At 63.7% G+C, this 111441-nt stretch carries 112 protein-coding genes, 2 tRNA genes and 1 riboswitch (2 of these 115 only partly in view); of the genes, 57 read left to right on the forward strand and 57 right to left on the reverse strand.

Annotated elements, in window-relative coordinates; translation table 11 throughout:
- The 6 genes from EN804_RS15550 to EN804_RS15575 all read left to right on the forward strand — a co-directional run.
- Positions 1 to 74 carry the final stretch of a sugar ABC transporter ATP-binding protein gene (locus EN804_RS15550; protein WP_135920138.1) on the forward strand. The gene continues 1471 nt to the left of window position 1, outside the view, so only the last 74 of its 1545 coding nucleotides appear in the window; the start codon falls outside the window, past its left edge; its stop codon occupies positions 72 to 74.
- Positions 71 to 1069, forward strand: a complete 999-nt coding sequence (locus tag EN804_RS15555) for a ribose ABC transporter permease (RefSeq protein WP_127279100.1) — start codon at positions 71 to 73, stop codon at positions 1067 to 1069. The genes EN804_RS15550 and EN804_RS15555 overlap by 4 nt, the downstream gene beginning before the upstream one ends.
- 79 nt (positions 1070 to 1148) lie before the next feature.
- Positions 1149 to 2087, forward strand: a complete 939-nt coding sequence (locus tag EN804_RS15560; protein WP_135914855.1) for an ABC transporter substrate-binding protein — start codon at positions 1149 to 1151, stop codon at positions 2085 to 2087.
- Between the two features lie 71 nt (positions 2088 to 2158).
- Complete coding sequence (locus EN804_RS15565) at positions 2159 to 3052, forward strand: sugar phosphate isomerase/epimerase (protein ID WP_135920140.1); 894 nt, start codon at positions 2159 to 2161, stop codon at positions 3050 to 3052.
- Positions 3053 to 3186: 134 nt separating this feature from the next.
- The gene (locus tag EN804_RS15570; RefSeq protein ID WP_127279584.1) at positions 3187 to 3540 is read left to right on the forward strand and encodes a cupin domain-containing protein; all 354 of its coding nucleotides are present in this window, start codon (positions 3187 to 3189) and stop codon (positions 3538 to 3540) included.
- A 198-nt stretch (positions 3541 to 3738) separates the two neighbouring features.
- Positions 3739 to 4209, forward strand: coding sequence for a hypothetical protein (locus EN804_RS15575; RefSeq protein ID WP_245464445.1), 471 nt, complete (start codon positions 3739 to 3741; stop codon positions 4207 to 4209).
- Between the two features lie 83 nt (positions 4210 to 4292).
- On the opposite strand, the gene EN804_RS15580 is transcribed toward EN804_RS15575, so the two are convergent.
- Positions 4293 to 4369: transfer RNA gene (locus EN804_RS15580), tRNA-Arg, on the reverse strand.
- A gap of 80 nt (positions 4370 to 4449) precedes the next feature.
- On the reverse strand, positions 4450 to 5613 hold the full coding sequence (locus tag EN804_RS15585) for a M20 aminoacylase family protein (RefSeq protein ID WP_127872191.1): 1164 nt from the start codon (positions 5611 to 5613) through the stop codon (positions 4450 to 4452).
- Positions 5614 to 5828: 215 nt separating this feature from the next.
- Between EN804_RS15585 and EN804_RS15590 the strand changes: the two genes are divergently transcribed.
- A complete protein-coding gene (locus EN804_RS15590) occupies positions 5829 to 6995 on the forward strand; it encodes a D-alanyl-D-alanine carboxypeptidase family protein (RefSeq protein ID WP_135920142.1) in 1167 nt (388 codons plus the stop codon).
- 4 nt (positions 6996 to 6999) lie between these two features.
- Positions 7000 to 8124, forward strand: coding sequence for a GTP-binding protein (locus tag EN804_RS15595; RefSeq protein WP_135920144.1), 1125 nt, complete (start codon positions 7000 to 7002; stop codon positions 8122 to 8124).
- An 8-nt stretch (positions 8125 to 8132) separates the two neighbouring features.
- Here the strand turns inward: EN804_RS15595 and EN804_RS15600 are convergent, their stop codons facing one another.
- The 5 genes from EN804_RS15600 to EN804_RS15620 all read right to left on the reverse strand — a co-directional run bounded on the left by EN804_RS15600 (position 8133) and on the right by EN804_RS15620 (position 12090).
- Positions 8133 to 8366: a sulfurtransferase TusA family protein gene (locus EN804_RS15600; protein ID WP_167531493.1), complete on the reverse strand. Its 234-nt coding sequence runs from the start codon at positions 8364 to 8366 to the stop codon at positions 8133 to 8135.
- 5 nt (positions 8367 to 8371) lie between these two features.
- Positions 8372 to 9700 carry a murein L,D-transpeptidase family protein gene (locus EN804_RS15605; protein ID WP_135920146.1) on the reverse strand — a complete coding sequence of 443 codons (1329 nt, stop codon included), beginning with the start codon at positions 9698 to 9700 and terminating at the stop codon, positions 8372 to 8374.
- 237 nt (positions 9701 to 9937) lie between these two features.
- A complete protein-coding gene (locus EN804_RS15610) occupies positions 9938 to 10888 on the reverse strand; it encodes an acetyl-CoA carboxylase carboxyltransferase subunit alpha (RefSeq protein ID WP_127872194.1) in 951 nt (316 codons plus the stop codon).
- A 98-nt stretch (positions 10889 to 10986) separates the two neighbouring features.
- Complete coding sequence (locus EN804_RS15615) at positions 10987 to 11904, reverse strand: site-specific tyrosine recombinase XerD (RefSeq protein ID WP_127872195.1); 918 nt, start codon at positions 11902 to 11904, stop codon at positions 10987 to 10989.
- Between the two features lie 33 nt (positions 11905 to 11937).
- Entirely contained in the window at positions 11938 to 12090 is a 153-nt protein-coding gene (locus EN804_RS15620) for a histidine kinase (RefSeq protein ID WP_127280197.1), read from the reverse strand.
- 211 nt (positions 12091 to 12301) lie between these two features.
- On the opposite strand from EN804_RS15620, the gene EN804_RS15625 reads away from it, so the two are divergent.
- From EN804_RS15625 to EN804_RS15635, 3 genes are read left to right on the forward strand one after another with little or no spacing between them, the layout of a single operon-like run.
- On the forward strand, positions 12302 to 12913 hold the full coding sequence (locus tag EN804_RS15625; protein WP_127280196.1) for a shikimate kinase: 612 nt from the start codon (positions 12302 to 12304) through the stop codon (positions 12911 to 12913).
- Complete coding sequence (gene aroB, locus EN804_RS15630; RefSeq protein WP_135920148.1) at positions 12910 to 14046, forward strand: 3-dehydroquinate synthase; 1137 nt, start codon at positions 12910 to 12912, stop codon at positions 14044 to 14046. The genes EN804_RS15625 and aroB overlap by 4 nt, the downstream gene beginning before the upstream one ends.
- 1 nt (position 14047) lies before the next feature.
- Entirely contained in the window at positions 14048 to 14938 is an 891-nt protein-coding gene (locus tag EN804_RS15635; RefSeq protein ID WP_127276021.1) for an HlyC/CorC family transporter, read from the forward strand.
- Between the two features lie 95 nt (positions 14939 to 15033).
- Here EN804_RS15635 and EN804_RS15640 read toward each other — a convergent pair whose 3' ends face one another.
- Genes EN804_RS15640 through EN804_RS15650 form a run of 3 tightly spaced genes read right to left on the reverse strand, consistent with a single transcriptional unit; the run spans position 15034 to position 19866 of the window.
- The gene (locus EN804_RS15640; RefSeq protein WP_135867567.1) at positions 15034 to 16575 is read right to left on the reverse strand and encodes a SpoVR family protein; all 1542 of its coding nucleotides are present in this window, start codon (positions 16573 to 16575) and stop codon (positions 15034 to 15036) included.
- Between the two features lie 8 nt (positions 16576 to 16583).
- Complete coding sequence (locus tag EN804_RS15645; RefSeq protein WP_135920150.1) at positions 16584 to 17897, reverse strand: YeaH/YhbH family protein; 1314 nt, start codon at positions 17895 to 17897, stop codon at positions 16584 to 16586.
- A 19-nt stretch (positions 17898 to 17916) separates the two neighbouring features.
- Positions 17917 to 19866, reverse strand: coding sequence for a PrkA family serine protein kinase (locus EN804_RS15650; RefSeq protein WP_127276018.1), 1950 nt, complete (start codon positions 19864 to 19866; stop codon positions 17917 to 17919).
- 321 nt (positions 19867 to 20187) lie between these two features.
- Between EN804_RS15650 and EN804_RS15655 the strand changes: the two genes are divergently transcribed.
- On the forward strand, positions 20188 to 20988 hold the full coding sequence (locus tag EN804_RS15655; RefSeq protein WP_127872202.1) for an alpha/beta hydrolase: 801 nt from the start codon (positions 20188 to 20190) through the stop codon (positions 20986 to 20988).
- Between the two features lie 117 nt (positions 20989 to 21105).
- Positions 21106 to 22659: an acetolactate synthase large subunit gene (locus tag EN804_RS15660; RefSeq protein ID WP_135920152.1), complete on the forward strand. Its 1554-nt coding sequence runs from the start codon at positions 21106 to 21108 to the stop codon at positions 22657 to 22659.
- A gap of 7 nt (positions 22660 to 22666) precedes the next feature.
- Here the strand turns inward: EN804_RS15660 and EN804_RS15665 are convergent, their stop codons facing one another.
- Positions 22667 to 22969: a BolA family protein gene (locus EN804_RS15665; RefSeq protein ID WP_127276016.1), complete on the reverse strand. Its 303-nt coding sequence runs from the start codon at positions 22967 to 22969 to the stop codon at positions 22667 to 22669.
- A gap of 177 nt (positions 22970 to 23146) precedes the next feature.
- Between EN804_RS15665 and EN804_RS15670 the strand changes: the two genes are divergently transcribed.
- From EN804_RS15670 to EN804_RS15685, 4 genes are all read left to right on the forward strand, one after another.
- Entirely contained in the window at positions 23147 to 23776 is a 630-nt protein-coding gene (locus tag EN804_RS15670) for a J domain-containing protein (RefSeq protein WP_127276015.1), read from the forward strand.
- A gap of 123 nt (positions 23777 to 23899) precedes the next feature.
- Positions 23900 to 24886, forward strand: a complete 987-nt coding sequence (gene cobS / locus EN804_RS15675; protein WP_127276014.1) for a cobaltochelatase subunit CobS — start codon at positions 23900 to 23902, stop codon at positions 24884 to 24886.
- An 11-nt stretch (positions 24887 to 24897) separates the two neighbouring features.
- On the forward strand, positions 24898 to 26796 hold the full coding sequence (gene cobT, locus EN804_RS15680) for a cobaltochelatase subunit CobT (protein ID WP_127872205.1): 1899 nt from the start codon (positions 24898 to 24900) through the stop codon (positions 26794 to 26796).
- On the forward strand, positions 26793 to 27821 hold the full coding sequence (locus EN804_RS15685) for an esterase-like activity of phytase family protein (protein WP_135920153.1): 1029 nt from the start codon (positions 26793 to 26795) through the stop codon (positions 27819 to 27821). The genes cobT and EN804_RS15685 overlap by 4 nt, the downstream gene beginning before the upstream one ends.
- A gap of 379 nt (positions 27822 to 28200) precedes the next feature.
- On the opposite strand, the gene EN804_RS15695 is transcribed toward EN804_RS15685, so the two are convergent.
- The 3 genes from EN804_RS15695 to rpmB all read right to left on the reverse strand — a co-directional run bounded on the left by EN804_RS15695 (position 28201) and on the right by rpmB (position 30039).
- Positions 28201 to 28875, reverse strand: coding sequence for a hypothetical protein (locus tag EN804_RS15695; protein WP_127276011.1), 675 nt, complete (start codon positions 28873 to 28875; stop codon positions 28201 to 28203).
- A gap of 3 nt (positions 28876 to 28878) precedes the next feature.
- Positions 28879 to 29562, reverse strand: a complete 684-nt coding sequence (locus tag EN804_RS15700; RefSeq protein ID WP_135920155.1) for a queuosine precursor transporter — start codon at positions 29560 to 29562, stop codon at positions 28879 to 28881.
- A 180-nt stretch (positions 29563 to 29742) separates the two neighbouring features.
- A complete protein-coding gene (gene rpmB, locus EN804_RS15705; protein WP_010911765.1) occupies positions 29743 to 30039 on the reverse strand; it encodes a 50S ribosomal protein L28 in 297 nt (98 codons plus the stop codon).
- A 259-nt stretch (positions 30040 to 30298) separates the two neighbouring features.
- Between rpmB and EN804_RS15710 the strand changes: the two genes are divergently transcribed.
- From EN804_RS15710 to EN804_RS15720, 3 genes are read left to right on the forward strand one after another with little or no spacing between them, the layout of a single operon-like run.
- Entirely contained in the window at positions 30299 to 31087 is a 789-nt protein-coding gene (locus EN804_RS15710; RefSeq protein ID WP_127276009.1) for a DUF3108 domain-containing protein, read from the forward strand.
- Between the two features lie 44 nt (positions 31088 to 31131).
- Positions 31132 to 32109 carry an EamA family transporter gene (locus EN804_RS15715; RefSeq protein ID WP_135920157.1) on the forward strand — a complete coding sequence of 326 codons (978 nt, stop codon included), beginning with the start codon at positions 31132 to 31134 and terminating at the stop codon, positions 32107 to 32109.
- Positions 32106 to 32780, forward strand: a complete 675-nt coding sequence (locus tag EN804_RS15720) for a lysoplasmalogenase (RefSeq protein ID WP_135920159.1) — start codon at positions 32106 to 32108, stop codon at positions 32778 to 32780. The genes EN804_RS15715 and EN804_RS15720 overlap by 4 nt, the downstream gene beginning before the upstream one ends.
- On the opposite strand, the gene EN804_RS15725 is transcribed toward EN804_RS15720, so the two are convergent.
- Both EN804_RS15725 and gloB read right to left on the reverse strand, forming a co-directional pair.
- Positions 32777 to 33196, reverse strand: a complete 420-nt coding sequence (locus EN804_RS15725; RefSeq protein WP_127872212.1) for a cupin domain-containing protein — start codon at positions 33194 to 33196, stop codon at positions 32777 to 32779. The two genes, EN804_RS15720 and EN804_RS15725, sit on opposite strands and share 4 nt — an antisense overlap.
- Before the next feature lie 22 nt (positions 33197 to 33218).
- Positions 33219 to 33986, reverse strand: a complete 768-nt coding sequence (gloB, locus tag EN804_RS15730; protein WP_135920161.1) for a hydroxyacylglutathione hydrolase — start codon at positions 33984 to 33986, stop codon at positions 33219 to 33221.
- 262 nt (positions 33987 to 34248) lie between these two features.
- Here gloB and EN804_RS15735 point away from each other — a divergent pair, with 262 nt between their 5' ends.
- From EN804_RS15735 to EN804_RS15745, 3 genes are all read left to right on the forward strand, one after another.
- A complete protein-coding gene (locus EN804_RS15735; protein ID WP_127280784.1) occupies positions 34249 to 35037 on the forward strand; it encodes a methyltransferase domain-containing protein in 789 nt (262 codons plus the stop codon).
- Between the two features lie 136 nt (positions 35038 to 35173).
- The gene (locus EN804_RS15740; RefSeq protein ID WP_135920163.1) at positions 35174 to 36991 is read left to right on the forward strand and encodes an ABC transporter ATP-binding protein/permease; all 1818 of its coding nucleotides are present in this window, start codon (positions 35174 to 35176) and stop codon (positions 36989 to 36991) included.
- Positions 36992 to 37090: 99 nt separating this feature from the next.
- Positions 37091 to 37894, forward strand: a complete 804-nt coding sequence (locus tag EN804_RS15745) for a DUF1194 domain-containing protein (RefSeq protein WP_135920165.1) — start codon at positions 37091 to 37093, stop codon at positions 37892 to 37894.
- A gap of 64 nt (positions 37895 to 37958) precedes the next feature.
- Here the strand turns inward: EN804_RS15745 and EN804_RS15750 are convergent, their stop codons facing one another.
- From EN804_RS15750 to EN804_RS15760, 3 genes are all read right to left on the reverse strand, one after another.
- Positions 37959 to 38882, reverse strand: a complete 924-nt coding sequence (locus tag EN804_RS15750) for a glycosyltransferase family A protein (protein WP_135920167.1) — start codon at positions 38880 to 38882, stop codon at positions 37959 to 37961.
- 317 nt (positions 38883 to 39199) lie between these two features.
- Positions 39200 to 39814, reverse strand: coding sequence for a methionine biosynthesis protein MetW (metW, locus tag EN804_RS15755; RefSeq protein WP_027143503.1), 615 nt, complete (start codon positions 39812 to 39814; stop codon positions 39200 to 39202).
- A 58-nt stretch (positions 39815 to 39872) separates the two neighbouring features.
- Complete coding sequence (locus tag EN804_RS15760) at positions 39873 to 41042, reverse strand: homoserine O-acetyltransferase (RefSeq protein WP_127872217.1); 1170 nt, start codon at positions 41040 to 41042, stop codon at positions 39873 to 39875.
- A 121-nt stretch (positions 41043 to 41163) separates the two neighbouring features.
- Positions 41164 to 41241, reverse strand: a riboswitch (SAM riboswitch).
- A 137-nt stretch (positions 41242 to 41378) separates the two neighbouring features.
- Between EN804_RS15760 and hisC the strand changes: the two genes are divergently transcribed.
- Together hisC and EN804_RS15770 are read left to right on the forward strand one after the other, a co-directional pair.
- Complete coding sequence (hisC, locus tag EN804_RS15765; RefSeq protein ID WP_127278632.1) at positions 41379 to 42488, forward strand: histidinol-phosphate transaminase; 1110 nt, start codon at positions 41379 to 41381, stop codon at positions 42486 to 42488.
- A gap of 22 nt (positions 42489 to 42510) precedes the next feature.
- The gene (locus tag EN804_RS15770; RefSeq protein WP_189343785.1) at positions 42511 to 43446 is read left to right on the forward strand and encodes a prephenate/arogenate dehydrogenase family protein; all 936 of its coding nucleotides are present in this window, start codon (positions 42511 to 42513) and stop codon (positions 43444 to 43446) included.
- Here the strand turns inward: EN804_RS15770 and EN804_RS15775 are convergent.
- Together EN804_RS15775 and EN804_RS15780 are read right to left on the reverse strand one after the other, a co-directional pair.
- The gene (locus EN804_RS15775) at positions 43443 to 44372 is read right to left on the reverse strand and encodes a sugar kinase (protein WP_135920169.1); all 930 of its coding nucleotides are present in this window, start codon (positions 44370 to 44372) and stop codon (positions 43443 to 43445) included. The genes EN804_RS15770 and EN804_RS15775 overlap by 4 nt on opposite strands.
- A gap of 5 nt (positions 44373 to 44377) precedes the next feature.
- On the reverse strand, positions 44378 to 45376 hold the full coding sequence (locus tag EN804_RS15780) for a DUF2125 domain-containing protein (protein ID WP_135920171.1): 999 nt from the start codon (positions 45374 to 45376) through the stop codon (positions 44378 to 44380).
- Between the two features lie 151 nt (positions 45377 to 45527).
- Here EN804_RS15780 and EN804_RS15785 point away from each other — a divergent pair, with 151 nt between their 5' ends.
- The 3 genes from EN804_RS15785 (at position 45528) to EN804_RS15795 (ending at position 47838) form a co-directional block, all read left to right on the forward strand.
- Positions 45528 to 46049 carry a gamma-glutamylcyclotransferase gene (locus tag EN804_RS15785; protein ID WP_135920174.1) on the forward strand — a complete coding sequence of 174 codons (522 nt, stop codon included), beginning with the start codon at positions 45528 to 45530 and terminating at the stop codon, positions 46047 to 46049.
- Positions 46050 to 46171: 122 nt separating this feature from the next.
- Positions 46172 to 47119 carry an aldo/keto reductase gene (locus EN804_RS15790; protein WP_135920176.1) on the forward strand — a complete coding sequence of 316 codons (948 nt, stop codon included), beginning with the start codon at positions 46172 to 46174 and terminating at the stop codon, positions 47117 to 47119.
- Positions 47120 to 47211: 92 nt separating this feature from the next.
- Complete coding sequence (locus EN804_RS15795; RefSeq protein WP_135920178.1) at positions 47212 to 47838, forward strand: LysE family translocator; 627 nt, start codon at positions 47212 to 47214, stop codon at positions 47836 to 47838.
- A 3-nt stretch (positions 47839 to 47841) separates the two neighbouring features.
- On the opposite strand, the gene EN804_RS15800 is transcribed toward EN804_RS15795, so the two are convergent.
- Together EN804_RS15800 and EN804_RS15805 are read right to left on the reverse strand one after the other, a co-directional pair.
- Positions 47842 to 48645, reverse strand: a complete 804-nt coding sequence (locus EN804_RS15800; RefSeq protein WP_127280817.1) for a 1-acyl-sn-glycerol-3-phosphate acyltransferase — start codon at positions 48643 to 48645, stop codon at positions 47842 to 47844.
- Between the two features lie 78 nt (positions 48646 to 48723).
- Positions 48724 to 49629 carry a LysR family transcriptional regulator gene (locus tag EN804_RS15805; RefSeq protein WP_127872219.1) on the reverse strand — a complete coding sequence of 302 codons (906 nt, stop codon included), beginning with the start codon at positions 49627 to 49629 and terminating at the stop codon, positions 48724 to 48726.
- A 101-nt stretch (positions 49630 to 49730) separates the two neighbouring features.
- On the opposite strand from EN804_RS15805, the gene EN804_RS15810 reads away from it, so the two are divergent.
- From EN804_RS15810 to EN804_RS15820, 3 genes are read left to right on the forward strand one after another with little or no spacing between them, the layout of a single operon-like run.
- Positions 49731 to 50282, forward strand: coding sequence for a peroxidase-related enzyme (locus EN804_RS15810; RefSeq protein WP_135920181.1), 552 nt, complete (start codon positions 49731 to 49733; stop codon positions 50280 to 50282).
- Between the two features lie 59 nt (positions 50283 to 50341).
- On the forward strand, positions 50342 to 50812 hold the full coding sequence (locus EN804_RS15815; RefSeq protein ID WP_135920184.1) for a DUF1348 family protein: 471 nt from the start codon (positions 50342 to 50344) through the stop codon (positions 50810 to 50812).
- Between the two features lie 20 nt (positions 50813 to 50832).
- The gene (locus EN804_RS15820; protein ID WP_135920186.1) at positions 50833 to 51465 is read left to right on the forward strand and encodes a pyridoxamine 5'-phosphate oxidase family protein; all 633 of its coding nucleotides are present in this window, start codon (positions 50833 to 50835) and stop codon (positions 51463 to 51465) included.
- Between the two features lie 7 nt (positions 51466 to 51472).
- Here the strand turns inward: EN804_RS15820 and EN804_RS15825 are convergent, their stop codons facing one another.
- The 3 genes from EN804_RS15825 to ftsE all read right to left on the reverse strand — a co-directional run bounded on the left by EN804_RS15825 (position 51473) and on the right by ftsE (position 53946).
- On the reverse strand, positions 51473 to 52198 hold the full coding sequence (locus tag EN804_RS15825; RefSeq protein ID WP_135914894.1) for a YdcF family protein: 726 nt from the start codon (positions 52196 to 52198) through the stop codon (positions 51473 to 51475).
- 109 nt (positions 52199 to 52307) lie between these two features.
- Positions 52308 to 53294, reverse strand: a complete 987-nt coding sequence (locus EN804_RS15830) for an ABC transporter permease (protein ID WP_135883481.1) — start codon at positions 53292 to 53294, stop codon at positions 52308 to 52310.
- Positions 53287 to 53946 (reverse strand): cell division ATP-binding protein FtsE, encoded by a 660-nt coding sequence (gene ftsE / locus EN804_RS15835; protein ID WP_010911739.1) that lies wholly within the window; start codon positions 53944 to 53946, stop codon positions 53287 to 53289. Before ftsE ends, EN804_RS15830 begins: the two co-directional genes overlap by 8 nt.
- A 190-nt stretch (positions 53947 to 54136) precedes the next feature.
- Between ftsE and EN804_RS15840 the strand changes: the two genes are divergently transcribed.
- The 3 genes from EN804_RS15840 (at position 54137) to EN804_RS15850 (ending at position 55794) form a co-directional block, all read left to right on the forward strand.
- Positions 54137 to 54781 carry a hypothetical protein gene (locus tag EN804_RS15840; protein ID WP_135920188.1) on the forward strand — a complete coding sequence of 215 codons (645 nt, stop codon included), beginning with the start codon at positions 54137 to 54139 and terminating at the stop codon, positions 54779 to 54781.
- Positions 54782 to 54803: 22 nt separating this feature from the next.
- Positions 54804 to 55346 (forward strand): hypoxanthine phosphoribosyltransferase, encoded by a 543-nt coding sequence (gene hpt, locus EN804_RS15845; protein WP_127279434.1) that lies wholly within the window; start codon positions 54804 to 54806, stop codon positions 55344 to 55346.
- A 76-nt stretch (positions 55347 to 55422) separates the two neighbouring features.
- Positions 55423 to 55794 (forward strand): response regulator, encoded by a 372-nt coding sequence (locus EN804_RS15850; RefSeq protein WP_167531492.1) that lies wholly within the window; start codon positions 55423 to 55425, stop codon positions 55792 to 55794.
- Here the strand turns inward: EN804_RS15850 and EN804_RS15855 are convergent, their stop codons facing one another.
- Positions 55795 to 56742, reverse strand: coding sequence for a DMT family transporter (locus EN804_RS15855; protein ID WP_135867558.1), 948 nt, complete (start codon positions 56740 to 56742; stop codon positions 55795 to 55797).
- A 222-nt stretch (positions 56743 to 56964) separates the two neighbouring features.
- On the opposite strand from EN804_RS15855, the gene EN804_RS15860 reads away from it, so the two are divergent.
- Positions 56965 to 57840 carry a LysR substrate-binding domain-containing protein gene (locus EN804_RS15860; RefSeq protein ID WP_127280878.1) on the forward strand — a complete coding sequence of 292 codons (876 nt, stop codon included), beginning with the start codon at positions 56965 to 56967 and terminating at the stop codon, positions 57838 to 57840.
- Between the two features lie 25 nt (positions 57841 to 57865).
- On the opposite strand, the gene EN804_RS15865 is transcribed toward EN804_RS15860, so the two are convergent.
- Both EN804_RS15865 and EN804_RS15870 read right to left on the reverse strand, forming a co-directional pair.
- Positions 57866 to 60460, reverse strand: coding sequence for a TIGR02302 family protein (locus EN804_RS15865; protein ID WP_135920190.1), 2595 nt, complete (start codon positions 60458 to 60460; stop codon positions 57866 to 57868).
- Between the two features lie 213 nt (positions 60461 to 60673).
- Entirely contained in the window at positions 60674 to 61615 is a 942-nt protein-coding gene (locus tag EN804_RS15870) for a threonine/serine dehydratase (RefSeq protein WP_135920192.1), read from the reverse strand.
- 50 nt (positions 61616 to 61665) lie between these two features.
- On the opposite strand from EN804_RS15870, the gene EN804_RS15875 reads away from it, so the two are divergent.
- Positions 61666 to 61968, forward strand: coding sequence for a metalloregulator ArsR/SmtB family transcription factor (locus EN804_RS15875; RefSeq protein ID WP_127279851.1), 303 nt, complete (start codon positions 61666 to 61668; stop codon positions 61966 to 61968).
- 20 nt (positions 61969 to 61988) lie between these two features.
- On the opposite strand, the gene lysA is transcribed toward EN804_RS15875, so the two are convergent.
- The 3 genes from lysA to argH all read right to left on the reverse strand — a co-directional run bounded on the left by lysA (position 61989) and on the right by argH (position 65031).
- Positions 61989 to 63257 (reverse strand): diaminopimelate decarboxylase, encoded by a 1269-nt coding sequence (lysA, locus tag EN804_RS15880; RefSeq protein WP_135867556.1) that lies wholly within the window; start codon positions 63255 to 63257, stop codon positions 61989 to 61991.
- A 27-nt stretch (positions 63258 to 63284) separates the two neighbouring features.
- Positions 63285 to 63491, reverse strand: coding sequence for a lipoprotein (locus EN804_RS15885; protein ID WP_015315543.1), 207 nt, complete (start codon positions 63489 to 63491; stop codon positions 63285 to 63287).
- Between the two features lie 139 nt (positions 63492 to 63630).
- A complete protein-coding gene (argH, locus tag EN804_RS15890) occupies positions 63631 to 65031 on the reverse strand; it encodes an argininosuccinate lyase (RefSeq protein WP_135920195.1) in 1401 nt (466 codons plus the stop codon).
- Between the two features lie 37 nt (positions 65032 to 65068).
- On the opposite strand from argH, the gene EN804_RS15895 reads away from it, so the two are divergent.
- Positions 65069 to 65749 carry a TlpA disulfide reductase family protein gene (locus EN804_RS15895; protein WP_135883474.1) on the forward strand — a complete coding sequence of 227 codons (681 nt, stop codon included), beginning with the start codon at positions 65069 to 65071 and terminating at the stop codon, positions 65747 to 65749.
- Positions 65750 to 65767: 18 nt separating this feature from the next.
- Here EN804_RS15895 and EN804_RS15900 read toward each other — a convergent pair whose 3' ends face one another.
- Together EN804_RS15900 and EN804_RS15905 are read right to left on the reverse strand one after the other, a co-directional pair.
- Positions 65768 to 68218 carry an EAL domain-containing protein gene (locus tag EN804_RS15900; RefSeq protein WP_135920197.1) on the reverse strand — a complete coding sequence of 817 codons (2451 nt, stop codon included), beginning with the start codon at positions 68216 to 68218 and terminating at the stop codon, positions 65768 to 65770.
- Positions 68219 to 68382: 164 nt separating this feature from the next.
- Positions 68383 to 68553 carry a hypothetical protein gene (locus tag EN804_RS15905; RefSeq protein WP_246693431.1) on the reverse strand — a complete coding sequence of 57 codons (171 nt, stop codon included), beginning with the start codon at positions 68551 to 68553 and terminating at the stop codon, positions 68383 to 68385.
- Between the two features lie 313 nt (positions 68554 to 68866).
- On the opposite strand from EN804_RS15905, the gene EN804_RS15910 reads away from it, so the two are divergent.
- The 5 genes from EN804_RS15910 to EN804_RS15930 all read left to right on the forward strand — a co-directional run bounded on the left by EN804_RS15910 (position 68867) and on the right by EN804_RS15930 (position 74138).
- The gene (locus EN804_RS15910) at positions 68867 to 70219 is read left to right on the forward strand and encodes an extracellular solute-binding protein (RefSeq protein ID WP_127279191.1); all 1353 of its coding nucleotides are present in this window, start codon (positions 68867 to 68869) and stop codon (positions 70217 to 70219) included.
- 157 nt (positions 70220 to 70376) lie between these two features.
- The gene (locus EN804_RS15915; RefSeq protein WP_135867552.1) at positions 70377 to 71261 is read left to right on the forward strand and encodes a sugar ABC transporter permease; all 885 of its coding nucleotides are present in this window, start codon (positions 70377 to 70379) and stop codon (positions 71259 to 71261) included.
- Between the two features lie 7 nt (positions 71262 to 71268).
- Positions 71269 to 72183: an ABC transporter permease subunit gene (locus EN804_RS15920; protein WP_135920199.1), complete on the forward strand. Its 915-nt coding sequence runs from the start codon at positions 71269 to 71271 to the stop codon at positions 72181 to 72183.
- Positions 72184 to 72198: 15 nt separating this feature from the next.
- Positions 72199 to 73299 (forward strand): sn-glycerol-3-phosphate import ATP-binding protein UgpC, encoded by a 1101-nt coding sequence (locus tag EN804_RS15925; protein WP_127872232.1) that lies wholly within the window; start codon positions 72199 to 72201, stop codon positions 73297 to 73299.
- A 29-nt stretch (positions 73300 to 73328) separates the two neighbouring features.
- Positions 73329 to 74138: a phosphodiesterase gene (locus tag EN804_RS15930; RefSeq protein WP_135920202.1), complete on the forward strand. Its 810-nt coding sequence runs from the start codon at positions 73329 to 73331 to the stop codon at positions 74136 to 74138.
- Positions 74139 to 74180: 42 nt separating this feature from the next.
- Here the strand turns inward: EN804_RS15930 and EN804_RS15935 are convergent, their stop codons facing one another.
- From EN804_RS15935 to EN804_RS15955, 5 genes are all read right to left on the reverse strand, one after another.
- Positions 74181 to 75263 (reverse strand): ABC transporter ATP-binding protein, encoded by a 1083-nt coding sequence (locus tag EN804_RS15935; protein WP_135920204.1) that lies wholly within the window; start codon positions 75261 to 75263, stop codon positions 74181 to 74183.
- Positions 75260 to 76840, reverse strand: a complete 1581-nt coding sequence (locus EN804_RS15940; RefSeq protein WP_189524036.1) for an iron ABC transporter permease — start codon at positions 76838 to 76840, stop codon at positions 75260 to 75262. The genes EN804_RS15935 and EN804_RS15940 overlap by 4 nt, the downstream gene beginning before the upstream one ends.
- A 172-nt stretch (positions 76841 to 77012) precedes the next feature.
- On the reverse strand, positions 77013 to 78020 hold the full coding sequence (locus EN804_RS15945; RefSeq protein WP_135914906.1) for an iron ABC transporter substrate-binding protein: 1008 nt from the start codon (positions 78018 to 78020) through the stop codon (positions 77013 to 77015).
- A gap of 120 nt (positions 78021 to 78140) precedes the next feature.
- Positions 78141 to 79493 carry a hypothetical protein gene (locus tag EN804_RS15950; protein ID WP_135920206.1) on the reverse strand — a complete coding sequence of 451 codons (1353 nt, stop codon included), beginning with the start codon at positions 79491 to 79493 and terminating at the stop codon, positions 78141 to 78143.
- Between the two features lie 9 nt (positions 79494 to 79502).
- Complete coding sequence (locus tag EN804_RS15955; RefSeq protein ID WP_135914908.1) at positions 79503 to 80552, reverse strand: hypothetical protein; 1050 nt, start codon at positions 80550 to 80552, stop codon at positions 79503 to 79505.
- A gap of 439 nt (positions 80553 to 80991) precedes the next feature.
- Between EN804_RS15955 and EN804_RS15960 the strand changes: the two genes are divergently transcribed.
- From EN804_RS15960 to EN804_RS15970, 3 genes are all read left to right on the forward strand, one after another.
- On the forward strand, positions 80992 to 81543 hold the full coding sequence (locus tag EN804_RS15960; RefSeq protein WP_135914909.1) for a sigma-70 family RNA polymerase sigma factor: 552 nt from the start codon (positions 80992 to 80994) through the stop codon (positions 81541 to 81543).
- A gap of 1 nt (position 81544) precedes the next feature.
- Complete coding sequence (locus EN804_RS15965; protein ID WP_135914910.1) at positions 81545 to 82183, forward strand: NrsF family protein; 639 nt, start codon at positions 81545 to 81547, stop codon at positions 82181 to 82183.
- 163 nt (positions 82184 to 82346) lie between these two features.
- On the forward strand, positions 82347 to 84326 hold the full coding sequence (locus EN804_RS15970) for a PAS domain S-box protein (protein ID WP_135920208.1): 1980 nt from the start codon (positions 82347 to 82349) through the stop codon (positions 84324 to 84326).
- A gap of 9 nt (positions 84327 to 84335) precedes the next feature.
- Here EN804_RS15970 and EN804_RS15975 read toward each other — a convergent pair whose 3' ends face one another.
- The 7 genes from EN804_RS15975 to EN804_RS16005 all read right to left on the reverse strand — a co-directional run bounded on the left by EN804_RS15975 (position 84336) and on the right by EN804_RS16005 (position 89860).
- Positions 84336 to 85214: a 3-hydroxybutyryl-CoA dehydrogenase gene (locus EN804_RS15975; protein WP_013892834.1), complete on the reverse strand. Its 879-nt coding sequence runs from the start codon at positions 85212 to 85214 to the stop codon at positions 84336 to 84338.
- A 211-nt stretch (positions 85215 to 85425) separates the two neighbouring features.
- Positions 85426 to 86355: an electron transfer flavoprotein subunit alpha/FixB family protein gene (locus EN804_RS15980; protein ID WP_135914912.1), complete on the reverse strand. Its 930-nt coding sequence runs from the start codon at positions 86353 to 86355 to the stop codon at positions 85426 to 85428.
- Between the two features lie 24 nt (positions 86356 to 86379).
- Complete coding sequence (locus tag EN804_RS15985; protein WP_127872238.1) at positions 86380 to 87129, reverse strand: electron transfer flavoprotein subunit beta/FixA family protein; 750 nt, start codon at positions 87127 to 87129, stop codon at positions 86380 to 86382.
- 213 nt (positions 87130 to 87342) lie between these two features.
- Entirely contained in the window at positions 87343 to 88143 is an 801-nt protein-coding gene (locus EN804_RS15990; RefSeq protein ID WP_135883466.1) for a rhomboid family intramembrane serine protease, read from the reverse strand.
- A 33-nt stretch (positions 88144 to 88176) separates the two neighbouring features.
- Positions 88177 to 88758, reverse strand: coding sequence for a cob(I)yrinic acid a,c-diamide adenosyltransferase (locus tag EN804_RS15995; RefSeq protein ID WP_135920210.1), 582 nt, complete (start codon positions 88756 to 88758; stop codon positions 88177 to 88179).
- 18 nt (positions 88759 to 88776) lie between these two features.
- On the reverse strand, positions 88777 to 88968 hold the full coding sequence (locus tag EN804_RS16000) for a twin transmembrane helix small protein (protein WP_127277870.1): 192 nt from the start codon (positions 88966 to 88968) through the stop codon (positions 88777 to 88779).
- Between the two features lie 25 nt (positions 88969 to 88993).
- A complete protein-coding gene (locus tag EN804_RS16005; RefSeq protein ID WP_127277869.1) occupies positions 88994 to 89860 on the reverse strand; it encodes an SDR family oxidoreductase in 867 nt (288 codons plus the stop codon).
- 58 nt (positions 89861 to 89918) lie between these two features.
- Here EN804_RS16005 and EN804_RS16010 point away from each other — a divergent pair, with 58 nt between their 5' ends.
- Positions 89919 to 90770, forward strand: a complete 852-nt coding sequence (locus EN804_RS16010; protein WP_127277868.1) for a YihY/virulence factor BrkB family protein — start codon at positions 89919 to 89921, stop codon at positions 90768 to 90770.
- 115 nt (positions 90771 to 90885) lie between these two features.
- Here the strand turns inward: EN804_RS16010 and EN804_RS16015 are convergent, their stop codons facing one another.
- Positions 90886 to 91782 (reverse strand): DMT family transporter, encoded by an 897-nt coding sequence (locus EN804_RS16015; protein WP_135920213.1) that lies wholly within the window; start codon positions 91780 to 91782, stop codon positions 90886 to 90888.
- Between the two features lie 151 nt (positions 91783 to 91933).
- A complete protein-coding gene (gluQRS, locus tag EN804_RS16020) occupies positions 91934 to 92809 on the reverse strand; it encodes a tRNA glutamyl-Q(34) synthetase GluQRS (RefSeq protein WP_135920215.1) in 876 nt (291 codons plus the stop codon).
- 75 nt (positions 92810 to 92884) lie between these two features.
- Between gluQRS and EN804_RS16025 the strand changes: the two genes are divergently transcribed.
- A complete protein-coding gene (locus EN804_RS16025) occupies positions 92885 to 93526 on the forward strand; it encodes a DNA-3-methyladenine glycosylase (RefSeq protein ID WP_127872243.1) in 642 nt (213 codons plus the stop codon).
- Positions 93527 to 93714: 188 nt separating this feature from the next.
- On the forward strand, positions 93715 to 94272 hold the full coding sequence (locus tag EN804_RS16030) for an HNH endonuclease (protein ID WP_027031236.1): 558 nt from the start codon (positions 93715 to 93717) through the stop codon (positions 94270 to 94272).
- A 91-nt stretch (positions 94273 to 94363) separates the two neighbouring features.
- On the opposite strand, the gene EN804_RS16035 is transcribed toward EN804_RS16030, so the two are convergent.
- Complete coding sequence (locus EN804_RS16035) at positions 94364 to 95098, reverse strand: SDR family oxidoreductase (RefSeq protein WP_135920217.1); 735 nt, start codon at positions 95096 to 95098, stop codon at positions 94364 to 94366.
- A 55-nt stretch (positions 95099 to 95153) separates the two neighbouring features.
- Here EN804_RS16035 and EN804_RS16040 point away from each other — a divergent pair, with 55 nt between their 5' ends.
- On the forward strand, positions 95154 to 96071 hold the full coding sequence (locus tag EN804_RS16040; RefSeq protein ID WP_246693432.1) for an AraC family transcriptional regulator: 918 nt from the start codon (positions 95154 to 95156) through the stop codon (positions 96069 to 96071).
- An 89-nt stretch (positions 96072 to 96160) separates the two neighbouring features.
- On the opposite strand, the gene EN804_RS16045 is transcribed toward EN804_RS16040, so the two are convergent.
- Together EN804_RS16045 and EN804_RS16050 are read right to left on the reverse strand one after the other, a co-directional pair.
- A complete protein-coding gene (locus EN804_RS16045; RefSeq protein WP_127277862.1) occupies positions 96161 to 96679 on the reverse strand; it encodes a disulfide bond formation protein B in 519 nt (172 codons plus the stop codon).
- A gap of 72 nt (positions 96680 to 96751) precedes the next feature.
- Positions 96752 to 97345: a YqaA family protein gene (locus tag EN804_RS16050; RefSeq protein ID WP_127277861.1), complete on the reverse strand. Its 594-nt coding sequence runs from the start codon at positions 97343 to 97345 to the stop codon at positions 96752 to 96754.
- A 269-nt stretch (positions 97346 to 97614) separates the two neighbouring features.
- Here EN804_RS16050 and EN804_RS16055 point away from each other — a divergent pair.
- Positions 97615 to 97699, forward strand: a tRNA-Leu gene (locus EN804_RS16055).
- Positions 97700 to 98019: 320 nt separating this feature from the next.
- Here EN804_RS16055 and EN804_RS16060 read toward each other — a convergent pair.
- The 3 genes from EN804_RS16060 to secA all read right to left on the reverse strand — a co-directional run bounded on the left by EN804_RS16060 (position 98020) and on the right by secA (position 103760).
- Positions 98020 to 99300 carry a GNAT family N-acetyltransferase gene (locus tag EN804_RS16060; protein WP_135920221.1) on the reverse strand — a complete coding sequence of 427 codons (1281 nt, stop codon included), beginning with the start codon at positions 99298 to 99300 and terminating at the stop codon, positions 98020 to 98022.
- On the reverse strand, positions 99300 to 100700 hold the full coding sequence (locus EN804_RS16065) for a lipopolysaccharide biosynthesis protein (RefSeq protein ID WP_135883461.1): 1401 nt from the start codon (positions 100698 to 100700) through the stop codon (positions 99300 to 99302). The genes EN804_RS16060 and EN804_RS16065 overlap by 1 nt, the downstream gene beginning before the upstream one ends.
- A 327-nt stretch (positions 100701 to 101027) precedes the next feature.
- A complete protein-coding gene (gene secA / locus EN804_RS16070) occupies positions 101028 to 103760 on the reverse strand; it encodes a preprotein translocase subunit SecA (protein ID WP_135920223.1) in 2733 nt (910 codons plus the stop codon).
- A 261-nt stretch (positions 103761 to 104021) separates the two neighbouring features.
- Between secA and EN804_RS16075 the strand changes: the two genes are divergently transcribed.
- Positions 104022 to 104948: a peptidylprolyl isomerase gene (locus EN804_RS16075; RefSeq protein WP_135920226.1), complete on the forward strand. Its 927-nt coding sequence runs from the start codon at positions 104022 to 104024 to the stop codon at positions 104946 to 104948.
- A gap of 75 nt (positions 104949 to 105023) precedes the next feature.
- Here EN804_RS16075 and EN804_RS16080 read toward each other — a convergent pair whose 3' ends face one another.
- Positions 105024 to 105623 carry a TetR/AcrR family transcriptional regulator gene (locus EN804_RS16080; protein ID WP_135883459.1) on the reverse strand — a complete coding sequence of 200 codons (600 nt, stop codon included), beginning with the start codon at positions 105621 to 105623 and terminating at the stop codon, positions 105024 to 105026.
- Positions 105624 to 105725: 102 nt separating this feature from the next.
- On the reverse strand, positions 105726 to 107006 hold the full coding sequence (locus tag EN804_RS16085) for a caspase domain-containing protein (RefSeq protein ID WP_246693433.1): 1281 nt from the start codon (positions 107004 to 107006) through the stop codon (positions 105726 to 105728).
- A gap of 113 nt (positions 107007 to 107119) precedes the next feature.
- Here EN804_RS16085 and argJ point away from each other — a divergent pair, with 113 nt between their 5' ends.
- The 5 genes from argJ (at position 107120) to EN804_RS16110 (ending at position 110287) form a co-directional block, all read left to right on the forward strand.
- A complete protein-coding gene (argJ, locus tag EN804_RS16090; RefSeq protein WP_127872283.1) occupies positions 107120 to 108361 on the forward strand; it encodes a bifunctional glutamate N-acetyltransferase/amino-acid acetyltransferase ArgJ in 1242 nt (413 codons plus the stop codon).
- A gap of 29 nt (positions 108362 to 108390) precedes the next feature.
- A complete protein-coding gene (locus tag EN804_RS16095) occupies positions 108391 to 109143 on the forward strand; it encodes a GNAT family N-acetyltransferase (RefSeq protein WP_127872357.1) in 753 nt (250 codons plus the stop codon).
- Positions 109136 to 109558 (forward strand): (deoxy)nucleoside triphosphate pyrophosphohydrolase, encoded by a 423-nt coding sequence (locus EN804_RS16100; RefSeq protein ID WP_127872284.1) that lies wholly within the window; start codon positions 109136 to 109138, stop codon positions 109556 to 109558. Before EN804_RS16095 ends, EN804_RS16100 begins: the two co-directional genes overlap by 8 nt.
- Before the next feature lie 124 nt (positions 109559 to 109682).
- The gene (locus EN804_RS16105) at positions 109683 to 109997 is read left to right on the forward strand and encodes a hypothetical protein (protein ID WP_127872285.1); all 315 of its coding nucleotides are present in this window, start codon (positions 109683 to 109685) and stop codon (positions 109995 to 109997) included.
- Positions 109998 to 110107: 110 nt separating this feature from the next.
- On the forward strand, positions 110108 to 110287 hold the full coding sequence (locus tag EN804_RS16110; protein ID WP_127280913.1) for a Flp family type IVb pilin: 180 nt from the start codon (positions 110108 to 110110) through the stop codon (positions 110285 to 110287).
- Between the two features lie 14 nt (positions 110288 to 110301).
- On the opposite strand, the gene EN804_RS16115 is transcribed toward EN804_RS16110, so the two are convergent.
- Positions 110302 to 111174 (reverse strand): methyltransferase domain-containing protein, encoded by an 873-nt coding sequence (locus EN804_RS16115; RefSeq protein ID WP_135920228.1) that lies wholly within the window; start codon positions 111172 to 111174, stop codon positions 110302 to 110304.
- 65 nt (positions 111175 to 111239) lie between these two features.
- On the opposite strand from EN804_RS16115, the gene EN804_RS16120 reads away from it, so the two are divergent.
- Positions 111240 to 111441: the start of a ComF family protein gene (locus EN804_RS16120; protein ID WP_135920230.1), read on the forward strand. Its footprint extends 611 nt past the window's final position; only the first 202 of its 813 coding nucleotides appear in the window; its start codon is at positions 111240 to 111242; the stop codon falls past the right edge of the window.

A 111441-nucleotide genomic window follows, 5' to 3' on the forward strand; every position in this document is an offset into this window, starting at 1 on the left:
TGACGGCATCCGAAGGCGAGCCGCTTCGCCAGGAAGCGATCATGGAACTTGCGACGGGAGCGTCTCAGCGATGACAGACAGGACGACCGGGACGAAAAGTGTGGATCAGGCGGCGGTCAGGAGCCGGCGGCTGCGCACCGCGCTTGCGGCCCTTGGCATGCTGCCGGTGCTGGTGCTGCTGGCCGCCGGCTTCCAGTTCATCAATCCGCGCTTTCTCACCGGCACCAACCTGCTGATCGTCACGCAGCAATCGTCGATCAACATCGTGCTTGCCGCCGGCATGACCTTCGTCATCCTGACCGGCGGCATCGACCTGTCGGTCGGCTCCATCCTTGCCGCCTCGGCGATGGTGGCGGTGCTGGTGTCGCTGGTGCCGGACTGGGGCCTGCTCGGCGTGCCGGCGGCCATCCTGGTCGGCCTTGGCTTCGGGCTCATCAACGGGTTGCTGGTCGCCTATATCAGGCTGCCGCCGTTCATCGTGACGCTCGGTTCGCTGACCGCCGTGCGCGGCGTTGCCCGCCTGCTCGGGCAGGACACGACGGTGTTCAACTCCGACCTGCCGTTCGACTTCATCGGCAACGGTTCGGTGCTCGGTATCCCCTGGCTGGTCATCATCGCGCTGTCGGTGGTGGTGCTGTCCTGGCTGGTGCTCAAACGCACCGTGCTCGGCACCTGGATCTACGCCGTCGGCGGCAACGCCGAGGCTGCGCGGCTGACCGGCATCAAGGTGCCGCTGGTGCTGCTCTTCGTCTATGGCGTTTCCGGTCTGCTCGCCGGCCTTGGCGGCGCCATGTCGGCGGCCCGGCTCTACGCCGCCAACGGCCTGCAACTCGGACAAAGCTATGAACTCGACGCCATCGCCGCCGTCATCCTCGGCGGCACCAGTTTCGTCGGCGGCGTCGGCTCGATCTGGGGCACGCTGATCGGCGGGCTGATCATCGCGGTGCTCTCCAACGGGCTCATCTTGGCCGGTGTCTCGGACATCTGGCAGTACATCATCAAGGGATTGGTCATCATCGTGGCGGTCGCCCTCGACCGCTACCGGCTCCAGGCAGGGGCAAGAACGTGAGTGACCTGGTCGCCGGCATCAACGACCGGCTCGTGCAACGCACCGTGAGAGGCGCGGTGCATCGGAGGAAGTAAGCGTAATGAAGATCATCACCAGACTGCTCTGCGGCGCCGCTTTCGCGGCCGTCGCCATCGCGCCGGCATCGGCCAAGGACCTCAACAAGGTCGGCATCTCGGTCGGCCTGCTCGGCAACCCGTTCTTCGTCGCCACCATCAAGGGCATCGAGGATGCGGCCAAGAAGATCAATCCGAAGGTCGAGGTGACATCGGTATCGGCCGACTACGACCTCAACAAGCAGGTCTCGCAGGTCGATTCCTTTATCGCCGCCGGCGTCGACGTGATCATGCTCAACGCGGTCGATGCCAAGGCGATCGCACCGGCTGTGAAGAAGGCGCAGGCCGCCGGCATCGTCGTCGCCGCCTTCGACGTTTCGGCGCCGGGCGCCGATGTCACCGTGATGACCAACAACGTCAAGGCCGGCGAGGAAGCCTGCCAGTACCTGGTAGACCACACGGGCGGCAAGGGCGACTACGTCATCCTCAATGGACCGGCGTCGTCGTCGATCCTGGAACGTGTGAAGGGCTGCAAGAACGTGCTTGCCCAGCATCCCGACATCAAGATCCTGTCCGACGACCAGAACGCCGAAGGCTCGCGCGATGGCGGCCTGAAAGTGTTCCAGTCGCTGCTCACCCGTTTCGACAAGATCGACGCGGTGTTCGCCATCAACGATCCGACGGCGATCGGCGCCGAGCTCGCCGCCAAGCAGCTCAATCGTTCGGAGTTCATCTTCACCGCGGTCGACGGCGCGCCGGATATCGAGAAGGAACTTTCTTCCGGCAAATCGATGATCAAGGCTTCGGCCTCACAGGATCCCTATGTGATGGCCGGCCAGTCGCTGACCATGGCGGCCGATCTGCTGGCTGGCAAGAAGCCGGCGGAGGCCACCGTGCTGCTCGACCCGAAGCTGATCACGGCCGAGAACCTGAAGGACTACAAGGGCTGGACCGCGGCCCGCTAAGCCTCCCAAGGCTGGTGCGGCCGGCGCGATCCGGCCGCACCCATTCTCCCACCTCAATGCCGGAGACGATCATGTCGCGCATCGGAATCCATTCTTTCGTCTGGTCGGCAAGCTCGGCGCAGCACGAGCTCGAACGCACGCTGGCCAATACCAAGGAGGCCGGTTTCGACCTGATAGAATTCTCCTATCTCGACCCCGCCGATGTCGATATTGGCGGCCTTGCCAAACGCATCGCCGATCTCGGCCTCGGCGTGGCGATCAGCATCGGGTTGCCTGGTGATGGCGACATATCGAGCGCCGACAAGGCGATCGCCGCGCGCGGCGTCGAGATCCTCAACCAGACCGTCGCGTTGACGCGCGACCTTGGCGGCAGCAAGGTCGCCGGCATTCTGTCGACCGCCCATGGCCTGCAGGTCGAGGCGCCGACACGCGATCAATGGAACCGCAGCGCCGCGGCGCTGGCCAAGGTTGCCGAGACGGCGAAGGCGGCCGGCGTCACGCTCAACCTGGAAATCGTCAACCGCTTCGAAAGCAATCTGCTCAACACCGCCGCGCAGGGCCTGGCGTTCATCAAGGACACCGGGTCGGACAACATCTTCCTGCATCTCGACACCTTCCATATGAACATCGAGGAGGCCGATCTCGGGCTCGCCATCCGTCACGCGGCAGCCAAGATCGGCTATGTCCATATCGGCGAAAGCCATCGCGGCTTCCTCGGCACCGGCAATATCGACTTCGCGGCGATTTTCGATGCGCTGACCGCAATCGGCTACGCCGACGATCTCAGCTTCGAATCCTTCTCCTCGGAGATCGTCGACGAGAACCTGTCGAAGAAGACCGCAATCTGGCGCAATCTGTGGACCGACAATATGGCGCTCGCCAAACACGCGCGCGCCTTCATCGGCCTCGGAATGGAGACGGCGCAACGCAAGGCTGAACTCGTCTCCGCGCCACACAAACCGTAGCAACTCAAGGTCGACGCGGACAGCGGAAGGCATGCCCGGATGCGCGGCCGCGCCTGTTTCGCATGGCACGGCATTGCTCCCGTCATGTGCATCGGCTATCCGACCTCGAACATATGAAGCAAACGGAGCCCGGCATGACGAACAAGACCATTCTCAAATTCGGCGCGGTCGAGCACGCGGAAGCCGGCGATCTGCCTGGCTGGATCGCGGTCGAGGGCCAGCCGACCATGCAGACCGCCGTCCAGCACACGACCGCGGATGGCAAGGTGATATCGGGCACATGGCGGGCGTCGCCCGGCACCTATCATGCGACCTACACCGATTATGAGTTCGTGCACATGATCGCCGGCCGTATCATCATCACGCCCGACGGGGGCACGCCGATCGAAGTGGGCCCCGGCGACGCCTTCGTAGTGGAAGCCGATTTCAAGGGCACCTGGAAGATCATCGAGCCGGTGACCAAGCATTTCGTCGTCCGGGTCGGCTGAGCCGGCCTGATCGCATTCGCGTATGAAAAATCCCGCCATGGTTCGCCATGGCGGGATTTTCGTTTGCGGCATTGGTTTCGACGGGTTGTTCCCTCGTTCAATGACCGGATGCATCGTAATGGGCCAGCACGTCTGGCACGGCATTTGCTGCTGTGGCGAGGCGGCCACAAGGCCGTCCCCATCCAACGGTTGGCAACGATGCATTTTCGTCAGTTTCTCATCGGAATGACCGCAACGTCGGCGTCCGTCGCGCTCGCGGCCTATTTCAGGACGGGTTCGCCATGGGTCGCCCTTGCATGGGCCGCCGCCAGCGCAACCCTGCTGCAAGCCGGCTACTTCATGCTGATCGTCAGGGAGATCTGTCGGCCGGCCGTCCCGGAAAGAACAGCGGCAAACCAGGATGCACGCCAGCCCGAGGTTCGGCTGCCGGTGCGCCTGCTTACGCTCGTTGCGATCACCATGCTGGCCAGCGCGGCGATGACGCAGACGACCCTTGCCGATGACGATGACACTTACTTCGACTGCGTCATCGGCAAGGCCGAGGCGATCATGAAACGGCAAACGCACAGGGATGCCGAAGCAGCGCTGGTGAAGGCCTATGCGCTGTGCCAGCCGATGGAACCGTCCCAGGAAGCGTTCTTGTCGCCCGGACCTGCCGCAACTGGTTGAAGTCGTTGACAATCAATGAGGGTTGTTTGCAACACGGTGCGACGTGGTCACCGCGAAAATCAATTCCAACCCTCTGATTTCGTTGGTGATCCCGACAGGAATCGAACCTGTGACCTACAGATTAGGAATCTGCCGCTCTATCCTACTGAGCTACGGGACCACGCGGCCCGACACATAGCCGCTTCGGACCGTTTCGCCAAGAGGCCGGCCGAAGGCAATTCGGCCGGCGCTTTACATGCATCAGGCGGCTAGCGCCGTCTCCGCCAGTTTTACCCAATAGCTCATGCCGTGCGGGATGGCTTCGTCGTTGAAGTCATAGGCCGGGTTGTGGAGACCGGCGGTCTCGCCATTGCCGATGAAGATGAAGGCTCCGGGCCGGGCTTCCAGCATATAGGAGAAGTCCTCGCCGCCCATCACCGGCTGGATCGCGCGGTGCACCTGGGCATCGCCGGCCACGTCGGCGGCCACGTCGCTGGCGAACACCGTCTCATCCGCATGGTTGAACGTCACCGGGTAATTCGCGTCGTAGTCGACCTCGATCGTCGCGCCATAGGCGGTGGCCAGCCCCGCGCAGATCGCGCGGATACGCTCTTCCGATTTCTTGGCCACCTCCTTCTTCAGCGTGCGCACCGTGCCGGCGATCTCGGCCGATTCCGGGATGATGTTGTAGGCGTCGCCCGCGTGGAACTTGGTCACCGACACCACCACGGCCTCGACTGGATCGGTGCTGCGCGAGGCGATCGTCTGCAAGGCGCCGACCAGCTGGCTGGTGATGACGATCGGGTCGATCGTGCCGTGCGGCATCGCCGCATGGCCGCCCCGGCCTTTCACGGTGATGGTGAATTCGGCGGTCGCCGCCATGATCGGGCCTGGACGGATGGCGAACTGGCCGACCGGCAGGCCGGGCATATTGTGCATGCCGAACACTTTGGCGATATCGAAGCGCTCCATCATGCCGTCCTTGACCATCTCGTTGCCGCCGCCACCGCCTTCTTCCGCCGGCTGGAAGATGACCGCCACGGAGCCCGTGAAATTGCGCGTCTCGGCGAGATATTTCGCCGCGCCGAGCAGCATCGCGGTGTGGCCGTCATGGCCGCAGGCATGCATCTTGCCCGGAACGGTCGACGCGTAGGGCTTGCCGGTGATCTCCTTGAGCGGCAGGGCGTCCATGTCGGCGCGCAACCCGATTGTGGGGCCTTCCCCCTGACGGCCGCGGATGATGCCGACGACGCCCGTCTTGCCGAGGCCGGTCACCACATCGTCGCAGCCAAACTCTTTCAGCTTTTCGGTGACGAAGGCCGCCGTCTTGAAGACATCGAAGTTCAGTTCTGGCGTCTGGTGCAGATGCTGTCGCCAGCCAGCGACTTCGTCCTGCATTTCGGCGGCGCGGTTCAGGATTGGCATGATGGTTCCATTTCGTTGTTGGTGCAGCCGGCTTCAGCCCGATGTTTTGGAATTGTGATTGTCAGGCGCTTTGCCATGTTGGCGTCACATAGGGTAAATAGCACCGCAATAATGCGGTCCGGTTTTTGAGGGTCGGATCCTTATGCTGGCGGTCACGTAACGAAATCTTACGGAGCCAGGGGCAATCAGGGCAAGAGGCGATTTCGGATTCGATCATGCGGCACAGGCATTTCCTCAAACTATTCCCGGCTGGCGCAATCATGCTGTCGGTCCTGGCTGGGCCGGCGCTGGCCAATCCGGTGGTGGTCTTCGACCTCAAGAGCGGCCAGATCCTGCAGCATCAGGATGCGTTCAAGCGCTGGTATCCAGCCTCGCTCAGCAAGCTGATGACCGCCTATGTGACCTTCAGGGCGATCGCGGCCGGGGAAGTCCAGCTCGATTCGCCGATCAAGGTGACCAAACATTCCGCCGGCGAACCGCCGAGCAAGATGGGTTTCAAGCCCGGCTCGGTGATGCGGCTCGACAATGCGCTGAAGATGATGCTGGTCAAATCGGCCAATGACATCGCCATGGCGGTCGGCGAGAATGTCGGCGGCTCGCAGGCAGCCTTTGCCGAAAGGATGAACGCCGAGGCGGCCCGGCTCGGCATGAACGGCACCCATTTCGTCAACCCGAACGGGCTTTACTCGCCCGACCAGTATACGACGGCGCGCGATCTCTCGATCCTGGTGATGGCGATCCGCCGCGAGTTTCCGCAATATGCGCCGTGGTTCTCGATCGAGGGGCTCGCGGTCGGCAAGAAGGCCATTTCCAACTACAATCTCCTGATCGGCCGCTATCCCGGCGCCGACGGCATGAAGACCGGCTTTGTCTGCCCGTCCGGCTTCAACATGATCGGTTCGGCGACCCGCAACGGGCGTACGCTGGTGGCGGTGGTGCTTGGCGAGAAGTCGGCGATCAGCCGTGCCGAAACCGCGGCCAAACTGCTCGATCAAGGCTTTGACGCGCCTGCCGCCGGGTCGACCACCGTCACCACGCTCGCTCCCTACGGCGATCTGATCTCGCCCAACGATATGCATGACGAGGTCTGCAAGAAGAAGACGAAGGCGGAGCAGTCCGAGGCGCCGCCAGCCGTCGCCGCTAAGGACGTGCCGAAATCGCCCTATCAGGAGAAGCTCGACCATGTGCCGACACTGGTTGCCGTTGGCCTCGGCGGCGCCACCGGCCCGGCGCCGAAAGCGATGCTCGACCAGGGCGCGCAGGAATATGCCGACGTGCCGATTCCGGCCTGGCGGCCCGACAAGCCGGTACCGGCCGCCACCGGCCCGAAAGTCGTGGGTGCCGCCGCGCAAGGCGACCAGCCGTCCAAAGGCGCGAATTAACCCGATGAGCGGTTTCCCGATCCCTGTCTCGGTGCTGACCGGCTTTCTCGGCGCCGGCAAGACGACATTGCTCAACCGGCTCCTGAAGGATCCGGCGCTGGCCGACACCGCGGTCATCATCAACGAGTATGGCGAGGTGGCGATCGACCACCTGCTGGTCGAGCAGGCCTCCGACGGCATCATCCAGCTTTCCGACGGCTGCCTGTGCTGCACGGTGCGCGGCGAACTTGTCGACACGCTGGCCGACCTAGTCGACCGGCTGCAGACCGGCCGTATCGCCCGGCTTGCCCGCGTCATCGTCGAGACCACGGGACTGGCCGACCCGGCGCCGGTGCTGCAGTCCATCATGGCCCATCCGGCGCTGGTCCAGGCCTTCCGGCTCGACGGCGTCATCACCCTGGTCGATGCGGTCAACGGGGATGCGACACTCGATGCGCATGTCGAGGCGGTCAAGCAGGTTGCGGTGGCCGACCGTATCGTGCTCTCCAAGGCCGATCTGGTCGCTGATCCCAGCGACCTCGAAACGCTGCGGGCACGCTTGCGGCAGATCAATCCCGGAGCTCAACTGCTCGATGTCGGGGAGACGAAGACCGGCGTGGCGGCGCTGTTCGACTGCGGCCTCTACAATCCGGCGACCAAGTCCGCCGACGTGCGGCGCTGGCTCGGCGACGAAGCGGCGCACGATCACGATCATCACCATGGCGAGCATGACCATGCAGACCATGATCGTGGGCACGGTCATGATCACGGCCATCGGCACGACCAGCGCGTACGCTCCTATTCGCTGGTCCATGAGGGGCCGGTGCCGTTCTCGGCCATAGAGATGTTCCTTGATTTGCTGCGCTCGACACATGGCGAGCACCTGCTGCGCATGAAGGGCGTCATCGAACTCAAGGAAGACCCGTCGCGGCCTTTGGTCGTGCATGGCGTGCAGAAGATCCTGCATCCGCCGGTGCGGTTGCCATCCTGGCCGGACAGCCAGCGTGGCACGCGGCTGGTTCTGATCACGCTCGACATGCCGGAAGACTATGTGCGCCGGCTGTTCGCCGCCTTCACCAACCGGCCGTCGGTCGACACGCCCGACCGCGCGGCGCTGGAAAATAACCCGTTGGCGATCGCCGGACTGTAATTTTTCGATTATTGCTCGCCGCGCTCGACCAGAAAGCGATGGCCGCCTGAAACCGACGCTGTTTCAATCAGCTGGTGGCCGGCATCCGAGCAGAAGGCGGGGATGTCTATGACGGCCAGCGGGTCGGTGGTTTCCAGCCAGAGCCGGCTGCCCGGCTGCATGCCGGCCAGCCGCTTCTTCGCCTTCAGCACGGGCAGAGGGCAGTTCAGCCCCTTCAGATCATAGACGGTGTCGCTGGCCACGGCGATCAGCCGCCGAACATGCCGAGCAGCTTGTTCTTCAGCTTCGTCACCCGGCTCTCGTCCGCGCTGGCGGCCTGCGTTTCGGCCGGCTGGGCTTCCGTCGGAGCAGCAATGGTCGCAGTGGCGACGGGAGCTTCCTTGGCGGCCCTGGCCGCTTCCTTTGCAGCCACGGCTTGCGCCTTGGCGGCTTCCTTTTCTGCCAACGCCTGCGCCTTGGCGGCTTCCTTGGCCTGTTTGGCGGCCTCAATGGCTGCCAGCCTCTGCTCCTCGGCCTTCTTCTTGGCCGCTTTTTCCGCGTCGAGCGCCGCCATCTTGCGGCCGGCGGGCGAATCGATGCGGCCCATGCGCGCCGTCTCGGTCACCGAACCGTCGGTGTTGAGCGATGGCGGGTCGATCGGCACGCGTTCGCCGCGCGCCCGGCGCTTCGACCAGTCGGAGACGATGCTGGCTTCCTTGATGCCGGCAATGGTTGGCTTCGGCGGCGGCACGCTAGCCTTGAGCGCGCCGTTGAACGCTGCATCGTAAGTGCTCTGATAGGCGTTGTAGGCGCTCTTCAAGGAATCCGGCTGCGTGGTCGCCGGGCAGGCGCCGGTCGGATCGAAGGTCTGGCCGTCGGCGGCAACCTGGTTGAAGACGTAGCGCTTCTCGCAGACGTCGACCTTCGGCGGCACCTTGGTGACTTCGAAATTGTCGTAGCCGACCTTCAGCATCTTCCAGAACTCATAGTTCGGATCGTTGCGGTAGCGCGCCATGTTGGCCGCGGTCATGCGGAACGGAAAAGCCTGGATCTGGAACTCGGTCTGGCCACCCTGAAAGGCGTCGCGGCCGAAGGCATAGATCTGCTCGATCTGTGCGTCGGTCATCGAATAGCAGCCCGACGACGAGCAGGCGCCATGCACCATCAGGTTCTGGCCGGTGCGGCCATTGGCGCGGTCATAGGCGTTGGGGAAGCCGATGTTGAAGGACAGATGGTAGTTCGAGCGCGGGTTCATCTGCGATGGCCGAACCGTATAGAAACCTTCCGGCGCCTGGCGGTCGCCCTCGGTGTATTTCGGCCCGAGCTTGCCCGACCATTTGCAGATATCGTAGCTCGCCACCATGTCGTAGCGGCCATTGGTCTTGGCCTTCCAGATTTCGAGCTTGCCTTCTTCCTTGAAGATACGGGCCATCACCGAGGAGGTGCGGATCATGCCCTTGGCCTTCATGTCGGCCAGGATCTTGTCGGGCAGCGGCTTGTTGGCTTCCGGGGCAAAATCCTTCATCGACGAATCATTGCAGCCGGCAACGACTATCGAGGCAATGAGGACTCCGGTGCGGGCAAACTTGGCAAACATGGATACGGCTATGTCTTTTTCCTCGGTCCATGGCCTCAAAGCGGCTGGACCCGTATGCTGAACACCGACGGACCGTAAGCCCGTTAACCTTGAAAATTCCTTACCGCAAGCTTCGACAAACCCCTCACGGCAATTTCATTGAACCGAATCCGGCGGCATTTTTGTGGCGAAAGCGCTCATTGCCGCCACATTGCCGTGGGCACGGGGCTTCGATGGTCCCATTGTGCCGTCAGACGGTCAGAGGCTGCGGCCCATCGCCAGGTATTTCTCGCGGCGCTGTTCACGGAAATCGGTGTTGGCGCCGGCGAATTCCTTCATCGTCTTGGCGATGAGGTCGCCGGTCGCGGCTATCACCGTTTCGGGCGCGCGCTGGGCGCCGCCCATCGGCTCGGGGATGATGGCGTCGATGATCTTCAGTTCGAGAAGATCCTGCGCGGTGATCTTCATGTTGGTCGCCGCGTCCTTGGAGCGCGTCGTGTCGCGCCACAGGATGGAGGCGGCACCCTCGGGCGAAATCACCGAATAGATGGCGTGTTCGAGCATGTAGACGCGGTTGGCGGTGGCGATCGCGATGGCGCCGCCCGAACCGCCTTCGCCGATGACGACCGAGATCGACGGCACTTTCAGGCCAAGGCAGGCCGAGGTCGAGCGGGCGATGGCTTCGGCCTGGCCGCGCTCCTCGGCGCCGACGCCGGGATAGGCGCCGGCCGTGTCGACCAGCGTCAGCAGTGGAATCTTGAAGCGGTCGGCAAGTTCCATCAGCCGCACCGCCTTGCGATACCCTTCAGGACGCACCGAGCCGAAATTGTGCTTCAGCCGGCTCGCCGTGTCCGAGCCCTTTTCCTGGCCGAGGATGGCGACAGGTTCGCCGCGGAAACGGGCAAAGCCGCCGACGATCGCCTGGTCCTCGCCGAAATTGCGGTCGCCGGCGAGCGGCGTGAAGTCGCTGAACAGACCCTTGATGTAGTCGACGCAGTGCGGCCTGTCGGAATGGCGCGCCACCTGAACCTTCTGCCATGGCGTCAGTGCCTTGTAGAGTTCGCGCAGCGCGTCGCGCGAACGCTTCTCGAGCCTGGTGATCTCGTCGGCGACATCGACCGCCTCGCCGTTCTCGGCAAGCTTCTTGAGCTCGAGGATCTTGAGCTCAAGATCCTGCACCGGCTTTTCGAAATCGAGGTAATTGTACATGCTTGAGCGGACCGATGCGTCGGAAGGCAAGGACTGCGGAACCGTTGAAACCAAGGCTCCGGGCGGTGAAATGTCGTCCTCACATAGCGATATGAGGCCTAGTCGGCAAGCGGATGATGATCGTTGACCAGCCGCACCAGCCGCTCCTCAAGCACGTGGGTGTAAATCTGTGTCGTCGATATGTCGGCGTGGCCAAGCAGTTGCTGCACGGCCCTGAGATCGGCGCCGTTCTGCAGGAGATGGCTGGCGAAAGCATGGCGCAGCACATGCGGCGATATTTTCGCCGAGGCGATGCCGGCGCGCGCCGCCAGCCCTTTCAGGTCACGGGCAAAGACCTGGCGCGAGAGATAGCCGCTGTCCGATGCCGCCGGAAACAGGAACGGGCTGTCGCCGAAGGCAGGCACCTTGGCCCGGGCGTCAAGCCAGCTCCGCATCGCCGAGCGCGCCTTGGCCGACAGCGGCACCATGCGTTCCTTGTCGCCCTTGCCGCGCACCATGAAGAAACGGTCGTCGCGCTGCGCCACCGTCACCGGCAGGCCGACCAGCTCGGAAACGCGCAGACCCGTGGCGTAGAGCACTTCGACCAGCGCATGCAGGCGCAAGGCCGCCAACCTGTCGGCATGACCGAGCCCGGCATCGCCGGCTTCGTGCGCGGCGCGGTCGATCAGCCGGCCGGTTTCGGCCTCGCTCATCGTCTTGGGCAGTGGCCGACCCTTCTTAGGGCTGTCCAGCGTGCCGGTCGGGTCGTCGGCGCGCAGGCCTTCGGCATAAAGGAACTTGAAGAACTGGCGGATTGCCGACAGTTTGCGCGCCTGCGACGTCGGCGCGAAGCCGCGCCCGGCGATGTCGTCGAGATAGGCGCGGATGTCGGCGGCACCTGCGCGGGCAAGTCCGCCGTCGATCCCGTCGGAAGCATCCTCCAGATCGCGGCGATAGGAGGAAAGCGTGTTCTCGGCCGCTCCCCGCTCGGCGCTCATCATTTCCAGGAAGGCCTCGATACGGGCGGCGCTGTTCATTTCCTTGAGGCGGTTCCGAGACAGTTTTGCTGTTCAGTTTTTCTTGGGATTGAGCTTTTCGGGCGGAATACGCACGCTCATTTCCGCTCTTTTCGGCTCGACGAACATCACCAGCGCGAACATCGTACCATAGGCAATGCCGGCCAGAATCGCGAGGGTCACGACAAAGCGAAACAGTGTCGGCATCAATTCTCGCCCGTCTTTTTGTTCTGCGTTTCCAAACCCTGTGCCCTTATGGGACGCCAATCCGACCAATTCAAGGAGGAAGCGGGGGCGTGTTGGCAACTTCTGATGCGAGCGTCCCTCTGTCCATATCGAGCCCACGGCACTCGGCACGCTTGACGCAAACCGGCTTTTCATGTCGATACGCCGGCAAAGAGGGCCCAAGAAACAGCTGATGAACGCGCTACAGGCAAATCCTCCAGGCGAGACCCATGCCGCGCTGCTTGGCAGGCTGGGCGGTCGGTCCATTGTCTTTGTCGGCCTGATGGGCGCCGGCAAGACGGCGATCGGCCGCAAGGTGTCGACGATGCTTTCGCTGCCCTTCATCGACAGCGACCAGGAGATCGAGAGCGTGTCGCGGATGACCGTTCCGGAGCTGTTCGAGCGCTATGGCGAAACCGAGTTCAGGGCCCTGGAGCAGCGTGTCATCCTGCGCGTGCTTGAAAACGGCCCGCAGGTTCTGTCGACCGGCGGCGGCGCCTTCATGAACGCGCAGACGCGCGAGGCCATCGCCGCGCACGGGGTCTCGGTGTGGCTGAAGGCCGAGCTCGACCTTCTGATGGACCGCGTTTCCAAGAAGCAGAACCGGCCGCTTTTGAAAAGCGCCGATCCCCGCGCCGTGCTGGAGCGGCTGATGGGGGAACGCTATCCGGTCTATGCCACTTCCGACGTCACCGTGCCGACCCGCGACGACCGCAAGGAGATCATCGCCGCCGAGGTGCTTGAGGCGCTTTGCCGGCATTTCGGCATCGATACGATAGAAGCGACGGGCGAGGTCGAATCATGAGCGCGGATCACCCTGTCATCGTCGAAGTCGGTCTCGGTGACCGGGCCTACGACATATTGATCGGCGCCGGCCTGCTGTCGCGCGCCGGTGCTGAGATTTCGCGCCGGCTGCCGGGCACACGCGCCGCCGTCGTAACCGACGAGAACGTCGCCGCGGCGCATCTCGATACGCTGAAGGCCGGGCTCGAGAAGGGTGGCATCCAGCCCACCGTCATCACGATGCCGCCCGGCGAGAAGACCAAGAGCTTTGCCCATCTCGAAGAGGTGGTCGATGGCGTCCTGGCCGCCAGGCTGGAGCGCGGCGACGTCGTCATCGCGCTTGGCGGCGGCGTCATAGGCGATCTCACCGGTTTTGCCGCCGGCATCGTGCGGCGCGGCATGAATTTCGTGCAGGTTCCGACCTCGCTGCTGGCGCAGGTCGATTCCTCGGTCGGCGGCAAGACCGGCATCAACAGCCCGCGCGGCAAGAACCTCGTCGGCGTCTTCCTCCAGCCCAGGCTGGTGCTGGCCGACACCGAAGTGCTCGACACGCTGCCGATCCGGGAATTTCGCGCCGGCTATGCCGAGCTCGCCAAATACGGGCTGATCGACCGGCCGGAATTCTTCGCCTGGCTGGAAGCGAACTGGGAAAAGGTGTTCGCCGGCGGACCGGAGCGGGCCGAGGCCATTGCCGAGGCCTGCCGCGCCAAGGCCGACGTCGTTGCCCGCGACGAGTTCGAAACGGGCGACCGCGCCCTGCTCAATCTCGGCCACACCTTCGGACACGCGCTCGAAGCCGCCACGCAGTATGACGGCGCTCGGCTTGTCCATGGCGAGGGGGTCGCCATCGGCATGGCGCTGGCGCACCGGTTCTCGTCGCGGCTCAATCTCGCCAGCCCCGACGATGCGGCCCGCGTCGAGGCGCATCTGCGTGCCGTCGGGCTGCCGTGGCGGATGGCCGATATCCCGGGCCATTTGCCCGATGCGGATACCCTGCTTTCATTCATCACGCAGGACAAGAAGGTGTCGCGCGGCGCGCTGACCTTCATTCTGACGCGCGGCATCGGCCAGGCCTTCATCGCCAAGGATGTACCGGCCTCGGAAGTGCTGTCGTTCCTCAGGGAAAGCCATCCAGCCAGCCGGAAAGCCGGCTGAGATGGACAATGGCTGGATCGTCGTCGCCGTCCTTGCCATCATCGTCCTGCTGGTCGTTGCCGTGCGCAAGCGTCTCCTCGCCATGTTCGGCTATGAACTGTCGCGCATCGAGCCGCAGCGCTCGAGCCAGGACGAATTGCGCGGCGCGGTCGACGATTTCCGCCGTGACGGGCAGGTGGTGCGCGAGGACCGCGACCGCATCGGCGGCCTGTTCGACCTCGAAGAGCTCGAAGTTTCCGACGTCATGGTCCACCGCACGAATATGCGCTCGGTCAACGCCGACAATGCGCCGGAGGCAGTGGTGCGCGAGATCCTGCAGAGCCCGCACACCCGCATGCCGCTCTGGAAAGGCTCGCTCGACAACATCGTCGGCGTGCTGCACGCCAAGGATCTGCTGCGCGCGCTGAACGAAGTCGGCAACGATTTCTCGCAAATCGACGTGATGAAGATCGCCTCAAAACCCTGGTTCGTGCCCGACACCACGACCTTGCAGGAACAGCTCAACGCCTTCCTGCGCCGCAAGGCGCATTTCGCCGTCGTCGTCGACGAATATGGCGAGGTCGAGGGGCTGGTGACGCTGGAGGACATCATCGAGGAGATCGTCGGCGAGATCGCTGACGAGCACGATGTCGACATCCAGGGCGTCAAGCAGGAGGCAGACGGCTCCATCGTGGTCGATGGCACGGTGCCGATCCGCGACCTCAACCGGGCGCTCGACTGGAACCTGCCCGACGAGGAGGCGACCACCATTGCCGGCCTCGTCATCCACGAGGCGCAATCGATCCCCGAGGAGAAGCAGGCTTTTACGTTCCACGGCAAGCGCTTCGTCGTGATGAAGCGCGACAAGAACCGCATTGCCAGGGTCAGGATCCGGCCGGCCGGCGACGCCTGAAGCCTGTCTTTATGCTAGTTGCCCCAAGGCCGCTGCGCACTTTTTGATCGATATGCGCCGGGCCTGAGCCACGGCATCGGTGCAACAACCAAGCCTCATTCCGCGATCTGGCTCGTCGACCGTTCATGGACCGTCAGGCCCGTCTCAGCGTCGACGGCGGCCAGGCTGACCTCATAGCCCCAAAGCCTCCGGATGTGACGAAGCGTGGCGTCGCGGCTGGTGTCCTCAAGAAGGATGCCCTGTTTCACCTTGTGCTGCAGTCGCAAATGCCGATCGCCGAGCAGATCGACATCCACCACCTGGATGTCCGGTCGGTTCGCGCCGACGTCGTAGTTGTGAGCGAGCGCGGCGCGTATCTTTTCATAGCCGCGCTCGTTGTGGATCGAGGCGACCTCACAATGCGGCTGGTCGGCAGCGTCGCCGAGCACAAAAAACCGCCATTTCCGGATCAAGGCCGGGCTGAGGTACTGGCGGATAAAGGACTCGTCGCGGTGGTCTGCCCAGGCGTCGAGGAGGACCTCGCGCCAGTTGCCGTGGCCGGCGATGTCGGGAAACCAGTCTCGGTCCTCGGCCGTCGGCTTGGTCGAAATGCGCCTGATGTCCTGCATCATGTCGAGGCCGAGAGCGTATGGATTGATGCCCGAAAAACGCGGATCATCGAACGCCGGCTGGAAGACCACGTTGGAATGATTGCGCAGGATTTCGAGCATGGCGCCCTCGCTGATCCGGCCGCGGTCGAACAGCGTGTTCATCACGGTGTAGTGCACGAAGGTGGCGCAGCCCTCGTTCATCACCTGTGTTTGCCGTTGCGGATAAAAATATTGCGCTATGACGCGAACGATCCTGATGATCTCGCGCTGCCAGGGCTCCAGGACCGGACTGTTCTTTTCCAGGAAATAAAGGAGGTTTTCTTCGGGCAGGTTGAGCGATTTCTTCCACTCCGGGTCTTGGACCTTGACGTCGGCCCTTTGCTGCGAATGCGGCAGTGTGCGCCACAGATCGTTATAGGAGCGCTCTTCGTATTCGAGACGCTCGCGAAGCCCTTCGCGCAGTCGCTCCGACGACAGCTTCGGCGGCCGCTGATAGCGGAACACGCCCTGTTCCATCAGCGCGTGGGCGGAATCGAGAACGGCCTCGACGGCAGCGAGGCCGTGCCGCTCCTCGCAACGGACAATGTAGCTCTTGGCGAAGTCCAGGTAGCCGAGGATCGCTCCAGCGTCCGTCCACTGCTTGAACAGATGGTTATTCTTGAAGAAATGGTTGTGCCCGAGCGCGGCGTGAGCCGTCACCAAGGCCTGCAGGGCCATGGTGTTCTCCTCCATCAGATAGACGATGCAGGGATTGGAATTGATGACCAGTTCATAGGCAAGTCCGCGCCCGCCTTTGCGATAGAGCAGATCCTGGTGGAGGAAGTGTTTGCCGAAAGACCAATGTCGGTACATCAGCGGCATACCGACTGACGAGTAGGCGTCGAGCATCTGCTGGGAGGAGATGATCTCCATCTGCACGGGATAGATATCGAGATGGAGCTCTTCGACAGCGATCGCCTCGATCGCATCATAGACCCGCGACAATTTCGTAAAATCCCAGTCGGATCCGGAAAAAAGCAGTTCGGAATTAGCGGCTTGTGTGGCCATCAGCTCCCTCACGCTCTCTTGAGGAGAGTCGGCTGTCTGCCGAAGAGCTGGCGAAAGACCGGGTAGATATCGGCGGGCGTGGCGATGCGGCTCATCTGGAAGTTCGGCCATTTCAGGTCGATCGCGCTATAGGCACGCCATAGCGATGTCCCGTTCTCGGTCGTGCCGAATATATGGGCTTCGCGCTCGTCGATGATCTCGACATAGGCAAAATACTGGCACAGCCGCATGAGCTTGCCGTCGAGCAGGGCTATGCAGCGCTCGGAATCGGTGATGGAATTGTCTCCGTCCGAGGCCTGGGCGGCATAGATGTTCCACTGGCTGGCCGGATATCGCTGCTCGATGATGCGATGCATTTCCTCGAGCGCGGTGGAAACGACGGTACCGCCGCTTTGCGTGCAGTTGAAGAATGTCTCCTCGTCAACCTCCTGCGCCTCGTGGGTATGGCGGATGAAGACGATTTCGATCCGGTCATAGCGCCGTTTCAAAAACAGGTGCAGCAGCACGAAGAAGCGTTTGGCCAAATCCTTTTCGCGCTCACCCATGGACCCGGACACATCCATCAGACAGAACATGACGGCGTTGGCGTTCGGCACGGGCTGGGGGTCGAAGCGGTTGAATCGAATGTCGACGGGATCGACATAGGCAATTCGCCTGCGCCGCCGCTCCAACCGGTCAAGCTCCTCGCGCAATGTCGCAATGTGCCGGCGCGTCGCCGCGCTGGATCGCATCAACTCGAGCATGGCGATTTCCTCGAGGATCGCGTCCAACTCGCCCTGCTTGGGGCGCCTCAGCGCAATACGCCGTCCGTGACTGTTACGCATCGTGCGCCCAACATTGATGTTGGTGGGTGAACCGGTAGCGGCGAAGCCAGCCCGGCGCGGCTTGAAGGCAAGGATTTCCTTGAGGTTGAGCTTGACCATATCCGGGAGTTCGAGATCCTCGAAAAAAAGATCGAGCACCTCTTCGCGTGACAGCACAAAACGAAAGTCGTCTTCAGACACGGTGTCTCCCGGGGACGACGCCCCGGCGCCGCCGCCCTGGCCGGGCTTGGGGATCAGATCTCCAGGAGAGAAATGCCTGTTGCCCGGCAGGATGTACTGGCGCCTGCCGCTGTTCCTGGCGTTGTTGAAGGTCGGCTCGCCCGTGCCTCTGTCGGGCATGGGCACTGCGTGCTCGGCATCCACGTCGGCGATCCTGCCGATGCGGATCTGATCGCGTAGGCTTCGCTTGAGTTCTTCCCGAGCGCGCCTGAGGAACCGCTGGCGATTGCCCAGGCTCTTGTCCTTCGGATTCAGGCGGCGGTCGATGAAAATAGGCATGGAACCATTCGGGCCTCTCTTAACCCGCCTTGTTCACCCGCATGTACCAGTCGACAAGCCGGCGCACCTGCCGCTCGGTGTAGCCGCGTTCCACCATGCGCTGCACGAATTCATTGTGCCGCTTTTCCGTGACGCTGTCCTGCTTGGAGCCGAAACTGATCACCGGCAAGAGGTCTTCGACCTGGCCGAACATCCGCTTCTCGATGACCTCGCGAAGTTTCTCATAACCTGTCCAGGACGGGTTGCGGCCGTGGTTTCGCGCCCGGGCACGCAGCGTGAATTTGACCACTTCATTGCGGAAGTCCTTGGGATTGGCGATGCCGGCCGGTTTCTCGACCTGCGACAATTCCTTGTCCAATACCTCGCGATTGAGAATCTGGCCCGTGTCGGGATCCTTGTAGTCCTGGTCCTCAATCCAGGCATCGGCATAGGCGATGTAGCGGTCGAAGAGGTTCTGGCCATATTCGCTGTATGATTCCAGATAGGCTTTCTGAATCTCGTGGCCGATGAACTCGGCATAGCGCGTTGCCAGTTCCGACTTGATGAAGTCGAGATAGGCGCCTTCCGTTTCCTTTGGAAACTGCTCGCGCTTGATCGCCTCTTCCAGGATGTACATCAGGTGCACGGGATCGGCAGCCACCTCCTTGGTGTCGTAGTTGAATGTCTGGGACAAGATCTTGAAGGCGAAGCGTGTGCTTACGCCGGTCATGCCTTCGTCGACGCCGGCGGCATCGCGATATTCCTGGACCGACTTCGCCTTGGGGTCGACTTCCTTGAGGTTCTCACCGTCATAGGCGCGCATCTTGGTGTAGAGCGGCGAATTGTCGTGCTCGGCAAGGCGGGTCGAGACCGTGAATCGGCTGAGAATGTCCATCACTTCAGGTGCGCAGGGGCTTGCGGCCAGGTCGCTCTCGCGCAGCAGCTTTTCATAGATCTGCCGCTCTTCGGTGATCCGCAGGCAATACGGTACCTTGACCACGAGGATGCGGTCGAGAAAAGCCTCATTGTTCTTGTTGTTTTTGAACTGTTGCCATTCCGATTCGTTGGAATGGGCAATGATGATGCCCTGGTAGGGAAAGGCGCCGAAATTCTCGGTACCGTTGTAGCTGCCTTCCTGGGTCGCCGTCAGCAACGGATGCAGGACCTTGATGGGTGCCTTGAACATCTCGACGAATTCGAGCAGGCCCTGCGTGGTCCGGTTCAGTCCGCCGCTGTAGGAATAGGCGTCCGGGTCGGATTGGCTGAAATTTTCCAGCTGTCTGATGTCGACCTTGCCGACCAGGGCCGAGACATCCTGATTGTTTTCGTCGCCAGGCTCTGTCTTGGCAATGCCGATCTGGCGCAGCCGGGAAGGCATCAACTTGACCACGCTGAATTTGGAAATGTCGCCGGACAGTTCGTCGAGTCGCTTGGCCGCCCATGGCGAGATGAGCCCATGCAGCCGGCGTCGGGCTATGCCGTATTTATCCTCCAGCAGGTCGCCCATGCGATCGGGGTTGAAAAGGCCAAGTGGCGATTCGAAAACCGGGCTGATCTGGTTGCCGACCTTCAGCGTGTAGATCGGGCGCTGTTCCATCAATTTCTTCAGCCGTTCGGCCAGGGAGGATTTGCCGCCGCCGACAGGGCCGAGGAGGTAGAGGATTTGCTTGCGCTCCTCGAGTCCCTGGGAGGCATAGCGAAAATAGCCGGCGATACGCTCGATCGTTTCCTCCATGCCGTAGAAGTCGGAGAAGGAGGGATAGATTTTAAGGGTGCGGTTCGAAAAGATGCGGCCGAGCCGTTCGTCCTTGCTGGTGTCGACCAGGTCGGGTTCGCCGATCGCCTCGACCATCCGTTCAGGCGCCGAGGCATACATTGATTTGTCCTCTCGGCAGGCAAGGAGATACTGCTGGAGGCTGGTTTCTTCCTGGGCGGCGTTGGCATAAATCTCCGAAAAAAGGTCGAAGACGTCGGACTGATTGTCGCGCATAGTGCTTTGCCCTCAGAGCCGTGCTGGCTACCTAATGGCTCATCACATATTCAACTGCCGGAACGCATGGTGGTTCCCTTTATTAGGAGCGCGCGTGCATTTGGCATTGAAACCCGAGACGCCAGCCATCTGGCCGAAATGCTTACCCAATACTTAGGTGGTGATGGCCAGACGAGGTCGTCAAGGGGCAGATATTGATTTCGTGATCTGCACGGTATTGAAGCGCGTTGATGCGGCCTGAGGCGGCGAGAGTTGCGACCCGGTTCTGGACGCGCGTAGCGCCCGCGAGCGCTGTTGGACCTGCACAGCCGGGAGACTACGATGATCGATCGACGAAACCTCATCCTGACCTCCCTGGCGGCGATGCTGCCCTTGGAAGCATGGACCGTGCCGCGCCAGCCCGCGCCAGAAACGTTTGACTACGGACCGGCTCGACTCGACCTTTATGCACCGGAGGACGCAAGCGGGCTGCCGGTGGTGTTTTTCGTTCATGGCGGCGCCTGGCGGCTCGGCAAACGCAGCCAGGTGGGCGCCAAGCCGGCCTTCCTGCTTGCCAACCGCTTCTGCTTCGTCTCCATCGACTACCGTATGCTGCCGCAGGCCGATGTCGCCACCCAGGCGGGCGACGTCGAGAAGGCCTATGCCTATGTCAGGGCCAACATCGCCCGGCATGGTGGCGACCCCAACCGCATCGTCGGCATGGGCCATTCGGCCGGCTGCCACCTGATTGCCCTGACCGGCATGCGCGGTGGATTGCCCGGCGTCGCCGGGCTGCTTCTCGATGATACCCGGGCCTATGATCTCGCCGCGCTCGCCGAAAATGGCGGCATGGTGCGGGCCTATGCGCGCGTGTTTTCCGATGCTTCGCAATGGGCGGCGCTTTCGCCGGCGAGCTATGTGGACGGCCGCAAGCATCCGCCGACCTTCATCGCCTATTCTCGTGCCGACGGTCGCGGCGAGCAGTCCACGACCTTTGCCGAGCGCCTGCGCGCCACAGGCACCGAGGTGACGCTGTTCGATGGCAGCGCGTATACGCATATGTCGATCAACCGCGATTTCGGCAGGGATGGCGATGCGCTGACCGCCGCCGCGCTGACGTTCCTGAAATCGGTGGTCGGTTGACTCAGCCGATTGTCGCTCGCCCATTCCGTCGCTGGATCATGCCAAAAGCGTCGGCGGAATATTGCGGCGCGGACATGCGCGGGTGCAATTGCTCCTCGTTAACGGGAGAAAATTTGCATGAATGGCGCCGATGTCCTGTGCGACGTGCTGCTGGCCAATGATGTTACGGTGTGCTTCGCCAACCCCGGCACATCCGAAATGCATTTCGTCGCCGCGCTCGACCGCAAGCCGCGGATGCGTTGTGTGCTTGGCCTGTTCGAGGGCGTGGTGACCGGTGCGGCCGACGGCTATGCGCGCATGACCGATCGCCCCGCAGCGACGCTGCTTCACACAGGGCCGGGGCTGGCCAACGGTCTTGCCAACATGCACAACGCAAGGCGCGCCAGGAGTTCGATGATCAACATCGTCGGCGACCATGCCTCATACCATCTGCCGCTCGATGCGCCGCTGACCAGCGATATCGGAGGCCTGGCGGCGCCGATGTCCAACTGGGTGCGCCGCATCGAAGGGCCTGCCGATGTCCAGCCGGCCACGGAGGCGGCCTTTCGCGCCTCGCTGACGCCGCCGGGCGTCACGACGCTGATCCTGCCGGCGGACGCGGCCTGGGGGGAGGCTGACGCGGTTTCGCTCGGCAAGGTTGTCCTTTCACCGCCGCCGGTGGTTGACGTGGATGCGGTGCGTCAGGTGGCCGCGGCGATCCGCTCCGCGCCCGGCCGTGTTGGCATGATCGTTCGCGGGCGGGCGGCGCGCGCCGATGCGCTCGAGATCGCCGGCCAGATTTCGGCGGCCTGCGATGTCAGGCTGTTCAGCGAGGTCCTGATCGCCAGGATGCAGCGCGGGCGCGGACGTGTCGCGCCGACGCGCATTCCCTATCCTGTCGACGCGGCGACGGCAGCGCTCAGGGATATCGATGTTCTGGTGCTGGTCGGCGGAAAGGAGCCGGTCGCCTTCTTTGCCTATCCGGGAAAACCGGGACGGCTTGTCCGTGACGACTGCCAGGTGCTGACGCTCGCCGACCATGGGCAGGACCTGCATGCGGCGCTGGAAGCGCTTCGCGGTGAACTTGGCGTCAAGCCATCGCAACGGACGGCGGTTGCCAGCGCGTTTCCCGACGAGGCAACGCCGAACGGCCCGCTGACGGAAGACGCCATCGCACTGTCTGTCGCGAGAAAGCTGCCGGCCGACGCGATCGTCTGCGACGAGGCCGTCACCTCGGCGCGGCGTTTCTTCGCGCTGTCGGCCTTTGCCGCGCCGCACGATTACATGATGGGCACGGGCGGGTCGATCGGCGGCGGCATCCCGCTGGCGACGGGTGCGGCGATCGCCTGTCCCGGCCGCAAGGTGATCAATCTCGAGGCCGACGGCAGCGGCATGTACACGGTGCAGGGCCTGTGGACGCAGGCGCGGGAACGTCTCGACGTGGTGACGATCGTCTTTTCCAACCGCACCTACGCGATCCTGCATGGCGAGATGAAGAATGTCGGCGTGAATGCGATCGGCGAGAATGCGCGGCGCATGCTCGATCTCGATCATCCGGCGCTGGACTGGGTTTCGCTGGCCAAGGGCATGGGCGTGGAGGCTGCGCGTGCGGATACCTGCGAGCGGTTCGACGCGCTGCTCGACGCTGCCTTGTCTCGCCCGGGGCCGTTTCTGATCGAAGCGGTAATCTGACCGGTTCTTACCAGCGCGTCTGTTCGCCGGGCGCCGCAGGCTCGATCGCCAGCGCGTGCACGCCGGCCTTCAACTCGTCGGCCAGCAGTTCGTTGACGGCGCGGTGACGGTCGATGCGGCTCATGCCGGCGAAATTCGGCGAGACGATGCGGACACGGAAATGCGTCTCGCCGGTGCCGTCGAACTCGGCGTGGTGGCCGGATTCCACGTGATGATGGCCGGCGTGCAGATGGCTTTCGTTGAGGATGACCAGCCGGTCCGGCGAAAATGCCTTGTTGAGCTTGTCTTCCATGGTCGCCTGTATGGACATCGTTTTCTCCCTTCACCACATATGGTTGGCGCTGCCGTGAAAACCAGAAATCGGTCTCACCAGGCCGCTGGCGCGCAACAAAATCAGTCATTCGCCTGCTTTAAGCCGCGATTCAGCGGTTAGGGCGATGATCGCGAAAATGTCAATTCTTGTTTCGCATCTGCGAACGCCCCATAAATGGGTGAGATGAAGCCGTATCCCAAATATTTCGAGAAGATTCGCGTTCGCCCCGACAAGGACGCGGAGGTGAAGTCGCACGCGCCGATCTGCCAGTGGGATGGCTGCAAGGAGGCGGGCACGCATCGCGCGCCGGTCGGGCGCATGAAGGAGGGCGAGTATTTCCGCTTCTGCTTCGACCACGTGCGCGAGTACAACAAGGGCTTCAACTACTTCTCCGGCGTGCCGGACACCGAGGTCGCGCGCTTCCAGAAGGAAGCCATGACCGGCCACCGGCCGACCTGGAAGATGGGCGTCAACGGCGCCTCGACACGCTCCTCGCCCGATATGGCGCAGATGCGCTCCGGCCGCGCCGGCTACTACAACCGCATGCGCGACCCGTTCGACCTGTTCAAGGGGCCGAAGGATCCGCGCGAGGCGCGCGAGCGCAAGGCGAAGCCCCTTGAGGCCAAGGCGCTGGAAACGCTTGGCCTTGATACAAAGGCGACTGGCAAGGACATCAAGGCGCGCTATAAGGAACTGGTGAAGCGTCACCATCCGGATGCGAATGGCGGCGACAGAGGTTCGGAAGACCGGTTCCGCGATGTGCTTCAGGCCTATCGCGTGCTCAAACAGGCGGGCCTGTGCTGAGCGACCCTACGGTTCGTGTCGTTTTCCAACTTTCATAAGGTTGGAAAAGGCTTTAAGACCGCCCCCGAACAAAATCGATTGCCGGCGAAACGCGACGTTTCGCTTGTGGAGACGTTGAGAGATATGAACAAGGTCGATCGCGATATCGCCAACCTGCCCGACACGACGGTGTCGGTGAAGGAGAAATTCGGCTTCGAGTCCAAGATGGTGGTGCCGGCCTATTCGGTGACATCAGAGCATGTGCCCGACATTGATCCCGACTATCTGTTCGACAAGGCGACGACCTTGGCGATCCTCGCCGGCTTTGCCTACAACCGCCGCGTCATGGTGTCGGGCTATCACGGCACCGGCAAGTCGACCCATATCGAACAGGTTGCCGCCCGCCTCAACTGGCCTTGCGTGCGCGTCAACCTCGACAGCCATGTCAGCCGTATCGACCTCGTCGGCAAGGACGCGATCGTGGTCAAGGACGGCTTGCAGATCACCGAATTCCGCGACGGCATCCTGCCCTGGGCCTATCAGCACAATGTCGCGCTGTGCTTCGACGAATACGATGCCGGCCGTCCCGACGTGATGTTCGTCATCCAGCGCGTGCTGGAATCGTCCGGCCGCCTGACGCTGCTCGACCAGAGCCGGGTCATCCGCCCGCATCCCGCGTTCCGGCTGTTCTCGACCGCCAACACCGTCGGTCTGGGCGACACCACCGGCCTCTATCACGGCACCCAGCAGATCAACCAGGCGCAGATGGACCGCTGGTCGATCGTCACCACGCTGAACTATCTGCCGCACGACAATGAAGTGAACATCGTGCTGGCCAAGGCCAAGCACTATCGCGACACCAAGGGCAAGGACATCGTCAACAAGATGGTGCGCGTCGCCGATATGACGCGCTCGGCCTTTATCAATGGCGACCTGTCGACGGTGATGAGCCCGCGTACCGTCATCACCTGGGCCGAGAATGCCGAGATCTTCGGCGATGTCGGCATGGCGTTCCGGCTGACCTTCCTCAACAAGTGCGACGAGCTGGAACGCTCGGTGGTTGCCGAGTTCTACCAGCGCGCCTTCGGCCAGGATCTGCCCGAGAGCGCGGCCAACGTGGTGCTGGGCTAAGCAGAGCCTCGATGGCGGGTCCGGGCGACAATACGCGCAACAAGTCGAAGACGGGGTCTGAAGCCGATAGCTTCAAGCGCGCCGTCACCGTCTGCATGCGCGCCATCGCCGGCGACAAGGAGATGGAAGTCGGCTTCGCCAAGGACAGGCCGGCGCTGGCCGGCAGCCGCGCGCGGCTTCCTGAACTGCCCAAGAAGGCATCGAAGACCGACATCGCGATCACCCGCGGGCTCGGCGATTCCATGGCGCTGAAGCGCGCCTGCCACGACGTGCGCATCCACAGCAAGCTGGCGCCCGAAGGCAAGGCTGCCCGTGCCATCTACGACGCGGTCGAGCAGGCCCGCGTCGAGGCGATCGGCAGCCGCGCCATGCAAGGCGTCGCCGACAATATCGGCTCGATGCTGGAGGACAAATACGCCAAGGCCAACCTCGTCGACGTCAAGGACAAGGCCGACGCGCCCATCGAGGAGGCGCTGGCGCTGATGGTGCGCGAAAAGCTGACCGGAAGGCCGGTGCCGAAGAGCGGCGAGCGGCTGGTCGAACTCTGGCGGCCGTGGGTCGAGGAGAAGGCCAAGGCGGACCTCGACGGCCTGTCGGAAAAGCTCGAGGACCAGCAGGCCTTCGCCCGCGTTGTACGCGAGATGCTCGCCTCCATGGAAATGGCCGAGGAACTCGGCGACGACCAGGAGACCGAAGACTCCGAGGACAATGACGACAACCAGCCGCAAGGCGAGGAACAGAGCGAGGAGGGCGGCGAAGACGATTCCGGCTCCGAGCAGTCGCAATCCGAGGACGCCGAGGCATCGGCGGACGACGAGCAGTCGGCGGAGACCGAGGCCTCCGACGCGACGGCCGACGATCTGTCGGATGACGACGATGCCGATGCCGAGACGCCCGGGGAGGCGCGCCGCAACGACAATCCCTTCACCAATCTGCCGAAGGAAATCGACTACAAGGTCTACACGTCAGCTTTCGACGAGACGGTCGGCGCCGAGGAGCTCTGCGAAGAGGAAGAGCTCGACCGGCTGCGCGCCTTCCTCGACAAGCAGCTCGCCAACCTGTCGGGCGTCGTCGGACGGCTCGCCAACCGGCTGCAGCGCCGCCTGATGGCGCAGCAGAACCGGTCCTGGGATTTCGACCTGGAAGAGGGCTATCTCGACCCGGCGCGGCTGGTGCGCGTGGTCATCGATCCGATGCAGCCGCTGTCGTTCAAGCAGGAACGCGACACCAAATTCCGCGACACGGTGGTGACGCTGGTGCTCGACAATTCCGGCTCGATGCGCGGCCGGCCGATCACGGTCGCCGCCACCTGCGCCGACATTCTGGCGCGCACGCTGGAGCGCTGCGGCGTGTCGGTCGAGATCCTCGGCTTCACCACGCGGGCCTGGAAGGGTGGGCAGGCGCGCGAGAAATGGCTGAAGGACGGCAAGCCGCCGAACCCCGGTCGGCTCAACGACCTGCGCCATATCATCTACAAGTCGGCCGACCACCCGTGGCGGCGGGCGCGGCGCAATCTCGGCCTGATGATGCGCGAAGGCCTGCTCAAGGAAAACATCGACGGCGAGGCGCTCTTGTGGGCGCACAACCGGCTGATTGCCCGGCCCGAACAGCGCAAGATCCTGATGATGATCTCGGACGGCGCGCCCGTCGACGATTCGACGCTGTCGGTCAATCCCGGCAATTATCTCGAACGCCATCTGCGCGCCGTCATCGAACTGATCGAGACGCGTTCGCCGGTGGAGTTGCTGGCCATCGGCATCGGCCATGACGTCACGCGCTATTACCGGCGCGCCGTCACCATCGTCGATGCCGAGGAACTGGCCGGCGCCATGACCGAGCAACTGGCTTCGCTGTTTGCCGAGGAAAGCGCGAAGGATACGCGTCGCGGCGGCATGCGGCGCGCCGGATGATCTTTTTCCGAGGCGGGTTTCGGCACACGCTTTTCGCCGCCTTCGCCTTGCTTGCCGGCATGGCTTCGGCGCCAGCCGGTTCGGCCGACCCGGCTCCGGTTGAGCCTGTCGCGGTCTCGGCCCGCCCGATCACCGAATTCCATATTGGCCGTACCGACAAGCAGTTTGGCCAGCTCGAATTCGTCGGCGGGCTGGAAATGACCTCGCCATCACGTGATTTCGGGGCGCTGTCGGCCTTCCGGTTTCTGAAAGCCGGCAGTGATTTCATCGGCGTGGCCGACACCGGTTACTGGTTCTTCGGCTCGGTGGCCCGCGACGCTGACAGGCGGCCCGTTGGCATCCAGAATTTTCGCATGCAGCAGATGGTCGACCAGAACGGCCAGCCGATCGACGAAAAATGGGAAGTCGACGCCGAGGGCCTTGCGGTCAAGGACGGCATCGCCACCGTTGGTTTCGAGCGCAACCATCGCGTCGCCCAGTTCAGGATTGACCAAGACAATATGAAGGGGTCGTTCCGGCAGTTGGATTTCCTGGTGCCGGCGCGGGAGCTGCGGCAGAATCGCGGCTTCGAGACCGTCACCCATGCCAATGCCAACGGCCAGCATCAGGGCGGCCTGGTCGTGGTCTCGGAGAAGAGCCTCGACAAGGCCGGCAATATCTACGCCGCCATCATCGAAGGCCCGCACAAGGGCGTCTTTGCCGTCAAGCGCAACGACGATTTCGACATCACCGATGGCGCCTTCCTGCCGGATGGCGATCTTTTGCTGCTGGAGCGCAGTTTCACCATGGCGGGCGGCCTCAAGATGCGGCTGCGGCGCATTTATGGAGAGAGCGTCGAGAAGGGCGCCGTCGCCGATGGGCCGGTGCTGCTGCAGGTCGACATGGGCTACCAGATCGACAATATGGAAGGTCTCGACGTCTGGACCCGCGATGACGGCGCGCTGATGGTGTCGCTGATCTCCGACGATAACCACTCGATCCTGCAGCGCAATCTCTACCTGGAATTCATCCTGCACCAGGATTGATGAGCGGCAGCCCCAACGATCTGAAGCTGAGTGTATTCAACACCGGCTTCACCACCGGACCTACGCTCACCCGCTCGCCGACTGGATTGCCGAACGCCGCATACCGCGGAACGCCATCATACCGACCAGGGCGCCTTCTTCGACGGTGTCGTTCCGCCAAGGAGCGGGAGGAGGGGACACGCGGGCTCCTGGAGGCCCTTGCCGCCGAGCTCCAGAAGTCGAACTAGGGCAATTCCAGGAAAAGTGCGTAGCGGTTTTCCGTCCGGAATTGCGTAAAACAAGAAGTTAGAGCGGTCAAAGATTCTATCAAACTCTGAATCGCCCTAAGTCCCGCTGAACATCGCCTGAGGCGGACCCGCTGGCCGACCTTACGTCAGGATCATCGGCCGTTGGTGGCGATCCAGATGACATGGCGCGCGCCGCGCTTGCCGTTGGCGCGCGTGTTGACCTCCTCAAAGGCGAAGCCGGCCTGTTTCAGCCGCCGCGTGAAGCCGGCATCCGGGCCTTGCGACCACACCGCCAGCACGCCGCCCGGCTTGAGGGCGCTACGCGCGTCGCCGAGCCCTGCCAGGCTGTAGAGAGCGTCATTGCCCTTGTGGACGATGCCTTCAGGGCCATTGTCGACGTCGAGCAGGATCGCGTCCCAGGCTGCGGGCTCGGACCGTATCAACTTGCCGACATCGGCCTCGCGGATGGTGACGCGGGAATCGTCGAGCGAGCCGGCGAAAATCTCGGCCATCGGGCCGCGCGCCCAGGCGACGACGGCCGGCACCAGTTCCGCGACAACGATTTCGGCATTGTTGCCCAGTTCGGCGAGAGCAGCGCGCAGCGTAAAACCCATGCCAAGTCCGCCGATCAGCACCCTCGGCTGCCGATGGCCCGCGATCTTCTGGCAGGACAGTCTCGCCAGCGCCTCCTCGGAGCCGCTCAGCCGGCTGTTCATCAACTCGTTGGTGCCGAGCATGATCGAGAATTCGGAACCGCGCCGTTTCAGCCGCAGTTCCTGTTGGCCATCAGGCGTTTTCGCGGAGTCCAGCTGGATCCAGGGAATCACGACTTAGGCCGCGGCAACGGCCGGCTGGCTCCAGCGGGCGGCGAGCAGCCGGTAGGGGATCAGTGCCACGACAGCGATGATCAGTTTCACGCTGAGGTCGCCGAGCGCCCAGGACACCCAACGCATGGCCTCGACATGAAACACGCCCATCAACGGGGCGCTCCCGAGAGCAAAACTGTCGCTTGGGCCGGCGAAGGCAAAGGCGGCCGAAAAGGCCACGCCGAAGAACACGACGGTGTCGAACACCGATCCGACCAGCGTGCCGACGATCGGCGCCCGCCACCAGCTCTGCCGGCGCAGCCGGTTGAACACGGTGACGTCGAGCAATTGCGCGGTCAGGAAGGCAGCGCCCGAAGCGGCCGCGATACGCACCAGCCGGTCGGCCGACGTCTCGAATTCGATGAAGCCGTGGCGAAACAGGAAGGGTGGGATCAGGATCGAGCACACTACCGCCGTCATGAAGCCGACAAAGACGATGCGGCGCGCCACGGCAGGTCCGTAGCGCCGGTTGGCAAGGTCGGTGACCAGGAAGGAGAAGGGGTAGGTGAACGCGCCCCAGGTCAAAACGTCGGCGAGCGACAGGCCGCCAATCTGGCCCTGCATGGGAAACTGCACGAGGATGTTCGATGCCACGACGACAAGCGCCATGGCGGCCACGAAAGGCAGGTATCGCGAAAAAGAAGACATTTTTTTATCCTGGGTAATGGAACCAGCGGAGCATCATGCCGATCGGGCGGTGCCCGCTTCGCAGTTGGGCATCGGATTGTCGAGCCTTGCGGATCTATCCGATGCTCAGTGGCCAACAAAAGATTGGCCAGAGGCCAACAAGAGGTTGGCCGGGGCGGTCGTCCCCCGCCTTATCTGATGTTACGCAGCGACCTGCTCGGCGAGCTTCTTGGCGATCTGCTTCTTCAGCAGGCGCGCGCGCTGCGACAGTTCCTTGACGTCGGCCTTGGCCAGGAAAGCGTCAAGACCGCCACGATGTTCGACCGAACGCAGCGCGTTGGCTGAGATGCGCAGGCGCACGTTCTGGTTCAGCGCTTCCGAAATCAGCGTCACATTGACGAGGTTCGGCAGGAAGCGACGCTTGGTCTTGTTGTTGGCGTGGCTCACATTGTTGCCGGTCTGGACTGCTTTGGCAGTGAGTTCGCAGGTGCGGGACATGGGTTCTAACCTTCAGTTCTTTCGTGACCTGCCAAACATTCAAGCCCACGCCGGGTGGCGCGCGGTTCTGGTCAGGCGGCCTTATGTAAAAAGTTGGCGTTCCATAGTTGCATTTCACCGGGGCGTCAAGCTCCGGCTTCGCCACGGAACCGCCCGGCATTTCATATTAAGGCCGGATTTCTCCCTATAAGCGGTCTCATAGGGACATGCCAGACCGGAGTCGCCCGCCTCCGGCCCAAAATCAAGGATCCGATCCGCCATGCCTCGTTTGTCTCACGCGCTCGTCACGGCGCTTGCCATCGCCTTGCCGTCCGCCGCGTCGGCTGCGTCGCCGCAATCCTTCAAGGGCGAATACACGGTGTCGTTCCTGGGGCTCTCGATCGCGAGATCGACTTTCTCCAGCAGCTATCAGAGTGGCGTTTATGCGATCAATGGCACCGTCTCCGCAGCGGGTCTGGCCAAGCTGTTCGACGACACGCGTGGCACAATCTCGTCCAAGGGTACGATCTCCGGGCAGAAAATGGTGCCGCAGGCATTCCGTGCCGATTACACTTCCGGCAAGAAGGCATCCTCGATCGACATTCGCTTTGCCAATGGCAACGTGGCGTCGACGCAGGTCATCCCCGCGCCGGGCAAGCGCGACCCCAAGGCCTGGGTACCGCTCGGTGCCGGCGATCTGGCATCGGTACTCGATCCGATGGCCGCCACCGTCATCCATGCCGACAGCCCCGACCAGGTCTGCGGCCGCAAGGTCAAGTTCTATGATGGTGAGATGCGCGCCGACCTGACGCTGACCTACGCCTCGAAAGGAACGATCTCGGTGCCGGGCTACAAGGGCGACACAGTCACCTGCCAGATGGGTTTCGAGCCGGTGGCAGGCTACCGCAAGGGCCGCAAGGCGCTCAATTATCTCAAGAGCAAGAGCCGCATGATGGTGACGTTTGCACCGCTTGGCCAAACCGGCGTATATGCGCCGATCCACGCTACGGTCGGAACGCAGATAGGCACCTTGACCATCAGCGCCGGACGTTTCGAAGCGGTACAATAAGGCAGGCCACCGGGGACAGAATGGGGCGCGCCACTGGAGACAAAATGGGGCGCGCAACACTGATCGGCTTTTCGGCGGTCGCCATGTGGGCGTTGCTGGCGTTGCTGACGGACGCATCCGGCAAGGTGCCGCCATTCCTGTTGTCGGCGATCACCTTCTCGATCGGCACCGGTGTCGGGCTAGTCGCACGGCTGTTCATGCCGGCTGCCGACAGGGGCCAGAAAATCCCACCCCAGGTGTGGGTGATCGGCATTGCCGGCCTGTTCGGCTACCACTTCTTCTACTTCACCGCGCTACGCAACGCGCCGGCGGTGGAGGCGAGCCTGATTGCTTATCTCTGGCCACTGCTGATCGTGCTCGGCTCGGCGCTGATGCCGGGCGAAAAACTGGCGTGGCACCATGTCGTCGGCGCGCTGCTCGGCCTTGCCGGCACCGTGCTGATCGTCACCAAGGGTGGCGGCCTGGCCTTCGATGCTCGCTATACCTTCGGCTATGCCATGGCCGCCGTCTGCGCCTTGCTATGGTCGTCCTATTCACTGCTGTCGCGACGTTTCCCGTCGGTGCCGACCAGCATCGTCACCTGGTTCTGCGCGGCAACCGCCGTGCTGTCGCTCGCCTGCCACCTGGCGCTCGAGGAAACAGTGCTGCCGGTCGGCGCCGGCCAGTGGCTGGCCGTGCTCGGCCTTGGCCTGATGCCGGTGGGCGCGGCCTTCTATGCCTGGGACATCGGCGTCAAGCGCGGCAACATCCAGGTGTTGGGTGCGGTAAGCTACGCGGCGCCGCTTTTGTCGACGCTGGTGCTGATCGCGGCTGGCGTCGCCGAGCCTTCGTTGCGCATTCTGGCCGCCTGCGTGCTCGTCACCGGCGGCGCGGCGCTGGCGGCAAAGTCGCTGTTTCTGCGCAAGTCCATTGCTATCGAGAGCGGAGCCGGGGCATCCGAAGACGGAGCCAGGGCATCCGAAGACGGAGCCAGGGTATCCGAAGGTGGAGCCCGGGCATCCGAAGACGGAGCCAGGGCATGACTATGCCGTTTGCCGGCGGCATCGACGCCAACGCCAATGCAACGCTGATCTTTTCGATGGTGGCGGCGGTGATCTATGCCTTCACATCAGGCATGCCGCCGACGCTGGCCCGCTCGGCGGCAAAGACGCTCTCTGTGGCCATGCTCGCCGCACTCGCCGCAATGCAGGGCGGCCCGCTGCTGCTGGTTGCCGCCCTTGCGCTGAGCGCGATCGGCGACGCCTTCCTGTCGCGCGACGGGGAAAGGGCATTTCTCGGCGGGCTGGCGAGCTTTCTCGTCGCCCACATCGTCTATGTCGCGCTGTTCCTGCGTAGCGGTGGCGGATTGGAGCTGCTTTCCGCCGAATCCTGGCGAGGCGCGATTGCACTGGCCATGGCGGTGTTCGCGATCGTGATGCTGGCAGCGCTCTGGCGCCGTGTCGGCCCCGGCCTGCGTATCCCGATCGCCGTCTATGTCCTTGCGATCCTGGCGATGGGCATGTCGGCGCTGACGACAAACAGTATCTGGGTGATCGGCGGCGCCGTGTTGTTCATGGCATCGGACGGGCTGCTTGCCACGGAGAAATTCCTGGTACCCGCCATCTCGCCGCATCGCGCCTGGATGCGCCTCGCCGTCTGGGTGCTGTACTACGCCGCCCAGCTCACCATTACCCTGGGTTTCCTGCTGGGTTAGGGCTGCCAGCCCGGCTCGGCCAGTTCGAAGGCGGCGAAATCGAAACCCGGCGCGACGGTACAGCCGACCAGCGTCCACTCGCCCAGGCTGCGCGCCGATTGCCACCAGCCTGCCGGCACGACGATTTGCGGCCGTTCGCCCGCCGCGAGGTCGATGCCGAGAACCTGCTCGATAACGGCGCCGCCTTCTTCCCACATCGACAATGCCAACGGGGCGCCGGCATGGAAATGCCAGACCTCTGCGGCATCCTTGACCCGATGCCAGGCTGAAAGCTGGTGCCGTTCCAGCAGGAAATAGATTGCGGTCGAATGGCCGCGCGCACCGCCGGCTTCGTCGCGAAAGGTTTCCGCATACCAGCCACCTTCCGGATGCGGCTTCAGTGCGAGCGTTGCTATGATTTGCGCGGAACTGGTCATTGGCAGGAAGCTCGCATGGCGCTCAGAAATTGTCCTTGCGCTTGCGGATCTCGGCGAAGACCTCGGCATTCCCGGCCCTTTCCATGCCCAGATGCTTGCGGATTGCCGGATCGTGCCAGCGCAGGAAGGGATTGGTCGACAGTTCCTCGCCGATCGTCGTCGGCAGTGTCGGCTTGTTGTCGACCCGCAGCGCCTCGATCCGCGCGGCGCGTTCCTTCAATGCCGAATTGGTGGGGTCGACGCTCAGCGCGAAACGGGCATTGGCGAGCGTGTATTCGTGGCCGCAATAGATTGTCGTCTCGGCCGGAAGGGCTGCGAGCTTCTTCAGCGATTCGTACATCACAGGCGGCTTGCATTCGAACAGCCGCCCGCAACCCAGCGCGAACAGCGTATCCGCGGTGAACGCGACTTTCGATGCCGGCAGATGGTAGGAGACATGGCCGGCGGTATGCCCGGGCGTGGCGATCACCTCGATGTGCTCATCGCCGAGATGAAGGACGGAGCCTTCTTCGACCGTTTCGTCGATGCCAGGGATTTTCGCCTTCTCCGCCTCCGGGCCGACGATGCGCAGCTTGAAGCGCTCCTTCAGCGCCAGGTTGGCCTCGACGTGATCCATATGATGATGCGTGGTCAGGATGACAGTCGGCGTCCAGCCGGTGCGCTTGATGGCAGCCAGGATCGGCGCTTCCTCGGGCGCGTCGATGATCGCGGTCTGGCCGCTATTGGGATCATGCACTAAGACGCCGAAATTGTCGGTGCGGCACATGAACTGTTCGATTTCGACCGGCATCGCGTCTCTCCATTAGAGCGCCGTGCGTCCAGCTGGACGCACAAGGACGCTCTAACATTTTTTTGCTGCTGCATCGTGCTTTCCGAAATCGAAACCGATTTCGGGCCGATGCAGTACCGCCGCAGACATAGGGCGCCGCTTCGTGAATGTCATCCCGGGTGACAAAGCGAATAGTCATCCCGGGATGTCAAAATGACGTCCGCCGCGCCGACCACTTGGGCCTTTTGTTGAATCCGGCTGATATCACGGCTACATCCCTGACATGCATTCCGACATCGTCGACCTTCGCTCCTTCTATTCGACAACGCTCGGTCGGTTCGCCGAGCGCTCGATCACCATGGCGCTGTCGTCGATATGGGCCGCGGTGCCCAATGAGCGGCTGGTCGGCCTCGGCTATACCTTGCCCTGGCTGGAGCGCTTCGGCTCCGATGCCGAGCGGGTCTTCGCCTTCATGCCGGCGACACAGGGCGCCGTGGTCTGGCCGGCGACCGGGCCGACGGCAACGGCACTGGTCTTCGACGAGGAGCTGCCGCTGGTCGATTCCTGCATCGACCGCATGCTGCTCGTCCATTCGCTCGAACATGTCGAGAACCCGCGCGAAACGCTGAACGAGATCTGGCGGGTCCTGTCGCCGGCAGGGCGCGTCGTCATCGTGGTACCCAACCGGCGCGGTGTTTGGGCGCGCTTCGAGCATACGCCGTTCGGCAACGGGCGGCCGTTCTCACGCGGGCAGCTCACCGAACTGCTGCGCGAGGCGAATTTCACGCCGGCCGCCTGGTCCGATGCCCTGTTCTTCCCGCCATCGCGGCGGCACTTCATGATGCGCTTCCACAATGTGCTGGAGCGTGCCGGCCGGCGGCTGTGGCCGATCTTCTCCGGCGTCATTGTGGTGGAAGCGCAGAAGCGGCTTTATCAAGGCGTGCCGGTGGCCCAGCGCGCATCTCGCCGCGTCTTCATGCCGGTGCTGTCGCCGCATGGCGCGACGCGGCTCGGCCGCCGGGCCGAGGGAAGGGGTGCAGCATCGTCGGCTCGGCAAGTGACACCTTCGTGATCGCAATGGAAACTTGCATCGCGCGGCATGTTTCCGACCTATCTGTCGTGCTGGGCTCGCGGAGTGCTTGAGGGCTGCCGCCGTCGGCTCTCTTCATCCGGTTTCAGCTTCGCTACTGAATGCAAGGATCTCGGCCATGGCTGATCAACTGGACAATCAGGCCACCGTTCAACCGGTCGCCGTGGCCAGCAGCCTGCGCGATCAGGTGGCGACGATCAAACGGGCGCTGATCGGATCGCCGGTTCGCAAATGGTTGCTATGGACGTCGGCCGGCATCATGGCCGTCATCGTCGCGACGTCGATCGGCCAGGTTCTGCTCAATCGCTGGAACCAACCCTTTTACGATGCGCTCGCGCGCCGCGACATGGCCGCCTTCCTGCATCAGCTTCTCGTCTTTGCCATGATCGCGGGCGGACTGCTGGTGCTCAACATCGGCCAGACATGGCTCAACCAGATGATCCGGCTGAAGCTGCGCGAGGCGCTGACGCTGGATTTGATCGACCAGTGGATGCGGCCGGCGCGTGCTTTCCGGCTGGCCAATGCCGGCGCCATCGGCGTCAATCCCGACCAGCGCATGCAGCAGGATGCCGCGCATCTGTCGGACCTGTCGACCGATCTTGGTGTCGGCCTGCTGCAGTCGTTCATCCTGCTCGTGTCTTTCGTCGGCGTGCTGTGGGAGCTGTCCTCGGGCTTTGTGTTCCACATTGGTGGTTTGTCGCTGGCGATACCGGGCTACATGGTCTGGGCGGCGTTCCTCTATGCCGGCACCGCCTCCTGGCTGAGCTGGCTGGTCGGCCGGCCGCTCATCCGTCTCAACAGCGACCGCTATACGCGCGAAGCGGAGCTGCGCTCCTCGATGGTGCGCGTCAACGAGAACGTCGATGCCATCGCGCTGTACCGGGGCGAGGATGACGCCAGGCGACGGCTCGAACTCGACCTTGGCACGGTGCTGGGTGCCATGCGGCGCATCTACACCGCCCAGATCAACCTGTCCTGGGTAACCGACACCTATGGCTGGATCACCGTCGTGGCCCCGATCCTGGTTGCCTCGCCGGTCTATTTCTCGGGCGATATCAGCTTCGGCGGGCTGATGATGGCGGTCGGCGCCTTCAACCAGGTGCATTCATCGTTGCGCTGGTTCATCAACAACATCGGCAGCATCGCCGACTGGCGTGCCACGCTGATGCGTGTCGCCGACTTCCGCATCGCGCTCGATGAAACCGATGTGCTGCACGACAAGGAGAAGCGTATCTCCTTCGATGAAAACGCCAATGGCAGCCTGACGTTCGAGAAACTCCAGGTGGCCTCGCCGGAGGGTTGTACGAAGCTCTCCGACCAGCATGTCGAAATCCATGTCGGCGAGCGCGTGATGATCACCGGCGAGCCCGGCGCCGGCAAGACGCTGTTCTTCCGCGCCATTGCCGGCCTGTGGCCATGGGGGGGCGGAAAGATCGGCATGCCGGCGGGAGAAGCCCCCATCTTCGTGCCTCGTGTCCCTTACTTCCCCGCCGGTACGCTGCGCGAGGTGCTCGACCATCCCTATGGTGTCGCTCCGGCAAGCGATGCCGATATTTCGGCGGTGCTTGCCGAAGTCGGCCTCGATCGGCTGTCATCCTCGCTCGACCGGTCGGCCCGCTGGGAGCGTGAGTTGGGCGATGACGAACAGCGATCGCTCGCCTTCGCCAGGCTTGCCTTGCGGAAGCCGAAATGGGTGATCATCGATGAAGCGATGGATGCGTTCGACGGCCCGTCGCTGAGGCGTGTGCTGTCGCTCATGGATAAGCATCTGAAAGGTGCCGCGATCATCAATATCGGGCGCGGCCTGCACAACAATCAGTTCTTCCCGCGTTCCCTGACGATCGTGAAGGATACCGGCGTGCCCCCGCTGAAACCCGCCCGTGTCAGGGCGGGCGCCATCGAACCGCCGCCAGTCGCCGCTCGGCGCAAGACATAGAACGGCCGGCATTCGGACTGGGCGGCCACGCCTGCCACAAGCTTTATTTCGCCGTGATCGCGAGCGAATGTCGCGATCGAAACATCGCTCGTGCTGGCCATGCTTGAGATAATGAGCCTGCTTGCCTGCTTGGCTTGCGCCGAGGCCGCTCCGGTTCCTTCGGCGCCAAATACGCTGGCCGTCGACGTCGAACTGGTGCTGGCGGTCGATATCTCGCTGTCGATGGACGAAACCGAGTTCGCCCTTCAACGCGCCGGCTATGTCGAGGCGCTGCGGCACGCCGATTTCATCCAGGCGGTCCGTTCCGGCCATACTGGGCGCATTGCGCTCGCCTATTTCGAGTGGGCCGGCACGGTGCGCGATGACGCGGTCGTCGGCTGGCAGATCATCGACAGTGCCGAGAGCGCCAACGATTTTGCCGACAAGCTTGCGGCCCGCCCTTTCCGGAGTTTCCGCGGCACCTCGATTTCAAGCGCGCTTGCTTTCGGCGCCGAGCTTTTCGACGGCACCAATTTCGCGAGCGAACGCAGCGTCATCGACATATCTGGCGACGGCCCCAACAATATCGGGCCGCCGGTCACTGTGACGCGCGATGCGGCCATTGCCAAGGGCATCGTCATCAACGGCCTGCCGATCCTGATCAAGCCATCACCGACCTTCAGCCATCTCGATCAGTATTATGCGCAGTGCGTGACCGGCGGACCTGGTTCCTTCGTGCTGCCGATCCATGCGGCCGCCGAATTCTCAACGGCGATCCGGCGCAAGCTGGTTCTCGAAGTCAGCGGCATTCAGGACAAGCCCAAAATCATGCCCGCCGAGATGGACGCGCCGATCGACTGCCTTCTGGGAGAACGGGACAGGCGGTTCCTGTCGGATCCCTATTTCCCGGAACTGGACCGATAGGCCTGGCCTTGGGCCAGGCAGTCCCCTGCAACGCGCCGTACTCGATCGCTGAGCTGCCGCCAGGTCAGGCCGGTGGAATTCCAAACTTCCCGCGAACCTCGTCGTAGAGGCCGCGCCGCCAGCGGCGGCCGTAGAGATAACCGGCGATCAGTTCCGGCAATGAATAACCAAGCGCGTCGGACGAGCGGTTGGCCATGTATCCAGCAAATGCCTGTGGTATCCGCCCCCGGAGAATATCGGCGATGATCTGCCGCGTGATCATAAAGGGTGGGACATGGGGGTAAGAGCGAGCGATGTGCGGGTGCTTACTCATCAGGATCGCATAGGCTTCGACATAGCCGTCCCGGCGGCCCGAAATCGAATTCTGCGAATTGTGCTTCGTCCAATCGATATCTTCCGATAATTGCGCGCCGAAGCGCTGTGCGAAGCGCAGCAGAAGCTCCCGGTCCTGCATCCGGGGAATGTCGCTGTCATAGCCGCCGATGGCCAGCAAAGCCTCTCGCCTCGCCGTTATCGCCGACCCGGCGATGAAGGCCGTCTGCGCAACCACCGCCCGCTCCAGCATCGCCGGATTGAGGAAGGCACCGCGGTTGACACAGGCGGTGCCACGGCCACCCTTCACCGAGACATATGAGGAGAGCAGGACTTCGAGCGCCGGATTGTCGTCGAACCATGCCAGCGTCCGTTCGAGCCGGTGTGGCAGGAAGAGATCGTCCGAATCAAGAAAAGTCACCACGGGCGCCCTCGCCAGCTCGATGCCGGCATTCCTGGCGGCATTGGCGCCGCGCCATTTCGCGCCGACATAGATCAGCCGAGGGTCGCGAATGCGCGCAAGCGCCGCTTCCGTCCCGTCGGTCGAGCCATCGTCGACGACGATATGCTCAAACCGCGCCATGCTCTGAGAAAGCACGCTTTCCACCGCGCGGAGCACCGTTTCGCGCCGGTTGTGAGTCGGGGTGATGACCGTGATGAGGGGCAAATGCTCCACGTCAGCTGTTTCCAGCGCGAAAATGCACTTTCCGATAGCTCTTCAGGATGGTTGAATGGATCGGACTTCCCCCTGGCTGGCCCTCATCGGATTAAGTGCGACGCTACAAAAAACAACCTGTTATGTCACCCATTGTGCCGTCGTTCTGACGACAAGGGAATGGTGAATTCCGGCGCCTAGCGCTTCAACCGCAACACTTTTGCCACCGCTGGAATTGGCGGAAGCTCTTGGCGGTTGCGTCCATGTGGTGTTGGCCGACGGCGTGGAACATCCGCACAAGCCCACGGATATCCTCGCGTAGGAGGCCGACGGCAGCCTTATCGCTTCAACAAAAACACCGCCTGCTGGCCAAAGAAATTCCAGAACCACCAGGGCATCGACAGGCCGATCTTCTGGCCGTTGGCGTCGAGCGCGGTCGCCTTTTCCACCGTCGCACCAAGCTCCTCGCACAGATTGACGAAGTCGCGGATGGTGCAGAAGTGGATGTTGGGCGTGTCGTACCAGGAGTAGGGCAGATCCTTGGTCACCGGCATGCGGCCCTTGACGAACAGCGACAGGCGCACCCGCCAATGGCCGAAATTGGGGAAGGACACGATCGCCCGATTGCCGATCCGGAGCAGTTCGTCGAGCACCAGCTTCGGGTTGCGGGTAGCCTGCAGGGTCTGCGACAGGACGACGAAGTCAAAACCCTTGTCGGGATAGAATTCGAGATCCTTGTCGGCATCGCCCTGGATGACCGAGAGGCCGCGCGCCACGCATTCGTTGACGCCGCGCTGCGAAAGCTCAAGGCCGCGGCCGTCGACCTGCTTGGTTTCCTGCAGCAATTCGAGCAGCGAGCCGTCGCCGGAGCCTACGTCAAGCACGCGCGATTGCGGCGGGATGAGGTTGGCGACGACCTCAAGGTCGACACGCTGGCTGCCATTGACGCTCATGGCTTCGCCTCCTGAGTGGCGCATGACGATGGTCCGAAAAGTCCGCAACGTTTCGGGGTCATGCGCCGAGCCCCCTGGCGCGCGCGGCCGAACCGATAAAGCCGTTGATGGCGGCAAACAGTTCCGGCTCGTCGAGCAGGAAGGCGTCGTGGCCGCGGTCGGTCTCGATCTCGACGAAGGAAACCGAGGCGCCGGCGGCGTTGAGCGCGTGCACGATCGAGCGGCTCTCTTCGGTCGGGAACAGCCAATCCGACGTGAAGGACACCAGGCAGAAGCGGGTCTTCGTGCCGGCAAAGGCGTCCGCCAGCCGGCCGCCATGGTCGGCGGCAAGGTCGAAATAATCCATCGACCGTGTCATGTAGAGGTAGGAGTTGGCGTCGAAGCGGTCGACGAAGGTCATGCCCTGGTGGCGCAGATAGCTCTCGATTTGGAAATCGGCATCGAAGCCGAAGGTCAGCGCTTCGCGGTCCTGCAGGTTGCGGCCGAATTTGCGGTGCAGGGCGGCTTCCGACAGATAGGTGATGTGGGCGGCCATGCGCGCCACCGCCAACCCCTTTTCCGGGCGCTTGCCGTGCTCGAAATATTTGCCGCCATGCCAGTCCGGATCGGCCATCACGGCCTGCCGCCCGACCTCGTGGAAGGCGATGTTCTGTGACGAATGGCGCGCGCCGGTGGCAATCGGCAGTGCCGAGAACACCCGCTCGGGATAGCTCGACGCCCATTGCAGCACCTGCATGCCGCCCATCGAGCCGCCCAGCACGCAGAACAGCTTCTCGATGCCGAAATGGTCGACCAGCATCTGCTGCGCACGCACCATGTCGCGGATGGTGATGACAGGAAGGTCGAGCCCATAGGGCTTTCCCGTGGCGGGGTTGGTCGAAGCCGGCCCGGTGGAACCAAGGCAGCCGCCGATGACGTTGGAACAGATGACGAAGAAACGGTTGGTGTCGATGATCTTGCCGGGGCCGATCAGCACTTCCCACCAGCCTGGCTTGCCGGTCACCGGATTGGTGTTGGCGACATGCTGGTCGCCGGTCAGTGCATGGCAGACGAGGATGGCATTGGAACGGGCATCGTTCAGAACGCCATAGGTCTGATAGGCGATCTGGAACGGCGACAGCACCGTGCCGGCATCGAGCTTGAGCGGCTTGTCGGGTCCGAAACGCAACACCAGGCTCGACGGATTGTCGACCTCGTTGTTGGTCCTTGCTGCGCGCAGAGCGGCCATTCCTAATCTCTCTTGCTGCATCGTTTCTTGCGAAAATCTCCGCTGATTTTCGCGGCGCCGATGCGGTCGTCCGGGCCGGTAGCGGACAATAAAAAACCGGCATTGCCTTCGCAAAGCCGGTTACGTCACGCAAACGGCCCTTTAGCGAATTGTTTAACGTGGCTGCAAGCCGACCGGCCAAATCACCACGGAACTGTCACCGCACTTCTAGAACCCGCCCGCCTCGCCGTCAATGGCGGCGGCTGGCACTAGTGCCGCCTCTCGACATTGCCGGCCATGGCTTGTATTTCCGCAGCGGCTTCCGGATGGAGGCATTTTCGACGGATTTTGCAAGACATGAACCAGACACCGGATCAGGCACGTCCAACCCCCCGCGCGGGCATCATGGACATAGACGCCTATGTGCCCGGCAAGAGCACGGCGCCGGCCGGGGTCGCCAAGGTCTACAAGTTGTCGTCGAACGAGAACCCGCTTGGCCCGTCGCCGAAGGCGATCGAGGCCGCGCGTGAGGTCGCCGGCAAACTCGACATCTATCCCGACGGCACCGCCAGGCGGTTGCGCGAGGCGATCGCCGAGGTGCATGGCCTCAACGCGCAGAACATCATCTGCTCCAACGGTTCCGACGAGATCCTTGGCCTGTTGGCACAGACCTATCTCGCGCCCGGCGACGAGGCCATGTTCACCGAACACGCCTTCATGGTCTACAAGATCTACATCCAGTCGGCCGGCGCCACCCCGGTCGTGGTCAAGGAGACCGACGAGCGCGCCGACATCGATGCGATGCTGGCGGCTGTGACGCCGCGCACGAAAATCGTGTTCCTGGCCAATCCCAACAATCCGACCGGCACCTATGTGCCGTTCCAGGAGGTGCGTCGCCTGCATGCCGGACTGCCGAAAAACGTGCTGCTGGTGCTGGACGCGGCCTATGCCGAATATGTCCGCCGCAACGATTACGAAGCCGGCATCGAGCTGGCCGGCAGCGCCGAGAACGTGGTGATGACCCGCACCTTCTCCAAGATCGGTCTCGGCGGAGCGCGTATCGGCTGGATGTATGGTCCGATGCACATTGTCGATGCGATCAACCGCGTGCGCGGCCCCTTCAACGTCAATGCGACCGCGATCGAGGCCGGCATCGCCGCGATCCGCGACCGCGCCCATGTCGAGCGCAGCGTGGCGCATAACGAGACCTGGCTCGCCTGGCTGAGCGAGGAGATGACTGGACTCGGACTGCGCGTGACGCCCAGCGTCGGCAATTTCCTGCTCATTCATTTTCCCGACGACCAGAGGCATTCGGCGGCTGCGGCGGATGATTATCTGAGCGCGCGCGGCTATATTCTGCGGCGCGTTTCAGGCTACGGCTTTCCCAACGCGCTGCGAATGACCGTCGGTACCGAAGAGGCCAATCGCGGCGTTGTCGCCGCGCTCAAGACATTCCTGAAAAGCTAGAACGCCTGAAAAGTTACACACCATGGCATCACCGATGTTCGAAAAAATCGCGCTGGTCGGCATCGGCCTGATCGGCTCGTCGCTGGCCCGCGTCATTCGCCGCGAAGGCCTGGCTCGCCATGTCGCGATCTCGACGCGCAGTGTGGCAACGCTCAAGCGAGCCGAGGAACTGGGACTAGGCGATTCCTACACCACCGATTCCAGGGAAGCTGTGCGTGATGCCGATCTGGTCATCGTCTCGGTGCCGGTGGGCTCATCCGGTGCGGTGGCGCAGGAGATTGCGCCGGCGCTAAAAAAAGGTGCGATCCTCACCGATGTCGGCTCAACCAAGGCCTCAGTCATCGCGCAGATGCAGCCGCATGTGCCTGAGGGCGTCCATTTCATTCCCGGCCATCCGCTGGCGGGTACCGAAAAATCCGGCCCGGATGCCGGATTTGCCGACCTGTTCGACAATCGCTGGTGCATCTTCACGCCGGTGCCGGGCACCGATCCGGAGGCGCTGGAACGGCTGTCGGAATTCTGGCGCCGCTGCGGCGCCAACATCGACACGATGGATCCGCAGCATCACGACATGACGCTGGCCATCGTCTCGCATCTGCCGCACATCATCGCCTACAACATCGTCGGCACCGCCGACGACCTGGAATCGGTGACCAAGACGGAAGTGATCAAATATTCCGCCTCCGGCTTTCGCGATTTCACGCGTCTGGCCGCCTCCGATCCGACCATGTGGCGGGACGTGTGCCTGCACAACAAGGATGCCATCCTGGAAATGCTGGCGCGCTTCTCGGAAGATCTGGCGTTCCTGCAGCGCGCGATCCGCTGGGGCGATGGCGACAAACTCTTCGACCTGTTCACCCGCACCCGCGCCGTGCGCCGCTCGATCATCGAGGCGGGCCAGGATATCGACGCGCCGGACTTTGGCCGCCAGGCGGTCGAGCATCCGGCAAAGAGCTAAGCTGTTTCAGGCCAGGTCGCTGCCATCATGGCGAGCGTTTCCGCCCGATCCGGCGCGCCCAGCCTGCCGCCGAAGCGCAGGCATTTGAGCGCGGCGGCGGCACTCGCAAAGCGCAGTGCGTGCTCGATCGCCATGGCTTCCGCCAGCCCAACGGCAAAGGCGCCATGAAAGACATCGCCGGCGGCCAGCGTGTCGACCGCCTTGATCCTCGGCGCCTCGACATGGCGGGATGATCCGGCGCTTCGATCGAACCACCAGGTACCCGCCGCGCCGCCGGTGACCGCGACGAAGGCGTCGGTGCTGGAGGCGAGATCCTCGCAAGCGGTCTCCAGATCCAACGCGTGGCCGCAGATGATACGCACTGCCGGTTCGGAGGCGACGATGTGCGAGGCCAGCGGCAACAGTTGCTCCAGCACCGCCAGCGGCGCGATATCGGCATCAAGGATAGCCGGCCTGCCCGCGACGCGCGCCGCGTTCAGGGCAAGTGCCGCTGCACCCGGCCAGCGCACGTCGGCCAGCACGGCATCGAACGCCGTGATGTCGGGAAACGGCAAGGCTTCGGGATCAGCCTGCGCGCGCGTGTCGTAGAACGGCACGATGATACGCTCGCCATGCGCATCGACCAGGATCGAGGCCAGCGCCGAGCGTGCGCCGCTGACGCGGCGCACATGGCTGCAATCGACGCCCTCGGCCTCGATTCCAGCGATCAGCTGATCGCCGACAGGATCGTCGCCAGCACTCGCCCATAGCGATATCTCGGCGCCGAGACGACGTGCGGCGCAGGCCGCGCTCGTGGCCATGCCCGAGGCGATCTGGACGCCGTCCGAGGCGATGAATTTTCCCTGATGCGTCGGAAGCGACTCGACGCGCAGGATGGTGTCCAGCGTCAGCGCTCCAACACTCAAGAGCCTCACGGGTCTTGCCATGGGTGCTATTGCACCGGCTTGATCTTGCCCAGCGGGATAAAGCCGAGCGAGGCCTTGCCCTTGACCACCTTCAGCGGCATCGACGGCTCGCTGCCGAGCAGAGCCAGGGCGCCAAAACCTTGCTCGATCGCATTCTTCTGCTCGGGCACGGCGCCGGCAAGGATGGATGCCACGGCCTTCGGATCCTTGATCCTGATCATCAGATCGGCATCGACCAGGCCTTCTGCATCGACCGACAGCGGTCCGGAAACGGTGACACGCCCCGTCCCCGACGACAGATCGAGATTACGGATTTCGATCCTCTGGCCGCGCAGGCTTTTCACCTGCGTGCCGACCAGTGCCACGCCGTTCTTCAGTGTCACGTCGCCGCTGGCATCGAGCGCCGGCAGCACGCGCCCGCCGATCGCGTCGGGATCGATTTCAAGATCGCCAAAGCTGCCGACATAGTCGAGATCCGCGCCATTCGGCTGCAACTGGCCTGATGCCTTGCCGGCACTGAACAACTCGACCGGATCGGTGTCGTCGGCCGGGTCGGTCTGGCCCGACAGGCCCTCGGCCTGCAGCGCTATACGCCGCGGCAGCGGATACCACAGTTTGACGTTGGCCTGCAGATTGTCCCAGTCGATCCAGAGCGGCATCATGCCCGGGACGGAGGTTCGGAGCGGACCGCGCAGATTGGCAACCGGCGACAAGGGCTGGACGATCTGGGCGGTGGCATTGAAGGAGCCGGCCGAGGCGGCAATGTTCTTGGCATCGTCCTCGTAGGCGAGATTGTCGCAAGAGACGGCAAAGCTCAGCGGATAGCCACTGACCTCGAGGTTGGCGCAGCCAGCCTGGATGCCGCTCTTATTGAGCGTGGCAACCGCCTTGTCGGCCTCCGACCTGACCCTGTTGGCCAGATAGAACCAGCCGGCGCTGTATATGGCGAACAGCACCAGGATGAACGCAGCAAGCCACCATAGGCGGCGACGGTTACCCGGTCGGCGTTCGTCACTTGACGTCATGCTTTGGCTCTCATTAACGCATGGATGGTGTGAACGGATTCTCGATTCCGGGAACACCAGTGGACAGAGACGATAGGTAGACGGACACGGGCGGAAAAAACACCGGTTTCCGGTGCGGTGTTGCCATTCTTTTGCAATCAGGCGCGGTGATATGGGCGATTTTTGGGTGTTCGGCTACGGTTCGCTGATCTGGCGGCCCGGTTTCGCGCATGTCGAGACACGGCGTGCCCGCCTGCATGGCTATCGCCGCTCGCTTTGCATCTATTCCTTCGTGCACCGCGGCACGCGTCAGCGTCCGGGACTGGTGCTTGGCCTCGACCATGGCGGGTCCTGCGTCGGCCTCGCCTTCCGCGTGCCCGGCGAACTGCGCGACGAGGTCATTGCCTATCTGCGTGAGCGCGAGCTTGTCACCAGCGTCTATCTCGAGCGGACGCTCAAGGTTCGTCTCGACGGCGGCGGCGCGGTCGAGGCCGTGGCCTACATCGTCGACCGCAAGCATGAGCAATATGCCGGGGCGATGGACGCGGCGGATGCAGCGGCCGTGGTGCGTGGCGCGGTCGGCCGATCGGGCAACAACGAGGACTATGTGCTGAGTACGCTGAAGCATCTGGAAGCACTGGGCATCCGCGACCACTGGCTGGAGGAGGTGAAACGGGGGATAGCGTCTTTGTGAAGCGCTGGCTCTGCGGAAAACGGTGGCCAGGGCCTTTGACCTCGATGCGGCAAGACCTAGGTTAGGCTCCGAACCAGCCAGCGGGCGGCATCGCCCGGCCCCAATCATCACGGAGATCCGTCTTGCAGAAACGCCGTCTCGGTCGCACCGACCTTTCCATCGCGCCGCTGGTTCTGGGCGGCAATGTCTTCGGCTGGACCGCTGACCAGAAGACCTCCTTCGATCTGCTCGACCGCTTCGTCGGCGCGGGCCTCAATGCCATCGATACGGCCGACGCCTATTCGCGTTGGGTTCCCGGCAACAAGGGCGGTGAATCGGAAACCATCATCGGCAAATGGATGAAGGACCGCGGCAATCGCGACAAGGTCGTGGTGGTCACCAAGGTCGGCTCGGATATGGGGCAGGGCCACAAGGATCTGTCCGCCGCCTATATTGAAAAGGCCGTCGATGCATCGCTGAAGCGGCTGCAGACCGAATTCATCGATCTTTATCTGTCGCACTGGCCGGATCCGACGACGCCCTATGAGGAAACGCTCGGCGCCTATGAGAAACTGCTCGCCAAGGGCAAGATCCGCTATGCCGGCTGTTCCAACCTCGATGCCGGCCAGTTGCGTGCTGCACTTGACGTGGCAAGCCTGCGCGGCCTGCCGCGCTACGAGGTGCTGCAGCCGGAATACAATCTCTACGACCGCTCCTCCTTCGATGGCCCGCTGCGCGACCTCTGCGTGGCCGAGGATGTCGGCGTCATCACCTATTTCAGCCTGGCCAAAGGTTTCTTGAGCGGCAAGTACCGCACGGAAGCCGATCTTGGCCAGAGCGAGCGCGGGGAGGATGTCGGCAGCTATCTCAATCCACGCGGCACGCGCATTCTGGCGGCGCTCGACGCCGTATCCGCCAGGCATTCGGCCAAGCAGGCGGAAGTGGCGCTTGCCTGGGCCATGGCGCGGCCGGGCGTCACCGCGCCGATCGCCAGTGCCACCAAGCCAAGCCAGATGGACAGCCTGATCAGGGCGGTGTCGTTGAAGTTGAGCGCCGACGATATGGCCGAGCTCGACAAAGCCAGCGCCTGAGGGCTGCCGGCAAGACGGGACGCACGAACGTCCAAGACGATCCTCATGCCTTGCCATACCGTCCTTCGCACGGGCTCAGGGCGGAGGACCAGATGGACGGATCGCTTCTTTCGCAGCCGGAGCCTTGGCGCCAATTGCTTGCGCTGTTGCTGGCCGCCACCGTCGTCATGAGCAGCCCTGGGCCGGCGACGATAAGCGTTACCGCCGTCGGCGCCGCCTTCGGCCTGCGCGATTCGCTTCGCTACACCGGCGGCATCGTCCTAGGCACGATCGCCGTGCTGCTGGTTGTGGCGACCGGGGTTATGGCGGTGCTTGGGTCGATGCCGAAGCTGGCGCCGTTGCTGGTTGTCGCGTCGGCGGCCTACATTCTCTATCTCGCCTTCAAGATCGCCACCGCGCCGGCGCTGGCCGCACGCGCCGCCGAGGCTTCGCGCCCAACCTGGCTGGCTGGATTTCTCCTGGCGGTCGCCAACCCCAAGGCCTATGTGGCGATCGCTGCCGTGTTCGCCGGCACCTCGTCGAGAAAGGGCGATGTCGAGCTCGGCCTGTGGACGAAACTGACTGTTCTGGCGGTGATGATCGTCGTCATCCACGCCGTGTGGCTTGTTGCCGGCGCGGCGTTCGCACGCTTCCTGCGCAGGCCTGTCGCCTCGCGGATCATCAATCTGGTCTTTGCCGCGACGCTGCTGTTGACCACGGTGCTGGCTGTGTACGGTTGACGATCAGGCCGCGGAGCCGTCAAGCTTCGCGCCGAGTTCCCGCAACCGCTTTGCCGCCGTTGTCGGCAGGGCCGGCGGGTTGGGCGCGCGTGATGCCTCGACAAGAAGCTGGTCACAGGCGGCTTCCGTCTCGCCGATCAGCCGCGCCATGAACTCTTCCTTGCCCAGACCCGGCGGTATGGGCGGCAGGAAGCGTGCCTTGATGGTTCCGGGATAGCGGAGGAACTTGCGGCGCGGCCAGTAGAGGCCGGCGACATGGGCGACCGGCACCACCGGAACGCCAAGCTGCGAATAGATTTCAACGATGCCGTATTTGTAGGCCGGCTCGTCGCCCGGCGCCCGGCGCGTGCCCTCGGGATAGATGATCAACTGGCGCGGGTTGCGCGCCATTTCTTCTTTGGTCGCGGCGACCACCGCCTTCAAGGCCTTGGAGCGGCTGCCGCGATGCACCGGGATCATGCGCATCTTCAAGATGTACCAGCCGAAAAACGGGATCCAGGTCAGCTCGCGCTTCAGGATGTAGAGCGGGTCCTGGAGGTAAGGGAAGAAGGCGATAGCGTCCCAGAACGACTGGTGCTTGGGCGCCAGGATGAACGAACCCTCGGGCAGGTTTTCCTGCCCGGTGATGTCATTCTTCGTTCCGGCGATCTTGTCATAGAGCCACATCGAGGTGCGCGACCAGAATTTCGGCACGAACCAGGCACGGTGGCGAGGTGACAGGAAATAGTAGGGGGTCCAGAGGATCATCTGGACGATCAGATTGACGTAGAAGACGAAATTGAACGCCAGCGATCTGACATAGAGCATGGAGGGAGGTCCGGTGAGGAAGTGTGCGTTGGTTACACCAAGCGCGGGGAAAAAGGAAACGGTGCGATGCTGCCCGTCCTACCAGGTTGCCTGCGCCAGGCGTTCCCTCAGGCGTGGGGCGGCAAAGTCGAGGAAGGCGCGCAGTTTCACCGGCAGCCGGCCCTGGCCCGCATGCACCAGGTTTACCGGCCAAGGCTCGGGTTCGAAATCCCCGAGCACGGGGCGCAGTGTTCCTGATCGTGCGGCGGCAACGATCTGGTAGGAAAGCACCCGCGTCAATCCGACACCGGCGATCGCCGCATCGATCGCCGCCTCGGCGGTGTTGACCCGGAGCCTCGAGCGGACCGGTACGATAAAATCAGCCTTGTCCACGCTGAAGGTCCAGGTGGCAAGCGAGCCAAGGCCCTCGAAGGTGATGCAGCTGTGCGTCTCGAGCTCTCCAGGGGTCCGTGGAATGCCGTGCGCGGCCAGATAGGCCGGGCTTGCGCAGACAACATGACCGATCGAGCCGACCCTTATGGCGACCAAGCGCGAATCCGGCAGCCTGCCGATGCGGATGGCGAGGTCGATATGGTCCTCGGCCAACTGGCTTATCCTGTCGCCGAGCGTGAGGCGGATATCCACCAGGGGATAGGCGGCCAGGAAGTCGGTGACGACGGGCAGAACGTGAAGGCGGCCGAAGACAATCGGCGCGGTGATGATCAATTCCCCTGTCGGGGCGCTGTATTCGCCGCCGGCGGTGCGTTCGGCGTCGCCGACCTCGTCCAAAATGCGGCGGCAGGCCGCGAGATAGGCATGGCCCGCATCGGTCAGTGTGAGCCGCCGCGTCGAGCGGTTCAACAGCCGTGTCTTCAGGTGCCGCTCCAGCTCGGAGACCTTGCGGCTGACCGTTGCCAGCGGAACGTCCGAACGGCGCGCGGCGGCGGAAAGGCTGCCGCCTTCCGCCGCCGCGACGAAAAGGGACATGGCTTCAAGACGATCCATCATTTCTTCCAGAAAATGGAAGGGTTGATTGCAAATATGGCATCTACATCCGCAACATGGAAGGCTGCATATAAGCGAGGCATCTCAACAAGGAAATCTTCATGCCCCGCATTGCCACGCCTTCGTCGATCGCAACCGCTCCCGCCGCCGCGCAGCCGATGCTGCAGGCCATGGAAAAACAGCTCGGTGTCGTGCCGAACCTGTTTCGGATGGTCGCCAACAGTCCGGCCGCGCTGGAAGGTTATCTCGGCATGATGGGAGCTTTGGCCAAGGGCCGGCTTGCGGCGCCGACGCGCGAGCGCATCGCGCTGGCGATCGCCGAGATCAATGGCTGCAACTATTGTCTGTCCGCGCACAGCTATCTCGGCAAGACGCTCGCCAGGCTCGACGATGCCGAGATGATCGCCAACCGCCACGGCGGCTCCTCGGACCCCAAGGCAGCTGCGGCGGTGCGTTTTGCCGCCAGCGTTGCGCAAAGCCGAGGACAGGTCGGCCAGGAGGATCTCGCCGCTGTCAGGCTCGCAGGCTATGACGATGGGGAGATCATCGAGATCGTCCAGCATGTCGCCCTGAACGTCTGGACCAACTATATCAATGAGGTTGCCCAGACCGACATTGATTTTCCGGTTGTTTGCGCCCGAGATGCTGCCTGAATCCGGATAGGAGTGGCGGTGCCCGTCGGTCCCAACCCTTCATGCCGCAGAGGAATCCCATGTCTGAGAGCCGCCCGCCGCTTCCACCCTTCACCGCCGAGACGTCAGCCCAGAAGGCGCGCATGGCGGAGGATGCCTGGAACTCGCGCGACCCGGCGCGGGTTGCGCTTGCCTATACGGCGGACAGCCGCTGGCGCAACCGCGCCGAATTCCTGCAAGGGCGTGATGCTATCCAGGCCTTCCTGACCCGCAAATGGAGCCGCGAACTCGACTACCGGCTGATCAAGGAGGTGTGGGCCTTCCACGACAACCGCATCGCCGTGCGCTTCGCCTATGAATGGCACGACGACAGCGGCTCATGGTTCCGCAGTTATGGCAACGAGAACTGGGAATTCGATGAGCACGGGCTGATGCGCCTGCGCATCGCCAGCATCAACGACCTGCCGATTGCCGAGGCCGAGCGCAAATATCACTGGCCGCTCGGCCGGCGGCCGGACGAGCACCCGACGCTGTCGGAGCTCGGGCTCTAGAAACATGTAAGGAGGTCTCGATGAACGCACACGCTTTTACGAGCGATGTCGCCTTCACGCCGACAGTCAAGGCGATCCAGGCGCGCAAGGGTTCGCGCCAGTCCTATGCCCGCGTCGAGGAGCGCGGCGGCTGGCAATCGGCGATCACACCGGACCTTGCCGCTTTCATCAAAATGCAGACCAGCGTCTTCCTGTCGACTGCCAATGGCGATGGCCAGCCCTATATCCAACACCGCGGCGGCCCTGCCGGCTTTCTCAAGGTGCTTGACGAGAAGACGGTCGGCTTCGCGGATTTTCTGGGCAATAAGCAGTTCATCACGCAGGGCAATCTGGCCGACAATCCGAGGGCCTTCCTGTTCCTGATTGATTACATGATGCGCCAGCGCATCAAGATCTGGGGTACGGCACGCATTGTCGAAGACGATGCCGAGTTGACAGCGAGGCTGATGCCGCCGGACTACAAGGCGCGTCCCGAGCAGGTCATCCTGTTCACCGTCTCGGCGTGGGACGCCAATTGCCCGCAACATATACCGCAGCGCTTCGAGGCGGCTGATGTGGCGGCGGCGCTTGCCGAGCGCGACCGGCGCATCCAGAACCTTGAACAGGAGATCGCGCGCCTCAAGGGCGTTTCGGGGGCTGGCGCCAAGGAATGACGCGGGCTCAGCCGCCGGCGGCGGTTTCGGCCAGCGCGATGCCTTCGGGCGTCGGCTTCACCGGGATAATACCACGTGCCAGCGCCAGCAGATATTTGGTGTATTCGGTGAACAGCACCCGCAACGCCCGCGGCTTGGTCAGCCAGCCGCCATTGTCGAGATTGGAATTGACCACCGGATAGGGCTCAAGCTTGGCGCCATGCAACAGCCGTCCCATCTCCAGCAGGCTGCGTGGCATGTGATAGTTGTTGGTGACCAGGATCACGGTGCCATAGGCATGGTTTTCCACCCATTTGGCGCTCTCCTCGGCATTGCCGATCGTGTCGAGCGCGGCCCGATCGATGTCGACGCAGCAGGAAAACAGTTTCTTGTCGCCGCCGGTCGCCGCCTGAAGCTGGCGACGGCTGGCCGAGGGATGGACGCCGCTGATCAAGAGCCGCTCGCCCTTACCGGACGCGAGCAGTTCCATCGCGGCGTCGAGCCGCGATTGGCCGCCGGTCAGCACGATGATGGCATCGGCCTTGGCCGGGTTGGCGGGCGTGGTCAGGTGACTGACCTTGCTGGCAAACCAGCCGAAGCCGCCAGCGAACACCATTGCGAGCATAAGCAGGGAGAGAGCGAAGAGACGCAGGGCGGTCCTTAAACGGCTAACCTTGCCATGGCCGCGCCAACGGGCAACCACCACTGGCAGCTGTCCAGCCGTCCCGGTCGAATCCCGCACGTCCATAGCCATATGGTTAATCCCGAAATGCGGCGTTTGGTAGGTAAAAGACGCACTTTGCGTTACGCAAATTCTCCATCCGTGATCGCGCTCGTTCCATCCACGCCAAGACGAACTCCTTTCATGCGTCGGGTTGGCGAACGTCGATGTCGCTGAGATAGGCGACGACGGTGGCGTGTGAGGTCGCCGCCGTCAGCGCGCCAATCACCAGCACCATCAGGACGACACCCAGGTAACCCGCCGAGCCGATGGCGAAGTTGCCGAACAAAGCGGTTGCCTGATCGGCCTGTGGTGTTGCCATGTTGCGCGACGACCACCAGGAGAAAACGATGAAGACGAGCACCGCCGCCGCTCCGCCGGCAGCCGCGCCCTTCATGCCTGTGACCAGGAAATGCCGGCGGAATTCGCGCGCAATGAACTGCGCTTCGGCGCCGACGAAATGCAGCACCTCGATGATGTGGCCGTTGCCGGCCATGGCGCCGCGGGTGGCAAAGACCACCGTCAGCACGGTTGCCGACAGCATCAGGGCCAGAACGGCGATGCCGATGGTCACCGTGGTGCGGGCCATGGCTACCAGCCGGTCGACCCAGGTGCGGTGGTCGTCGAGCGATGCGCTCGGCAGTTTCGGCGCGATCGCGGCGCGCATGGCGGCGAAGTCTGGCGGGCTGTTCTCGTCGATGGTGACGATGATCAGGCGCGGCACCGGCAGGTCGTCGATATTGAGGCCCGAACCTAGCCAGGGCTCCAGCAGCCTGGCGGTCGCTTCGCGGTCGATGATCCGGGTCGACTTCACGCCGGGGAATTCGCTGGCGATCTGCGAAGCCTGGGTAAGCGCTGCCTCCATGTCGAGGCCGTCGGTCGGTTTGATCTGGATGGTCGCCTCGCGCGAAATCTGGTTTTCCCATACCGAGGCCGTATCGCGCACCAGCGTCACCGCGCCGAAGGTCAGGCAGGACAGGAAGGTCATGATGGCGATGACCAGCACCAAGGCGCGGCCGGCAATGTTCTGCGCCGGCACGATCGGCGCCATCTTGCGCTGGGCGCGCGGTCTTGCGACGGCTGCCTCGGCGTCCTGCTCTTCGAAATGCTCGGCGGACAGATCAGTCATAGATATCCAGCCTTCCGCCGGCCAGGATCATGCGGCGCGCGTCGACCTGTTCCATCAAGCCGAGATCGTGGGTAGCGATCACCACCGCGGTGCCGAGGCGATTGAGCTCGATGAACAGCCGCAGCAGGCGCCGCGCCAGCGGCGGATCGACATTGCCGGTCGGCTCGTCGGCGAGCAGGATTTCCGGCTGTTCGATCAGGGCGCGCGCGATCGCGGCGCGCTGCTTCTCGCCGCCTGACAGGACCGGCGGCAGCACATGCATGCGCTCGCCGAGCCCCACCCATTTCAAGAGCTCGGTGACGTCGGTGCGGTAGCTCGCCTCCTCGCGCCCGCGCACGCGCAATGGCAAAGCGACGTTTTCGTAAGTGGTCATGTGGTCGAGCAGGCGAAAATCCTGGAACACCACGCCGATGCGCCGGCGCAGGTGCGGCAGCTCGGTGCGTGAGATGCGGGAGCGGTCCTTGCCGAAGATGGTGATCAGCCCACGCGTCGGCTTCAGCGACATGAACAAAAGGCGCAGCAACGTCGTCTTGCCGGCGCCCGAAGGCCCGCTCAGGAATTGGAAGGAGCGCTCCGGTATATGCAGGGAGATGTCGCGGAGGATTTCCGGACCCATGCCATAGCGGAGGCCGACATTTTCGAAGCGAATCAATTTCGACGACCTGAGGTTCCTGGCCGCGGCGAGCCAGCCTGTTCTGTGAAAAGACCATCGGCCGGCATGGTTAACCGGCGGTTAATTCCTGGCTTGTTTCGGCTCTTCAAGAGGGCTCCGGTGGGGAAGCGTTAACCATTTGTGTTTACGCAAAAGAAACGAAAAGCGAACGTGCCGCAATGCTGGGGCCATGATGGCTGAGGAACGAACCGCGCGCCCGGTTTCCGGCGAAATCATGACCGAACCGCCGGCAATTGCCATGGCGGACCGGATCGTGCGCGGTCCGGCGGCAGATATCGTCGATGCGGACTATGTTGTGGTGTCGCGGCCCGTTTCACCGGTCGAAAACGTTTCGCCGCTGCCGCGCCTGATTCTCACCCCGCCCATCGAGGGCATGGACATGCTGCGCAAGCCGGAAGCGCCGGCGGAGCAGCGGCCGGCCTCGCGCGGCGGTCCGATTTTCTGGATCGCCGGCATCGGTGCAGCCCTTGCCGCGTTCTGGGTTTCCGGTGGCCACGCGCTGGTGCGCCAGGCGCCGTTCCTGGCCGGCGCGCAAGCGTCGGCGCTGACCATTTCAGGCGTCACCTCACGCGTCGACGTCTCGGGCGCCAATCCGGTGCTGTTCGTCGATGGGGAGGCCGCCAATGACGGAACAAGCCCCGCGACCCTGCCGCCGCTCGAAATCCGGGTGACGGGCAATGACGGGCGCACGACCCGCTATACGTTGGGGACATCCGGCCATTCGCTGGCGTCGGGCGAAAGATTCGGCTTTGCCAGCCGGCTCGACGTGCCTAAGAACGGCGTAAGAACCGTTTTGGTTACTTTCGCCAAGTAGGCGACACCGGGGAAGACCATCAATGCCCATCGTACGCGGCAAGGACATCGAAGTCCTGTTTTCGGCATCGGCGATCGCGCGGCGCAATCTCGAACTCGCCAAGGAGATCGCCGGGCACGACTATCATGATCTCTTGGTGATTTCGGTGCTGAAAGGCTCGTTCATCTTCGCCGCCGACCTGATCCGGGCCATGCACGATGTCGGCCTGTCGCCGGAAGTCGAGTTCATCTTCATCTCCAGCTATGGCGCCGGCACCAGCAGCGGCGAGGTGAGGGTGCTGCGCGACATCGACAACGAGGTTGCCGGCCGCGACGTGCTGTTGATCGACGACATTCTGGAATCGGGCAAGACGCTGAGCTTCACCCGCGACCTGATGCTGTCGCGTGGCGCGAAAAGCTGTTCCATCGCCGTGCTGCTCGACAAGCGCATGCGCCGCCAGACCGCGCTCAATGCCGACTATGTCGGCTTCGACTGCCCCGACTATTTCGTCGTCGGCTATGGCATGGACGTTGCGCACGCCTTTCGTGAATTGCCGTTCGTGGGTGTCGTCAAAGGCGACGTTTGAGCCACTCCCCAAAAAGACTTGCTGACCCGTCCCGCCTTCAGGAAAAGTCAACTTTTCACCGCCAAATATGCCGGCCATGGCAAAGCTTCTGATCGTCGAGGACGATGAGTCCGTCCGCACCCTGGCAGCCCGCGCGCTCGAACGCGCCGGCCACGCAATCGATATCGCCGCCGATGGCGCGCAGGGGCTTTCGCTGATCCGCGCCGCAAACGGCGGCTACGATCTCGTCGTCTCCGACATCCGCATGCCGGAGATGGACGGCATCGAGATGGCGGTTGCGGCCGCGGCGCTTTTCCCGGCGATGAAGATCATGCTGATGACCGGCTATGCCGACCAGCGCGAGCGCGCCGAGGAATTGAACGGCATCATCCTCGATGTCGTGCAAAAGCCCTTCACGCTGGCCGAGATCCGTTCGCGCGTCGAACGGGCGCTGATCTGCTTCGCCTGATCAGGCTGGATCCCTGGCGACAAGCGCCGGCGCCGGAGCGGTCCGCCGCTCGGTGTTGAGCGCCAGCAGGCCGGCGCCGATGATGAGCGCCGCGCCGATCACGGTTGTCGAGCGTGGTACCTCGGCGAAGAACAGGAAACCCCACAGCGGCGACCACAGGATGCCGGTATATTCGAAGGTGGCGACGCGGTTGGCCGGTGCCAGCCGGTAGCCTTGCGAGAGCAGGATCATGCCGGCCGAGGCGACGAACCCGCACGCCGCCATTTTCAGGAAATCCGGCAGTGACGGCCAGATCCACGGCCGCACCAGGAATTCGAGGCTCGGATGGACGGCGTGGGTTATGCCGGCGAGGTGGAACGTGCCGGCGACCACGGCGGCGCCGACGAGATAGGCGCCGTTCTGGTAGAAGGCCATGACGGTAGACGATTCGGTGTCGCCGATCTTGCGGGCCATCAATTGCGAGAAGCCGTAGAGCGCCGCCGAGCCCAGCGACAGCAAGGCCGCCCAATCGAACAGCCCAGCGCCTGGACGCACCATCACGACCACGCCGAGCAATCCGATCAGCACGGTCGCCAGCGTCCGCCAGGAAACGCGTTCGCCAAGATACGGCCCGGCCAGTGCCATGATGAACAGCGGCGCCATGAAATAGAGCGCCACGGCGTCGGCCAGCGGCAGGGCGGCGATGGCCAGGTAATAGACCGTGTAGGAGGTGAACTGGATGAAGGCGCGTATGGTCAGCAGGCCGAAGCGCCGCGACAGGATGGCCCGCAAGCCAACATCGGCGTGGACGAGAACTATCAGGATCGGCAAGGCGACGATCGAGCGGATCGCCATCACCTCGGTCACCGGATAGCCGCTCGACACGGCTTTGACGAGCGGGTCCTGCAGCGAGAACACCAGCACGCCCAGGCACAGGCTCAGGATGCCGCGCACCATCCTATTGTGCATCCGTGTTCAGGCTCCCGCGCATACGATCCGGCACCCCTGTCCAGATCAAAAAGAACCCGCCACCGTTTTCGGGCAGCGGGCACGAGTGAGGACTCTTCGATTGGTCCGCAGCCGATTTCGCGGCTGCATATCCAATGGGTGAGGCGACTATCGGTCGACGTTTGACATGTTGCAAACGAATTGGAATGATGCCAGCAATCAAATTTACTTATGATGGATGCCATGCGGCCAACCCTCGACAGCGATCTCCTGCGTACCTTCGTGGCCATCGCCGAGGCCGGCAATTTCACGAGGGCCGCCGAACAGGCCGGCCGCACCCAGTCGGCCGTGTCGATGCAGATGAAGAAGCTCGAGGAGTTGGTCGGCGACACCTTGTTCGAGCGCGGTTCACGTGGCGTCGCACTGACGCGGCGTGGCGGCGAACTCATCGTCAATGCCCGCCGCATCGTCTCGCTGCTCGACGAGACGGCTGCGTCGATGGCGGCGGCGCCGCTGGGCGGGCCGGTGCGCATCGGCATTCCGGAGGAATATGGCCACGCCATCCTGTCGCGCGCGCTCGGCGCATTCTCGAAGCGCCATCCCAAGGTCGAAGTCACGGTGCGCTACGCCCATTCGTGGGCGCAGGTCGCGGCGCTCGCCGCGGGCGAGCTCGATCTCGCCGTGGTCTTCGAGTGGCAGGACCTTTCCGGCGGCGAGGTGCTGATGCACGACCCGACCGTGTGGGTGACGTCGAACCTGCATCACATGCATGAGGAACAGCCGCTGCCGATCGCGCTCTACAACCGCGCCGGCTGGTGCAAGGACTTCGCCATCAAATCGCTGGAGCAGCGCGGCCTTGCCTATCGCGTCGCCTATACCAGTGACACCAATGGCGGCCTGAAGCTTGCCGTCACCTCAGGGTTGGCGATCGCGCCGATTTCGCGCAGCAACATTCCGGCGGACTGCCGCGAACTGACGTCCGCGGATGGGTTTGGCGACATCGATTCCTCCAATGTGGTGATGCACCGCAACCCGAACGCTTCCGGTGAAGCGATCGACGGCATGCAGGAGGCGATCCGCGAGGCGTTCGTCAACAGGCAGGTCCAACCGGCGTCATAGACGTCTTCGGTTGCTCCGCCGTTTACTATTTCAGTTCCAGCAACCGTTCCAGATAGCTGCGCTCGATATCGGGGCTGAGCGCGTTTCCGAGCCGCTTGCGGATCGCTTCCAGGATCTGGCGCGCGCGCTGCACGTCGATCTCATCGGGCACTTTCACCGAATCGCCGAAATCGGGACCCTGGCTGGCGCGCGGCCGGCCGAGCGGGTCACGGTCGGCGTCCTGCTGACGGCCACCTTCCTGGCTGCCGCCCTGGTCGCCCTGCATGGCCTGCATCTGCTTCATCATGTCCTTGGCGCCCTTGCGCAGCGCCTCGAGCGCCCGGCCCTGGTGGCCGACGGCCTCGTCGCCCTGACCCTCGCCAAGCGCCTGCTCGGCGCTGCCCATGGACTTGCCGGCTTCGCCAAATCCTTCATTGGGCTCCATGCCCATGCCTTCGAGGCCCTTCTTCAGCTGTTCGAGATCGCTTTTCAGCTGCCCCTGGCCTTCTTGCAACTGCTTCAGCGCATCGGCGAATTCCTGCGGCGTCATCGGCTTTTGCCTGGCGAGCGGATCGCGGTCCTCGCCAACCCCTGGCTTGTCCTGGTTCTCGCCGCTGCCTTCGCCGAGCTGCTCGTCGCGATTCTTGCCACGCTGTCGCTCGCCGCGCTGCATCTGGTCCATGCGGAACGTGTCGTTCATCATCTCCTGCTGGCGCCGCAAAATCTCGCCGAGCTTGTCCATCTGCTGGCGCATCTGGCTGTCCTGCTCACCGCCCTGCTGCTGGCGGCCGGCCTGGAGGTTGTTCATCATGTCCTGCAGTTGCGACAGCAATTGCTGCGCCTTGTCGCGGTCGCCCGACTTCGCCAGGTTCTCGATCTGGTCCATCATGCGGTCGATGTCGCTCTGGCGCAGTTCCTGGCCGTTCTGCTGCATCTGCGGCGCATTCGGGTTCTGCTTGGCGCGTTCGGCGAATTCCTGCAGGAACTGGTTCATCGCCTCGCGCAGTTCCTTCATCGCCTTCTCGATCTCGGCGTCGCTGGCGCCGTTCTTGATGGCGTCCTGGAGCGCCTGCTGCGCCTGGCGCAGCCGCTTTTCGGCGGCCGATAGATTGCCCTCCTCGATGCCGAGCGCGATTTCCCAGAGATAGGCGACCTCGCCGCGCAGCTGATCATCGTTCCCGGCCAGTTTCAGCCGGCTCATCGCGCTCATGATGGCGAGGTAGTGGGACATGTTGTCGAACGTGTCTTCAGGCCGCAGCGTGATGGCGTCCATCAGGTCGAGCACGCGCGGCCTGGCATTGGCGTCGAGCGCGAGCAGGCGGCGCTGTTCGATCACGGCGCGCGCCAGCGGGTTGGCGAATGGCCGCTCGGGCATCGAGAGCGTCTTGGTTTCGCTGGACGCGGTGTGTCCGGCGTCGTCGGTGGCGACCAGCGTCAGCTTGATGCTGCCGCCGGCCCAGACATGCTCGGTCAGATCTTTCGTGGTCCGGGCGGCATTCGACTTGCCGCCGCGGCGCGGCAGCGTCAGCGGCATGTCGGGCGGACCATAGAGCGGATGCGCACCTGGCGCCTGCGGATCGGCCAGCGCGAAGACCGCCTTGGCGGTGGCGGCGCCATAGTCATCGTCGATCTGGTAGTTGAGCTCGAAGGCGCCGTTGGCGGCGCGCTTGGGCTCGCCGACGAAGCGGATCTGCGGCGGCTTGTCAGGGATCACGGCGAAGGCCCAGCGGCCAAGCTGGTCGTCGCCCGATTTCAGCGTCAGCATGCCATCGCCAGTCAGCTTGCCGGTGAATTGGCGCACCTTGGACGGTGCCGGGCTTGCGGCCGGTTTGGCCGTGGCGGCGGCTTGCGGGCTGGCCGGGTCGATGGCGCGGGCGTTGCCGTCCTGGTCAGCATAGGCAAGCGTTTCCTCGCCCGAGCCTCCGGTGACGCGCAAGGAGACGTCGCTACCCTCGGGGACGTGGAAAGTTGGCGTCGCCTGGTTGGCGTCGGCGGTCAGGAAGATCGGCGGCTTGCCGGTATAGGCCGGCGGCGTCACCCAGGCGTCGATGCGCGGCGGCATGGCGTCGAGCGTGCCATGTGCGCTGAAACCGTCTGCTATCCTGCCGCCGGTCGGCCCGAAGGAGAAGGCAAAGGCGGTGACGAGCAGCAGCGCCGCCACGGCGCGAAGTCCCCAGGGGTCGCGCTCCGGCACGCGCGTGCGTGGCAGGTCGGCGCCGAGACTGTCGAGCTTTCCAGCCATGCGCTTCTGGTGCTCGCGCCAGAGCGCCTGCGAAAAGCTGCTTTCCTGGCCGCTGGGCCGGTCGCTCTGCACCTGTACGGGGCTGTGCAGCAGTTTGTTGGCGGCCTCGATGCGGCGATCGACCTCGGCGGCGCCAGGCATGCGGAAAAAGCGCAGCGGATAGAGCGCGGCCAGCCCTGCCAGGCCGAACAGGGCGACAAGGCCGACGCGCACCACATCCGGCAGCCGGGGGAAAATGCCGAACCAGGAGGCGCTGAGGAAGAGAGCGACGACAATGATGAGCGGGAGCAGCAGCGGCCAGCCACGCTCGACCATTATCGCGATCCGCGTCGCCAGCCGGCTCAAGGCAAGGCGTCCGGCCAGGCCGCGATCGTTGCTGAAGATGGGTCGTTGCGTCATCGGCCCTTCCTAGAGCTCTGTTCCGTCCTGAAAGGACCGGTATGGGCTCTATCTCCTTGAGCATGATCTGTTCCGAAAACCGGATTCGAGTTTTCGGGACCATGCCGTGGGGCGGGGCAGGATGGCCCAAGCCTCACGACTCGAAGAATACCAGCAAACACGGCAAAGGCGAGGCGGTTTGAGAAAACGTGAAGCCGGCCGAAATGGTTGCGATCAGAAATTGGCGGGGTTTGCGTTGGCACCACAGACCAGCACGGCCACCCGTTCGCCCGGCGTCGGCGCGTAGCGGCCGGACAGGATCGCGGCGAAGGCGGCGGCCCCACCTGGTTCCGAGATGATGCGCACGCGGTTCCAGAGCGCCTTCTGGGCGGCGATGATGTCGTCATCGCTGACCAGGATGGAGCGTTCCACGAAGGCTTCGGCGATCGGGAACATCATTTCGCCGACGCGCTTTGGCGCAAGCGAATCGGCGGCGATGCCTTCGGCCGGCGCGTCGACCGGACGGCCGGCCTCGAAGGCGCGATGAAGCGTCGGCGCGCCCTCGGGCTCGACGGCGACGATGCGGATGCGGCCGGCATACCAGGCGGCGATACCGCCGATCAGGCCGCCGCCGCCGACGGCGACCAGCAGCGTGTCGATCTCAGGCAGATCGCTTTCGATCTCGAGCCCGAGCGTGCCCTGGCCGATCAACGTTTCCTCCTGGTTGAAGGCGTGGATCTGCAGGGCGCCGGTTTCCTCGGCGAAACGTTCGCTGGCGGCCAGCGCTTCGGCATAGCGGGCACCGCCGACGACGAGGTCGGCGCCATAGCCGCGAATGCGGTCCAGCTTGGCCTCCGGGCTCACTTCGGGAACGAAGATGGTCGCCTTGTGCCCAAGCCGCATGGCGGCGTAGGCGACAGCGGCGCCATGGTTGCCGCCCGACGCGGCAACGACGCCGGCGTCGGGAACCGGCCGCTCCAGAAGGTTGGTGAAGGCGCCGCGCGCCTTGAACGAGCCGGAATGCTGCAGGCATTCGAGCTTGAGGTCGACCGCCAGTGGCGGCCGGTCGAAGTCGGCCATGTCGATGCGCAGCACCGGCGTGTGCCTGACATAAGGGCGGATACGCGGTTCCATCGCGGCAATGCGTTCGCGTGTGACGGTGTTGCCCTGCGACATCAAAATCTCCTCGGGATTGACAGCAATTAGTAACTTGGCAAAATGGCTAAATGCAAGAGGTTGATGTCTTCAAGGCGATCGCCAACGAACGCAGGCTACAGATTCTTGATTGGCTCAAGGATCCGCGTGCGCATTTCCGGGCACAGGCGGATGGCGATCTGGTCGAGGACGGCGTCTGCGCGCTGCTGATCGCCGAGAAGCTCGGCATCACGCAGGCGACGCTTTCCGAGCATATGCGTGTGCTTACCCAGGCCGGCCTGCTCAGAACCAAGCGCATCAAGCAATGGACCTTCTACCGCCGTGACGAGGACAGGATCGCCGACACAAGGGCGCTCATCCAGAACCGGCTATAGCATCGCGGCCAGGGCGGCTTCTATGCAAGCCAGTCCGGCACCGAATCCAGCCCGATCAGTTCGTCATAGGTCAGGCGCGGACGAACGACATGGAAACGGTCGCCGTCGACCAGCACCTCCGGCACCAGCAGGCGTGTGTTGTAGGTGCCGGCCTGGACCGCGCCATAGGCGCCGGCAGTGGAAACGGCGACGAGATCGCCCGCCTTCAGCCTCGGCAGGTCGCGGTCGAGGCCGAGATAGTCACCGGTCTCGCAGACCTGGCCGACCACATCGACCATCATGCGCGGCGTGTCGGCCGGCGGCTGCACGACCGGCCTGATCTCGTGAAAAGCATCGTAGAGCGTCGGCCTGATCAGGTCATTCATGGCGGCGTCGACGACGAGGAAGTTCTTGGCGTCGCCTTCCTTCACGAAAATCACTTCCGAGACCAGGATGCCGGCATTGCCAACGATCAGCCGGCCCGGCTCGAACATCACCTTCATGCCCAACTTGGTGACATGCTTGCGGACGACCTGGGCATAGGCGTCGGGCAAGGGGGGAGGGTTGTTGTCGACGCGATAGGGAATGCCGAGGCCGCCGCCGAGATCGACATGCTCTATCGCATGTCCGTCGGCGCGCAGCGCGCCGACCAGGTCGACCAGCAAAGCGAAGGCGTCGTCGAAAGGCTGCAGTTCGGTGATCTGGCTGCCGATATGGGTATCGATGCCGGTGATCTTGATGCCGGGAAGCGTTGCCGCGCGGGCATAGACCTGGCGCGCCCGCTGCCACGGAATGCCGAACTTGTTCTCGGCCTTGCCGGTTGAGATCTTCTTGTGGGTCCTGGCGTCGACATCGGGATTGATGCGCAGCGACACCGGCGCCACCTTGCCGAGAGCCGAGGCGCGGGCCGACAGGAGTTCGAGCTCCGGCTCGGATTCGACGTTGAAGCAAAGGATGCCAGCTTCGAGCGCAAAGTCCATTTCACGCGCCGTCTTGCCGACACCGGAAAACAGGATCTTGCTGGCCGGGACGCCGGCGGCCAGTGCCCGGCGCAATTCGCCTTCCGAGACCACGTCGGCGCCGGCGCCGAGCTTGGCCAGGGTCCGCAGCACGGCCTGGTTGGAATTGGCCTTCATGGCGTAGCAGACCAGCGCGTCGAGCCCGGCAAAGGCCTTGACGAAGACACGGTAGTGCCTGGTCAGGGTCGCCGTCGAGTAACAGTAGAACGGCGTGCCGACCTGTGCGGCGATATCAGGGATTGCCACGTCCTCGGCATGCAGCACGCCGTCGCGGTAGTCGAAATGGTTCACGAGAGTGGTTCCGGAAGTTGGCGGGCGCTAGATCAGCGGGTCGAGGATGAACTTCTTGTCCACGACCGGTTTTTCCGGTTCCGGCGGCACGGGCTGGTGGGCCTTCTCGGCATCCTTGCGCGCCTGGACAGCCGCCTCATACGGCGTATCGAGGCCGGCCTTGCGGCCGCAGGCGGTCACGGAGGCAAGCGCCGCAAGCAGCGTCAGCGTTACCAAAATCCTGCTTCCGGTCATCGATCCATCCGTCCGAAACGTTTGCCAGCCGCCGCTTTTAGCCGAGTTCTCAACGTATTGCACCCCGGATATTGCCGATCGCAACATCGGGATATTTCTGGTCGCAACATCGGGATATTGCTGATCGCAATATCCGAGATCACGCCTTGGCGATACGCTTTTCCCAGGCGCGGATCTGCTTCCTCACTTCCGACGGCGCGGTGCCGCCGAAGCTGGTGCGGCTCTTGACCGAGTTCTGCACCGCCAGCACCGAGAATATATCGGAAGTGATGCCCGGGTTGATCGATTGCAGATCCTCCAGCGCAAGCTTCTCCAGGCTCACCTTCTTCTCTTCGGCCAGTGCCACTGCGCGTCCGGTGACATGATGGGCTTCGCGGAACGGCAGGCCCAAGGTGCGCACCAGCCAGTCGGCGAGGTCGGTGGCGGTGGCGTGGCCGGAGCCGGCTGCCTTCTTCATCGCGGCCGCATTGACCGTCATGTCCGAGACCATACCGGTCATCGCGGCCAGCATCAGGTCGAGCGTCTCGGCGGCGTCGAAGACCGATTCCTTGTCTTCCTGCATGTCCTTGCCATAGGTCAAAGGCATGCCCTTCATGACCGTCAGCAGGCCGACCAGATGGCCATTGACGCGGCCGGTCTTGCCGCGCACCAGTTCGGCGGCGTCGGGGTTCTTCTTCTGCGGCATGATCGAAGAGCCGGTGGAAAAGCTATCCGACAGCCTGATGAAGCCGAATTGCGGCGTCGACCAGATGATGATCTCTTCCGCCAGCCGTGACAGATGGGTGGCGCAGATCGCGGCCATGGCGAGGAACTCCAGCGCGAAATCGCGGTCGGAGACGCTGTCCAGCGAATTGCGCATCGGCTCGCGGAAACCGAGCGCCCTGGCGGTCTGGTGACGGTCGATCGGGAAGCTGGTGCCGGCAAGGGCGGCGGCGCCGAGCGGGCTCTCGTCCATCCGTTCGATGGCGTCGCGCACGCGCGACAGGTCGCGCGAAAACATCTCGACATAGGCCATGCAATGGTGGCCGAAGGTAACCGGCTGCGCCGCCTGCATATGGGTAAAGCCCGGCATCACGGTCGCCGCATGCTCCCCGGCCCGTTCCAGCAGCGCCCCGATCAACCCCTTCAACGCCTCGGCGACGCGAAAACACTCGTCCTTGACCCAGAGCCTCAGATCGACCGCCACCTGGTCGTTGCGCGAGCGGGCGGTATGCAACCGGCCGGCCGCCGAGCCGATCAGGTCGGCGAGCCGGGCCTCGACATTCATGTGGATGTCTTCCAGCCTGGTCGAGAACTCGAACGTGCCAGCTTCGATCTCTTTCAGGATCGTGTTCAGGCCGTGAGCGATTTTTTCTTGATCGGCAGCCGAAATAATGCCCGTCTGCGCCAGCATCTCGCTATGGGCGATCGAACCGCGAATATCCTGCGCGTAGAGTTTGCGGTCGAACGAGATCGACGCGTTGATGGCTTCCATGATCGCGGCCGGACCCGAGGCAAATCGTCCGCCCCACATCTGGTTGCTGGTCTTCTTGTCGCTCATCGCTATAAAACCCGTGCCTCGGAGCAGTTTTGAGAAAATGGCAGACGGAAACAGATTTTTCCCGGCCCCGCGCCTGATCCTCGCCGCCCTGGTGGCGGGAGCGCTGGCCGGCGCGGTCGCGGTATATGTCAGCGAGAGCCGGTCTGGCAACAACGCACCGGCGCAGGTGGCCGCCGGCGACAGCAAGGACGACGTCGCCTGCGCCGCCAAGAGCGATCGCGCCAAGAAGGTGGCGGCCGCGGCCACCGGTGAGGTCGCGGCACTTTTGCCGGCCGATCCGCCGCAGTCGATGAGGAGCCTCGCCTTCAACGGGCCGGACGGCAAGCCGATGACGATCGCCGACCATGCCGGCAAGACGGTGCTGCTCAATCTCTGGGCGACATGGTGCGCGCCATGCCGTGCCGAAATGCCGGCGCTCGATGCGCTGCAAAAAGAGAAAGGCAGCGACGCCTTTCAGGTCGTCGCCGTCAACGTCGATGCCGGCGACGATGTGAAACCGAAGAAGTTTCTCGCCGATACCGGTGTGCACACGCTCGGCTACTACCGGGATTCGACGATGACACTGTTCAACGACCTCAAGACGCGCGGTCTGGCGCTCGGCCTGCCCGTCACCATGCTGATCGACGGCGAAGGCTGCCTGATCGCCCATATGAACGGTCCGGCTGAATGGTCCGGGCCGGACGCCAAGCGGTTGGTCGAGACGGCGCTCGGGTCGTGAGCCAACGCATGTCGCGGTTCAAGCCGAGCGCACGCTCGGCTTGAGCAGCACGAGGCTGCCATCCTGGCGGCCGGCACGCACCGGAGTGGGCTTGCCGTGGCCGGTCAGGTCGTCGAACGCCTCGATCGGCGCCGGCTTGCCGAGATAGTAGCCCTGGCCGATCTCACAAGCCTCGGCGTCAAGGAACTTCAACTCGCCAAGCGTCTCGACGCCTTCGGCCAGAACCGGCAGGCCAAGGCCGCGCCCCAGCCCCAGCACCGCGCGCACGATCGCCGCGACCTGGCCGTTCGTGTCGACCGCCTTGATGAAGGAGGAATCGATCTTAATCTTGTCGAAGGGGAAGGCGCGCAGGTTGGAAAGAGAGGAATAGCCGGTACCGAAATCATCCATGGCTACGCGCACGCCGAGCGACTTGACCTGGCGCAGGGTTGCCAGCGCACGCGGCATGTCCTTCACCAGCGCGGTTTCGGTGATCTCGAGTTCGAGCCTGGTCGGGGCAAGGCCTGTCTTCAGCAAGGTCTCGTGGACCTTGCGGCTGAAATTTGGGTTGTGGAGCTGCACCGCAGAGACGTTGACGGCGACCGTCAGCGGGTTTTCCCAGCGCGCGGCTTCCTCGCAGGCCGCTTCGAGCACCCAATCCCCGATCTGGCCAATCGCGCCGCTGTCCTCGGCCACCGGAATGAAAGTGGCCGGAGAAACCTCGCCACGCTCAGGATGGCGCCAGCGGATCAGGGCCTCGAAGCCAACCATCTTGCCGCTGCTGATCTCCTTCTGGGGCTGGTAGACGAGGTAGAATTCACCGCGCACGACGGCCTGGCGCAATTCGTGCTCCATCACGCGTTTGTCGCGAGCCTCGGCGCCCATCGAGGCTTCGAAATAGCGAAACGTGTCCCTGCCTTCGGTCTTGGCGCGATAGAGTGCCGTATCGGCATGGCTGATCAGGCTGGTCTGGTCCTCGGCATCGAGCGGATAGACCGCGATGCCGATGCTGGCCGAGACCAGCCCGCCACCGACCGCTGCCCGGTTTTCCTCACGCATGGCGGCGAGTACCGCATTGGCGATGCGGCCCGCCGCCTGCGGGTCGGGCAAATTGGGGGCTATGATGGCGAATTCGTCGCCGCCCAGGCGCGCAAGCATCTGGCCGTGGCGCAGAACGCCGGACGCGCAGCTTGCCACTTTCTGCAACATGGCATCGCCGGCGCCGTGCCCGTAGAGGTCGTTCACCTCCTTGAAGCGGTCGAGGTCGAGCAGCAAGAGCGCAAGATGCCGGCCCTTGATGTTTGCGTCGGCAGTGGCGACGCGGTTCATCGATGCGATCTCCGCGTCGAGACGGCTGGAGAAACTGCGGCGATTGGCAAGCCCCGTCAGCGGATCGAAATGGGCAAGGCGAAGGATCTCCTGCTCCGCCTTCCTGCGTTCGCGTATGTCGCGTACGGCGATGACATTGTGGGGCTTGCCGCAATAATCGATGCTCCTGGCGATCAGTTCGACGGGTATTCTCGTCCCATCGCGGCTCCTCAACTCCGCTTCCTGCGGCTGGCCCTCCAGGCTGGTCGCATCGGATGCTGCGCGTTCGTCGAAAAGTTCGCCCAGTTGCATGCCGTTCAGGGCCGTAGCCGGCGCGCCGGTCAGCTTGCCCATGCTGTCATTGGCGCTGACGATGCGACTGCCATCGCAGACGATCAGGCCTTCCACGGCTGCATTGGCCAGGCCATGCATGCGGTCGACCTCGAGTTTCTGGCGACGGAAGCGCAGGTCGATCCACAACGCCGATGCCGACAGAACCAGGATCACCAGGGTGGCGGCCGCGGCCGCGAAAGCCTGCGAGGTCGGCGCGATCGTGTACTGCGATATGACAATCGAGGAATCGGGAAAGATCGAGACGGCGCCCATGCCGATGAAATGCAAGGTGCAGATAGCCAGCGTCAGCAGCACCGCGCCGGCGGATGTCGCTGACAAGGAAGGGCGGCGCAGAACGACATGCAGCGCCAGTGCCGCAAGCGTCATACCGGCCAGCAGGGAAACGGCGACAAGCATCAGGTTCCATTCGATCCGCCCCTGGACCTCGAACGCCGCCATGCCGACGTAGTGCATGGCTGCGATGCCGCCGCCCAGGATGGCGCCGCCGACGAGATGGTAATCGATCTCGTCCCGCAAGGTGGCGATCCACATGCCGGCCGCCGTCAATGCGACCGAGGCGGCGAGCGAGATCACGGAGAGCCCCGGATCGTAAGCGCTGGGGATGCCCGGCGTGAAGGCGAGCATGGCAATGAAATGCGTTGCCCAGATGCCGAACCCCGTCGAAGTCGCCGATATCATCAGCCAGACCAGCCGGTTACGGTCCGTCGAGCGGCTGATGTGGTGAAGCAGGTTTACAGCAGAGAAACAGGAAATTCCGCAGATCAGCGCTGCCAGTGCGACCAGTCGCAGATCGTGCTGGTGCACGATGCAGTTATAGACCGTCAGCATCTTATTTCCCCCTAGCCCACAGGAAATAAAAAAAGAAATATGACTGATTAATGCTTGGCTGTTGAAGGATCGATAAAGTCGCCTGCAACCATAGCGTGCCTTCGTGGCGCAGGCTGGCCGCAAAGGCACCGACCGGTTCAGCCGCATCGACTTGAAGATGGCGGCTATTTCAGGCGAACGGTCACGGTCAGGGCTTCATGATCCGAGCTCGGGCTGCCGTCCGGCAACACCGCCGGAGGGACCGCCGGCGCGCTGGCCGCGAGGCCGCGTGTGAAGAACCAGTCGATGCGGCCGACCGGCATGCCGGCAGGCCGGCGCTGGGTGGACAGGTCCATGTCGTTGGCCGCCTGCCAATCATAGCCGCGCTCGGCAAGGGCCGCGAACAGCGGCTCATGGCGCTTGCTTCACCAGCATTTCATCATCCCTTTAGCCGGATAACCATGACGGCCTTTACGTCCCTGACAGCCGCCCTAGCTACCTAAGGCGCCGGTGTGACGTTTTCATGCCGGCGCAACCGCCGAGGGGGAGGAAAGACCGGCTGTCCACAGGCCCGGGAGGCCACAACAGAACTGTCACATACCTTCTCTAAGAGAGCGGGCAAGGACTTGCGCAGACCCTTGTCAACAGTCATTCAAGAGGGAAGAAATCATGACGATCATCAAGCGGGGCCTCGCTGCCCTTGCCGCAGGCGTGCTCAGCACGGCGGTGGCGGTTCCTGCCTTCGCGGAACCGGTAAAATTCGATTTCTGGTTCGGCCTTTCTGGCGATCTTGCCCGCGTCGTCGATACGCTGTGCAAGAACTTCAACGAGTCGCAGAAGGATTATGAAGTCACCTGCACCAGCCAGGGCAATTACGACGCGACGCTGCAGAACACCATCGCCGCCTTCCGCGCCGGAAAGCAGCCCGCCGTCGTCCAGGTCTACGACGTCGGCACCGCCACCATGATGCTGTCGGGCGCCTACAAGCCCGCCGACAAGCTGATGGAAGAAAACGGCTACAAGATCGACTACGCCGACTATTTCCCCGGCATCGCGCGCTACTACGCGACGTCGAAGGGCGAGATGCTGTCCTTTCCGTTCAATTCCTCGACCCCGCTGATGTACTGGAACAAGGATGCTTTCGCCAAGATCGGCAAGACCGAAGCGCCCAAGACATGGGAAGATGTCGCCACCGATCTCCAGGCCTTGAAGGACGCCGGCTATGAATGCCCGATGGCGATCAACATCTCGGCCAATGAAAGCTGGCAGCTGATGGAGCAGTTCTCCGCGCTGCACAACCAGCCGATCGCCACCAAGAACAATGGCTATGACGGTCTCGATGCCCGTCTGGAAGTCAACAAGACCAAATTCGTCCAGTACGTCACCGATCTGAAGAAGTGGTATGACGCCGGCCTGATCAAGATCAAGTCGAAGGATCTCGGCCAGGACATGGTGCAGGCCTTCGCCACCGGCACCTGCCAGGTCATTCTGACTTCGGTCGGCGACCACGGCACGGTCGGCCGCACGCAGAAGGAAGGCATGAAGTGGGATGTCGCCGAACTGCCGGTCTACGCCGGTACCGAGCGCAAGAACTCGCTGGTCGGCGGCGCTTCACTGTGGGTACTTTCCGGCAAGTCGGACGCGGAATACAAGGGCGCGGCCGCCTTCCTCAACTTCATCCATGACCCCAAGACCGCCCTGTTCTGGTCGACCAACACCGGCTACATCCCGGTGACCAAGTCGGGCTTCGAATACCTGAAGTCGCAAGGGTTCTACGACAAGGCGCCCTACAAGGGCCGCGAAGTCGCGATCGCCAGCCTGACCGCGTCGGAGCCGACCGAGATCACCCGTGGCGTGCGCCTGGGCAACTTCACCCAGATCCGCGCCGAGTTCGGCACGCAGATGCAGGCGATCTTCGCCAACAAGGTCAGCGTCCAGGAGGGTCTCGACACGCTGGTCAAGAATGGCGACGCCATCCTCGACCGCTTCCAGCAGACCTATCCGGGCAAGACGCTGCCCTGATCCGCTGAAATGCACTGGCCCGTCCGGCGACTCCCGTTGAGCATGATCGCGAAACCGGTTTCCAGTTTCCGGGATCATGCTTGGGTCGACGGGCGGCCATTTCGTTATTAGTCTCACCTTGCACCAAGCGAGCCGCTTGAGCGGCGTCGGCGGACCGATGGAAAAACGCGTCACTTTCAGCAGATGGACGATCGGTATCCTGTTCGCGGTGCCGCAGCTGTTCCTGATCTTCACCTTCTTCTACTGGCCGGCCGGCCAGGCGGTATACTGGTCGCTGACGCTGCAGCAGCCTTGGGGCGGCGGCAACATCTGGGTCGGCCTCGACAATTTCCGCTCGATCCTGTCCAACGCCGATTACTGGAACTCGATCACCGCCAGCCTGATTTTCGCGGCCATCAGCACCGGCCTGGCGATGTTCATCGCGCTGGTGTTGGCCGCCTTGACCGACCGGCAGCTTGCCGGCTCGTGGCTGTATCGCGTGGTGCTCATCTGGCCCTACGGCATCGCCGCGCCAGCGCTGGCCCTGGCATTTCGGTTCATCCTGGCGCCGGAAGCCGGCTTCATGGCCGTCGTCAACCAGGTCTGGCCCGGCTTCTGGGATCCCGGCCTCGATGGCACCGATGCCATGGCCTCGATCATCGTCGCCTTTTCCTGGAAATATGTCGGCTACAACTTCATCTTCTTCCTCGCGGCCTTCCAAGCAATCCCGCGATCCCTGATCGAGGCGGCGGCGATGGACGGCTCCGGTGTCCTCAGGCGCTTCTGGGACATCCAGTTCCCGCTGATCACGCCGACCATCTTCTTCCTGCTCGTAATCAATATCACCGAGAGCTTCCAGGACTCCTTCGGCATCGTCGACATCATGACATCAGGCGGACCGGCGAACGCCACCAACCTGATGGTCTACAAGATCTACTCGGACGGCTTCAAAGGCCTCGACTATTCGGGCGCGGCCGCGCAGAGCATTATCCTGATGGTGCTGATCGTCGCCCTCACCATTGTCCAGTTCCGCTTCATTGAGCGGCGCGTGCACTACAGGTGAGATGATCATGGTCGAACGCACCCCGTTCCTCAATTTCTTCACGCATCTGATCCTGTTCGTCGGCTTCGTTTTCTGTGTCGCGCCGTTCGCCATCGTGGCGATCGCCGCGTCGCACAATCTCAAGGACGTCAACGATGTGCCGATGTCGCTGTTGCCGGGCAGTGACTTCTGGGTCAACATCAAGACGGCCTGGGTGACGGCCGATCTCGGCCCCAAGCTGCTCAACAGCTTCATCATGGCGTTCGGCGTCGCGGCGGGCAAAGTGATCATCTCGGCGCTCACCGCCTTCTCGATCGTGTACTTCCGCTATCCTGGCCGCATGCTGATCTTCTGGCTGATCTTCATCACGCTGATGCTGCCGCTCGAAGTGCGCATCGTGCCGACCTACGCCGTGGTCGCCAACGTGCTCGAGCCCTATCAGACGATCCTGGACCTGACCGGGCTGTCCTGGCTGATCGAGAAAGTATCGGGCGTGCGGGTTGCACTGAGCCTGGGGCTGCTCAATTCCTATAGCGGCCTGATCCTGCCGCTGGTCGCCACCGCGACCGGAACGTTCCTCTACCGGCAGTTCTTCCTGACCGTGCCGGACGAGTTGACCGAGGCCGCGCGCATGGACGGTGCCGGGCCGCTGCGGTTCTTCATCGACGTGCTGCTGCCGCTGTCGCGCAACAATATGGCCGCGCTCGGCACCATCATGTTCCTGTGGGCCTGGAACCAGTATCTGTGGCCGCTGCTCATCACCACCGACCAGTCGCATGCGATGGCGGTGACCGAGCTCAAGCAGCTGATCCCCAATGTCGGTGGCGCCCCGGAATGGCACATCGCCATGGCCGGAACGCTCATCATCATGCTGCCGCCGATGATTGTCGTGGTGTTGATGCAGCGCTGGTTCGTGCGCGGCCTGATCGCCACCGAGAAATAACAGGGAGACAGAAGAATGGCCTCCATCGCAATACGCGGCGTCAAGAAGAACTATGCCAAGACGCAGGTCGTGCATGGCGTCGACCTCGACTTCGCATCGGGCGAGTTCGTCGTCATCCTGGGGCCATCCGGCTGCGGCAAGTCCACCTTGCTGCGCATGATCGCCGGGCTGGAAGAGATTTCCGACGGCACGATCGCCATCGACGGCACGGTGGTCAACAAGCTCGAGCCGCGTGAGCGCGGCTGCGCCATGGTGTTCCAGAACTACGCACTCTATCCGCATATGAGCGTGGCGCAGAACATCGGCTATTCGCTGAAGGTATCAGGTGTTCCCTCGGCCGAGCGCAACCAGCGGATCCAGGCGGTGGCCCGCACGCTTGAGCTCGAGCATCTGCTCGACCGCAAGCCGATGGCGCTTTCGGGCGGTCAGAGGCAGCGCGTCGCCATGGGCCGGGCCATGATCCGCGAACCGAAAGTCTTCCTGTTCGACGAACCGCTGTCCAATCTCGATGCCAAGCTGCGCGTGCAGATGCGCTCGGAAATCCGCAAACTGCATCGCCGGCTGAACGCCACCTCTGTCTTCGTCACCCACGATCAGGTCGAGGCGATGACGCTGGCCGACCGGCTGGTGGTGATGAATGGCGGACGGGTCGAACAGGTCGGCACGCCAGGTGAGATCTACACCCGCCCGGCCAGCCGCTTCGTCGCTACCTTCGTCGGCGCGCCGGCCATGAACATTCTTGAAGGCACCGTCGAACTCGACGGGCTGTCGCTGCTCGGCGGCAGCCGGCGCCTGGGCATGGCTCGCGCCGGCCTGCCGGTCGGTACGAAGGTGGCGATGGGCATCCGGCCGGAAGCCGTCCGGCTGGTGGCGCCGGGAACGCCGGGCGCGCTCGATGCGACTGTCGACCTGGTCGAGGAACTGGGTGCGGGGCGGGTGATCTATGTCGACCTCGACGGCGCGCCGTTTTCGGTGATGACCTCGGAGGCCGTTCATCCCGAACCCGGCAGCACCGTCGGCCTAAAGATCTCGCCGGACGACATGCACTTCTTCTCGTCGGAGACAGGGACCCGTCTCGATGTCTTCAAGGCTTCCGTGCCCGAGCCGGCGCTTTGATTTCCCAAACGCTCAGCCAAGAGACGCGCATGAAAATCATCCAGGTCACCGACGTGCATCTTGGCCGGCGAGGTGAGCGCCGCTATGGGGCGGACCTGCATCAGCGGCTGGATCGGTGCATCGCGCACATCAATGCGCATCACCCCGACGCCGCGCTTTGCGTCTTCACCGGCGACTTGACGGAGACCGGTGCGCCGCAGAGCTATGCCGATCTGCGCGTTGCGCTTGGCACGCTGTCGATGCCGTACAGGCTGCTGCCGGGCAACCATGACCGGCGGGCCAATCTCGTGGCCGTGTTTCCCGAAATTCCGGTCGACGAAAACGGCTTCGTGCAGTCGGTCCACGATACCGGCAACGAGGTGCTGTTGTTTCTCGACTGCCTGGCGGAAGGACGCATAGAAGGCGAACTGTGCGACAGCCGGCTCGCCTGGCTCGAAGCCCGGCTGGGACAATCCGGCGGCAGGCCAGCCTACGTCTTCCTGCATCATCCGCCGGTCGCGCTCGGCCTGCCGCAGCTCGATCCGCTGGCGCTCGAACAGCCCGAGCGGTTGCTCGGCCTGCTGCGGGGCCATGGCAACGTTCGACACATCTTCTTCGGCCATGTCCATCGCGACATTGCCGGCACCGTTGCCGGCATTCCGTTCTCGGCGCAGCGCGGCCTACATGCCCGGTTCGAGCTTGCCCTCGACCGATCGAGCGAGATCGTCGAACAGGCGCCGCCGTCCTACGCCGTCATCCTCGTCGGCAGCGCCAACCAGTGCGTGGTGGTGCACGGTTGCGATTTTCTCGAGCAATGGCCGATTTATTCAGCGGAAACCGGCGAACGCATCACGGCGTGAGCTGGCCACTTCGCTGGGGTTCAGCGCCTTCAGCCGTCGCTCTCAAGCGAAGACATGCGCCTTGCCCGATACGGTCAGTCGTACGATCTCGCCGACCGCCGGTGCGTCCATGCCGGATTTGCGCAGGATCAGCGGCGTGCCGCCGATGGCGGCGGCGTCCGGCGGATCGGAATTGTTCAGAAGCCGAACCGCGACCGTGCATGTCGAGCCGGCGAACTCCGATTCCGTCACCTCGCCGAACAGCATGTCCGATGTGCCCGACATGCCCTCGCGCGAGGTGCGTTTCAGCCCGATCTGTTCCGGCCGCAGCATGATGCGGACGATATCGCGGCTGTCCGGCGTGTCGACCGCGATGCGGCCGAGCGGGGAGCTGGCGAAGCCGCCCGAGACGCTGGCCGGCAGGATGATGGCATCGCCGAGGAACTCGGCGATCATCCTGTCCTTCGGCTTGAGATAGAGTTCGCGCGGCGTGCCGACCTGGGAAAATTTTCCATCGCGCATCACCGCCACCTGGCTGGCGAAGGACAGCGCCTCGGCCTGGTCGTGCGTCACCAGGATGGTGGTGATGCCGGCCGCCTCCAGAAGTTCGGCCACGGCCTTGCGCATCGAGGCGCGCAGGCCGGTGTCGAGGGCCGAGAACGGCTCGTCGAGCAGCATCAGCCGCGGCTTCATCGCCATGGCGCGGGCCAGCGCCACGCGCTGCTGCTGACCACCGGAGAGTTCGTGCGGGCGGCGTTTCAGGATCGCCTTGTCCAGTCCAACGATATAGGCAAGTTCGACGATGCGCTCGGCGCGCTTGTCGTCGCCCCGGCCCATGCCGAAGCCGATATTGTCCGAGATGGTCAGATGCGGGAACAGGGCGCCGTCCTGCGCCACCACGCCAATGCCGCGGCGATGCGCCGGAACGGCGGCGCCGCCATTGGCCAGCACCTGCCCGTCGAGCACGATGCGGCCCTGATCCGGCGCCTCGAAGCCGGCGATCAGCCGCAGCAGGGTCGTCTTGCCGCAGCCGGAAGGTCCTACGATCGCCGTGCGGCTGCCGCTGGCGACATTCAGGTCGACGCCGGCCAGTGCGGCGACCGGGCCGTAATGCTTGTGCAGATTGCGGAGTTCAAGAAAGCTCATCGTCCGGCCATCCGCTTCGACTGGACATAGAGCAGCCAGGTCAGGGGCAGCGACATCGCCACCATGATGAAGGCGTAAGGGGCGGCCGAGGCGTAGTCGATCTCGCTGCTGTAGGACCAGAACGCCATCGCCAGCGTGCGGGTGCCGTTCGGCGCCAGCATCTGGGTCGCGGTCAACTCGTTCATGATGCCGAGCGCCACCAGCGCCATGCCGGCCGCGGCACCCGGCGCCGACAGGCGGATTGTCGTCGACCACAGCGCGTTGAGCGGCCGCCGGCCAAGGCTCGACGCGGCGCGCTCGAGCTCGACCGGTGCCTGGGCGATCGAGGCGCGCAGGCTGACCAGGGCACGCGGCAGGAACATCAAGGCATATGCGACCAGGATGGTGAACAGGGTCTGGTAGAGCGGCAGGGCGATGCGCACGGTGATGGTGACCAGCGCCAGCGCAATGACGACACCCGGCAGCGAGCCGACAATGTAGTTGCATCCCTCCATAAGGCGCTGCAGCGGTCCCGGCGCGCGGATCGAGATCCAGGCCATCGGCATCGCCGCGACAGTGGCAAGCAGCGCCCCGGCAAGGGACAGGAACAGCGTCTGGCCGAGTGCCAGTCCAATCTCGTCGAGACGCCAGACATCGGCGCCGCCGGCGAGGAGCCAGCGCCCGATGGTGATGAACGGCACGCCAAGCGCCAGCAGCGTGGTGACGAGGAGCAAGGCAAGGCTCGGGATGGTGGCGCGGCCTAGGCCGATGCGTTGCTGATACCGCGCAGCACCCGAGCCGACACGGGCATAACGTTCCTCGCCGCGCACCAGCACTTCGAGACCGAGCAGCACGAAACAGCAGGTCACCAGCACGCCGGCCAGCATGTTGGCGGCCGGGCCGTTGAAGGTCGACTGGAACTGGTCGACGATCGCGGTGGTGAAGGTGTCGAAGCGGATGAAGACGTAGAGGCCATATTCGGCCAGCAGATGCAGTCCGACCAGCAGCGAGCCGCCGCATATTGCGAGCCTGAGCTGCGGCAACACGACACGCCAGAACACGCGCCAGGGTCCGAGACCAAGCGCCGCCGCGGCATCCTCCAGGGCAGGATCGAGGCGGCGCAGCGCCGCCGATACCGGCAGGTAAAGGAAGGGAAAATAGGCGATAACGGACACCAGCACGCCCGCCCACAGGCCGTGCAGCCCCGGCACCATGGTGATCCAGGCATAGGAATGGACGAAAGCGGGGATGGCGAGCGGCGCCACGCAGAGCCAGGCCCAGAGCCGGGCGCCGGGCAGGTCGCTGCGTTCGGTCAGCCAGGCCAGCATCAACGACAAGGTGATGGCGATCGGTACGGCCAACAGCACCAGCAGGCCGGTGTTGGCCAGCAGCTCGCCGACACGTGGCCTGAAGATCAGCGCCGAGACGGTCTCCCAGCCGGTCTGCACCGCGATCCATAGGATGAAAGAGAGCGGCAGCAGCGCCAGCAGGGAGACAGATATGGCGGCGGCGACAAGCCAGGGCGCCGCCCGCCGTTGCGCCCGCCGGCGCATCTTGAGCGGCGGGCCCGGGCGCGCGAGATGGACCGCGGACTGCATCAGCTCACACGCCGCGCCGTTGCCGCCCGGCGGCGGCAATTGAAGGACCACGGTCGCGGTCGGATAGGCAACGTGTCGTCATCGACGAATGCAATCTCGAAAAACAAAACGCTCCCGCGGAAAGAGAGTCCGCGGGAGCACGGTCCGGCGTTCTTATTAGGACGAACGCCAACTAAAGCAAGCCGGCTGCCGTCATCAGGTCGGTGACCTTCTTGGAGTTGAGCGTCGTGGCATCGACCTTCGGTGCCTGCAGGTCGGCCAGAGGCACCAGCTTCGGATTGGACTGGGCGCCCTTGCCGACCGCATATTCGAAGGAGGTTCCGTTCTTCAGCACGTCCTGGCCACCCTTGCCGGTCACCCATTTCAGGAAGGCCTGGGCTTCCTTCTGGTGCTTGCTCGAAGCCAGCACGCCGCCGCCGGAAACCGACACGAAAGCGCCCGGATCCTGGTTCTTGAAATAGTGCAGCGCGACGTTCTTGGAGTTTTCGCCGGTCTTGGCCTGATCGCCAAAGTAGTAATAGTGGTAGATCACGCCGCCTTCGATCTCGCCGGCATTGACCGCCTTCATCACCGTGCTGTTGCCCTTGTAGGCGGTGAAATTCTCCTTCATCGCCTTCAGCCAGTCGGCCGTGGCGGCCTCGCCCTTGAGTTGCAGCAGCGCGCTGACGATGGCCTGGAAATCGGCGCCGGAAGGCGAAGCCGCCCAGCGGCCTTTCCAGCTCGGATCGGCGAGATCGAGCATCGACTTGGGCAACTGATCAGCCTTGAGCTTGGTCGTGTTGTAGGCAAAAACGGTGCTGCGCGCGGCCACGCCCACCCATTTGCCGCTGGCCGCCTGATAGTCCTGCGGGACCTGAGCCAGCGTGTCGGCGTCGACCGGCGCGAACAGGCCGGCATTCTCCACCAGCGCCATGGCCGGCGAATTCTCCGTCAAAAACACGTCGGCGGGCGAGGCGGCGCCTTCGGAGACGATCTGGTTGGAGAAGTCGCTGTCGCCGCCGTTTCGCAAGGTGACCTTGATGCCGGTTTCCTTGGTGAACCCTTCGGCCCATTCCTTGGTCAGGCTTTCATGCTGGGCATTATAGACGATGATGCCGGCATCTTCGGCCGTTGCCGGACCGGCGGCCAGGCTGATTGCAAGCACCGCTACGCTGGCCAGGGCAAGAAGGGGGGATTTCATAAGGTACTCCTCGGGTTGCCCGCACTGCGGGTGCGTCCGAGTATCAATTCATGAATGGGTTAGTCAAGATTGAAAGCCAATCGGCATCATCACGGTTTCGCGTGTCGGACGCATTTGACTTCACCCGATATGCGGTGCCGGTGGCTGCTCCTGCGGAATGCAGCCATCGACCATGGGATGAATGGTCCAGCGCTGATCCAGGCCCTGCTGTGTTCGTTTGGTCTCCGGATCGAACGCGTCGTTCAGCATGGCGCACCAGGTTCTGCGCAGGTTCTCGCAGCGTGTCCTGAATGCCGTGCTGCCAAGCCCGTCACGCATATCCTGCGCGGTGAGGTCGGTGGCCTCGCCCGGCGGTTTGGGCGGGACTGTGCCCATGTCGGGAAAGTCCGGGTTCCACTGAAGATAGTGTTTTGCGTCGACACCCGCGGCCGCATCGAACTTGACCACCGCCATCAGCGGATGAAACTCGTGCCAGCCCTTGTGATAGCCGTCATAGACATGTTCGCCGAGGACGGCGACATGATCGCCCATCCTGATCGGGCCGAGCGCCTTGTCGCCGACATTGGCGTCCTCGACATTGCCGGGGTTCCAGTTGAACAGTCCCTGCAGGACCGGCTTGACCCCGCCGAAGTAGGACGCGGCGCCGCCGATGGCGCCGCCAATGGCCGCCCCGAGCAATCCTCCCAGGAACGAGCCGATGGCGCAGCCCAGCGCACCCAGGAAGAACGATCCTATGGCGCAGCCGACAGCCGCCCCGACACTGGCGCCGGCGGCCGCCGCGGCCGCCGTTACGACCAGAGCCGCCGTCAGCAGGATGACGATGGCCGGCGCCCATTGGCGCATCTTGATCCAGAAATCGCCCTCGGCCTCGCAGTGCAGGCCCCAGCGGGCATGGTCGTCGGCGGGTGCGTAGCCCAGGTCGGTCTTCAGGTCATCGCGCGGCAACAGAAGCTCATGACCCTGAAAGCCGTCATTGAGAATGTCGTTGGCCGGATGGGCCGCGATGCTGGCGGCGAATTCCGTGACGACGGTGCCGTCGGCATTGTAGCGATTGGCGGCGGCCAAAGCCGCCTCGTTGGTCTCGGCGTTGAGGATCTCGGTCGTCGGATGCGGCATCAGGATGAGGTCGAAATACTGGTCGTTGTCGAAGGCGCCGAGATCGCTGCGGAACGGATTGTAGGAGACGATGCCGACCGCGCATTTCGGATTGTCCTTGTCGAGGCAGACCAGGCGATGGTTCAGCCATTCCCCGGCGGCCTTGTCGATCGTCGCGGTGGCGGACGCCAGAAATGCGATTGCCGCGGCAAGTGCCGCACCGACCGGCCCCAGCAGCAACCCGAACGCGGCTGCCAGCCCGGTGATGACGATGATCTGCAGCGCCTGGCCGGCGAGGAAAGCCAGCCGGTCGTCCTCATTGTAGGGCTTGCCACCGGCGGGATAGAGAAAGCAGCTCGTATAGTGCTTGTAGGCCATCGGAACGCCTCAGCCTTTCGTGGCGGTGAGCGTCACACCGCCGGTCATGGTGCGCGATCCGCTTTCGCCGATCGCGAACACATGGACGTTGAAGGTCTTCGAGCCACGGAAGGCGGCGTCCTTCGCTTCGATCTCGACGGCGATCTCGGTGATCTGGCGCGGCTGCAGTGAAAGCGTTCTTGGAACGATCCTGACCGACCAGTCGTCCGGGATGGGAAACCGGCCATAGGCCTGTTCCTCGAGGGCCCTGGCCCAGCGTGCCTTGCTCTCGCCGAGCCGCGGCTGCGGGGTGTCGGTGGTCCCGTCGCGACCTTCGCCGCGTGACGGGGCACATGGCCGCAGCTTCGGCAGACCGTAGCAGTCCGCCTCGATCTGGAAACGCCGGACGACCGAGGCCTCGTTGCGGACGCTGAAGACGAACTTTGCCGGTGAGCGCATCTCGGCAATGTTGACGTTCTTCTGGCCAAGGTTGTTGCTGGGGTTGGCGTCATCGCCCCAGGAAAGCTGTGCCTGCAGGCAATAGTGGCCGCTGGTGGCGGGCGTGGTCCAACTGAACTCGGCATAGGCAGGGCAATCGATCGTGCCCTTGGCGCCGAGATTGACGGCGGTGTTGGCGATCGGACGGGAAACGGTCTGTGCGCCGAAGGACAGGTAGGACAGCGCCACTCCGACGCCGATGGCCGGGGCGTCGTAGGACCCGTTCCAGACACGGACGCGAACGCGATATATGTGTGCTGGCTGGAGCGCGCCGGTAACCGGCGCGGCGCCGTCGAAAATGTCGATGTCGGGATTGTCCCAGGTGACCGCGAGGCCCTGCGCCATCAGATAGTACTGGGCATAAAGAAGAGGATCGGCGCGCTTGTAGATGTCGGGCGGCAGCTGGATACAGCAATCGTTCTGCGCCGGGCTTGGCAGCCGCTGGCCCTTGGCCAGCCGGCATAGCAGCATGCGAATCGTCGCAAACAGCACTTTCAGCCCGGTGGCAAGACGCTTCCAGAATTCGGCGGCGAACAACAGCAGGGCCGCGGTTCTGATGTGGTTGACCAGAGATCCTGCCATGTCGTGTTTCCCACGCTGAGAGGACGCAACGGTAATGTTTTTCCTGGCGGACGTGTCCCCGCCGATTTTCCAGCGGTTATTTCTTCAGTGATCTCTGTCTCCGGTAGAAGTAGATGGCAGCGACAAGGACTATGGCTGCAATGACAAGGCTGCCCTCGAAAGTTCCCGAGCCATTGTCGGGAGAAAATCCAAAGCGTTCAATGAAATCCATTTCGGCCGCCCTCCGATCCTTTGACGCTACAGAAGGGTTTACCCTACGTCAACAAAGCTTGGTCCGCGCTGTTCCTCGCGCCTGGGCTGGGAACCAGGGAACCCATCAGGGAATTTCGCGGACCGTCCCGCAAACTTTCGTGATTTGCCCGTAGTTTGGCTTGGACATTATTTCGCCGTCCACGTAACAAACCAGCGCCGAGGCGCGAAGATCGGGGAGTGAACTCTTGTGAGCGGCAAGGACGAGGCCGAGCTTTCCCGGCTGATGCGGGCCGCGATCGCGGGAGATGAAAAGGCCTATGCCGACTTTCTCCACCGGATTGCCGCGCTCATCCGCGGCTTTGTCAGGCGCAAGATCGTGCAGGGCGGGGTCGACCCCGAGGACGTCGTGCAGGAAACCTTGCTGGCAATTCATGTGAAACGGCACACCTGGCGCCAGGACGCGCCGGTCCTGCCCTGGGTCTATGCGATTGCCCGTTTCAAGCTGATCGACGCGTTCCGGCGGCGCGGGCGGCGCATCGAGATCGATGTCGACGAAATCGCCGAGACTTTTGCCGAGCCGGAGACCGATACGGTCAGCGAACGCGACATCAACCGGGCGCTCGACGGCCTGCCGCCGGCACAGCGTTCCGTGGTGTCGGCCGTGTCCGTGGAGGGCCGCTCGATCGGCGAGACGGCAGCGAAGTTCGGCATAAGCGAGACGGCGGTGCGTGTGTCGCTGCATCGAGGACTTACCGCCATAGCCAAGCGATTCGGACAGGGGCGGTTCGGACGGGAATGACATGAAGACCGACGATCTCATCAAGGCGCTCGACGCCGATGCCCGCAGCAAAGCAATGCCATTGCGCTTGGCCTGGTGGCTCGCGGCCGGCGCGGCCGTCGTCGTCGCGGCCGCTGTTTTCATGATGACGATCGGGCCGCGCCCCGACTTCATGGTTGCCGCGCACACGATGCGCTTCCTGTCCAAGTTTGTTTTCACCATCGTGCTCGCCATCAGCGCCTTCGCCCTGATCCGAGCCCTGTCGACGCCGGGTGCGGCGACAGGCCGGGCAATGGCGGCGATGATCGCCGCGCCGCTGCTGGTCGCGGTGGCCGTGGTGCTGGAGCTCTTCATGGTGCCGCAGGCGCTGTGGGGCACGCGCATGATCGGCTCGAACATGATGATCTGCATGAGCTTCATCCCGCTGATAGGCATCGGCCCGCTGGCCATCTTCCTGTGGATGCTGCGCTATGGCGCGCCGACACGGCCGGTGCTTGCCGGCGCGGTCGCGGGGCTGCTTGCCGGCGGGCTGGCGGCGACTTTCTATGCGGCGCACTGCTTCGACGACTCGCCGCTTTTCGTTGCCACCTGGTACACGATCGCCATCGCGGCCCTTGCTTTGCTTGGCGCGCTCGGCGGGCGGTTTTTCGTGCGTTGGTAGCGGGATACCCGCGTCCAGACACCGTGAATACCGATCCTTAATCATGCCGGCAATTGTTTGCCGGTTGTCCATATCGCCGATGCCCCGGACGCAACCTTTCCTTAAAATCGATCCTTCAGGGTTCGATGGAAAAAAGCGATTGCCCACGGGGGTGGCATAAATCGTGACATTGCGAAGTATCATCGGGTCGGGACGGTACAAGCATGCAGCGCTGGCGCTGCTTGCGGCCGGTCTTGCCGTGGTGGCCGCCTCGCTTGTGACGTCAAGGCTGGACCTTGGCGTGGAAGCACTCAGACTTTGCCTTCAAATATCGGTCGCGGTGACGGTCTGCGCGCTTTTCCTGGCCTATCTGTTCATCGGTCGAATCTCGGAGGATCGACGGCAGATCACGGAGAGCGAGCAGCGGTTCCGCCGGGCCATGGAGGACTCGGCCATCGGCATCGCCATCGTCAGCCTCGACGGGCGTATTCTCCAGACCAACCCTGCGTTCGCCACCATGCTTGGCTACAGCCGCGAGGAAATCGAGGCGTTGACCTTCTTCCAGATCACGCATCCCGACGATCTGCAGATCGGACGCGAAACGATGGCCGGCCTGAGGGCGGGCACCGTCGATACTTTCCACTTCGAGAAGCGTTATCTCAAGAAGGACGGTACACCCGTCTGGGCTAACCTTGCCGGCTCCGTCATTCGCGATGGGAGGAGTGGGCGCCCGCTCTATCTCGTCTCGCAGATCGAGGATATCGACGCGCGCAAGCAGGCCGAAGGGCGCATCGCCGAGGCCGAAACGCGCTGGAACTTCGCGCTCGCCGGCGCCGGTCAAGGTGTTTGGGATTTCGACATCCGCAAGGGGGGCACCACCTATTCCTCCACTTGGGTCAAGATGCTCGGCTATGGGGATGGCGAGCTCGATGGCGACCCCGACCGGTGGCTGACGATGATCCATCCGGACGACCGCGCCACGGTCGCGGAGGCCGATCGCGACCATCTCGACGGCCAGACGGAATTCTTCGAGGCCGAGTTCAGGATGCGCCACAAGGACGGCCGCTGGATCTGGATCCTCGACCGTGGCAAGGCCATCGAGCGCGATGCCAACGGACAGTTGATCAGAGCGATCGGCAGCTTGACCGACATCACTCGGCGCAAGCAGGCCGAAGAACGGCTCATCGTCTCGGCGGCGATGCTGGCCGACGAGAAGGAGCGGCTTAAGGTGACGCTGCAATCGATCGGCGATGCGGTCATCTGCACCGATGCCGCGAACCGCGTCACCTTCATGAATCCGGTGGCCGAAAAGCTGACCGGCGTTTCCAGCGACGACGCGCTGGGCAAGACGCTGAGCCATGTCTACTGGGCTGTCGACGAGGAGACGGGCCACAGGATCGGCATGACGCGGCCGGCGACAGGCGAAGAGGCGCGCTCCGACCAGAACAGCCGCGCGGTCCTCATCCGTCGCGACGACACACGCTGCAGCATCCGCCAGGTCGTGTCGCCGATCATCAACGAACGCAACGAGTTCGGCGGTCTGGTGATCGTCTTCCAGGATTTCACCGATGCGCGCGCCCTGCAGCGCCAGCTTGCCCATGCCGCCGCCCATGATGCGCTGACCGGGCTTGCCAACCGCTCGAGCTTCATCCGCGCCATGGAGGGACTGGTCGATCAGGCACGCAAGGACGGCTCGACGGCTGGCGGCCACCATCAGTTCATGTTCATCGACCTTGACCATTTCAAGCTGGTCAACGACACGGGCGGTCACGCGGCGGGAGACGCCCTGCTGAAGCGGGTCGCCGAGGCGGTGCGCGGCGTGCTTGGTCCTGAAGACATCGTCGCGCGCCTGGGCGGCGACGAATTCGCTGTCATTCTGAAGTCGGGTTCCGCACCCGGCGCGAGGATCGCGGCGCGCTCCATCATCGATGCGATAGCCGGCTTGAACTTCACCTGGGATGGCCGGCCCCACGCGATCGGCGCCAGCATCGGGCTAGCGGCGATCTGCGCCAATTGCGGCGAAGTCGACGAGATCATCGCAAGGGCCGACGCCGCCTGCTATGCGGCCAAGGCGGCCGGGCGCGGATGCCTTTCCGTGGCGCCGGACGGCAAGATCAGCGACGACAGGTTGGAACTGCCCAAGCCGCTCGCCGCGGCCTCGTGAGCGGACGCGTCAGCGTGTTGGAACGGGGTGCTCGCCGCGATAGTCGTAGAAGCCGCGTCCGGTCTTGCGGCCGAGCCAGCCGGCCTCGACATATTTGACCAGCAGCGGGCAGGGCCGGTACTTCGAATCCGACAGGCCGTCATGGAGCACCTGCATGATCGACAGGCAGGTGTCGAGGCCGATGAAATCGGCAAGCTGCAGCGGTCCCATCGGATGGTTGGCGCCGAGCCGCATGGCGGTGTCGATGGCATCGACCGAACCGACGCCCTCATAGAGGGTGTAGATCGCCTCGTTGATCATCGGCAGAAGGATGCGGTTGACGATGAAGGCCGGGAAATCCTCCGAGACCGTGATCGTCTTGTCGAGTTGCTTCACATAGGTCTTCGCCGCCTCGAAGGTCTGGTCCTCGGTGGCGATGCCGCGCACCAGTTCGACCAGCTTCATCAGCGGAACCGGGTTCATGAAATGAATGCCGATGAAGCGCTCCGGCCGGTCGGTCTGCGCGGCCAGCCTTGTGATCGAAATCGACGAGGTGTTGGTCGCCAGGATCGCTTCGGGGTTGAGCTGCGGGCAGAGCTGCGCATAGATCTTGCGCTTGACGGTTTCGTCCTCGGTCGCCGCCTCGATCACCAGATCGGCGCCGGCAAGATCGGCCATCGCCGGTGCCGACGCTATGCGTGCCATGGCCTGGTTGCGGAGCTTCTCGTCTAGCTTGCCGGACCCCACCTGACGGGCCATGTTGCCGCTGATGGTGGCGATGCCCTTTTCGATACGGTCGGGCGATATATCGTAGATCAGCACCTTGTAGCCCGAAAGCGCGGAGACGTGGGCGATGCCGCCGCCCATCTGGCCCGCACCAATGATGCCGATCGTCTCGATCTTGCTCATTACCCGATCCCGTCCGGAGCGTTTTTCGCCACAATCGCGAACCGCCCCATCTCTTTGTTTTCCCGCAATTCCCGGCGCAAAAACCCCTGCGCACTGCCGCTGGAATTGCTCTCAGCCTTTTGTGGCCTGCTTATTGTGCGGTGCAAACTAAAAGGGTGGGGCGACTTCGTCTACCCCACCCTTGGTAATTTAATACGGTTGCGCGGAAGCGTCAAAGCGCCTTCTGCAACTCAGGCAGGATGACGAAGAGATCGCCGACGAGGCCGTAGTCGGCAACCTGGAAGATCGGAGCTTCCTCGTCCTTGTTGATGGCGACGATGACCTTGGAATCCTTCATGCCAGCGAGGTGCTGAATGGCGCCGGAGATGCCGACCGCAATGTAGAGATCGGGGGCGACCACCTTGCCGGTCTGGCCGACCTGCCAGTCGTTCGGCGCATAGCCCGCATCGACGGCGGCTCGGGAAGCACCGACGGCGGCACCGAGCTTGTCGGCGACCGGCAGGATGACTTCCTGGAATTTTTCCGAGGAACCGAGCGCGCGGCCGCCCGAGATGATGATCTTGGCCGAGGTCAGCTCCGGACGGTCGGTCTCCGACAGCTTGTTCTCGACGAAGGTGGACAGGCCGGGATTGGCCGCCGCGTGAACCGTCTCGACCGAAGCCGAACCACCCTCGGGTGCCGCCTGGAAGGAAGCGGTGCGCACGGTGATCACCTTCTTGGTGTCGCTCGACTGTACCGTCTGGATGGCGTTACCGGCGTAGATCGGCCGCTTGAAGGTGTCAGGCGACACCACTTCGATGATCTCGGAAACCTGCGCAACATCGAGCAGGGCGGCGACGCGCGGCGCGATGTTCTTGCCAGCGGACGTCGCCGGCGCGATGATCGTGTCGTAAGCGCCAGCCAGCGAGACGACCAGTGCCGCCGTCGGCTCGGCCAGGCGCTCGGCGAGTTCGTCGGCCTCGGCGAGCAGCACCTTGCCGACGCCCTTCAGTTTCGCGGCTGCATCGGCAGCGGCCTTGGCGCCTTTGCCGGCCACCAGCACATGAACGTCCGAGCCGATTTGCAGGGCGGCCGAAAGCGCCTTGGCGGTCTGGTCGGAAAGGGTGGCGTTGTCGTGTTCGGCGATGAGGAGAATTGCCATTTTATCTGTTCCTTTCCCGATCGCTTACAAAACGCCGGCTTCGTTCTTGAGCTTGTCGACCAGTTCGGCGACGCTCTTGACCTTGACGCCCGCCTTGCGGCCACCCGGCTCCTCGGTCTTGATGACCTTCAGGCGCGGCTTGACGTCGGCGCCGTAGTCGGCCGGGCTCTTCTCGTCCAGCGGCTTCTTCTTGGCCTTCATGATGTTGGGCAGCGAGGCATAGCGCGGCTGGTTGAGGCGAAGGTCGGCGGTGACGATCACCGGCAGCTTCAGCTCCACCGTCTGCAAGCCGCCGTCGACCTCCCGCGTCACCTTGGCCTTGTCGCCTTCGAGCACGACCTTGGACGCGAAGGTGCCCTGGGCCCAGCCAAGCAGGGCGGCCAGCATCTGGCCGGTCTGGTTGGAATCGTCGTCGATCGCCTGCTTGCCGAGAATGACAAGGCCTGGCTTCTCCGCATCGACCACGCCCTTCAGCACCTTGGCGACACCGAGCGGCTCGGTCTGCTCGTCGGTCTTGACCAGGATGGCGCGGTCGGCGCCCATGGCGAGCGCGGTGCGCAGTGTTTCCTGCGCCTGCTGCGGGCCGATCGACACGACGATGATCTCCTCGGCCTTGCCGGCTTCCTTGATCCGGATCGCTTCCTCGACCGCGATCTCGTCGAACGGGTTCATCGCCATCTTGACGTTGGCGAGTTCCACAGCCGAACCATCGGCCTTCACGCGAACCTTCACATTCGCGTCCACAACCCGCTTCACGGGCACAAGGATCTTCATTTGCCTGTCACCTCTTCACGCTAGTTGGGCGCGCTATAGCAGCCTGCGCCCTTTCTGAGTTGTCGAAAGCCGACATTCCTGACTGAATTCCGGCCAGACGGAATTCTGGCCGGATGGAAATTCTGGTCTTTGCCCGCCTTGGGCTGCGACGGAGACGTTTCCGTAATTGTGGCGACCCTTGCCGTCAATACGCTGGAAGCTGCTCAAATCGGTTCAGTTTGGGCCAGAAGGGTTTCCCCGGCCCCAGCGCGCCGTGGTGGCGGACGTTTGGGGCGTCGCTGGTTCGCCAACGGCCGGCGGCTGTTCGGGGGTCGGAGCCACGGCATCCTCATCGGCGGGGGCAAATAGCGGCACGCCGCGACTGCGCAGGACCAGCACCAGGACCGCGCCGGCAATGATGCCGCCGATGTGGCACGCCCAGGAGATCCGATCCTCGCCGCCGGCCGCGAACATGACGACCTGGAACGCCACCCACAGTATGAGCGGGATGAAGGCTGGAATGCGCAAAGGGATGCGGGCAAAGGCAAGCACCCACACCTTCACCCTGGGATAGAGGATCAGGTAGGCGACGACCACGCCGGCAATGGCGCCCGAGGCGCCGATCAGCGGCACTTGTGAATCCCAGGCGATGAGCCCCTGGAAAGCGGCTCCGGCGATGGCGCACAGGAAATAGAAGATCAGGTATCTGATATGGCCGAGCGCGTCCTCGACATTGTCGCCGAACACCCAAAGGAACAGCATGTTGCCGCCGAGATGGAAAATGTCGGCGTGCAGGAAGGAGTAGGTGAGGTAGCTCAGGCTCTCGGGGATGATGACAAAGCGGGGGTCGAGTTCGGCCGTGTCGTGAACGACGGAGGGGATGAAGCCGAGGCCAAGCACGGCGGCATTGGTGAAGTCCTTGCCGCCGAGCGCCGTGGCGCAATAGATCACGGCGTTGGCGACGATCAGCCCGATCGTTACATATTGCAGCCTGATATGGCGCAGCCTGTTGGTGTCGTAAAGCGGGATGAACATCGGTCGTCGGCCCCTCCCGCCCTCCGGTCCGTTTCAGCGGTTCTTGCCGGGAACCCATAGCACGTCGGCATTTCCATTGTCATTGACCACCCGAGCGGCGACAAACAGGAAATCCGAGACGCGGTTGATGTACTTCAGCCCGTCGCGATTGACGTGTTCGCCCGGGTCCTGCGCCAGGGCCACCATCAGCCGCTCGGCTCGCCTGGCCACGGTGCGGGCGAGATGGAGGGCGGCCGCCGCCGGCGTGCCGCCGTTCAGCACGAAGGATTTCAGCGGCTGGAGGTCTTTGTTGAGGAGGTCGATGTCGTGCTCGACACGGTCGGTCTGGGCGGCAACGATGCGCAGCGGCTCGTAGCCGAGCGGCTTGCCGTCATCAGGCACGGCGAGGTCGGCGCCGAGGTCGAAAAGGTCGTTCTGGATGCGGCCAAGCATGGCGTCGATCGCCTGATGGCTCTGTGCGGTATGCACGCGGGCCATGCCGATACAGGCATTGGCTTCGTCGACCGTGCCATAGGCGTCCACCCGGAGATCGGATTTCAGCCGCCGTTCGCCAGTGCCGAGGCCGGTTGTGCCGTCGTCTCCGGTGCGGGTGTAGATCTTGTTGAGCTTGACCACATCGCCTCCGAAAGGCCCTTACTTGCGGGTGAAATACACGGCCAGCAGGATCAGCGCCAGCGCCACGGCCTGCAGCAGAACGCGGGCCTGCATCAGCTTGTTGGACGTCACGCCGGAGCCGCCGCGCATCATGTTGATGAGGCCCCTGATCAGCACGACCACCACGGCGGCCATGACCAGAATGGCAAGGATGTTGAAGACGGTGGCCATTTTGCGTTTCCAGTTCTTCTCTTGTTCAAGCGCGCCGGGCGAGCAGGCGGTGCAGCATCGAGGCCGGCAGGATGCGTTTGAGCACGGCCCCGATCCTGGCCGACATTGTTACCACATAGTGTGGGCGCGGGTGCCGCGACAGAAGTGCGTGGCGAAGCGCCTTGTGGACCACTTCCGGCCCGGGCTTCAGTGCTGATTGGCTGCCGCCGGCGCGCATGCGCTCCAGCTGCGCGGCATAGTCGGCGCGATGCACGGAATTCTCGTGATCGATATTCCTGAGGAACCAGGGCAAGCCATTGCTGGCGATCTTCGATTTCACCGGCCCCGGCTCGATCAGCGAGACATGGATGCCGCTGCCGGTTAGTTCCTGGCGCTGGCAGAGCATCAAGGCTTCCAAGGCGTGCTTGGATGCCGAATAGGCGCCACGGAAGCGCACCGGCACGAGACCCAGGATCGACGAGCAATGGACGAGGCGGCCGTGGCCCTGGCGGCGCATCACCGGAACCAGACGGCGGGTCAGGTCGTGCCAGCCGAAGAAATTGGCCTCGAACTGCTCTTTGAGCGCCGCAACGGACAGATCCTCGACGGCGCCGGCCTGGGCGTAAGCGCCGTTGTTGAACAGGGCATCGAGCTTGCCGCCGGTGCGCTCGAGTACGGCCGATGCCAGGGCGGCGATGGATCCCGGTTCCGTGTAGTCGAGATAGAAAGCCTCAATTCCGTCCGCTTCGAGCGCGGCGATGTCTTGCGGCTTGCGCGCCGTCGCGAACACCCGCCAGCCCTCGGCCTTCAATGCGCGGGCGCAATAGGCGCCTATGCCGGAAGACGCACCGGTGACGATGATGGTGCGCAACTCTGCCGCTGGAGAATTCGGAGTTTGACGAAGGGTTGCCATTTGCCGCATTCCCTTCCCATATTCGCGGCGTCGAGACAATCGAAGGGAGCGCGCGTTCTTGCTGCGGAATATTGTCGCCCTGCGTCGCGTGCTCTACGACGCGCTCGGCCATTTCAACACCGATGACGGCTGGGCGATGGCCAGCCATCTGGCGATCACCTCGCTGATGGCGCTGTTTCCGTTCCTGATCTTCGCCACGACGCTGGGCAGCTTCCTCGGCGCCCAGGCCTTTGCCGACACGGCGGTGCATCTGGTCTTCGACACATGGCCCGAGCAGATCGCCAAACCGATCGCGCATGAAGTGCTCAACGTGCTGACCGTCAGGCGCAGCGACCTGTTGACCTATGGCGTGCTGCTTGCCGCCTATTTCGCCTCGAACGGCATCGAGGCGCTGCGCACGTCGCTCAACCGCGCCTATCGGGTCACCGAGACGCGCGGCATCATCTACCGCCGGGTGCAGAGCATCTTCTTCGTGCTGATCGCGACCGCCGGGTTCCTGGCGATCAGCGTGCTCCTGGTGTTCGCGCCCCTGCTGGCGCGGTTGGCGGAGGCCCATTTCGAGTGGATCAAACCCTATACGGGCACGATCACGCTGTGGCGTTACGTCATTGCCTCGACCGTCATCATCGGCGGACTTTTCGCCGTTCACTACTGGCTGCCGGCCGGCAAGCGTCGTTTCGTCTCGCTGGTGCCGGGAATCATCTTCACGCTGGCGGCGTGGCTTATCGGCTCGACGATGTTTGCCACCTATCTCGACCATTTCTCGTCCTATGTGACGACCTATGCCGGTCTCGCCTCGATCATGATCGCGGTGGTTTTCCTCTACATCGTCTCGGCGATCTTCATCCTCGGCGGCGAACTCAACGCCGCGATCAGCCGCTATCTGGAGGCGCGTGCCCGGGTGGGTTGACCGGCGGAATTGAAGAACGGAGGAATTGAAGGAATGAGGAATTGAGGAGTTGAAGAACTGAGGAATTGGAGAAAAAGGCGCCATATCCGGCGCCGTGCACTTCTTCTTCAATTCTTCAATTCCTCAGTTCTGCAATTCCTCCCCTGGCCGGTCGCGCCGTTGCCAGGCCCACGCCAAAGGTGGTGATCGCCATGCCGGCGATTTGAAGTGCGTTGAGTTGTTCGTTGAACAGAGCCCAGGCGATGATGGCCGTCACCGCCGGCACGAGGTAGAACAACGACGCCACTTTCGACATCTCACCGTCGCGGATCATCACCATCAACAGGAAGATTGCGCCGAGCGACAGCACCAGCACCAGCCAGGCCATGGCGAAGATCAGTTCGCCGTTGATGACGACGGCGTGCGTTTCGAAGGCGAGCGCGGCCACGGTCATCAGCGAGGCGCCGCCGACATATTGCCACATGGTGGCCGCGACGAGGTCGCCGCCGGAGGCAAAGCGCTTCTGCCAGATGGTTCCGGCGCTCATGCCGAGCACCGAGACCAGCGAGGCGGTCAGCGTCGCCACCGTTACGCCGCCGCCGAGCGCGCCGAGTTTTGGCCACAGCACAATGACGATGCCGACCAGGCCGATGCCAAGGCCAAGCCAGTGGCGCGGCAGGATGGCCTCGCCCAGGAACTTGCCGGCAAGCACCGCAGTGATCAGCGGCTGCAAGCCGACGATAAGGGCCGAAAATCCGGCGGGCATACCCCTGTGGATGGCCCAGAAGACGGCGCCGAGATAGACGCCATGCATCAGCACGCCGGCACCGGTGGCATGCAGCGCCTCCTCGCGGGTGGCTCGCTTCGAGCCCAGCACAAGCATCAGCACTGCCAGCAGGATGGCGGCTATGACGAAACGCGCCGCGAGGAAGGTGAATGGCTCCGCCCACGGCATGGCGTAGCGGGCGCCGATGAAGCCGGTTGCCCACAAGACAACGAAGGTGGCGGGGATGAACCGCTTGATGCTGTGCATTTTTCCGGAGACCGCCGTACTGGTGAGAATTGACCGTGGCGATGCTCTAACCCTGTTCAACCTGGCGCGCAAAACCAAACCGTTGATCCATACATCACCGGAATTCAACGGGTGAAGGGCTCAAAAAGGTGTCTCCCAAGGATTGCTGGGGTCAGAGCCCGATCGTCCGCCTGATGTCGTCTGGCGTCGTGCCGGCATCACGCAAGGCGGCAAGTCCGGTATCGCCAAGGCTCTTCGACAGTTTTCGCCCGTCCGGCCCGAGGACCAGCCGATGGTGGAAATAGGCGGGTGGCTGCAATCCCAGAATCTCCTGAAGCAGTCGCTGCACGCCGGTCGCGGAAAACAGGTCCTGTCCGCGCACGACATTGCTGACGCCTTGCAGCGCGTCGTCGACGATGACGGCGAGGTGGTAGCTGGTCGGGATGTCGCGGCGCGCCACGATCACGTCGCCCCAGTCCTGCGGACGGGCCTCGACCAGGTGCGTCGCGGATAGCGTCTCATCGGTGAATTCGGCCCATGCGAGATCCTTGCCGGCACGCGCCATGGCGGCGCCGACGTCCAGCCGCCAGGCGAAGGGTGTATTCTCGGCAATCCGCCGCCTGCGTTCCTTCATCGGCAATGCCTTGTCGGCTGGCGGATAGAGCGGCACACCGTCGGGATCGCGCGGCCAGTCGCGCCCGCGCATTTCGCTGTCGGCGATGAAAGCCCTGATCTCGCCACGGCTCATGAAGGCGGGATAGACCAGTTCCTCGCGGATCAGGCGCTCGAGCACCGTCCGGTATTCCGCGAAATGCTCGGACTGGCGGCGCACGGGCTCTTGCCAGCCAAGCCCCAGCCATTTCAGGTCGGCAAGCATGCCCGCCTCGAACTCCGGCGTGCAGCGTGTGGTGTCGATATCCTCGATGCGCAGCAGCAGACGGCCGCCTGACGCCTTTGCGAGCTTCTGGTTGAGCAACGCCGAATAGGCGTGGCCCAGATGCAGTTCGCCATTGGGGCTGGGCGCGAAGCGGAATGTCAGGAGCGTCATGTCTCGGGCGGCAATCGGGTTGTGCTGCGGTTTTGGCGGTTGCTACTTTGCGGCACATTCGCGGACAAGGATACCATGCAGCGCATCGCGACACTGGATGACGTTGAACGGGGACTGGATGCGCTTTGCATCATCGATCCGCGCCTGGAAAAAGTGCGCGGCATGGCCGGCGAGGTGCCGCTCAGGCTTTCGGAGCCCGGGTTCAGGAGCCTCGCCTCGATCATCGTGTCGCAGCAAGTTTCCCGGGCGAGTGCCGATGCCATCTTCGGCCGGCTGACGAAACTGGTCGATCCGCTAACGCCGCGGGCTATCCTTGCCGCCGGCGAGGACATGTTTCGCGAGGCCGGCCTGTCGCGGCCCAAGCAGCGTGGTCTTGTCGCGGCCGCCCAAGCGGTGGCCGACGGCCTCGACCTGCATCATCTCTGTTCGCTCGACGCCGGGGAAGCGATCGCGGCAATGACGGCGGTGCCTGGTATCGGCCCCTGGACGGCGGAAGTGTATCTGTTGTTTGCCGCCGGACACCCCGATATTTTCCCGGCGCGTGACGTCGCCCTGCAGAGCGCCGTCGGCCACGCGCTCGGCATCGACCCGCGCCCGCCTGAGAAAACACTGATCGCCTTGGCCGAATCATGGAGCCCGTGGCGAGGTGTCGCATCGCGGCTTTTCTGGTCCTATTATCGCGAAACCAGGGGCCGAGACGCCGCACCGCCGGCCTGAATCCGCAAAAAAGCATAAAAATCATGTGTTTTTGGCACGCCGCGCCCGCGACAATCCGCTTCACATCCCTGTCATGTCAGGCTTACAGTATCCGCGCCGAACGGTCGGGCTTTTGAAGCAGCACGTGACCCTTTCCGAAAGTCGAATTCGATTTTCGGGATCATGTGCGAACCAAGGAGGTCAACAAGGTGACGGTTGCCGTATCTCCGGATGGGCTTCCAGCGCTGGTGCTGAATGCGGATTACCGTCCGCTCAGCTATTACCCCTTGTCGCTCTGGTCCTGGCAGGACGCCATCAAGGCGGTATTCCTCGACCGGGTGAACATCGTCGCCGAATACGAGCATGCGGTGTCCTCGCCGACCTTCTCGATGAAGCTGCCGAGCGTGGTCAGCCTGAAGGCCTATGTGAAGCCGTCGAGGCACCCGGCGTTCACCCGCTTCAACGTCTTCCTGCGCGACCGCTTCCAGTGCCAGTATTGCGGCACGCCCGAGGACCTGACCTTCGACCACGTCATCCCCCGTCATCGCGGCGGCGCGACGACATGGGAGAACGTCGTCGCCGCCTGTTCGCCTTGCAATCTGAGGAAGGGCGGCATGATGCCGGCGCATGCCAAGATGTTTCCTCTGCAGAAGCCCTACCAGCCGACGGTGCATGATCTGCACAACAACGGCCGGCTGTTCCCGCCCAACCATCTGCATGAAAGCTGGATGGATTATCTCTACTGGGACGTCGAACTGGAGCCTTGAGTTTTCGACATTCGGATGGCTGGCCGCCCCGATTTTGGGGTCTGAGTAGCTACTGGCGTGTCTACCGAGCGCCGCATCGTGTCATGGGCGTTCAATCCTGAGCGGTCGGCCGGATGACGATGCTGCCCACATCCACGTCATCAGGTTGATCGATGGCGTATGCGATGCCCCGCGCGATCGCGGCAGGCGGGATGGCGATAGCCCCGATCCGCGCCGCCATGGTCTCCTTGACCGCCATGTCGGTGAACGAGTCGGCGAGATTGGTCGCGATCATACCAGGCGACACCTCGGTCACTCGCAGATGCGGTCCTGCTTCCTGCCGCAGGGTCTCGCTGACTGTCCGAACGGCATTCTTGGTCGCGGCATAGACCCCCATCGTCGGCACGATCTTGATGCCGGCCGTCGATACCACGTTGATGACATGTCCGCTGCGCTGGCGTGCGAAGATCGGCAGCGCAGCGGCGATCCCGTACAGCGTGCCACGCAGGTTTACGTCGATCATCGCGTCCCAATCTTCGACCCTCAGGGCATCAAAGCGCGAAATAGGGCTAATACCGGCATTGTTGACTATGACATCCAGCCCGCCTTCACGGTCCACCGCGAGTCCCACGAGGGCCTCAAGATCGGCACGAACGGTCACGTCGGTCACCTTGTAGGCCACCTTGCCTCCGACCGCGGCAATATCCCGGGCGACCTCCGCCAGGGCGTCCTCGCGCCGTGCGCCGAGCACCACCGTCGCACCCGCTTCCGCTAGGAGAATTGCGGTCGCGCGGCCGATGCCGCTGCTCGCCCCGGTGATCGCCACCACTTTGCCAACAATGCTCATGTTCATCTCCTTTTCACCAGAGATGGGTAAAGCGGGCTGGACGTGCTATGCTTGAATGGCCATGAGTTTGTCGCAATCGTCTCGAACCTTCGATCCGCTATCGGATGTACTTACGGTGCTCGATGCGCGGGCGACCCGGAGGACGCGCTTGGAGGGCTCCGGCGACTGGGCGTTGGCGTTTCCCGCGCGAGAGCGCCTGAAATTCGTCGCTGTTCTGCGTGGGGTGAGCTGGCTCCTGCTGCCCAATGTTGCTCCCCAGCGGATCGAGGCGGGCGACTGCTGCTTGATCGGCTTCACTGAATATGTGGTTGCGAGCAATCCCGCCTTGATGCCGATCGACGGTTCGTCACTGTACGCCGAAGGAAATGACCTTGTGCGCCTGGGGGGTGACGACGCGGTGGCGCTCGGCGGTGGAATTTCTTTTACGCGAGGGAATGCTGCCTTTCTCCTCGATATGCTGCCGGCGTTCATGCACATCCCCAGCACGTCGACTGGAGCCGCGGCGATCACGGCGGTCCTGGGTCTGTTGGACGCGGAAGCAGGGCAGCCCGCGATGGGAAACGACGTCGCCACGGCCAGGTTGGCCGAGGTTCTTATGATCCAGGCGATCCGCACTTTCGCATCGGCTTCGGACACGACCCACGGTTGGCTTGCTGCGTTGGTGGATCCACGCATTGGCCGAGCGATCCAATGTTTTCATGCCGATATCGCGCGGCCGTGGACCGTTGCCGATCTGGCCGGCGTGGCCGGGATGTCGCGGGCCGCCTTCTCGGCGGCCTTTACCCATCGCGTAGGACAGGCACCACTCGCCTATGTCCGCAGGTGGCGAATGACGCGCGCACGGGCCGCGCTGGCCGAACGTTATTCGAGCGTTGGCAAGGTGGCGGCGAGTGTCGGCTACACCTCTCAAAGCGCATTTGGCCACGCTTTTCGTCGAACCTTTGGTGCCGCACCACGACAGCACACGGCTTGAGGCGGGAGCCTATCTGGCAGACTTATCTCCGCTTATCTCCCGGTCCGCTATTGCCCTTGTCTCCACCAGGCCACGACGGCACTGACGTGTCAGTCGCGGGAAAATGCGCCGCGGAAGGCGACGGCGGCGAGGATCAGGCTGGCGATGGCGTTCCAGCCGGCCAGTGACAGGCCAAGGATGCGCAGCGCCGCCTTGTCGCAAGAGGGCGGCACGAATTTGTCGAGCGCGTCGAGCACGCCTTTGCCGCCGGTGTCGACCGGGCCGGCGCCCGCCGTGCAATCGGCCGGACCCTGCCACCAGGCCCATTCGACGCCGGAGTGATAGACGCCAAGATAAAGGCCGTAGAGCATCAAGAGGCCGCCGATGGCCAGCAGACCGCGCGCCACCCATGCCGGTGCGCGCAGCATCGATGCGATCACCGCCAGCACCATCAAGGGCACGCCGATGTAATACGGCGTGCGCTGTTCCAGACAGAGATGGCAGGGGATGTAGCCGCCGATATGCTGGAAGCCGAGCGCCGAGCCAACGGTCGCGGCCATTGCGACCGCTAGAAACAAGGCAGCGCGTGTCCGCTGGCGTCCGGTATCGGCATTCATGGTCGCTGTCATGGTTCTATCGTCCGTTGTGTTCGCCGCCCGCCAGGTCCGCCTGCCACTCTCAAAACCGGTTTTGAGAGGGCCTCAGACGACGTATTTGATCAGGATATAGAGCAAAATCAGGGCAACCGCGGCGGCGCCGGCGATCAGGCCCAGGCGCTTTTCGATGAATTCGCGGATTGGCTCGCCATAGCGGCGCAAAAGCCACGCCAGGAGCAGGAAGCGGCCGCCACGCGCGATGATCGCCAGCACGATGAACAGCGCCAGGTTGACGCCCAGGGCGCCGGACAGGATCGTCACCACCTTGATCGGCGGCAGATGCGCCGCACCCGAGGTGACCAGCATCAGGGCGATGAACTCGATGCTTACGCCCGCGGAGGAGCGCAACTGTTCGAACTCGTCATACTTGCCGTAGAATTCGAGGATAGGCCGCGCCACCGCGTCATAGGCGTAGTGGCCGATGAACCAGCCGGCAATGCCGCCCAGTACCGAAGCGACGGTGGCGATGAAGGCATAGCGATAGGCCCGGTCCGGCCGCGACAATGCCATCGGCAGATAGAGCACATCGGCCGGCACCAGGAATACCGAGCTTTCGACGAAAGCGATGAAAGCCAGCCACCATTCGGCGGATTTGCGGGCCGCCAGTGACAAGGTCCAGTCGTACAGTCCGCGAAGCATCGGCTCTCCTAGTGGATGTCGTGCACGCTGCGGTTCTCGGATACCGGCATGCATGAGACAAGGGCCTAAAGCGCCGCAGCCATCGCTTTCGCGGACATTTGAACGCGAGCCTGTCTAGAAAGATTTTCCGTGCCGCACAATGGCAGCGCTGTTTACGGAATCGTAAGGCGCGGGTTCAAGCGCGCCGACATCGGCAAATCTGCAACAGGCCAGTTGACGAACAGGCCTCCGACCGTATAGTCCGCGCCCATCCAGGCCGCCCGGCCTGAGCCCCTATGGCGGAATTGGTAGACGCGCTCGACTCAAAATCGAGTTCCGCAAGGAGTGCTGGTTCGATCCCGGCTAGGGGCACCATTCCATGTTCAGCTGCTGATTCACCTTTGCTTGCCCGCGGATGGTCCAGGCGAACTCGGTGAGACCATGGCTGTTGACAGCAGGCGCAGGCGGTATTTCGCCGAATCTCGTGCTTGCGGCTCATCCGGGACAAATTCAGAGCAGCAGGCTGGCGCCGTTGCGGCAACCTGCGTGCCCGTCAATCCAGCCAGAGCGAATGCTTGTAGCCGATCGCAATGTTCCATCTGGTCGCCACGATGTTGGCGTCGAGATGCCGTCGCGACAACTTAGATCAGAGCGCAAGCTGATTGAACGCAGCCGAGCTCGTCCCGACGGACCCCTTACCGTCGCCGCAGCAAAGTCTTCATCCGGTTGCGCAGCAGGCGCGCCATGTTGCGGGTCTCGCGGTAGAGATGCAGTTGCGAGGCGGCCTGGCGGGCGAGACGGTCGGCATCCCTGGTCAACCCGATCACCAATGTGCCGACCGGCTTGCGCTCGCTCCATAGCCTGCTCATCACCGGGTGATCGGGCACGGCGCAGGAATCGGTCATCATGATGTTGGGGTCGTCGAGATGCTGCCTGGTGACTTCGATCATCAGCAGCGTGCCGGGCGAATAGACGGCCAGCGTCTCGTCATAGGCGGTCTTCCAGGTGTAGGCGACGCCAGCCTCGACGAAGACGATCAGGCAAGCGATGGTGCGGCCGTCGAGCGTCAGCGAATGGATGCGGCACATGTCCTGTTCGGCCAGCCGGTGCACAGCCTCGCGGGCAAAGGCGGCGCGGAAGCGGTCGATGGCCATGGCGGTGCGCTCGCGGCCTTTCCAGCCGGACGCTTCCAGCGTCAGGAAGTGCTCGATGGCGTGGCGGATCTCCTCGGGGCCGCGTGCCACGACATGTTCGAGCTTGCCGAGATCGCCGAGGCGCCGCTTCAGGCGGCGGAACTCGCGGTAATGGTGCGCGCTGAGCGAAGCCTTCAGATAATCGTCGCCGTCGAGTTCGCTCTCCAGCACGGGGCGTGAGATCTGGCCCGTGGTGACCAGCATCAGGCCGCGCGTCTCGGCCACGGTGCCGATCAGGCTCGCCACCGGACCGTCGAGCCTGATGTCAGGCAGGACCAGGACTTTCGGCAGCTTCAGATGCGGGCGCGACAGCATCGAGAAGAAATCCTCGACCACGCCGACCGGATCGTCGCGGTCGATCAGCGGCGTGCCGAGCGGGCCGAACGGGCTCGACCATGTGCGCATGACCGGCACGCCGAGCGGCACCACCGGCCGTTCCACCGAGATCGGCACCAGCAGGCGCAGCCGGTTGCGGTATTCATCACCGTCGCGGATCACGGCAAGACGCACCTCGCGGTCTTCCAGGCGGGGCATGGCCGGCGCCAGGAAGCGCGGGTTGAAGAAGACGTTCGGCTCGATCGTGCGGGCGCAGAGATAGTCCAGTTCCTCGACCAGGTCGAAGCCGGCCGATGCCGGGTAGATGGCGAGTTTGCGCTCGGGCCGGTTGTTGGCGAGGATCTCGATATGGGCGGGATCAGCGTCGCGCGCCAGCCCGGCAAGGCCGGACACCATGGCGCCGGCGGGGCCGCCGCTGGTTTCCTCGAGCAAGGGGATGGCGGCCATCAGGCGGCTCCTTTGGCTGGCACGAAGATCGCCATGACGATGCCGAGCTTGCGCCAGACCGTGAAGGACAGCGCGCTGGCCTCGAAGATCATGGCAAAGGCGGTGGCCATGGCCGCGCCCCACAAGCCAAAAAGCGGGATCAGCACCACGTTGAGCCCGATGTTGAAGGCCAGGGTCATGGCATAGACGGCGGCGCAGACATTCTGGTTGCCGCTCATGGTGAGCAGGCTTTCGCAGGGACCCACGGCGGCCCGCGCCACGACGCCGAAGACAAGCAGGAACAGGAGCGGATAGCCAGAGGTGAATTCCGGGCCGAACAGCACCAGCATCGGTTCGCCCAGCGCCAGCACCAGGAACGCCATCAGCAGCGAGGGCCAGAAGGTCCACGATACCGTCTCGCGGGCGAAGGCGGCAAGTTTTTCCGGCTCGCCATGGGTGAACTGCGCGTAGCGCTGGGCGACGCCGGCCTTGACCGCGAAATAGACGAAATGCACCAGCGCCAGCGTCTTGACCGTGGCGAAATAGACGGCGACGTCGTTGGGATCCATATAGGCGCCGACCATCAGCACATCGGCATTGGTGAGCAGGAAGAAGAAGCTCTCGACCAGGAAGATCGGCAGCGAGACGATGAACCATTGTGCGAAATGCACTTTCATCGGGCCGGCCGGAATCTGCCTTTCCATGCGCTGGGTGACGCCGATCAACTGAGACAGCGTGGTGACGTAGGTGGCCGCGATCGAGGCGAAGATCGCCGTCCGCGCGTCGGGGGCGTAGCCTGCCCAAAGCATCAGCGCCATGAACAGCAGGATCAGCACCGGCCGTATCAGGTAGGTCGGCGACAGCGCAAACAATGCCCATGAATTGGCACGCGCCAGCCCCTGCAGCAAATCCGACAGCGCAATCATCGGCAGACAGATGACACCGAGGATGAACGGTATCACGTAGTAGTTTTCAATCCAGGGTGCGGCCAGCCAGACACCGAGGGCGCCAAGGCCCGCGATCAGTGTCGAGGCGATCAGCACGAACAGACGGCTGGCCACGACGATGCCGCGCAATTCGTCCATCAGGCCGCGCTCGCGGTATTCGGGAATGAAGCGGATGACCGATGTGTGAAAGCCGAGGCAGGCGAGGTTGCCGACGATGACCATCGTCACCCAGACCAGGACGAAAATGCCGTACTCGAACGAGCCCATCCAGCGCGCCATCAGCACCTGGCTGATGAAGGCGATGACGGCGCTGACGATGCGGATGGAGAAGGCGATGACCGACATGCGGCCGGCTTCGCCGCGCTCATCGGCGGTGAACAGCACGGCGTCGATGCGGTCAAGCAGCGGCCCCACGCGCAGCGCCAAACGCTGCGGCAAGAACCGCCCAGCAGTCGTGGCCGCGGAAAAGCGCACCCCGATTTCTCTCCGTTTTCCGCCTCTTTTCACGCTTTGGTGTAGCGAAGACACCTTAAGAAAGCGTGGGTGGGGGCGCTTCCTTCTCCCCGTTCAAGGGGAGAAGGTGCCGGCAGGCGGATGAGGGGCGGCGCCGGCTTTGGAGTTTGCACTGTGGATGCGGGAAGAAGAAAAGCCATCCGCAAAACGAATCGGCACGCCGGGAGCGGGCGAGGCATTGTTTTTGGTCGCAGACAAACGCCAATCTCGAACGTCAGCGCTGCCCCTCATCCGCCCTTCGGGCACCTTCTCCCCGTATAGTGACGGGGAGAAGGCAAGAGCGCGCTCTTACGCAAACGCGCCGTGGCAGTGCTTGTATTTCTTGCCGGAGCCGCAGGGGCAGGCTTCGTTGCGGCCGACCTTGCCCCAGGTGGCCTGGTTGTTGGGGTCGCGATCCTCGGGAGCGACGATGGCGTTGCTTTCCTGGCGCACCAGAAGAGCCGTTTCGCCGCCTTCGAAATCATTCTCGCCGGTGGTGCCGTCAATATGCGTGCCGAACATGTCGGGCGCTTCCGGCGGCGGGGCTTCGGCGGCCTGGCGGACCAGTTCGACGCGCATCAGCTGCGCGGTGACGGCCTGGCGCAGATTGCCAAGCATGGCCTGGAACAGCTCGAACGCCTCGCCCTTGTATTCCTGCAGCGGATCGCGCTGGGCATAGCCGCGGAAGCCGACGACCGAGCGCAGGTGATCGAGATTGACGATGTGCTCGCGCCACAAATGGTCGAGCGTCTGCAGCACCACGGAGCGCTCGACATAGGTCATCACCTCGGGGCCGAAACGGTCGGCGCGTTCTTGTGCCGCGGCTTCGGCGGCTTGAGAGATGCGCTCGCGGATGTCGTCCTCGGCGATGCCTTCTTCCTTCACCCAGTCCTCGATCGGCAGGTCGAGGTTGAGGAATTCGGCGACCTCGGCCTTCAGGCCCGCGATGTCCCATTGTTCGGCATAGGCGTTTTCGGGAATGGCCTTGGCTACGACCTCGTCGATGACGCCTTCGCGCATCTCGGCAATGGTTTCCGATAGGCCTTCGCCGTCCATCAGTTCGATGCGCTGCTCGAACACCACCTTGCGCTGGTCGTTGGAGACGTCGTCATATTTCAACAGGTTCTTGCGGATGTCGAAGTTGCGGGCCTCGACCTTCTTCTGCGCCTTTTCCAGCGCCTTGTTGATCCAGGGATGGATGATGGCCTCGTCTTCCTTGAGGCCGAGCTTCTGCAGCATGCCGTCCATGCGCTCGGAACCGAAGATGCGCATCAGATCGTCCTGCAGCGACAGGAAGAATTTCGAGCGGCCCGGGTCGCCCTGGCGGCCGGAACGGCCTCTGAGCTGATTGTCGATGCGGCGTGACTCATGGCGCTCGGTGGCGAGCACGTAGAGGCCGCCGGCGGCCAGCGCCTTTTCCTTCAGGCGCTCGATGTCGGCATAAATCTCCTTTTCCCGCGCCTCGCGCTCGGGACCCTCCGGCATGTCGCCCAGTTCGTCGGCGATGCGCATCTCGGCATTGCCGCCGAGCTTGATGTCGGTGCCGCGGCCGGCCATGTTAGTGGCGATGGTGATGGCGCCGGGCTTGCCAGCCTGGGCGACGATCGCCGCCTCGCGCTCGTGGTGGCGGGCGTTCAGCACTTCGAAATCCTTGAAGCCTTCCTTGCGCAGGCGCTCGGCCAACTGCTCGGACTTTTCGATCGAGGTGGTGCCGACCAACGTCGGCTGGCCCTTGGCGCTGGCTTCGCGGATCTCCCTGACGATCGCCTTGTACTTCTCCTCGACCGTCCGGTAGACCTCGTCGTCCTCGTCCTTGCGGATAACGGGCAGGTTGGTCGGGATCTCGGTGACTTCTAGGCCGTAGATGTTGCCGAATTCCTCGGCTTCGGTCAGCGCCGTGCCGGTCATGCCGGAAAGCTTCTTGTAGAGGCGGAAGTAGTTCTGGAAGGTGACGGAGGCCAGCGTCTGGTTCTCCGGCTGGATCGCCACATGTTCCTTGGCTTCGAGCGCCTGGTGCAGGCCTTCCGAATAGCGGCGGCCGGGCATCATGCGGCCGGTGAACTCGTCGATGATGACGATCTCGCCGTTGCGCACGATGTAGTCCTTGTCGCGCTGGAACAGCCGGTGCGCCTTCAGCGCGTTGTTGACGTGATGGACGATGGCGACGTTCTCGACGTCGTACAGCGACTCGCCCTTGAGCAGGTCGGCATCGCGCAGCATACTCTCGAGCTTCTCGGTGCCTTCCTCGGTGAAGATCGAGGTCTTCTGCTTCTCATCGATCTCGTAATCCTGCGGCTGCAGCTTGATGATGAAGGTGTCGATGGTGTTGTACATTTCCGAACGGTCCTCTAGCGGACCGGAAATGATCAGCGGCGTGCGCGCCTCGTCGACCAGGATGGAATCGACCTCGTCGACGATCGCGTAATTGTGACCGCGCTGCACCATCTGGGCGCGCTCGTACTTCATGTTGTCGCGCAGATAGTCGAAGCCGAGCTCGTTGTTGGTGGCGTAGGTGACGTCGGAGGCGTAGGCGACGCGACGCTCCTCGTCCGACAGGCCGTGGACGATGACGCCGACCGACAGGCCGAGGAATTTGTAGACGCGGCCCATCCATTCGGAGTCGCGGGTGGCGAGGTAGTCGTTGACGGTGACGACATGGACGCCGTTGCCGGCGAGTGCATTGAGATAGACCGGCAGCGTCGCGACCAGGGTCTTGCCCTCGCCGGTGCGCATCTCGGCAATGCCGCCATTGTGCAGCACCATGCCGCCGATCAGCTGGACGTCGAAGGGACGCATGCCAAGCACACGGCGCGCCGCCTCGCGGGCGGTCGCGAAGGCTGGGATCAGCAGATCGTCAAGGCTGGCGCCGTTGGCGATGTCCTGGCGGAATTTTTCCGTGCGGCCGGCAAGCTCGGCGTCGGAGAGCGCCCGCATCTCGTTTTCCATGGCGTTGATCGCCTCGACACGGGGGCGGGTCGATTTGACCCGACGGTCGTTGGAGGAACCGAAAACCTTACGGGCGAGACCGCCGAGACTGACCATCCAATGGTCCTTTCGATAGAATTCTCAATCTTGAGACAGGCGCCGGCCGGCCCCATCACATCCACGTGAACGCACCGCTTGAATGCGGGCAAACACAAAAAGCGCCCGGAAAACGGTTCTGGACGCCAAGTCGATGGACAGATAAGAGGGGGCTCAACTGATGTCAACGCCGCGCTGGCCCTGCCGGTCGCGCCAAATTCCGCCATAATCTGGCTGATCTGGAAGCCGCCCTCCTTACAATCCCTCACCGGAGTCATCCTTATGTCCTTGTTGTTCAGCCGTGCGTCGCTTGCCAGCCTTGGCCTGGCCCTCGGCCTGTCGGCTCTTTGCCTGTCGCCATCGATGGCGCAGGAGACCGCTCCCGCACCGGCCGCCCCGGCGGATGCGGCCGCACCGGCCGCGGCGCCGGTCGATCCGAACACCGTGATCGCCACCGTCAACGGCCAGCCCTTGACCGAAGCCGATCTGATGCTTGCCGAGGGCGAGCTGTCGCAGCAGTTCGCGCAGTTGCCGCCTGAACAGCGCCGCGCCGCCGCCCTTTCGGCGGCGATCGAAATCCGTGTCATGGCCGCCAAGGCCGTTACCGACGGTCTTGACAAGGATCCCGATTTCCAGCGCCGCATGGCCTTCCTGCAGCAGCGCGCGCTGCATGGCGAGATGGTCGAAAAGGGCGTCGTCGACAAGGTCACCGATGCCGAGGTTCGCGCCCGCTACGACCAAGAAATCGCCAACACCCCGCCGGTCAACGAGGTGCATGCCCGTCACATCCTCGTGAAGACCAAGGAAGAGGCCGAGGCGATCATCAAGCAGCTCGACGGCGGCGCCGACTTCCAGAAGCTCGCCAACGAACACACCTCGGATCCGAGCGGCAAGTCCAATGGCGGCGACCTCGGCTGGTTCGGGCCTGGCCAGATGGTGCCGGAGTTCGACAAGGCGGCCTTCGCGCTCGATGTCGGCAAGTACACCGAGCAGCCGGTGCAGTCGCAGTTTGGCTGGCACGTCATCAAGCTCGAGGACAAGCGCGCCAAGCAGCCGCCGGCCTTCGACGACGTCAAGGACCAGGCCAAGCAGGCCGTCATCCGCGACAAGTATTTCGCGCTGGTCAAATCGCTGCGCGCCGGTGCCAAGGTCGAGATCCCCGACGCCAACCTCAAGAAGGCCGTCGATACGCTGGAAAGCGCCAAGTAAGCCCGAACAGCTTCGAAAAGGGCGCGGCAGCCGGAAGGTGCCGCGCCCTTTTTGTTGGCACGTGCCAGCGGGCGCCTATCTGCCGGGCGCTGCTATGCCTTGCAGGAGATAGCGGACCACCTTGCGGATCGTCGCTTCGGGCTCGTCGAGCCGGTTGGTCAGGAGATGCCGCCACGCGTAGGAAGCCAGGAGGTCGGCGACCACGGCCGGATCGATATCGCTGGCGATTTCGCCCCTTGCCTTGGCACGTTCGATGATCTGGGTGGTGTGGGCGCGGCGTCCGCTGGCGTAACCGGCAAGAGCCTCGGCCGCGGTCTCATCCGACTGCGCCTCGGCGATCAGCGACCTGAACACGCTTCCCGACGATGTCTCGCGCCAGTGGAAGAACAGGTTCTCCAGGAAGCCGACGAGATCTTCTTCCAGTTTTCCCGTATCGGGAACGTCGACGCGTTTCTGGCGCTGGTAGACTTCCAGCAGCAGCGCCGCCTTGCTCGGCCACCAGCGATAGATGGTCGGCTTGCCGGCGCGCGCTCGCCGCGCCACCGCCTCGATCGAAAAGCCGGCATAGCCGGCCTCGACGAGCACGGCCTCGGCTGCCTCCAGAATGGCGTCCGCACTGTCGGGATTGCGCCGCGCCCCGATCGATCTGCGCGCCGTATCCGCCGCCTCGGCCATTCCTGTCGTCCTCGTTCAATTCGCCGGCATGATAAGTGATCCGGTGATGAAACGAAACGATCCGTTTTTGGATGCAGAGGCGCCGTCATCAGGCGGTGGTCGTCACATCGGCTGCGACGTCTCGGACACGATGCGCCATCCCTTATCGGTCTTGATCAATTCCAGCGTCACCCGCGCCTTGCCGGCCACGCGCGCCGCCGACTTGTCCTTTGGCGTGTAGTCGTAGCTCATGGCAAAGACGGCCTGGGCGCTGCCCTCGCCGTGCGGTGTAACCTCCAGGCTGCCGGGGTCGAGGCCAAGCGACCATGAAGCCCATTGCGCGAACCAGTCGCTCTTCACCTTCGCAAGCGTCTCGGCATCGTAAGGCGTGCCGAAGATGGTGGCGGATGCGCCATAGAGCCGTCTGACGGCCGCGCGCATGTCCTTGGTGTCAGGCTGCAGATAGTCGTCGCGCAGGAACTTCTCGATCGCGCTTTTGTCGTCGCCGACCGAACGCTCGAGCGCAGCCACTTGCGTCGAGGGCGCGGGCGCGGCCGTCGGTTCCGGGGCCTTCACCGGTCCTTCGCCCGGCACGAACTCGAAGCGTTCGAGCAGTGATCCCTGCTCCCAGGGTCGCTGGGCCTCGCGGGTTTGCGAAACCACGTCGCGGCGCACCGCGATCATCATGTCGTTGATGCTCTGGCCGGGTTCGGCGACATGGCGCAGCAGGGCCTGGGCGAAGGGCGAGTTGCGCCCGCTGCCGTCCATGGCGACAGCACCTGGCGCGGTCGAAAAGGCGATGAAGGAACCGCGCGTCGAATCGAACTGCGCCAGACCCGCCAGCGCCGTCGCCGAGCGGGTGGTGGCGGTGCGGCTCAGGCTGCGGGCAAACGGGTTGTTGCGGCAGGCATCGAGGAAGACCAGGCTGACCTTGGTCTGCTGTTCCATGATGTCGAGGACTTCGTCGATCGGCACGGCTTCGAGCTGCAGCTTCACCGGCATGTCGAGCCTGGCGTCGACCGGCACGATGTAATTGCGGCCGTCGACCTGAAGGCCGTGGCCGGCATAGTAGAAAAGCCCAACGCCGGCACCTTCGAGCGCATCGGAGAACTCGCCGATGCTGTGTTCAAGCTCGCGCTTGCCGAGGTCGTTGCCTTCGATGACCTCGAAGCCGATGGAACGCAGCTTGTCGGCGATGTCGAGCGCGTCGTTGACCGGATTGGCCAGCGTGCCGGCCTCGGCATAGGTACCGTTGCCGATGACGAGCGCGACGCGCCGCCCCGGCTCGGCGTCGGCGCGCAGCAGCAGAAGTCCGAGAAATGCCCAAGCGAGGATCGCAAGCCTGCCCATGGGGAAGATCATAGCGCCACGGACCCCGGCGATGCCAACGGATTTGAAATGCAAGCTTAATCCTGACCGGGTTTGTCCCTGGCCGGAGCGACGAAAACGCGCTTGCGCCCGCGCGCCGTATCGGGCAAACCGGCCTTCCCCTTGCGATTTTCCCGCCCGAGGTCTCCATGTCCACGACGATTTCGCCGCTCGCGCCGAAGAAATACCCCAAAATGCCGGAAATCGAAGGGGTGCGCATCGCCACCGCCGAAGCGGGGATAAAGTACAAGAACCGCACCGACCTGCTGGCCATGGTGTTCGACGCCGGTACCGCGGTCGCCGGCGTGTTCACCAAGTCGAAATGCCCCTCGGCGCCGGTCGATTTCTGCCGCCAGAACCTTGGCGCCGGCCAGGCGCGGGTGCTGGTCGTCAATTCCGGCAACGCCAACGCCTTCACCGGCAAGAAGGGCCGCGAGTCCACCGCGATGACGGGCGAAGCGGCGGCGAAGGCCGCGGGCTGCACGCCAGGCGAGGTTTTCCTGGCTTCGACCGGCGTCATCGGCGAGCCGCTCGACACATCCAAGTTCAGCCATCTGCTCGCCGGGCTGGTCAGCGATGGCAAGCCGAACCTGTGGACCGAGGCTGCAAGGGCCATCATGACCACGGACACCTATCCGAAAGTGGCGACGCAGACGGTGAAGCTCGGCGACGCAGATGTCACCATCAACGGCATTTCCAAGGGTGCCGGCATGATCGCGCCAGACATGGCGACGATGCTCTCCTTCATCGCCACCGACGCGCCGATCGCGGCACCGGTCCTGCAGGACCTTTTGTCGCGCGGCACTGCCAAGACATTCAACGCGGTGACCGTCGACAGCGACACCTCGACCAGCGACACGCTGTTGTTGTTCGCCACCGGCAAGGCGGCAAAGCGCGGCGCGCCTGAAATCACCGATCCCAGGGATGCCCGCCTTGGTCAGTTCCGCCGGGCGCTCGGCAAGGTGCTGAAGTCGCTGGCGCTGCAAGTGGTGCGTGACGGCGAGGGCGCGCGCAAGCAGGTCGAAGTCACCGTCACCGGGGCCAAGTCGGCCCGCTCGGCCAAGCGCATCGCGCTGTCGATCGCCAATTCGCCGCTGGTCAAGACAGCGGTCGCCGGCGAGGACGCCAATTGGGGCCGCGTCGTCATGGCCGTCGGCAAGGCCGGCGAGCCCGCCGACCGCGACCGGCTGTCGATCTGGTTCGGCGACAACCGGCTGGCGCATGAGGGCGAGCGCGACCCGGCCTACTCGGAGGAAGCGACCTCGGCCTACATGAAGCGCGATGACATCCGCATCCGCGCCGATATCGGCATCGGCCGCGGCAAGGCGACGGTGTGGACCTGCGATCTCACCAAGGAATATGTCGCCATCAACGGCGACTACAGGAGCTGATCGCGTTGGTTTCGCGTCATCCGGCAAGCATGCTCGCGACCGTGCGCCGCTACGAGGCGGCCGGCTTTCGCGCCTGGCCCGCGGCCGCGGTCCACTATGACGGCACGTGGGTGGTGCGCCTGACCGCGGGACATCCGGCCAAGCGGCTGAACTCGGTCAATCCACTCGATCCCGGCGACATCCAGCACATCGCCGACCGCATCGGTCGCGCCAGCCGCCGCTTCGACGCCTATGGCCGGCCATTGACGTTCCGCATGTCGCCACTGTCGGGCCCCGATCTTGCCGGCCATCTCGACAAGGAAGGCTGGAGCCGGTTCGACGAATCGCTCGTCATGCGGCTGCAGTTGGCGGACGCGCGGCTCGACGACGCCATGGACCAGATTCCGCTCAAGGACATCAGCCGCTTCATCGGAGCATTGCTCAAGGTCAGCGGCTCGGACATATCGCTGCGGCCGGGCCTGTCGGAGATCATCGGCGCTATCCAGCCCGAAGCCGGGCTGTTCGCGCTCGAGGATGGGGCGGAGCCGCTGGCGACGTTGATCTGCGTGCATGACGGCGATCTTGCCGGCCTGTTCGAGGTCGCCACCGACAAGGCGGCGCGCAACAAGGGGCACGGCCGCAACCTGATCCTGTCGGCGTTGAAATGGGCGCGGCTGCGCGGCGCGCGGGAGGCCTGGCTGCAGGTCGAGGCCGGCAACGCGCCGGCGCTGGCGCTCTACCGCGCGCTCGGCTTCGAGGAAGTCTACCGCTACCACTACCGCCGGCCGCCCGGCCATGAATGATCTGACATCCGGCGGCAAGCGCCTGCTCCTGGTCGCCGCTTGCGCGCTGGTCGACGCCGATGGCCGCGTGCTGCTGGCGCAGCGTCCGCAAGGCAAGCAGCTTGCCGGCCTGTGGGAGTTTCCCGGCGGCAAGGTCGAGCCCGGCGAGACGCCGGAACAATGCCTCATCCGTGAACTGCATGAGGAGATCGGCATCGAAACCGAAATCCCATGCCTGGCGCCACTGACCTTTGCCAGCCATTCCTACGACGACTTCCATCTCTTGATGCCGCTGTTTGTCTGCCGCCGCTTCCGCGGCATCGCCCAGCCGAGGGAAGGGCAGGCGCTGAAATGGGTGCGGCCGAAACAGATGCGCGACTATCCGATGCCGCCGGCCGATGCGCCGTTGATCCCGTTCCTGATCGATCTCCTCTGACGATCGAGAGCTGATGGACCGCGGTCCATATCAGCCAGCGTTAATGGAAGATTTATCTCATCATGAAAAATTGATGCATGGCCGTTTTTCGCGTGGCCGCCACAAATTCGCTGGGGAGCGAGGAATGAGCCTGGACAGGGAGTGGGATTCGATCCGGCCCGAGCGCGGTTTTCGTGCCGCCGATGCCGGCATGGGCGTCCTGCGGATCGCGCTGCTGTTCGGGTCGGCCGCGGTGGCGCTGGCGCTGATCGCGACCCCTTTCCTCGACAGCCAGACGCGTTCGCAAACGGCCCGCGATGGTTTCCCCGGCCTCGACATGACGGCTACCGGTTCGATCAGCCACCGCAGCACGTATACAGTGCGCCGCAGCGTGCTGCAGGCCGAACCCGGTGGGGTCTGCATTATCCGCTCCGATGGCAAAAGCAGCGGCGACTGCTGACAAGGTTAAGGCATTGCCGAAAGGCGGCGATTTCATCCCCTGTTAAGCCTTTGCCGTTAACCTTTCTTAACAGATCGGCCGTAAGATCGTGGCAAGGGGGAAATGAGGTGATGAAAACAGTGCTGCTGCGCTTTCTGAAGGACGAAAACGGCGCCACGGCCGTCGAATACGGCCTGATTGTCTGCGTACTGTCGCTGACCATCATCGGCGGTATCGGCCAGGTCTTCAACTCGATCACCTGGCTGTTCAGCGACAACGGCAGCAGGCTTGCGAACGCTTTCGCGCACTAGAGCCTGCGAACAGGTCAATGCCCTTCAGGCCCCTCCAGTATAGTCTTTAGCGAAACCTTGGCCGAACCGGGCTTCAGCGGCTTTTGCTGCGACGCGTCGGGCGCCCAGCCGGACATCCAGACAATCGAAAAGCTTGCCCTGACGCGACCGTCGGGGTCGGAGAAGCGTTCGGCGTAGATTTCCGCGGCGCGGGCAAACAGTCTGCGCGAGCCCGGCCGCCGGCTGCGGTCGGCAAGCGCGCTGGTTTCGCCCATGGCGCGCAGGTCGGCCATAAGCGCAAACAGATTGGCATAGCGCACCGTCACCGTCTCGACGTCGGCGACCGGCAACGCGAAACCGGCGCGCTGCAGCAGTGCGCCAGCATCGCGCACATCGGTGAACGGGATGACGCGCGGGCTGGCGCCACCGTAGATATCGGTCTCCGCGGCAAGCAGGCTTTCGCGCAGTTCCGACAGGGTGCCGGCGCCCGCGAAGGCGCCGAGGAAAAGTCCGTCCGGCCGCAGGGCGCGGCGGATCTGGATCAGCATGCCCGGGATGTCGTTCATGGTTTGCAGCGACAAAAGCGACACCACCAAATCGAGCCTCTGCGGTTCGAACGGTACGGTCTCGAGCGGCGCAATCAGGCCGGCGGCACCATTCAGGAAAGCCGCGTCCGTCTCGACACGGGCGATATCGGCTACCTTGCCGCTCTGCGCAAGGACGTCGGCCGCGGCCGAGGTCTGGCAAAACAGCACCGCCGCCTTGGCGAACCTGCGCTCGACGGCACCCAGCCGGTCGGCAAGATCCTCGGCGGCGCGATGCATGAGGAAGTCGGCACCGTCAACCGGATGGATGAGCGCGCGCCGCTTGTGCGCCAGCCACAGAGAGGTATCCATTATAGGCTGCAAGGGATGGTCCTTGTATGTCCGCGCCCTGATATGGTTCGTATGGTGGGCGACGAGAAACCAACCACGTGGCCGATCCGATGCCCAAGATCAAGTCCGACGAGATCAGGAAGCTGGCCGGGTCGGCAGCCCGGTCGGCTCTGGGCTGGCCGGCGCGCATCCTGTTTCCGCCGGTCTGCGCCGGTTGCCGCCGGCAAGTCTCGCAGCCCGGCGTGCTGTGCGGCGCCTGCTGGCCGAAGCTGCGGCTGCTGGAGCGGCCCTGGTGCCCGG

Origin of the sequence: Mesorhizobium sp. M8A.F.Ca.ET.161.01.1.1, from assembly GCF_004792105.1 — a bacterium.
In the GTDB taxonomy this organism is placed as follows: Bacteria; Pseudomonadota; Alphaproteobacteria; order Rhizobiales; family Rhizobiaceae; genus Mesorhizobium.

Bases quoted from the DNA above. Each gene is read 5' to 3' on its own strand.
- argH (WP_135920195.1), bottom strand. From the start codon at position 65,031: ATGAGCGACAAGAAGACCAGCAACCAGATGTGGGGCGGACGATTTGCC.
- EN804_RS15795 (WP_135920178.1), top strand. From the start codon at position 47,212: ATGGACGGATCGCTTCTTTCGCAGCCGGAGCCTTGGCGCCAATTGCTT.
- EN804_RS15935 (WP_135920204.1), bottom strand. From the start codon at position 75,263: ATGAGCTTTCTTGAACTCCGCAATCTGCACAAGCATTACGGCCCGGTC.
- EN804_RS15840 (WP_135920188.1), top strand. From the start codon at position 54,137: ATGATGGCTGAGGAACGAACCGCGCGCCCGGTTTCCGGCGAAATCATG.
- EN804_RS15700 (WP_135920155.1), bottom strand. From the start codon at position 29,562: ATGTCTTCTTTTTCGCGATACCTGCCTTTCGTGGCCGCCATGGCGCTT.
- EN804_RS15775 (WP_135920169.1), bottom strand. From the start codon at position 44,372: ATGGCAAGACCCGTGAGGCTCTTGAGTGTTGGAGCGCTGACGCTGGAC.
- EN804_RS15825 (WP_135914894.1), bottom strand. From the start codon at position 52,198: ATGGCTATGGACGTGCGGGATTCGACCGGGACGGCTGGACAGCTGCCA.
- EN804_RS15720 (WP_135920159.1), top strand. From the start codon at position 32,106: ATGACTATGCCGTTTGCCGGCGGCATCGACGCCAACGCCAATGCAACG.
- EN804_RS15745 (WP_135920165.1), top strand. From the start codon at position 37,091: ATGCTTGAGATAATGAGCCTGCTTGCCTGCTTGGCTTGCGCCGAGGCC.
- EN804_RS15930 (WP_135920202.1), top strand. From the start codon at position 73,329: ATGAAAATCATCCAGGTCACCGACGTGCATCTTGGCCGGCGAGGTGAG.
- EN804_RS15815 (WP_135920184.1), top strand. From the start codon at position 50,342: ATGTCTGAGAGCCGCCCGCCGCTTCCACCCTTCACCGCCGAGACGTCA.
- EN804_RS15895 (WP_135883474.1), top strand. From the start codon at position 65,069: ATGGCAGACGGAAACAGATTTTTCCCGGCCCCGCGCCTGATCCTCGCC.
- argJ (WP_127872283.1), top strand. From the start codon at position 107,120: ATGTCCACGACGATTTCGCCGCTCGCGCCGAAGAAATACCCCAAAATG.
- gluQRS (WP_135920215.1), bottom strand. From the start codon at position 92,809: ATGACGCTCCTGACATTCCGCTTCGCGCCCAGCCCCAATGGCGAACTG.
- aroB (WP_135920148.1), top strand. From the start codon at position 12,910: ATGAGCGCGGATCACCCTGTCATCGTCGAAGTCGGTCTCGGTGACCGG.
- EN804_RS15555 (WP_127279100.1), top strand. From the start codon at position 71: ATGACAGACAGGACGACCGGGACGAAAAGTGTGGATCAGGCGGCGGTC.
- EN804_RS16095 (WP_127872357.1), top strand. From the start codon at position 108,391: ATGCTCGCGACCGTGCGCCGCTACGAGGCGGCCGGCTTTCGCGCCTGG.
- EN804_RS15670 (WP_127276015.1), top strand. From the start codon at position 23,147: ATGGGTGAGATGAAGCCGTATCCCAAATATTTCGAGAAGATTCGCGTT.
- EN804_RS15785 (WP_135920174.1), top strand. From the start codon at position 45,528: ATGGGCGATTTTTGGGTGTTCGGCTACGGTTCGCTGATCTGGCGGCCC.
- EN804_RS15605 (WP_135920146.1), bottom strand. From the start codon at position 9,700: ATGTTTGCCAAGTTTGCCCGCACCGGAGTCCTCATTGCCTCGATAGTC.
- EN804_RS15595 (WP_135920144.1), top strand. From the start codon at position 7,000: ATGAGCGGTTTCCCGATCCCTGTCTCGGTGCTGACCGGCTTTCTCGGC.
- EN804_RS15625 (WP_127280196.1), top strand. From the start codon at position 12,302: ATGAACGCGCTACAGGCAAATCCTCCAGGCGAGACCCATGCCGCGCTG.
- EN804_RS15575 (WP_245464445.1), top strand. From the start codon at position 3,739: ATGCATTTTCGTCAGTTTCTCATCGGAATGACCGCAACGTCGGCGTCC.
- EN804_RS16100 (WP_127872284.1), top strand. From the start codon at position 109,136: ATGAATGATCTGACATCCGGCGGCAAGCGCCTGCTCCTGGTCGCCGCT.
- EN804_RS16060 (WP_135920221.1), bottom strand. From the start codon at position 99,300: ATGGCCGCCATCCCCTTGCTCGAGGAAACCAGCGGCGGCCCCGCCGGC.
- EN804_RS15735 (WP_127280784.1), top strand. From the start codon at position 34,249: ATGCATTCCGACATCGTCGACCTTCGCTCCTTCTATTCGACAACGCTC.
- EN804_RS15820 (WP_135920186.1), top strand. From the start codon at position 50,833: ATGAACGCACACGCTTTTACGAGCGATGTCGCCTTCACGCCGACAGTC.
- EN804_RS15590 (WP_135920142.1), top strand. From the start codon at position 5,829: ATGCGGCACAGGCATTTCCTCAAACTATTCCCGGCTGGCGCAATCATG.
- EN804_RS15805 (WP_127872219.1), bottom strand. From the start codon at position 49,629: ATGGATCGTCTTGAAGCCATGTCCCTTTTCGTCGCGGCGGCGGAAGGC.
- EN804_RS15800 (WP_127280817.1), bottom strand. From the start codon at position 48,645: ATGCTCTATGTCAGATCGCTGGCGTTCAATTTCGTCTTCTACGTCAAT.
- EN804_RS15855 (WP_135867558.1), bottom strand. From the start codon at position 56,742: ATGCACAATAGGATGGTGCGCGGCATCCTGAGCCTGTGCCTGGGCGTG.
- EN804_RS15770 (WP_189343785.1), top strand. From the start codon at position 42,511: ATGGCATCACCGATGTTCGAAAAAATCGCGCTGGTCGGCATCGGCCTG.
- EN804_RS16050 (WP_127277861.1), bottom strand. From the start codon at position 97,345: ATGCTTCGCGGACTGTACGACTGGACCTTGTCACTGGCGGCCCGCAAA.
- EN804_RS15650 (WP_127276018.1), bottom strand. From the start codon at position 19,866: ATGCGCGACAATCAGTCCGACGTCTTCGACCTTTTTTCGGAGATTTAT.
- EN804_RS15615 (WP_127872195.1), bottom strand. From the start codon at position 11,904: ATGAACAGCGCCGCCCGTATCGAGGCCTTCCTGGAAATGATGAGCGCC.
- EN804_RS15920 (WP_135920199.1), top strand. From the start codon at position 71,269: ATGGTCGAACGCACCCCGTTCCTCAATTTCTTCACGCATCTGATCCTG.
- EN804_RS15635 (WP_127276021.1), top strand. From the start codon at position 14,048: ATGGACAATGGCTGGATCGTCGTCGCCGTCCTTGCCATCATCGTCCTG.
- EN804_RS15975 (WP_013892834.1), bottom strand. From the start codon at position 85,214: ATGAGCAAGATCGAGACGATCGGCATCATTGGTGCGGGCCAGATGGGC.
- EN804_RS15915 (WP_135867552.1), top strand. From the start codon at position 70,377: ATGGAAAAACGCGTCACTTTCAGCAGATGGACGATCGGTATCCTGTTC.
- EN804_RS15870 (WP_135920192.1), bottom strand. From the start codon at position 61,615: ATGTCGCAGGGCAACACCGTCACACGCGAACGCATTGCCGCGATGGAA.
- EN804_RS16000 (WP_127277870.1), bottom strand. From the start codon at position 88,968: ATGGCCACCGTCTTCAACATCCTTGCCATTCTGGTCATGGCCGCCGTG.
- metW (WP_027143503.1), bottom strand. From the start codon at position 39,814: ATGAGCGTCAATGGCAGCCAGCGTGTCGACCTTGAGGTCGTCGCCAAC.
- EN804_RS15875 (WP_127279851.1), top strand. From the start codon at position 61,666: ATGCAAGAGGTTGATGTCTTCAAGGCGATCGCCAACGAACGCAGGCTA.
- EN804_RS15980 (WP_135914912.1), bottom strand. From the start codon at position 86,355: ATGGCAATTCTCCTCATCGCCGAACACGACAACGCCACCCTTTCCGAC.
- EN804_RS15850 (WP_167531492.1), top strand. From the start codon at position 55,423: ATGGCAAAGCTTCTGATCGTCGAGGACGATGAGTCCGTCCGCACCCTG.
- EN804_RS16005 (WP_127277869.1), bottom strand. From the start codon at position 89,860: ATGGCAACCCTTCGTCAAACTCCGAATTCTCCAGCGGCAGAGTTGCGC.
- EN804_RS15640 (WP_135867567.1), bottom strand. From the start codon at position 16,575: ATGGCCACACAAGCCGCTAATTCCGAACTGCTTTTTTCCGGATCCGAC.
- EN804_RS16035 (WP_135920217.1), bottom strand. From the start codon at position 95,098: ATGAGCATTGTTGGCAAAGTGGTGGCGATCACCGGGGCGAGCAGCGGC.
- EN804_RS15940 (WP_189524036.1), bottom strand. From the start codon at position 76,840: ATGCAGTCCGCGGTCCATCTCGCGCGCCCGGGCCCGCCGCTCAAGATG.
- EN804_RS15865 (WP_135920190.1), bottom strand. From the start codon at position 60,460: ATGACGCAACGACCCATCTTCAGCAACGATCGCGGCCTGGCCGGACGC.
- EN804_RS15860 (WP_127280878.1), top strand. From the start codon at position 56,965: ATGCGGCCAACCCTCGACAGCGATCTCCTGCGTACCTTCGTGGCCATC.
- EN804_RS15740 (WP_135920163.1), top strand. From the start codon at position 35,174: ATGGCTGATCAACTGGACAATCAGGCCACCGTTCAACCGGTCGCCGTG.
- EN804_RS15725 (WP_127872212.1), bottom strand. From the start codon at position 33,196: ATGACCAGTTCCGCGCAAATCATAGCAACGCTCGCACTGAAGCCGCAT.
- EN804_RS15780 (WP_135920171.1), bottom strand. From the start codon at position 45,376: ATGACGTCAAGTGACGAACGCCGACCGGGTAACCGTCGCCGCCTATGG.
- EN804_RS15665 (WP_127276016.1), bottom strand. From the start codon at position 22,969: ATGTCCATACAGGCGACCATGGAAGACAAGCTCAACAAGGCATTTTCG.
- EN804_RS15560 (WP_135914855.1), top strand. From the start codon at position 1,149: ATGAAGATCATCACCAGACTGCTCTGCGGCGCCGCTTTCGCGGCCGTC.
- hisC (WP_127278632.1), top strand. From the start codon at position 41,379: ATGAACCAGACACCGGATCAGGCACGTCCAACCCCCCGCGCGGGCATC.
- EN804_RS15570 (WP_127279584.1), top strand. From the start codon at position 3,187: ATGACGAACAAGACCATTCTCAAATTCGGCGCGGTCGAGCACGCGGAA.
- EN804_RS15565 (WP_135920140.1), top strand. From the start codon at position 2,159: ATGTCGCGCATCGGAATCCATTCTTTCGTCTGGTCGGCAAGCTCGGCG.
- EN804_RS15585 (WP_127872191.1), bottom strand. From the start codon at position 5,613: ATGCCAATCCTGAACCGCGCCGCCGAAATGCAGGACGAAGTCGCTGGC.
- EN804_RS16015 (WP_135920213.1), bottom strand. From the start codon at position 91,782: ATGCACAGCATCAAGCGGTTCATCCCCGCCACCTTCGTTGTCTTGTGG.
- EN804_RS16040 (WP_246693432.1), top strand. From the start codon at position 95,154: ATGGCCATGAGTTTGTCGCAATCGTCTCGAACCTTCGATCCGCTATCG.
- EN804_RS15685 (WP_135920153.1), top strand. From the start codon at position 26,793: ATGATCTTTTTCCGAGGCGGGTTTCGGCACACGCTTTTCGCCGCCTTC.
- cobT (WP_127872205.1), top strand. From the start codon at position 24,898: ATGGCGGGTCCGGGCGACAATACGCGCAACAAGTCGAAGACGGGGTCT.
- EN804_RS15965 (WP_135914910.1), top strand. From the start codon at position 81,545: ATGAAGACCGACGATCTCATCAAGGCGCTCGACGCCGATGCCCGCAGC.
- EN804_RS15830 (WP_135883481.1), bottom strand. From the start codon at position 53,294: ATGACTGATCTGTCCGCCGAGCATTTCGAAGAGCAGGACGCCGAGGCA.
- EN804_RS15620 (WP_127280197.1), bottom strand. From the start codon at position 12,090: ATGCCGACACTGTTTCGCTTTGTCGTGACCCTCGCGATTCTGGCCGGC.
- EN804_RS15990 (WP_135883466.1), bottom strand. From the start codon at position 88,143: ATGTTCATCCCGCTTTACGACACCAACAGGCTGCGCCATATCAGGCTG.
- EN804_RS15900 (WP_135920197.1), bottom strand. From the start codon at position 68,218: ATGCTGACGGTCTATAACTGCATCGTGCACCAGCACGATCTGCGACTG.
- gloB (WP_135920161.1), bottom strand. From the start codon at position 33,986: ATGCCGGTCGAAATCGAACAGTTCATGTGCCGCACCGACAATTTCGGC.
- EN804_RS16105 (WP_127872285.1), top strand. From the start codon at position 109,683: ATGAGCCTGGACAGGGAGTGGGATTCGATCCGGCCCGAGCGCGGTTTT.
- EN804_RS15660 (WP_135920152.1), top strand. From the start codon at position 21,106: ATGAATGGCGCCGATGTCCTGTGCGACGTGCTGCTGGCCAATGATGTT.
- EN804_RS16080 (WP_135883459.1), bottom strand. From the start codon at position 105,623: ATGGCCGAGGCGGCGGATACGGCGCGCAGATCGATCGGGGCGCGGCGC.
- EN804_RS15655 (WP_127872202.1), top strand. From the start codon at position 20,188: ATGATCGATCGACGAAACCTCATCCTGACCTCCCTGGCGGCGATGCTG.
- EN804_RS15710 (WP_127276009.1), top strand. From the start codon at position 30,299: ATGCCTCGTTTGTCTCACGCGCTCGTCACGGCGCTTGCCATCGCCTTG.
- secA (WP_135920223.1), bottom strand. From the start codon at position 103,760: ATGGTCAGTCTCGGCGGTCTCGCCCGTAAGGTTTTCGGTTCCTCCAAC.
- EN804_RS15955 (WP_135914908.1), bottom strand. From the start codon at position 80,552: ATGGCAGGATCTCTGGTCAACCACATCAGAACCGCGGCCCTGCTGTTG.
- EN804_RS15985 (WP_127872238.1), bottom strand. From the start codon at position 87,129: ATGAAGATCCTTGTGCCCGTGAAGCGGGTTGTGGACGCGAATGTGAAG.
- EN804_RS15760 (WP_127872217.1), bottom strand. From the start codon at position 41,042: ATGGCCGCTCTGCGCGCAGCAAGGACCAACAACGAGGTCGACAATCCG.
- cobS (WP_127276014.1), top strand. From the start codon at position 23,900: ATGAACAAGGTCGATCGCGATATCGCCAACCTGCCCGACACGACGGTG.
- EN804_RS15950 (WP_135920206.1), bottom strand. From the start codon at position 79,493: ATGGCCTACAAGCACTATACGAGCTGCTTTCTCTATCCCGCCGGTGGC.
- EN804_RS16045 (WP_127277862.1), bottom strand. From the start codon at position 96,679: ATGACAGCGACCATGAATGCCGATACCGGACGCCAGCGGACACGCGCT.
- rpmB (WP_010911765.1), bottom strand. From the start codon at position 30,039: ATGTCCCGCACCTGCGAACTCACTGCCAAAGCAGTCCAGACCGGCAAC.
- EN804_RS15885 (WP_015315543.1), bottom strand. From the start codon at position 63,491: ATGACCGGAAGCAGGATTTTGGTAACGCTGACGCTGCTTGCGGCGCTT.
- EN804_RS15645 (WP_135920150.1), bottom strand. From the start codon at position 17,897: ATGCCTATTTTCATCGACCGCCGCCTGAATCCGAAGGACAAGAGCCTG.
- EN804_RS15905 (WP_246693431.1), bottom strand. From the start codon at position 68,553: ATGGACCTGTCCACCCAGCGCCGGCCTGCCGGCATGCCGGTCGGCCGC.
- EN804_RS15810 (WP_135920181.1), top strand. From the start codon at position 49,731: ATGCCCCGCATTGCCACGCCTTCGTCGATCGCAACCGCTCCCGCCGCC.
- EN804_RS16110 (WP_127280913.1), top strand. From the start codon at position 110,108: ATGAAAACAGTGCTGCTGCGCTTTCTGAAGGACGAAAACGGCGCCACG.
- EN804_RS16075 (WP_135920226.1), top strand. From the start codon at position 104,022: ATGTCCTTGTTGTTCAGCCGTGCGTCGCTTGCCAGCCTTGGCCTGGCC.
- EN804_RS15715 (WP_135920157.1), top strand. From the start codon at position 31,132: ATGGGGCGCGCAACACTGATCGGCTTTTCGGCGGTCGCCATGTGGGCG.
- hpt (WP_127279434.1), top strand. From the start codon at position 54,804: ATGCCCATCGTACGCGGCAAGGACATCGAAGTCCTGTTTTCGGCATCG.
- EN804_RS16025 (WP_127872243.1), top strand. From the start codon at position 92,885: ATGCAGCGCATCGCGACACTGGATGACGTTGAACGGGGACTGGATGCG.
- EN804_RS15945 (WP_135914906.1), bottom strand. From the start codon at position 78,020: ATGAAATCCCCCCTTCTTGCCCTGGCCAGCGTAGCGGTGCTTGCAATC.
- EN804_RS15610 (WP_127872194.1), bottom strand. From the start codon at position 10,888: ATGTACAATTACCTCGATTTCGAAAAGCCGGTGCAGGATCTTGAGCTC.
- EN804_RS15925 (WP_127872232.1), top strand. From the start codon at position 72,199: ATGGCCTCCATCGCAATACGCGGCGTCAAGAAGAACTATGCCAAGACG.
- EN804_RS15910 (WP_127279191.1), top strand. From the start codon at position 68,867: ATGACGATCATCAAGCGGGGCCTCGCTGCCCTTGCCGCAGGCGTGCTC.